This is a genomic window from Aeromonas sp. 61P (genome assembly GCF_051919545.1).
GTDB classification, from domain to species: domain Bacteria; phylum Pseudomonadota; class Gammaproteobacteria; order Enterobacterales; family Aeromonadaceae; genus Aeromonas; species Aeromonas veronii.
The window spans coordinates 1090172-1198942 of sequence record NZ_JBQBEL010000001.1 but is presented as its reverse complement, the minus strand read 5'-3'; the positions used below and the strand labels follow the sequence as shown (position 1 = coordinate 1198942).

Below are 108771 nucleotides of genomic sequence, written 5' to 3'. Positions count from 1 at the left end.
GTCGTCACCAAACAGTTGATCCAGTCCATCCAGATCCAGCGGATCATTCATATTGTGCTCGCTCATGATTCAATTTACTCCTCTACAACCGTCGCAACCTGATAGACCAGGCTGCCTTTGTGTTCTGCGATTCGTCCACTGAAGCAGGGACGGCTGCCAATCAGTGCTGGCACCACCTCAGGCAAGTCCAGTGACAGCACATCACCCACCTGGAGACACTCAAGATCCGCCAGCGTCATGGACAATTGGCCCATCACCACCCGCAGACGTACCGGGACATGAGTCAGAGCCTGTTCCAGCTGACCTGCCGGCAATGAATGACTGACCGGAGAAATGGACTCCTCGGGGGGAAGCAACCACATCTGCCAGTGATGAGTGCAATTACCTGCCTGCAGGGTTGCCTGCGTGGTCCAGAGCTGACAGTGGGCGATGGAATCCCGTGGCACGACATGCAACTGCCACTTCAGATCCCCCAACCCCAGACAAGCACACCAGATATCAACCTGATACTGGCAAAGCCGCAATAACAGCCGCTGTTCGGTATCGGTCAGCCCTTTGCCAGACTGAACATGCTCCTCTTTTTGCTGCAAGGTGCCGCCGAAAAAGAGGACCGCAAGACGATAGATGACCAGAGGTGCGATCGAGAAATAGACGGCGCGCTGTGGTTCAAGCGGACTTCTCGCTTCGACCCAGATATGAGCGTCATCTATCTCTGCCGGACCGGAAAAGGCGAACTCGCCATAATTCAGTTCGCACTCCGCACTATTGAACAGCTGGGCCATACAACTCGCAGCTTGCAGGGAAAATGTGCTCAACTGGCCATTGACCTGCTTTAAACGGGCGTGGTTTAACCGCTCGACACCCAACAGATCATAATGAGGCAGGGTTCTGCCCCGTTCTGCGCTAAGCAGCCGGGAAGGTGTGAGCATTGCGCTGCTTGATGACATTAATAATCCACCTTAACCATTTCATCTCGCCTTACTGCCACAGGGTCGCTCATCAGGCCAGCAGTGTGATAGATACAGACAGTCCAGCCGACGTATATCGACCAAAAAGGGTGAGAACTTTATTACAAATTTCAGAAAGCCGCCATGCGGTGCATCTCGGCTGAATAATAAAAATCCCGGTGCCGTTAGGCACCGGGATTTTAGCGTGACGGTTCACGCGGAATGAGGTCGGAGTCGGCCTGTAAGCCGGGTTCTGTACCGGGTTGCCCCGGGTAGCAATCATTCCTCTAGGCCAGCAATCGCTCGCTGGCTCAAGCAACCTACCCGCCCCCAACGCGGGCCGCGCCAATAGGGGCCTATTTGGTCTTGCTTCGGGTGGAGTTTACCGTGCCACGAACTGTTGCCAGTCGCGCGGTGCGCTCTTACCGCACCCTTTCACCCTTACCTGATCCCTTGCGGGCCATCGGCGGTCTGCTCTCTGTTGCACTGGTCGTAGGCTCGCGCCCCCCAGGCGTTACCTGGCACCCTGCCCTGTGAAGCCCGGACTTTCCTCCCCTCCGCCCGTCTGTCCCGAGGGACACAACGACGAAGCAGCGATTGCCCAGCCAACTCCGAGGCGCGGATTATAGCCTTGCGATATGCACGGGGTAAACCGGCAATTCCCGTTTACAGCCATTTATCGCGCTTTGGCCCCCGTTTACAGGCTGACTGCTTATCGATATGGGGGATTGCACAGGTCAGAAAACAGTCTGCTGGCCTATTTCATCGGCTCAATAGTGCTCGAGACCATATTTGTAGAGGGCATTCTTCTTCACGCCGTGGATCTCGGCAGTCAGGGCGGCCGCTTTTTTCAGTGGCAGTTCGGTCACCAGCAGTCCCAGAGTGCGGATCGCCTCGGCAGGCAGATCCTCTTCATCTTTGGAGGCGCCCGCCACGACCAGCACGATCTCGCCGCGGCAACGGTTGTCATCCTCACCGAGCCAGGTCAGCATTTCAGAGGCTGGCAGACCGTGGATCGACTCGAAGGTCTTGGTCAGCTCGCGGCACACCACCACCTGACGCTCGCCGAGAATGCGAGCAATCGCTTCCACTGTATCCTGCACACGGCGCGGGGATTCGTAGAACACCAGCGAGCGGGTGTCTTCGATAACGGCTTGCAGACGATCATCGCGACCCTTGCTCTTGGCGGGCAGGAAGCCTTCAAAGGCAAATCGATCAGTGGGCAGACCGGCAGCGCTCAGGGCGGTAATGGCGGCACAGGGGCCGGGCAACGGCACCACTTTGACCCCGGCTTCACGACAGCGGGTGACCAAGTGATAACCGGGGTCGCTGATGAGCGGAGTGCCGGCATCGGAGACCAGCGCAACACTCTTGCCCTCTTTGATCCGGCCGATCAGTACATCGGCCTTCTGCTGCTCGTTGTGATCGTGCAGGGCGAAGGTCGGCACCGAGATTTGGTAGTGGCTGAGCAGGATACCGGTATGACGGGTATCTTCAGCTGCCACCAGATCGACACTGCGTAAAATGTCCAATGCACGCTGGGTGATGTCCGCCAGATTGCCGATCGGAGTGGGGACTATATACAGGGTTGGGATGTCACTCATGGGATCTCCGAGTGCCCCGACAATTGTGTCGCCATATTGGCCCGTTTACACTATGGGGAACTTCAACACTGGTCGGGGAATGAACTTGAACCGGGTTACAAAGCAGCTAAGTGTATCACGACTCTTCGGCATCATACTCGCGGCAGTACTGCTCGCCGCCTGTGCGTCGGAGCCCAATCAACCGTCAGGGCAGTCAGGCATGCCCTCTGCGTTCTCCAATCTGACCAAGAATGCCCAGTGGTATCTTGAGCAGGTGGACCCGGCCAAGCCGGCCGAGGCCTTTACCTGGCAGATGCTGGCGGCACGCAGCTATCTGGCGCTGGGCCAGGCCAAACCGGCCTCGGCACTGTTCCAGCAATTGCAGAAGCAGGCCAAGGACCCCGCCCAGAAGGCACAGTTGCAACTGTTGCAAGCCCATCTGTTGCTGGCACAAGGCCACGCCAATCAGGCGCTGATCCTGCTGGAAGGCAAACCCGAGGTGGTGCTGGATGCCGATACCCAGAAGGATTGGTATCGCCAGCGCGTGGTGCTACAGCTCGACATCAACAACAAATTTGGCGCAGCCAAGTCGTTGATTGCACTGGAGCCCTACCTCAATCAGAGCGAGCAGGCGACCAACCATCAGCAAATCTGGTCGTTGCTCAAAAGCATGACCCCCTCCACCCTGCAAGCACTGGAAGAGGCTCCGGCCCCTGATGTGACCACCGGCTGGTTGCGACTGGCGGCACTGGTCAACGAGTTTGGCGCCCAGCCGAACCTGCTGGCCCGCCAGCTGGCAGGCTGGAAGCGTGACTTCCCCAACCATCCGGCCCAGAAAGATATGCCGGCAGGATTGGGCGATCTGGCGGCCACTGCCAGCACCTCGGTGCAACAGATCGCTGTGCTGCTGCCCCTCTCAGGCAATCTGGAACCGCAGGGCGCCGCCATCCGTAACGGTATGCTGATGTCTTATAAGGAAAATCAGGGGCAATTCACCCTGAACTTCTACGACACCCAGAGCAAGTCGACCGGCGACCTTTATAAGCAGGCGATTCAGGAAGGGGCAGACATGATCATCGGCCCGCTGCTGAAAGACAGGGTCGAGGAGCTGCTCAAGGCCAATCCGACCGTGCCGGTACTGGCGCTCAACGAGCTGGACAAGCCGGTCGTCAACGACACCACCTACTACTTCTCCCTCTCTGCCGCCGCAGATGCCGCGCAGGCAGCCCAGTACCTTTACACCCAGGGCTACCGCAAACCGCTGCTGATCGCCGCCCAGGGGCGGATCGGTTACAGCAGTATCAAAGCGTTCGAGCAGAGCTGGGCCACCCTGAGCCAGGATAAGCCGGTCGTTGCCACCTTCGGTGCCCGCAACGAAGTGCAGGGGATGGTCAAGAATGCCCTGAGCGGCCGCTCTACCGCCCGAGCTGGCGAGGTAGTGCAACTCTCTGATGCCGCACCACGCAGCATCGATGCCGTTTATGTTGTGGCCAACAGCCTGGAAACCCGGATGATCAAGCCCTACGTGGATGTCTCGGTCAATCCGATGGGCAGCCTGCCCATCTACACCAGCTCCCGTGGCTACGACAGCGCCGCCACCGAGGTCGCCTCCGAGCTCAACGGCATGCATATCGCCGATATGCCGCTGCTGCTGGGCGGCTATGAGAAACAACGCGAGCAGATCGCCCTGCTCTGGCCGCAGACCCAGGGTGACCTGCTGCGTCTGTTTGCCATGGGCTACGATGCCGTCAGTCTGGCAGAGAACCTGCAGCAGATGCGCAAGGTGGGTGGCATGCAGCAGGCCGGCATGAGCGGTCAGCTGAGCGTGGATGCCCAGGGTAATATCGTGCGGATGCTGAGCTGGGGTACTTACCAGAACGGCAAACTGGTCGACGAGAACGCCGTTCAGCAGCTGGAGGAGCCCTCCAATGAAGGAACTATGGAAACGGATGCGCCAGCAGTTGCCGAGCCTGTTCCCCTCACCAACGAGCAAGGGACAGCACTTTGAACAAGTCGCTGAACGCTGGTTGCAGGCTCGGGGCCTGCAACCGGTAGCTCGCAACTACCGCTGTCGTGGCGGTGAAATAGATCTCATCATGCGCCAGGGCCAGACCCTGGTGTTTGTTGAGGTGCGCTACCGGGCCACCGGCAGCCATGGCGGGGCCGCCAACTCGGTCACCCGCAGCAAACAGCACAAGATCATGCTGGCAGCGCGCCACTATTTGAAGCAACATGCCATCAACGAGGCCAATCAGGCCTGCCGATTCGATGTGATTGCGTTCGAGGGCGACCAGCCAGCCTGGATCCAGAACGCATTTTAAGAGGACCCTATGACTGACCGCATCAAAGAGAACTACACCGAAAGCATCCAGACCAAGATAGCCGCCGCCGAGGCGCTGCCGGATGCCATCCATACTGCAGCCCAGATGATCACCATCTGCCTGCTCAATGGCCACAAGGTGCTGGCATGCGGTAACGGTCCTTCTGCCGCACTGGCGCAACTGTTCATCTCCGAGCTGGTCAACTGCTACGAGACCCAGCGCCCCTCCCTGCCCGGTATGGCCCTGACCCCGGACATGGCGACCATCAGCGCGATCGCCACCGACCACGGTTTTGAAGAGGTCTACGCCAAGCAGATCCGCGCGCTGGGCCAGCCTGGCGACATTCTGGTGGTCATCACCACCTCCGGCCACAGCCGCAGCCTGATCAAGGCCGCCGAGGCCGCCCTCTCCCGCGACATGACCATAGTGGTGCTGAGCGGGGGTGACGGTGGCGAAATGGCAGGTCTGCTCGGCCCGAACGATGTGGAGATCCGTGTTCCCTCCGCCCGTCGCCCTCGCATTCTGGAAGTGAACCTGTTGACCCTGCACTGCCTGTGTGATCTCATCGACCAGACACTTTTCCCGCAACAGGAAGATTGAAACCATGAAAAAGCACACTATCCTGCTCGGTCTGCTGGTTAGCACCCTGCTGCTGCAAGGCTGCGCAGCCCTGGTTGTTGGCGGCGCCGCAGGGACTGCCAAGGCCTCTGGCGATCGCCGAACGCTCGGCGCGCAATGGGATGACCAGACCATCGAGTTGAAAGCGGCCAATCTGCTGGCCGACAACAAGCCGCTCAGCGCAGCCAGCAAGATCAGCGTCTACAGCAACAATGGCCGCGTCCTGCTGGTCGGCCAGACACCTTCTGACGTTTACAAGATTGAGGCGGGCAAAATTGTCAGTCGCATCGAAGGGGTGCGCCACGTCTACAACGAATTGCGCATCGGCCAACCTGCCAGTTTCACCACTCGCAGCAATGACTCCTGGATCACCTCCAAGGTGAAAGCCGATATGTTCGGCACCAAGAACTTCGACAGCACCAAGGTCAAGGTGGTTACCGAGAACGGCGAGGTGTTCCTGATTGGTCTGGTGACTCGCCAGGAGGGAGAGCAGGCAGTCAACATCGCCCGCCATGTAACCGGCGTGAAGCGCGTGATCAAAGCCTTCGAGTTCGCCCAGAACTAAGCCCGACCGCACATAAAAAAAACGCAGCCAATCGGCTGCGTTTTTTATTTGATTACCTTCAGGGTCGGACGACCGCTTGGACGCGGCGGTTCCGGCTCAGGCTCCACCGGCGCTTCAGCCTGCTCAAGCCAGATATCGTAACCCGGCTCGGGCGGGAACATGGTGCCCACACCGTTCTCCCGGGCATGGATAGCCAACACTGCCGCCATCGGGATGTAAACCTGCTGGGAGACCCCGCCAAAACGGGCACTGAAGCTGATAGCCTCGTTATCCATGTGAAATTGCATCACGGCTCGGGGCGCGATGTTCAGTACAATTTGCCCGTCCTGAGCAAACTGCATCGGCACCATCACATGGGGAATGTTGACGTTGACCACCAGATGAGGGGTCAGATCGTTGTCCAGCAACCAGTCAAAGAATGCCCGTAACAAGTACGGGCGGCTCGGTGTCATTGTCGGTTCCATGCTCATACGCCAGCACGGATCTCGCGTTCGGCTTCGGTCAGGGAAGCCTGGAAGGACTCACGCTCGAACAGACGAACCATGTAGGCCTTCAGCTCTTTGGCGCCACGACCGGTCAGGTCGATGCCAAGGCTCGGCAGACGCCACAACAGCGGTGCCATGTAGCAATCCACCAGACCGAACTCTTCGCTCATGAAATAGGGCATTTCACCGAAGATCGGCGCGATGGCCAGCAGGTTGTCACGCAGTTCGTTGCGTGCAGCTTCAGCATCGGTACCGGCCATGATCTTGTCGGCCAGGGAGTACCAGTCCAGCTCAATGCGGTGCATCATCAGACGGCTGTTACCACGGGCAACCGGGTAAACAGGCATCAGGGGCGGATGCGGGAAGCGCTCGTCCAGATACTCCATGATGATGCGCGAGGTGTAGAGTGCCAGCTCACGATCAACCAAGGTCGGTACAGAGTTGTACGGGTTCAGCTCGGCCAGCTCATCCGGCAGATTGGCTGGATCAACCTGGCAGATATCCACGCTAACACCCTTCTCCGCCAGGACAATACGCACCTGATGGCTGAACATATCGTTGGCACCGGAAAACAGCGTCATTACCGAACGCTTATTGGCAGCTACAGCCATTGAACCCTCCCGTCATTAAAAAGCAGAAACGGCAATGAAGCATCTTGGTCTTCATTGCCGTGCATTATATTACCCGGATCTGGTCGCTTAGTGAACGTCGCGCCAGAATTCCTTCTTCAACAGCACAGTGAAGATGAAGAAGATCACGATGAAACCAAGCACCCAGAAGCCCATGCGTTCACGCTCCTGTTGTACCGGTTCAGCCGAGTAGACCAAGAAGTTTACCAGATCCAGTACCGTCTGATCATACTCTTCGTCATCCATTTCACCATTACCGTCAGATTTGATGCTGACAACCTGCTGGGTTTCCACTCCGTCAACCGTGTGAGTAGCGAACTCGGCACGGGGGGTTCCCTGCAACGGCTCCAGCACATGGGGCATGCCCACGGACGGGAACACGGCGTTGTTCACCCCGAACGGACGGGTCTCATCCACGTAGAAGGAGCGCAGATAGGTGTAGATCCAGTCTGCACCGCGCACCCGGGCAACCAGAGTAAGATCGGGGGGCGGCGCACCAAACCACTTGGCGGCATCCTTCTCCGAGACCGAGTTTTCCATCAGGTCACCAATCTTGGCACCGTTGACGATCAGATTGTCAGCCATCAGATCGGCCGGGATCCCCAGATCCTCTGCCACCCGGTTGTAACGCTGGTACTGGGTGCTGTGGCAACCAAAGCAGTAGTTCATGAAGGTGGCTGCGCCACGCTGCAGAGAAGCCTTGTCGCTCAGGTCATAGTTGGCCTTGTCCAGATGCACGGCTCCGGCATTGGCAAACACCAGTGACGGCAGCAGGGTCAGCACTGCAAATATTATTCTTTTCATTTAAATGTCACCCTCTCCGGCAGCGGCTTGGTGCTTTCATTCTTGCTATAGAAGAACAGCAGGACGAAGAACCCGAAATAACCCAAGGTACAAATTTGGGCAATCAGCGTCAGAGTCGGCGTCGACGGCAGCACCCCGAGGATCCCCAGAATAACAAAGCACACCACAAACTGGGCAATGTTCAGCTTGTGCAGCTTGCTACGATAGCGCACCGAGCGCACCTTGCAACGATCCAGCCACGGCAGCAGGAACAGCACCACGATGGAGAGACCCATCATGATGACGCCAAGCAGCTTGTCCGGCACCGCCCGCAAAATGGCGTAGAACGGCGTGAAGTACCACACAGGCGCGATATGCGCCGGGGTTTTCAGGCCGTTGGCCACTTCAAAGTTCGGCTTCTCGAGGAAGTAACCCCACATATCCGGCTTGAAGAAGATGATGGCGCAGAAGAAGAACAGGAAGCCCGCCACACCGATCATGTCCTTGACGGTGAAATAAGGGTGGAACGCCACCGCATCCAGCGGCCAGCCGTTTTCGTCCTTGTGCTTCTTGATGTCGATACCATCCGGGTTGTTGGAGCCCACTTCGTGCAACGCCAGAATGTGCATCGCAACCAGCATCACCAGCACCAGCGGCAACGCGATGACGTGCAGCGCGAAGAAGCGGTTCAGGGTCGCACCGGAGATCACGTAGTCACCGCGGATCCACAGGGTCAAATCGTCACCGATGACCGGAATGGCGCCAAACAGCGAGATGATGACCTGGGCCCCCCAGAATGACATCTGGCCCCAGGGCAGCAAGTAGCCCATAAAGGCCTCTGCCATCAGCACCAGGAAGATCAGCATGCCGAAGATCCACAACAGTTCACGAGGCTTCTGATAAGAGCCATAGATCATGCCGCGGAACATGTGCATGTAGACCACGATGAAGAATGCAGACGCACCGGTTGAGTGCATGTAACGCAGCAACCAGCCGTACTCCACATCGCGCATGATGTACTCCACGGAGGCAAACGCACCTTCCGCGGAGGGGTTGTAGTTCATGGTCAGCCAGATACCGGTGATGATCTGATTGACCAGCACCAGCATGGCCAGCGAGCCGAAGAAGTACCAGAAGTTCAGGTTCTTCGGTGCCGGATACTTGGCCATGTGGTCGTTGTACATGGCCGTGAGCGGGAATCGATAATCGATCCAGCCCATCAGTTTACTCAACATGGTCAGGCCTCCTTGCCATCGGCACCGACCTGGATGGTGGTGTCATTAATGAATTGATAGGGCGGAATGACCAGGTTCAGTGGTGCAGGCACCCCCTGGAACACACGGCCGGCCATGTCGAACTTGGAGCCATGGCACGGGCAGAAGAAGCCGGACGTAACGCCCTGCACCTGCTCGCCAAAGCTGTCAGGCAGATAGGAAGGTGAACACCCCAAGTGGGTGCAAATACCGACCGCGACAAAAATTTCGGGCTTAATCGATCTGTACCCGTTATGGGCATAGTCAGGCTGCTGCGGCTCTTCAGATGAGGGATCCCGCAGCTTGTCATCATGCGCGGCCAAGGCATCCAGCGTCTGTTTGGTGCGTTTCACCACCCAGACAGGCTTGCCTCGCCACTCGACACGGATGAGCTGACCCGGTTCCAACTTGCTGATATCGACTTCAACCGGCGCACCGGCTGCTTTGGCCTTGGCGCTCGGATTCCATGACTTTATAAACGGCACTGCGGTAAACGCAGCTCCTACCCCACCAACGGCAACCGTTGACCAGGTAAGAAATCTGCGGCGACCGGTATCAACTGGCGCATTGCTCATCCAAAAACTCTCCCATGTGGACTCCGCACATTCTTATAGTGTCCCTGTTCCCCATTTTTCCCGTGACAACAGCGGCGGAAGCTGGATTTACAATTGCCACAGAAAACAGGGGAAATTTTAAAGAAAAGATAACAACTTGACAAGAAAGAGCGGTGAGCAATGAAAACAATAAAGAAACAATTTTTTGTCTTTTGTGACGCGTGGTTAGCATTGATGTCGGTAATATTACCAATAAAAAAAGCCTGGCGGTTGCCAGGCTTTTTTGACACTCGAAAGAGTGAGTACCAAAAGCGAATTAACGCTTGGAGTACTGCGGACGCTTACGAGCTTTGTGCAGACCAACTTTCTTACGCTCAACCTTACGGGCATCACGAGTAACAAAGCCAGCTTTACGCAGTTCGGAACGCAGGGTTTCGTCGTACTGCATCAGAGCACGAGTGATACCGTGGCGGATCGCACCAGCTTGACCGGAGATGCCACCACCGTTAACGGTGATGTACAGGTCCAGTTTCTCGGTCATCTCAACCAGTTCCAGCGGCTGACGAACTACCATGCGGGCAGTCGGACGGCCGAAGTACTGCTCCAGGGAGCGCTGGTTGATTACGATCTTGCCGCTACCCGCTTTGATAAATACGCGAGCAGTGGAGCTTTTGCGACGGCCGGTACCGTAGTATTGATTTTCTGCCATGTTGCCAGTTCCCGATTAGATATCCAGTACTTGAGGTTGCTGAGCAGCATGAGCATGCTCGGCGCCTGCGTAAACTTTCAGTTTACGGAACATGGCACGGCCCAGAGGACCTTTCGGCAGCATGCCTTTGACGGCTGCTTCGATTACCATTTCCGGTTTACGCTGAATCAGCTTGTCGAAGCTGATTGACTTGATACCACCCGGGAAACCGGAGTGAGCGTGGTACATTTTGTCGGTAAATTTCTTACCGGTTACGTGTACCTTCTCAGCGTTTACAACGATGATGTAATCACCGGTGTCAACGTGCGGAGTGTACTCAGCTTTGTGCTTACCACGCAGACGAGCAGCGATCTCGGTTGCGATACGACCCAGAGTTTTACCTTCTGCGTCCACAATGTACCAGTCACGTTTTACGGTTTCTGGCTTGGCAACGAAAGTTTTCATTAAGTTAAACCCAATTACCTGTTACAGACCCAATTGCTTATGGGGGCTCTCCCACAAACAACAAACGATGGCCTACCTGTACCCCTTCGAATACAAGTAAAGCTTAAAGTGTTGCTGTCTTATCGACAGCTGTAACGTGGGCCGGGCGATTATAAGTGAAGTTGCCTTAAATATCACCTGCTAATTTCACTGCCATGAAACCAGCAAATGTCGCCCGCCCTACCTGCCGCAGATGCCCATCCGACTGGCAGGCGCGGTATTGTGACTAAGGAAGGTGCACTCTGGCAAGGTATTCGTGCGATTGCATTTCCTGAAGCCGCGAAAGACAGCGTTTGAATTCGAAATTCAGCAGCCCTTCGCCGTAGAGTTCTGTCATGGGAACCGCCGCCGACATGATGAGTTTGACGTGCCGTTCGTAGAACTCATCGACCATGGCAATGAAGCGGCGAGCCGCGTCATCCGTGCCTGTGCCCATTGGTTGCACATTGGCCAGCAGAACAGTATGGAACAGCCTGGCCAGCTCGATATAGTCGTTCTGGGAGCGGGGAGTACAGCAAAGTTGCTCAAATTCCATGTAGAGCACCCCTTCCCCCATCCCGAGCGACGCCAGCTGACGATGATTGACCTCGAACGTCCCCTCGCAAGCCGTGTGCCCACCGGTTAATTGCTGAAAATAGTGGTCAAGATTGGCTTTTGCCTGCAAGTCCAGCGGGCAGTGATAAATCTCGGCTTGTTCCAGCGTACGCAGGCGATAGTCGATACCGCCATCCACGTTAAGTACCTCGCAATGACGCTCGATAAGCTCGATAGCTGGCAGAAAACGGGCTCGCTGCAGCCCGTTGCGATAAAGATCCTGCGGCGGAATATTTGAAGTGGCGACCAGCACAACACCGTGACCAAACAGCTCCTGAAACAGCGTGCCCAACAACATGGCATCGGTGATGTCGGAGACAAAAAATTCGTCGAAACAGATGATGTCTGTTTCACTGGCAAGCTTGCTGGCCACCAGCTTGAGGGGATCGGACTGCCCGCTCAGCTCCTGCAGTTCATCGTGAATGCGGTGCATGAAACGGTGGAAATGGCTGCGCATCTTGCGCGTCCCAGGCAGGCTGTCGAAAAAAGTATCCATCAGCCAGGTCTTGCCTCGGCCCACTCCGCCCCACATATAGATACCGAGGACGGGCTCCGGCGGCTTGGGCTTTTGCAGCCAACCCAGCAGCCCTCGAGATCTGGTCGGAGTCGGGCGCCGTAGCAAATCCTGATACAGTCGCTCCAGCCTGCTAATGGCCATCCCCTGCGCGGGGTCGGCCACAAAGCCGGGGCGCAGCAGATCCTGCTGGTATTTTTGCTGCGGTGTCATCCTTGAGCGCCTCTCCAAGTCCCTGAATCGAGGACAAAATGGTATCACGGCCTCAGGACGCACGGTATAGTGCCATCAAGGCATGGCGGTTATGACGACCGCATAAACCCACTCTGTTTTAGCTGTAACAAGGAGCATCTATGAGTCTGTTAACTGGGATCCTGCTGGCTGTCGCGGCCTTGATTATCGGTATCGTTCTCGGCCGTTTTTCGGTGCGTAGCCGCGATGCTGGCCGTCTGGAACAGGAACTGAAGAAGGCCCACAAGGAGCTCGAGAGTTATCAGGGCCAGATCAACACCCACTTCGCCGACAGCGCTGCCCTGATGGAGCAACTGGCCGAGCAGTATCAGACCCTCTATCGCCACATGGCCGAGCAGAGCAAATTCCTGGCCAAGGCGCAGGAACCGCTGTTCCGCGAGTCATTGGTAGAAGAAGCCCCTGCCAATGTGGCAGAAGAACCGGGCGTTCCGCCTCGCGACTATGCTGGCGCCTCTTCCGGACTGCTCAAGCAACCAAACTAGTTCCTCGCGGAACTAATTGGCCAGTCCCGTGGTCTGACCTTGACGATTGCAATGCAACTTTTTCTGGGAGCTGTTTTTCATATGCGTAAACCTCTTTCCATGCTCAGTGTGCTAGCCCTCAGTGTCGGTATCGCCATGTCTGCGGCCCCTGCTCAGGCTGCACTGCCTTCCCTGTTAGGTTCAAATCAGGAGATGCCAAGCCTGGCGCCTGTTCTCGAACAGGTCACCCCGGCGGTGGTCAATATCTCGGTTTCTGGCAAAAAAATTACCCGTCAGCGTCTGCCGGAACAGTTCAAGTTCTTCTTCGGCCCCAACATGCCCGATGAACAGGTGAGCGAGCAGCCGTTCCAGGCGCTCGGCTCCGGTGTCATAGTCGATGCCAAGAAGGGTTACGTGATCACCAACGCCCATGTGGTTCACGAGGCGGACGAGATCAAGGTCAACCTGAAGGATGGTCGTGAGTACGCGGCCAAGAAGATCGGTGAAGACAAGCAGTCCGACATCGCCCTGCTGCAAATCAAGGCCGAGGATCTGGTGCAGATCAAGTTTGCCGACTCCGACGAGCTGCGGGTGGGTGACTATGCGCTGGCCATCGGCAACCCGTTTGGTCTGGGTCAGACCGTCACCTCCGGTATTGTCAGTGCGCTGGGTCGCAGCGGCCTCAACATCGAGAATCTGGAGAACTTCATCCAGACCGATGCGGCCATCAACTCCGGTAACTCCGGCGGCGCTCTGCTCAACCTGCGTGGCGAGCTGATCGGTATCAACACCGCGATTCTGGGCCCGAACGGCGGCAACATTGGCATCGGCTTTGCCATCCCCTCCAACATGGTGCGGGATCTGACCGAGCAGATCGTCAAGTACGGTGAAGTGCGTCGTGGCCAGCTGGGGATTACCGGCACCGAGCTCACCTCCGACATCGCTAAAACCTTCGGCTACAACAAGAAGGATGGTGCCTTCGTCAATCAGGTCATGCCTGATTCGGCGGCCGACAAGGCGGGCATCAAGGCTGGCGATATCATCGTCAGCATCGATGGCAAACCGGTTCGCTCCTTTGGCGAGCTGCGTGCCAAGATCGCTACCATGGGCGCTGGCAAGCAGGTCGAGCTGGGACTGATCCGCGATGGCAAGTCACAAACGGCCAAGGTGACCCTGAAGCAGGCTGATGACAGCGAAGTACGCGCCAGCGCGCTGCATCCGGCACTGGAAGGGGCCAAGCTGAGCACCACTACCGACCCGGTCTCCGGCGTCGCGGTGGCCGATATTGATCCGCGCTCTCCGGCAGCCGCTTCCGGCCTGCAGAAGGGTGATATCATCATCGGGGTCAACCGCCTGCGCATCAACACCCTGGGCGAGCTGACCAAGGCGCTCAAGAACAAGCCTGACGTGCTGGCGCTCAACATCCAGCGCGGCGACTCCTCGCTCTATCTGGTGATCCGCTAACGCTCAAGTTGTTCGCTACTCTCTCTATCACCCGCGGCCTTCACCGCGGGTGATTTTTATCCATCGATAGTGTTATTCTCTGCGCGCAGCCTGTACGGATGAGAATGACATGAAAATCCCCCCTTTAGTCAGTTACTTGGGCAAGTCTGTCGGTTTTGGATTGACCGTCGCAGCGCTGCTGTTGCTGCTGTTTCCCCATTTTCGCGGTGGTGCCCAACTGCCCGGCATCATCACCAATGCCCGTGAACTGAGTTTCTCCTATGCCGCCCATCGGGCAGGCCCTGCCGTCGTCAACATCTACACCCGCAGCTTTGCCCCCAATCAGGGCAATCAGGGGGAACTGCGCCCGCAAGGGCTGGGTTCTGGCGTCATCATGAATCAGCGCGGCTATGTACTGACCAACTACCACGTCATCGCCGATGCCGACCAGATCATCGTCGCGTTGCAGGATGGCCGGGTCTTCAGTGCCGAGCTGGTCGGTACCGATCAGCTCACCGACCTCGCCGTGCTCTATATCGAGTCAGACAACCTGCCGGTGATCCCGCAGGATCCCGAGCGACTGCCAGAAGTGGGGGATGTGGTGCTCGCCATCGGCAACCCCTACAACGTCGGCCAGACCATCACCCAGGGCATCATCAGTGCCACCGGCCGTACCGGCCTCTCCAGCATGGGGCCCGACAGCAATGGCCGTCAGGATCTGCTGCAGACCGATGCCGCCATCAACGAGGGCAACTCGGGCGGAGCACTGGTCAACGGCCGTGGCGATCTGGTGGGGATCAACACCGCCACCTATCACCTCAACGGCAATCAGGAGAGCTACGGCATCAGCTTCGCCATCCCCTACCGGCTGGCAAAACGGATCATGGATGAGCTGATCGCCAACGGCCGGGTGATCCGCGGCTACCTCGGGATCTCCAGCGTCGAGATCAACCCCATAGTCGCGCGGATGATGAACCTCGGCGACCTGCGTGGTCTGGTGGTGGAGAGCCTGGATCCCAACGGCCCGGCGGCCAAAGGCGGCCTGCAGCGAGGGGATGTGCTACTCAAGATCAACGGAGAGGCCATCAGTGGCGTACGCAGCGCCATGGACAAGATTGTCGAGAGCCGCCCCGGCACCAAGCTGACCATCTCGGTATTCCGCTCCGGCAAGCCGCTGGAAGTGGTGGTCACCATAGAGGAAGACCTGCGCTATCAGCAGAGAACCGCCAGCTCGAGCGCCGCATCGGCCAGCTAGCGTCACTCCTTTTAATGAGAAGGGCGGGAAACCGCCCTTTTCCATATCTGCCCTCTCGGCAACGTCTCTTACCGTGAGATGACTCACAGTTTCCCGCAACGCTTGCCCTGCCCCCGCCCCCCGATTTGTGCGCTACCGATCACACAAAACCAGCTTCAATAAGCACTCCTTTTACCTTTTCAGTATCCAAACGATCACTTCGGGGCCATTTCCTCAGGAATTTCCGCTTCGAATCGGAAAAACACTGCCTCCTCCACATCGACGCGCAGGCTTAGGGTAACGACATACCTTCTGCCAGCCTTGGAGAGCAGACATTGCAAACAGAGACTCACGACCAGACCCTGACCCCGAACAGCCCGGAGTTGCTGCGCCAGACCGATCATATCCTCGCGCGCATTTATCCCCTGCTGGCCGAACAGGGCATCATCCCCAACGAGGTGCAACGGCAAATGCTGGCCTCCCATGTCAAAGCCATGGTGTGGCGCTCCCACAGCGGCGAGCCCCTGCCGGAGGTTGACCTCAGCCTGTTTGAAGAGATCTCCCCCTCTCACTGCGTCTCGCCGAACAGGTCGTCAGCTGGCTGGATCAGCTTGCTTATGAGGAGGCACACCTCTTGTCCGTCCATTTTGAAGTCGCCAAAGAAAACGAACTCAGCTCGGTGCAGAACCCGTAACTCAAGGAGAAATCGATATGACAGCCATCAAACTCGTGATTGGAGACCGTCTCGGCAAGGGTCAGAAAGTGGGCGCAGGCGCGGAAGCTGTCGGGGCCAACGTGACCATCATCCCCGGCATGGCCGCTGACATGAAGCTCGGCGACGTGATGAACAAGGAGCAGGCGGATCTCGGCATCTCCTTCTGCGGCAGCGGCGGTGCCGGGGCGATCACCGCCCAGACCAAATACGGCTACAAGTGCCGCTACGGCATGCGCTCTGTTGAAGAGGGCGTCACCGCCATCAACGAAGGGTGCGTGGTGCTGGGCTTCGGTTTCATGGACAAGGAAGAGCTGGGCCAGAAGCTGGTCGAAGCCTTCGCCAAGAAGCACGGACGCGCCTGATGAAAGAGAACTTCACCACCCAGGTCATCGTCAACGGCAAGGGGACGACGCGCCAGCAGGCGTTTGCCTCCGCCCTCAGCCAGGTGCAACCCACACTGCTCAAGGACAACCAGCAGGTACTGCTGCGCATTGAGCCGGTCGATGTACAGGTGCTCAAAGCCGAGGAGTCGGTCCGGGTGGAGAAGTTCCTGTTCTTCTTCCTGCCGCGCCAGCGCCGCGAATACCGCGTCCAGCTGGAGATCAAGGTTCAGGTCACCAGTCTCGACGTCGCCAAGGTGACGTTCACCCAGGTGTGATGCCTGTGCAGGCACAACCCCACAAGAAGGATACGTTGGATGTTTCTAATCATTTTTATCAAGTCACTCATCATTGGCGGCCTGGTTGGCGTCGGGGTGGGGGCCGGCGCGGCGCGGATGTTCCACGCCCCGACCGTACAGGGCATGGGTGCCTTCCGCACCCTGGGCGAACTTAACTCCTGCGAAGGGGATCCCGCTTCCCACTTCTCGTTTGGCCTCGGCTTCTTCTTCAACGCCTGGGCCTCGACCGTGGCGGCAGGCGCCTTCACCCAGGATGTGGATCACCGCATCATCCCGCACTGGGCCACGGCGGCACTGCTGTTCAAAAATCGGGATCTCGCCACCACTCTGCACGACCCGAAAAAGATGGCCATCGCCGGCGGCATCATAGGTGCCATCGTGGTTGCCTTCCTCAACAGCACGGCCGCAGCCGTCCCGGCCGCCCTGCAGGTCACTGCGGTCAAGGTGCTGGTACCGGCTGCCAACCTGCTGGTCAATACCGTCATGCCGGTGATCTTCTGGCTGGCCGCCATCGAAGCGGGAAAGAAATCCGGTTTCTGGGCCACCATCTTCGGCGGTCTGGCCCAACTCATCATGGGCAACGCGGTACCGGGTCTGGTACTCGGCATCCTGATCGGCAAGGGCGTGGAAGAGAGCGGCTGGAACCACGTCACCAAGGTGATGATGACGGCCATCGTCCTGCTGTTCGTGCTGAGCGGCTTCTTCCGCGGCTTCGATATGAAACTGATTGAATCCTTCCATATGGGTGTCCCCCTGTGGCTGGAAAACGCCCATAACCTGCTGAGCGGCAAATAAGGGGTCACACCATGGATGAGAAACTGAAAAACAACTTCTGGTATGCCGACTGGTCATTCCCCATCTTCGTTGGCCTGCTCTCGGCCGGGGTCTTTGCCGGAACCCACATGTTCTATCTGTACGGGGTCGGTGCCTTCAACGAGGTAGCCTTCGTCGCCATGCTGAAAGCGGGAATGGATACGGGTGCCTACGGCGCGGTAGCCGCGTTCGGTGCCAGCTTCCTGTTCGCCCGCATCATAGAGGGATCCCTGGTGGGGATCCTGGATATCGGCGGCGCCATCCAGACCGGGGTTGGCCTCGGTGTGCCAGCACTTCTGCTGGGGGCCGGCATCGTCTATCCGGTGGAGAACTTCGGCGCCTCGCTGGCAACCGGCATGGGGATTGGTCTGGCCATCGGCTACGTCATCATTCTGGCGCGCAAGTTCACCATCAACCAGAGCAACTCCACCTACGGTGCTGACGTGATGATGGGCGCAGGCAACAGCTCTGGCCGCTTCCTCGGCCCCCTCATCATCCTCTCCGCCATGGGCGCCTCGATCCCCATCGGTATCGGTTCCCTGCTGGGTGCCCTGCTGTTCTACGTGTGGGGCAAGCCCATCACCGGAGGTGCCATCCTGGGAGCCATGCTGCTGGGTACCTTCTTCCCGGTCGCCCTTGTGTAAGTAACAGCCGCCCTGCGGGGCGGCTCGCCAGAGGTTCTCAGCATGTACGACATCATCATCAAAGCGGGGCGCCAGGGAGATGGCCAGCTCGTCGATATCGCCATCAGGGAGGGCAAAATCGCCGCCATCGGCTCCCTGCCGGGGACGGCAACGGCGCGGCAGATCCTGGATCTCGGCGGCCGGGTGCATGTGAGCGCAGGCTGGATCGACGGCCACACCCACTGCTACCCCGCCTCCCCCATCTATCACGATGAGCCGGACAAGGTAGGCGTAGAGTCCGGCGTCACCACCGTCATCGACGCCGGCAGCACCGGAGCCGACAATGTGGATGACTTCCAGCAGATCGCTGCGGGCTGCAAGACCCGGGTGCATGCCCTGCTCAACATCTCCCGCATCGGTCTGCTACGCCAGAACGAACTGGCTGATAGCCGGGATCTGGATATGGATCTCGCCTCGGCAGCCATTCGCCGCCACCCCGACTTTATTGTCGGCATCAAGGCGCGGATGAGCGGTAGCGTGGTAGGCGAGAACGGCCTGCAACCGCTGCGCATGGCCAAGGCGTTGCAACAGGCCCACGGCCAGCTGCCGCTGATGGTACACGTGGGCAACACGCCGCCGGATCTGGACGAGATCGTGACCCTGCTGGGGGATGGCGACCTGCTGACCCACTGCTTCAACGGCAAACCGAACCGCATCCTGACTCCGGCTGGCGAGCTGCGGGTCGCGGTGCGCGAGGCGATGAAACGGGGCCTGTTGCTCGACATCGGCCACGGCGGCGCCAGCTTCAGCTTCGAGGTGGCGGAGCTGGCTATCCGACAGGGGATCCTGCCCCGCACCATCAGCTCCGACATCTACTGCAAGAACCGCATCAAGGGGCCGGTCTACAGTCTGGCTCACGTGATGTCGAAGTTTCTCGCCATCGGCATGACGCTGGAGCAGGTGCTCGCCTGTGTCACCCATCAAGCGGCCGATGCCCTGCGCCTGTCCGGCAAGGGGCGGCTCGAGGTAGACTCCGATGCCGATCTGACCCTGTTCGAGGTCGCCAGCGGCCCGACCCTGTTTATGGATACCGAAGCCCAGTCCCGCAGCGGTGACCAACAACTGCAGCCTCTCGCCGCCCTGGTCGGTGGCGAACTGGTTCTGACTCACTATGGGAAATCACACCATGCCTTCTGTTTATGAGAAATATCAGCTCAAACCGGTGATCAACGCCTCCGGGCGCATGACCATACTCGGCGTCTCCACCCCCGAGCAGGAGGTGGTCGATGCGGTCAATTTTGGCCTGGGCCACTACTTCGAGGTCAAGGATCTGGTCAACAAGACCGGCGCCTATCTGGCTGGTTTACTGGATGTGGAAGATGCGGTGGTGGTCTCCTGTGCCAGCGCCGGCATCGCCCAGTCAGTCGCCGCCATGATAGTACGCGGCGATCCCTACCGCCTCGAGCACCTGCTCGCCCATCCCCATGACGTGCCGAGTGAAATCGTGCTGCCCAAGGGGCATAACGTCAACTTCGGCGCCCCGGTCGGTACCATGGTCAATCTGGGTGGCGGCAAAGTAGTGGAAGCCGGGTACGCCAACGAGTGCTCCCCTTCCCAGCTGGCCGCTGCCATCAATGCCAACACAGCAGCCATCCTCTACATCAAATCCCACCACTGCGTGCAGAAGAGCATTCTGTCGGTGGCAGAGGCCGCCGAGGTCGCCAAGAACCACGGGCTCCCGCTCATCGTCGATGCGGCTGCCGAAGAGGATTTGCGCCTCTACTACAACCAAGGGGCGGATCTGGTCATCTACAGCGGAGCCAAAGCCATCGAAGGGCCCACCAGCGGGCTGGTAGTTGGCAAGCGCCAGTATGTGGAGTGGGTCAAACAACAGGCCAACGGCATCGGTCGCGCCATGAAGGTGGGCAAGGAGGGGATCCTCGGCCTGACCCACGCTATCGAGCGCTATCTGGCCAAAGAGAAAGAGAGCGGCGCCGCCATGGTCGCCAAAATGAGCCCCTTCATAGAGCGCCTCAACCTGCTGCCCGGCGTCACCGCCAAGGTGGTGTGGGACAGCGCAGGACGCGACATTGCCCGCACCGATATCGCCTTCGACCACCAGCAGATCGGCATGACCACAGTGCAGGTCGTCACCCGTCTGCAACAGGGCACACCTGCCATCTACTGTCGTGGCTACAAGGCCAACGAGGGGCATATCGAGATAGACGTGCGCAGCGTCACCGTGCCCCAGCTCGACCAGATCCATGCCGCCATTGCCCACCTCGTTCAGGAGAACAACTGATGTCTTTGACTCCCAATTACTACCGCGATCGGGTCTGCCTCAACGTGCTGGCCGGTTCCAAAGAGAATGCCGTCGAGGTATACGACGCAGCCGAAGGCCACGTGCTGGTCGGTGTGCTCTCCAAAAACTACCCGGATATTCCCTCCGCAGTTGCCGATATGAAGGAGTACGCCAAGCTTATCGACAACGCCCTCTCCATCGGGCTGGGCGCCGGCGATCCACGCCAATCCGCCATGGTGGCCGAGCTGGCCTGCCAGCTGCAGCCCCAGCACGTCAATCAGGTGTTCACCGGTGTTGGCGCCAGCAGGGCGCTGCTCGGTCAGTCAGAGACACTGGTCAACGGCCTGATCTCCCCTACCGGCATGCCGGGCATGGTGAAGATCTCCACCGGTCCACTCAGCGCCGGACAGCCGGATGGCATCGTCCCCATCGATACCGCCATTGCCTTGCTCAAGGACATGGGCGGCAGCTCGGTCAAATTCTTCCCCATGGGGGGGCTGGCCTGTCGCGACGAGTATCAGGCAGTGGCCGAGGCCTGTGCCCGCAAACTTCTGGCTGGAGCCCACCGGCGGCATCGATCTGGACAACTTTGAAGAGATTGTGCGGATTGCGCTGGACGCCGGGGTCGAGAAGGTGATCCCTCACGTCTACAGCTCCATCATCGACAGCGCGAGCGGGCACACTCGCCCCGAGGATGTTCGCACTCTGCTGACCATAGTGAAACGACTGTTGGCCTGATGGCAGTCACGGGCGTCGGTTCAATCACTGACCGGTGCCTGGCTTGTTGATGACCCACTTGTTAACATCGGCCCTTTATCTCGCAACAGGAGTCTTGCATACCCCCTATGATCAAGCTGCCACACCCCAGGCTCCATCAACTGCTGATCCAGCTCCATGCCGAACCACTGCCACAGGAGGAGCTGGCTCGTCGCCTCAATGTCTCCACCCGCACGGTGCGCACCGATGTGGCGACCCTCAACGAACTGATTGCCACGCACGGCGCTCACCTGATCCACCAGCGTGGCAGTGGCTACCAGCTCAAGATCTACAATCAGGGACTGTTCGAGGCTCTGCTGGCGGCCCAGGGTCAGGATAGCGGCCTGCCACGCACCAGCCGGGAGCGGGTGCTGCACCTGCAGATCCTGCTATTGACGGCAGAGCAGGGGATCAAGCTCGATGAGCTGGCTGATACCTGGTATCTGAGCCGGGCGGCACTGCAGGGGGATATGGCGGAAGTCCGTGAGCAACTCAGCCACTTCAGGCTCAGCGTCGAGAGCAAACCCCGCCTGGGGATGCGCATTCAGGGGGAGGAGACGGCGATCCGTGCCTGTTTGACCCAACTGCTCTATCAGGAGTTGCTGCACAACAACCAGTTGCAAACCCTGTTGCCCAACCTTTGCCCCAGCAAGACGATGGAGGTAGTGGGCAATCACATCCATGCCCAGCTTGCCCGACATCAGCTGCGTCTCGCTGACGAGAGCTTGCAGCAGCTCACCATCTACTGCGCCGTTGCCCTGCTGCGTCAGGCATCCGGTCACGAGTTGCGCCACTTCGCCAGCGAGGATCTGACTCTGCCGCTGCTTGCAGTATCTCGCGATATTTATGCGGTATTGCCAACCTTGATGCCCCCCGTAGAGGACGAGATCGCCGGTCTCGCTATCCAGATCCAGGCGCGCCTGATGGCCGATACTCCCCAGCTCAGCCCGGCAATGGCCGCCGAGAGCGAGCAGTTGGTGGAGCATCTGCTGACCTACATTCATCAACACTACCCTTACGACCTGCGAGGCGACCAACAGCTGCGAGCCGACCTGCAAACCCATATCAGCGCCATGCTGCTACGGGTTAAATACCAGATTGGCAACCACAACCCGCTGGCCGATCACATCAAGCAGTACTACCCCCTCGCCTACGACATCACGTTGGCAGCCATCTCGGAGTGGATCAAGCAGACCCCCTACCGACTGACCCACCACGAGATCGGCTATCTGGTGATCCATATCGGGGTCGGTCTGGAGCGCCATTACGATATCGGCTATACCCGCCGCCCGCAGGCGCTATTGCTTTGCGATGCGGGCAACGCCACCTTCCGGGTGCTGGAAGCACGTATCAAGCGGGAGTATCCCCAGTTGCAGCTGACCACGCTTGAATCGGTGCGGGATTACGAAGGACTGGCGCAGATCGCGCAGGACTTTGTCATCAGTACCGTCAAGGTGAACGAAAAAAACGCCCCCGTGGTACTCGTTGCCCCCTTCCCGACCCAATACCAACTGGAGCAGCTTGGCAAGCTGGTGCTGATCGACCGCACCCGCCCCTACATGCTCGACAAATATTTCGATGCCGACCACTTCATGGTGGTCAAAGAACCCCTTACCCAGGCCGAACTGTTTGCCCGTATCTGTGATCAGCTGGAGGCGGAAGACCTGGTGGAGAGCGGCTTCAGAGCCTCACTGCAGGAGCGGGAGCGGATCGTCTCCACCATGTTGGGAGAAGGGATCGCCCTGCCCCACTCCCTCGGTCTGCTGGCGCGCCGCACTCTGGTTTACACCGTGCTGGCACCGCAGGGGATCGACTGGGGCAACGGGGAAATCGCGACGCTCATCTTCGTGCTGGCGATCAGCAAGGCCGATTACGAGGAGGCGATGGGTCTCTACGACCTGTTTCTGGCACTGATGAACGAAAAAGCCAGCAGGAATCTGCTGGCTTGTCGCGATTTTGCCAGCTTCAAAGCGCTGGCGCGCACCGGTTCATAACATAAAACGAGGAGTGACTACTCCTCGTTAAAGCCGGAGGTGAACAGCTCCACCACGGCGGCCAGGGCCTCGACCTCTTCGGGGCCCTCAACCTGTACTTCCACCTGCCGCCCTTGCGCGGAATCCAGCATCAGCAGGCCGATGATGCTGTCAGCATCAGCCTCCACACCATCTTCATTGCGCAGCAGCACGTGGGCATCGAAACCCTGCACCAGCTCGAACAGCATCATGGCTGGTCTGGCATGAATACCCAGCTTGTTTTTCACTTCAACCGAGGCGGAAACAGTCATCGGGTCGTCCTATTGGTCCGTCAGGATTGGGGAGCACTCTTGTCGAGAGTGCGGTGGCGGATCTGCACGTTCTTGCCGAGCAAACGAAATGCACTGGCCAGCCGTTCTGCAATAAAGACCGAGCGGTGCTGACCGCCGGTGCAACCGATGCCGACCGTGAGGTAGCTGCGATTGTTGCGCTCCAGATGGGGCAACCAGGTCGCCAGCATATTTTCGATCTGCTGGGTAAACAGCATCACGTCAGCCTGCGCCGAGAGGTAGTTGGCGACCGGCTCATCCTTGCCGGTGAACGGCTTGAGCTCGGGGATCCAGTGCGGGTTAGGCAGGAAGCGGGCATCGAACACGAAGTCGGCATCCTTGGGAATGCCGTACTTGAAGCCGAACGACTCGAACACCAGCACCAGCTCGTTCTCTTTCTTCCCAAGCACCCTGGTCTTGATGAGCTCGCTCAGGTCGTGAATGCTGAGGGTAGTGGTGTCGATGCGCAGGTCAGCGGTCGAGGAGATGGGCGCCAGCAGGTGGGTCTCCTCCCGAATCGCCTCATCCAGCGACAGCTTGTTGCGTGAGAGGGGGTGCAAACGGCGGCTCTCGCCATAGCGCTTGAGCAGGGTGCCGTTGTCGGCATCGAAGAAGAAGCTGGAGAACTCTACCCGCCCCTCATTGCGCACCTGTGCCAGCAGATTTTCCAGTTTCTCCGGATCGCTCGGCAGGTTGCGCACATCGATGCTGACCGCCAGCTTGTCATACTGGCTCTCCACCGAGACAATCAGCTGGGGCAGCAGATTGACCGGCAGGTTGTCCACACAGTAGTAACCCAGATCTTCCAGCACTCGCAGGGCTACCGTTTTACCGGAGCCCGAACGTCCACTTACCACGATTAACTGCATCTTGTTCCCTCACGCCAAAACGGGTGTCTCATCCTTGGCCTGCTGTCAGGCCGAGGTCATGATCTGATAGAGCTCTTCGTCGCTGGTTGCCTGACGCAACTGGCGGCAAACCGCCTTGTCACCCAGCTTGGAAGCCATCAGAGAAAGGGTCTTGAGATGCTGCTTGCACTCGCTTTCCGGCACCAGCAAGGCAAACAGCAGGTCAACCGGTTGATTGTCGATGGAGTCGAAAGGAATAGGGTCGGCAAAGGTCATCAGGATCGCGGTTGGCGGGAACTCATCGTCAATGCGACCGTGGGGGATCGCAATACCGGCACCGATCCCGGTACTACCCATTTTTTCGCGGGCCAGCAAGCATTCAAACAGCGCCTGACGGGAGGTGCCAAGGCGTTCGGCGGCCAGCTCGCTGATGATCTCGAGGGCGCGTTTCTTGCTGGTACAAGGGACTGCACTCTTGGTGCAGTCCCGACTCAGTATGTGTTCAAGTTGCATGGTTATTTTTTATTTAACTTATCTTTGTGCTTGATGATCTGCCTGTCCAGCTTGTCGAGCAAGGTGTCTATCGCAGCATACATATCGGCATGTTCAGAGTTGGCAAACACTTCGCCACCGCTGACATGCAATTTGGCTTCCGCTATCTGGTTCAGTTTTTCCACGCTAAGCACCACATGAACATTGTTGATGTGGTCGAAGTGACGCTCGAGTTTGGCAAATTTGTTATTCACATAATCACGCAGAGCTTCGGTGATCTCGACATGGTGTCCGGTCAGGTTAATTTGCATAACATCATCCTTTTGTTTGCCTAAACCAGGCGTTTGCGCTGATTGGAAGGTGGGATAAACAAGGATTCGCGATACTTAGCGATCGTGCGTCTCGCCACCATAATACCCTGTTCGGCCAGCAAATCCGCGATCTTGCTATCACTTAACGGCTTGGCAGGATTCTCTGCCGTGACCAGCTTCTTGATGAGCGCGCGAATTGCGGTCGATGAGCACTCTCCTCCTCCTTCGGTGTTCACATGGCTGGAGAAAAAAAACTTCAATTCGAAGATACCACGGGGGGTATGCATGTACTTCTGGGTCGTCACCCGGGAGATGGTCGACTCATGCATCTCTACCGCTTCGGCGATGTCATTGAGCACCATCGGCTTCATCGCCTCTTCACCATACTCGAAAAAGCCCTGTTGCTGCTCGACAATGCAACTGGCCACTTTCAGCAGGGTGTCATTGCGACTTTCCAGGCTCTTGATGAACCACTTGGCTTCCTGCAAATGGGAGCGGATAAACTGGGTGTCGGTGCTGCTGCGGGCGTTGCGGGCCATGGCGGCATAGGTCTCGTTGACCCGGATGCGGGGGGCGGAGTCGGGATTGAGCTCGACCACCCACTTGCTGCCCTTCTTGACCACGGAGACGTCGGGAATCACGTACTGGGAGTCGCTCTGGATGATGCCATTGCCGGGACGCGGCTCCAGCAGCTGGATCAAATCCAGCACCTCCTTGAGGTCGCTCTCCTTGAGTTTTGTCTTGCGGGCGAGGGTGCGGTAATCCCGGTTGCCGAGCAGCTCCATGTGCTCGAGGATCACCTCTTTGGCCTCGTTGAGCCAGGGGGTCTGCGGGTCATACTGATCCAGCTGGATGAGCAAACACTCCTGCACAGAACGGGCAGCAATGCCGACCGGATCGAAGTGCTGAACCCGCTTGAGTACCGCCTCGACCTCATCGAGCTCCACCTCTACGTCATCGCTGGTAACGGCAGCCTGGATATCCTCCAGCGCAACGGTCAGATAACCGGATTCGTCGATGGCATCGATGATGGCGAGCGCGATGGCGGCATCCACATCGCTGAACGGTGTGAGCCGCATCTGCCACAGCAGATAATCCTGCAGGTTTTCGGTGGTCTCTCCCTGATAGACGCTATCTTCCCCATCGTGGATGGGGCCCGCGCTCTGGGCGGTGCCGGCAGAGTAAACCTCGTCCCAGGTGGTATCCACCGGTAACTCGTCCGGCATCTGCTCCTGAGCCATGGCATCGCTGGAATCCAGCTGGCTGGCATCGACCGGCGCTTCCGGACTGGTCTCTTGCGCCTCGCTCTCTTCCTGCTCCAGCAGAGGGTTGTTTTCGAGCGCTTGCTGAATTTCCTGCTGAAGTTCCAGAGTGGAGAGCTGGAGCAGACGAATCGCTTGTTGTAATTGCGGCGTCATGGTCAGGGACTGACCGAGACGCAACTGTAATGTCGGCTTCATCTACGTCGGGATATCCTTATGTTCAGCGAGGCACTCGTCAAAGGAAATGAAGGCATGCCCCCTTACTATAGACTGAATTGATCGCCCAAATAGACGCGCTTGACCTGCTCATCGGCAAGGATGTCAGCCGGTGCACCTTCGGCAATCATCTTGCCGTGGCTGACGATATAGGCCTTCTCACATACGTCCAGAGTCTCTCTGACGTTGTGGTCGGTAATCAAGACGCCAAGACCTCTATCTTTCAGATGCTGAATGATCTTCTTGATGTCTATCACAGAAATCGGGTCAACCCCTGCAAAGGGTTCATCCAGCAGAATAAAACGCGGCTCGGCCGCCAGCGCACGGGCGATCTCGACCCGACGGCGCTCACCGCCGGAGAGGCTCTGACCCAGGTTGTCGCGAATGTGGGTGATATTGAACTCTTCCAGCAGTTGCTGAACCTTGTCCTCACGCTCCTCACGGCTCAACCCCTTGCGGGTCTGCATCACTCCCATCAGGTTGTCGAACACCGACAGGCGACGGAAGATGGAGGCCTCCTGCGGCAGGTAACCGATGCCGTTGCGCGCCCGCACATGCATGGGCTGCAGGCTGATGTCCTGATCGTCGATGGTGATGAGACCGGCATCGCGCTGCACCAGCCCCACGATCATGTAGAAGGAGGTGGTCTTGCCCGCCCCGTTGGGACCGAGCAGGCCGACAATCTGGCCAGCGCCCACTTCAAGGCTGACGTCACTCACCACCATGCGGCGCTTGTAGCTCTTCTGCAGGCCCACTGCTTTTAACACTGCCATGGCTTATTTTCCCTGCTTCTTCTGGTCGGCGGGCTTGTCGAAATTCTCTACCTGATCCGGCAGGAACACGGTTTTGACCCGCTGGCTCGGGCTCTTGCTCTCGGCGATCATCTTCTGTTTGACGATGTCGTAGCGGATCAGATCGCCATTGACCTGGCTATCTTCCTGCTTGAGCTGACCGTTGCCGGTGATGGTCACCAGCCGGTTCTTCAGCTCGTAGCGGATAGTGTTGCCGTGGGCATTGACCGGCTTGCCGTTATCCAGGATCTGGAAGAAGGTGGCGGGCTTGCCGTAGGCAGTCATCACCTCGGCCCCTTTCTCGCCGGAACGGGTCACAACCACCTTGTCAGCCTTGATCCGGATGGTGCCCTGATTGATGGTCACATCCTCTTCGAAGGTGATGCGGTTGTCCTGCATCTCGGCCACCTGTTTGACGGCATCGACGTAGACCTTCTCGGCAAAGTCGGACTCTTTGGCGGTCACCGCACCACACAACAACAGGGTTGCGAGGGCCAGATTAGCGTTTTTCATTGAAATAGATGGCATGGCCTTGATCCAGTAACTCAAAATATTTGCGGTCCAGATGGCCCTTGAGGCCAACCCCTTGGGTCTGGAAATCCCGACCCAGAATGTTCACTTCCCGGTTGCTGCGCACATCCTGTGTCACCAGATCCAGCTCCAGATAAGGGGTATCCAGTGTGGAGATAAAGGAGGTGGGCAGCAGACCATCCAGATGCACCTTGTCCCGCAGGATGACGTTGTCGCCGGTGTTGAGCACGCCGGTTTCGGCGGTCACCTTCCACTCGGCGGCACCCTGATCGTCATACATGTAGACCACCGGCTTGTCGAAGGTGGCCTGCTCGAGGATTTGATAATACTCGGCGTAGGTCGACTCCAACCGCTCGGTGCGCTTGCCATTGATATCAAAACGGGTGGTCACCAGATCTTTGGCGACAAAATCCGGCTGATAGTTTTCGATTTTGGCGGCGCTCTCAGGCACCAGCTCAACCTTGCCCAACTGCCAGGCAACCAGCGCGACCAGAAACAGCAGGGCAAACAACAGGGTCTGTCTGCTCATACCGAAGCCTCGGGCTGGTCATCGGCCCCCCCCTGCGCTTGCAGGATCAGGTCGCACACCTCGCGCACCGCGCCCATGCCACCGCCAAGCCGGGTCACCATATCGGCACGACTCAGCACCAGCGGATGGGCATCGGCCACCGCGATACCCAGGCCGCAAGCGTCCATCACCGGCAGATCGATGGTGTCATCGCCCATATAGGCGGCCTGTTCAGCAGTCAGCCCAAGCTTGGCCAGCAGCGCTTCGAAGTGAGGCAGCTTTTTATCAGCCCCCTGCACCACATGAGACACCCCCAGGCTTTTCATCCGATCGCTGACGATACGGGAGTTGCGCCCGGTGATGATGGCGATCTCGATCCCGGCATTGAGCAGTGCTCGCATGCCCGCACCATCGCGGGTGCAGAAGGTTTTCAGCTCTTCGCCGTTGTTTCCCATGTAGATGAGGCCGTTGGAGAGCACCCCGTCCACATCGCACACCAGCAGGCGGATTTGCGCCGCCTTGTCGAACTGGCTGCGCGTCACCGGACCATAGAGGGTCGGTACGTTTTGCATCAAATTACTCCGGCTTTCAGCAGGTCGTGCATGTTGAAGGCGCCGAGCGGGCGTTTCTCTTCATCCACGACCAGTAATCCGTTGATTTTTCTCGTTTCCATCAGCTTGACGGCTTCTGCAGCCATCATCTCTGGACCTACGGTAACACAGTTGGCCGTCATCACGCGGCTGATGGGGGTGTGATGGATATCGATCTGCTGGTCAAGAATGCGGCGCAGGTCGCCATCGGTAAAGAGCCCGGCCAGCAGGCCATTGCCATCGACCACTGCCGTCATACCGAGCCCCTTGCGGCTCACTTCCAGCAGCGCTTGACTGATGGTGGCATCTATCCCTACCCGGGGCAACAGATCGCCACTGTGCATCAGGTCGCCGACCCGCAGCAACAGACGCTTGCCAAGGGAACCGCCCGGGTGAGAGAGGGCGAAGTCATCGGCGGTAAAACCGCGCGCTTCCAGCAGGGCGACCGCCAGGGCATCGCCCATCACCAGGGTTGCCGTGGTGCTGGAAGTGGGTGCCAGACCCAGAGGGCAGGCTTCTTTCTCCACCTTGATGCACAGGTGCACGTTGGCCTCTTTGGCCATGGTGGAGGCAGGATTGCCGGTCATGCAGATGAGCGGAATGCCGCGGCGCTTGAGTACCGGCAGCAGGGCCAGGATTTCGTCACTCTCGCCGGAGTTGGAGATGGCGATGATAAGGTCGCCGCTGGAGATCATCCCCAGATCGCCGTGACTCGCTTCTCCCGGGTGAAGGAAGAAGGCCGGGGTGCCGGTGCTGGCGAGGGTGGCGGCGATCTTGCTGCCGATATGGCCCGATTTGCCCATGCCGGTGACCACTATCTTGCCACCGCAGCGCAGCACCATTTCGCACGCCTTGTCGAAGGCGTCGTTCAGATACTGATAGAGTCCATCAATGGCTTGCTTTTCTGTGTCCAGCACCGCGCGGGCACTGCGACGAAAATCGAACAGTTCAGACACTTTCTCAGGCTTTACAGACATAAAGACACAGCTCCGGGCCGAAATTAGCTGCGGGATTATAAAAAAGTCTGCCCGGATAAGCGAATCGGATGGCAAGTCCCGCTCTCAATGACGCACTTTGTTACAGAAAACTGTCGTGCAAATGGGCTTGCAGCCTGTTCAATAGTTGTTCCTTGCTGTTGCTTAGACCTAGACTACCCCATAAAATTCGCACCTCATTTACACCGGATGGACAATTGTTTGAACAATGACCTGATCACCATCTCCGACCTGACCTTCAGTCACGGAGATCGGCTGTTGTATGACGGGATCAACCTGACCATTCCTCGTGGCAAGGTCACCGCCGTCATGGGCCCGAGCGGCATCGGTAAAACCACCCTGCTGCGGCTGATCGGTGGCCAGCTCAAGCCGGAGTCCGGTCACATTCTGTTTGACGGGGAAGATATCCCCACCCTCTCCCGTTCGCGCCTCTATGAAGTGCGCAAACGGATGAGCATGCTGTTCCAGAGCGGCGCCCTGTTTACCGGCATGACGGTCTACGACAACGTGGCCTTCCCGCTGCGGGAGCACTCCGGCCTGCCGGAGGAGCTGATCCACACCATCGTCATGATGAAGCTGCAGGCGGTGGGCTTGCGCGGCGCGGCGAAACTGATGCCCTCCGAGCTCTCCGGCGGCATGGCGCGCCGGGCTGCGCTGGCTCGGGCCATCGCCCTTGACCCCGACCTCATCATGTATGACGAGCCGTTTGTCGGGCAGGACCCCATCACCATGGCGGTGCTGGTCAAGCTGATCAAGGAGCTGAACGATGCCCTCGGTATCACCTCAGTCATCGTCACCCACGACGTGAAAGAGGTGCTGAGCATCGCCGATTACGCCTACATCATTGCCAATCGCAAGGTGGTGGCGCACGGCACGCCGGACCAGCTGCGCGAGGAGCACAATCCCGAAGTCGAGCAGTTCCTCAAAGGATTGCCCGATGGTCCTGTTCCGTTTCATTTTCCGGCAGGCGATCTGCTACAGGATCTCTGATGTTGATAAATCAAATAAGCAAGCTGGGGCGGGTCGGAGTGCGGTTTATCAGCTCCGTCGGTCGCGCCACCATCATGTTGTTCCATGCGCTGGCGGGCAAACCCGAGCCGCGCAAGCACTTCCCGCTGCTTGTCCAGCAGCTCTATGTGGTGGGTGTGCAGTCGGTGGCCATCATTCTGGTCTCCGGCCTGTTCATCGGCATGGTGCTCTCGCTGCAGGGTTACAACGTCTTGAAGGATTTCGGCGCCGAGCAGAGCCTGGGACCGCTGGTCTCCCTCTCCCTGCTGCGGGAGCTGGGGCCTGTGGTCACGGCACTGCTGTTTGCCGGCCGTGCCGGTTCGGCCCTGACCGCTGAAATTGGCCTGATGAAGGCCACCGAGCAACTTTCAAGCCTCGAGATGATGGCGGTCGACCCGCTGCGCCGGGTGGTTGCCCCCCGCTTCTGGGCTGGCGTCATCAGCATGCCGCTGCTGGCCTTTATGTTCAGCCTGATCGGTATCTTCGGCGGCAAGCTGGTCGGCGTGGACTGGCTCGGCGTGGACGAAGGGGGCTTCTGGTCTGCCATGCAGGCCTCCGTCGACTGGCATGAAGACATCATGCAGGGCGCCATCAAGAGCCTGATTTTCGCCCTGGTGGTCACCTGGATTGCGCTCTTTAACGGCTATGATGCCAAGCCGACCTCGGCCGGGATCAGTCAGGCCACGACCCGAACTGTGGTCCACTCATCCCTCGCCGTGCTCGGCCTGGATTTTATACTCACTGCAGTCATGTTTGGATAAGGTAAAGATGAAGTTCAGCAAAGTAGAATTCCTGGTCGGCACCTTCATGCTGGCTGGCATCGGTGCCATTCTGGCACTGGCCCTGCAAGTGGCCGGTTTGAGCTTCAAACCGGAAGGAGAAACCTATACCCTGCGCGCGCATTTCGATAATATCGGCGGCCTGAAAGTCCGTTCTCCGGTCAAGGTCGGCGGCGTGGTGGTCGGTCGGGTCAGCGACATCGTACTGGACCCGAAAACCCAGGTGCCCGAAGTCACCCTGATGATGCAAAAGAGCGCTGGCGAGTTTGCCGATACCAGCTCCCTCTCCATCCTCACCTCCGGTCTGCTCGGCGAGCAGTACATCGGTCTGGCCCCCGGCTTCAGCGATGAGGAGATGGGCACCGAGATGCTCAAGGATGGCGACCTGATTGAAGACACCAAATCCGCCATCGTGCTGGAAGATCTGATTGGCAAGTTCCTCTACAGCCAATCCTCCGACAGCAAATCAGACAGCAAGAAGGAGTAACCATGTTCAAGAAAATCGCCCTGCTGCTGGGTCTGATGACCAGCATGCTCTTCTCCCTGTCTGCCCAGGCCGCAGTCGATGCCACCGACCCCAACGCGCTGGTGGATCAGGCTGCCAAGCAGACCTTTGCCCGCCTGAAAGCCGATCAGGCCCAGGTGAAAAGCAATCCGGATCACCTGCGGGTGATCATCCGCGAAGAGCTGCTGCCCTATGTGGACAACCGCTTCGCCGCCTACAAGGTGCTTGGCAACCAGATTAAAGAGACCACCGAAGCGCAGCGCAATGCCTTCGTCGAGGTGTTCACCGAGTACATGGTGAGCTCCTACGCCGATGCGCTGGCCCATTTTGACAAGCAGACCGTCAAGGTCGAGCCGGGCAAAGCCCCCAGCGGCAATATCACCGCCGTCAACGTCAGCGTGAAAGAGGCCGGCAAGCCGGACATCTTCCTCGAGTTCAAGCTGCGCAAGAACAACAAGACCGGCGAATGGAAAGCCTTCGACATGGTGGCAGAGGGGATCAGCCTGCTCTCCGCCAAGCAGAGCGAGCTGGGCGGTTTGATCCGCCAGAACGGCATCGATGCGGTGATCGCCCAGTTGCGCGAGCACAACGCCAAGCCGCTGGTACTCAAACCATGACCCTCAGCGGTGAGCTGCAGGCGCCACAGGTCAATGACCTGTGGCAACGCCGCGCTGAATGGTGGCAGGACGACCAGCTTGAGCTCGGCGGCGTCACCACCCTCGACTCTGCCGGACTGGCCCTGCTGGTCAAATGGGCCAAAGCCGTATTAGCGCGAGGCGCCACACCGCAACTGGTGGGCGCCTCCAGTGATTTCTATACCCTGGCCAACCTCTACGGGGTGGCCGGGCTGTTTCAGTCAACCCCGCTCACAACTGAGGACGCATAATGCAAGTCTCTGAAATTGAAGCGATACTCCTTGAGGCTCTGCCATTGTCCGAAGTCCATGTCAAAGGGGACGGTAGTCACTACCAAGTGATCGCCGTCGGTGACATGTTTGACGGCATGAGCCGGGTCAAGAAGCAGCAGGCCATCTATGCCCCGCTGATGGACAAGATCGCCAGCAACGCCATTCACGCCCTCTCCATCAAGGCGTTCACCGACGCCGAGTGGAAACGCGAACGTAAATTCCTATTGCCCTCCTGATTTGGTAACGAAGTAAAAATGGACAAATTCAAAATCGATGGTCGTTGTACTCTCAACGGCGAAGTGACCATCTCCGGCGCCAAAAACGCCGCGCTGCCGATCCTGTTCGCAACCCTGCTCTGTGATGAAGAGGTTCACCTCTCCAACGTGCCGCGTCTGAAAGATGTGGGCACCACCATCAAGCTGCTGGAGATGCTGGGCGCGACCACCAAGGTCAACGGCAACGTCACCGTGCTGACCGGTGCGGTGAACAACCATGTCGCCCCCTACGAGCTGGTGAAGACCATGCGCGCCTCCATTCTGGCGCTGGGCCCGCTGGCCGCCCGTTTCGGCGCGGCTGACGTCTCCCTGCCTGGCGGTTGCGCTATCGGTGCCCGTCCGGTCAACCTGCACGTCCACGGCCTGGAGCTGATGGGTGCCAAGATCACCATCGAAGATGGTTACATCAAGGCCCGTGTCGATGGTCGCCTGAAAGGCGCCCACATCCTGATGGACATGGTCTCCGTGACCGGTACCGAAAACCTGATGATGGCCGCCACCCTGGCTGATGGCCGCACCGTGATCGAAAACGCCGCACGCGAGCCGGAAGTGGTCGATCTGGCCAACTTCCTCAATACCCTGGGTGCCAAGATCCAGGGGGCGGGCACCGACACCCTGACCATCGACGGTGTCGAGCGTCTGCACGGCGGCAACTACAGCGTGCAGCCTGATCGCATCGAAACCGGTACCTTCCTGGTGGGTGCAGCTGTCACCGGCGGCAAGATCACCTGCCGCAAGACCGACCCGACTCTGCTGGAAGCGGTACTGGTCAAGCTGGAAGAGGCTGGCGCCCTGATTGAGAAGGGTGAAGACTGGATCACCCTCGACATGACTGGCCGCACCCTCAAGCCGGTCACCATCAAGACTGCCCCCTACCCGGCCTTCCCGACCGACATGCAGGCACAGTTCACCGTGCTGAACGCTGTCGCCAAAGGCACCGGCATGGTCACCGAGACCATCTTCGAGAACCGCTTCATGCACGTTCCCGAACTGGTACGGATGGGCGCAGACATCGAACTGCAGGGCAACGTAGCCATCTGCCGTGACACCGAGCAACTCAAGGGTGCCCAGGTAATGGCGACCGATCTGCGCGCCTCCGCCAGTCTGGTACTGGCCGGCTTCGTGGCCGAAGGCTCCACCATCGTCGACCGTATCTATCACATCGACCGTGGCTACGAAGACATCGAGCAGAAGCTGCAGGGTCTGGGTGGCCGCATCGAGCGCATCAAGGGCTGATAGCCTCCTGATCGCTGGCCGATAAAAAGGCCCCCTCGCGTTGGCGAGGGGGCCTTTTTCATGGTTTCGGTTCTGTTGAAACCGGGATCAGTGGCCCGCCAGCTTCATATTCTCTACCAGCACCGAGCCGGTCTTGAGACTGGAGCGCTCATCCTCGTCACGACCCACCGCCACGATATGGCTGAACATCTCGGCCAGATTGCCGGCGATGGTGATCTCTTCGACCGGATAGGCTATCTCGCCATTCTCGACCCAGAAACCGGCAGCACCGCGGGAGTAGTCACCATTGACGATATTGACCCCCTGCCCCATCAGCTCGGTCACCAGCAGACCGGTGCCCATCTCTTGCAGCATGCCTTGAAAATCCTGGCCGGTATTGGAGACCTGCCAGTTGTGGATGCCACCGGCGTGACCCGTAGTGGTCAGCCCCAGCTTGCGCGCAGAGTAGGAGGTAAGCAGCCAGCTCATCAGCTCGCCGTTACGGATGATATCCATGTCGCGGGTACGCACCCCTTCGCCATCGAACGGGGTACTGGCGAGCCCGCCCAGCAGGTGGGGGAACTCCTGAATGGTGAGCCACTCGGGCAGGATCTGCTTGCCCAATTTGTCGAGCAGGAAGCTCGACTTGCGATAGAGGTTGCCACCGCTGATAGCCATCACCAGATGGCCCCACAGGCCGGAGGCAGTGTCTGGGTGGAACAGCACAGGCGCATGGCGGGTAGAGATCTTGCGGGCGCCGAGGCGGGAGACGGTACGCTCCACCGCCTCATCGGCAATACGCTGCGGGCTCCAGAGCCCGTCGAGGGTACGGCTGGAGGAGTAGCCGTAATCCCGTTGCATATCGCCATCCTGCTCGCCGATCAGCACGCAGCTCAGGGAGTTGCGCGACGCCGCGTAGCCTTTGACGAAGCCGTGGCTGTTGCCATAGACCTTGATGCCGAGGTGGCTGGAGAAACCGGCACCGTCGGAGTGCTTGATGCGGGCATCGCGACCCAGAGCGAGTCGTTCGCACTCGATGGCCAGTTCGATGCCGCACTGGGGATCCAGTTCGATTTGGTGACACAGTTGCAGATCGGGGGCATCCCAGGCCAGCAGCTCGGCGTCCGCCAGACCGGCGCAATCATCCGCCGAGGTGTGGCGGGCAATCTCGATGGCCGCTTCAACGGCGGCACGAATGGCGGGTTTGCTCAGATCGGTGGTTGAGGAAGATCCCTTGCAACCATCGCGATAGACAGCGATGCCGAGGGCGCCATCCTTATTGAATTCAATGCTTTCCAGTTCACAACCCCGGGTGTTCACCGATAACCCGGTCTGCTTGCTGATGGAGACTTCGGCCAGCGAGGCGCCCAGTCCTTTGGCTATCTCCAGGGCTTCGGCAACCACGGCCTCGAGATGGGCTTGATCCTGGCGGATTTGGTCTTGCTGATCCATAACTCACATCTGTATGAAAGAAGGAAAGGGGGGTAAGCATATCAGACCCCTGCGCCCAGCGGGAGAAGCTGGTAACATATCCGCCAAACGTGAATGACAGGAATCAAGAGACCGATGAGTCAATATCAAGACGACAACGAGTTCGAAGACTGGGGCCCCAGCAAGAGCCAGCTCAAGCGCGATGCCGAAGCATTGCAGAAAATGGGGGAAGAGATCGTCTCCCTCAGCCACAGCGAGCTGGAAAAAATCCCGTTGGATGAAGAGCTTGCAGAAGCTGTCGAGCTGGGTCGCAAACTCAAGCCGAAGAAGGATGAGTCCTTCCGTCGCCATCTGCAGTTCATCGGCCGCCTGATGCGCAGCCGCGATATCGAGCCGATTGCCGAAGCGCTCTCCATCATCAAGAACCGTCACTCCACCGTGAATGCACGCCTGCATCGGCTGGAGCAGTGGCGCGAACGCCTGATCACCGAAGGTGACAGCGCCCTCAATGAGCTGATGTCCCAGTTCCACGAGCTGGATCGCCAGAAGCTGCGCCAGTTGATCCGCAACGCCAACAAGGAGCGGGAGCTGAACAAGCCGCCGGTCGCCTACCGCGAGATGTACCAGTATCTGCGCGGCGAGATCGAAGACCTGCTGTGATCCCCGAAACACGCCTCCCCTCGAGGAGGCGTGCTTCTATTGATGCCTTTTCCTCTCCACATCCCCCGCCATCCCTGCGCGTTTAATATATCCACCATTTTGCTACCCCAACCATAACGGCTCATCTCAACAGCCCCGTTAAATCGCCGCTTCAGAGCAGTTCAAGACAAATCTGTTAACAACTTGGGATCATTTTGTTTGACATATTGAACGGCCTTGGCAGACTGAAGAGAGGATCCATACCGTCGCTGCCCAGGCTGACCAACGATTCTGTCACTCGGCCCGACGCGGGATCCCATGACCATGCCTTGAGGCATGCCCTTGCCCTGCCGGTTTGCAAGGGCCTGCCCAAGGCGCAGGATGAGACTTCAACGCCAAGGATAATCAAGGTGCCCTATGCCAAATCCCCAGCCTCCCGCCACCCGTAAACCTGTCGTGCTGATGACCATGGGCGCCCAGCCCCGCAACGGCCACGCCTATCAGGTAATGACCCACAAATACATCATGCCGCTGGTGGAAATAAGCGGCTGCGTCCCGCTGCTGGTACCCACCTGCTGCGGCACCGCCGATCTGGAGCAGTATCTGGATCTCGCCGATGGGGTCTATCTGAGCGGCGCCGGTTCCAATATCGATCCGGCCCTCTACGGCCAGGAGAACCTCACGCCAGAAAAACAGCAAGACAGGGATCGCGACCTGTTCGATCTGCCCCTCATCAAGGGGGCGCTTGCCCGTGGTTTGCCGATCCTCGGGATCTGCCGCGGCATGCAGGAGATCAACGTGGCACTGGGGGGAGACATTCATCAGAAGGTCTATAACGAGCCGGGTTATGACGATCACCGGGAGGATGCCGACGATCCGGTCGACGAGCAGTATGGGCCGAGCCATCAGATCAAACTGTTGCCGGGTAGCTGGTTTGCCGAACTGATGGGGGAAGAACAGATTCCGGTCAACTCCCTGCATGGACAGGGCATCAACCGGTTGGGGAAGGGTCTGGAGCCGTTGGCCCACGCCGAAGATGGGCTGATCGAAGCACTTCATGCTCCCGCACTGTCACCCTTTTTGCTGGCAGTGCAGTGGCATCCGGAGTGGAAGGCCAATGAAAACCCCCACTCCATCAAGATCTTTCAAGCCTTTGGCGATGCCTGCCGCCAACGCAGTGCATTGATGGCGGCTAGTTAATCCCTCATCGATTCAGTCGCCAAACCCGCGCGCCTTGAGCTTGGGCAGTCCGCCCCGCTCGGGGCGCAAGGTGCGGCAGATATCCATCCCCTTGAGCCCGCGCTGGATATGGTCAGGCGAATGGCCAAACACCATACCGTTGCTGCGGTAGAGATTGTTGTCATCCAGCTCGAACTTCTCGCCGCCGATCAGCAGCTGCTCGCGGCCATTGACCGTGTCACCCCGCTTGATGGGCACCTTCATGTCGCTCAGCACCTCGCCGGTGGCACACCCCTCGCGCCAGCGCGCCTCGCTGGAGAAGGGGGTAATGGCTATTTCACGCCAGGAGCCATCCCGGAATTCGACCCGATACTTCTCGGCCAGCAGATCGCAGCCAGCCAATGGCAACAGGGCCATCAAACAGATGATTTTCTTTGAAAATTTCACTCAATCGCACTCCTTTGCCCGGTTCTGCACAGGATAAATAAATTGCCGCCCCAACGCACCATTTCCCCGCGCCGCAGCAGCTATGCTGGAAATAAAACCACAATAAGGTGCTGCTATGGCTGGCGAAAACCTCACCGCGCTACCGACGCTGATCTGGATTGGCGAACACCCGTTCTGGACCCTGCTCACCCTCTCCCTAATGCTGATCCACTTCTGGCGCCGTCCGGGACAGCGACGGGAGCTGCTCTCCGAGCTCAGTTTCGTGATGATAAGCGCGGTGGTGATCCTGCTGATCCAGCTGGAGGGGGGCTGGTTCAAACTGCCGCTGCCCCATCAATTGCTGATCGAGATCTCCACCCTGCTGGCTGGCCTGATACTGGTCAAGATATGGGGGATCCTGCTGTTCGAGTTTCTGCTCCCCCTCTGCCATGTGCGGATCCCGCGGATCATCGCCGATATCGTCATCACCATCGGCTATATCGGCTGGGGTCTGTTTCGCCTCTACGCCTCCGGCATGGCGCTCGGGGAGATAGTCACCACCTCCGCGGTGATCACCGCGGTCATCGCCTTCGCCATGCAGGACACCCTGGGCAACCTGCTGGCCGGGGTCTCCATTCAGCTCGACAACTCCATCGCCATCGGTGACTGGCTGCAAGTCGATACCACCCAGGGCCGGGTGGTGGAGATCAACTGGCGTGCCACCACCATCGAGACCCGCAACTGGGAGACTGTCGTCATCCCCAACAGCCACCTGCTTAAACAGCGCTTCACCGTGCTCGGGCGTCGCCGTGGCGAACCCTTGCAGTGGCGGCGCTGGGTCTGGTTCGATCTGACCCTGGATACCCTGCCGACCCAGATCATCGCGCTGATCGAGAAATCCCTGCGGGAGACCAAGCTCCCCTGTGTCGCCAAGCATCCGCAACCGGACTGCCTGCTGATGAACGTCGAAGGGGGCATCGCCCGCTATGCAGTGCGCTACTGGCTGACCGATCTGGCTCGCGACGATCCGACCGACTCCATGGTGCGCAGCCTGATCGATGCCGCCCTGCGCCGCAACGATCGCCGCCTCACCCCGCCGATCTTCAACGTCTTTATGGCCAAGGAGAAGCAGCATCTGGATGCCCGCCACAAGCGCCACACCGCCGAACGAACCGATACCCTGCGCAAGCTGCCGCTGTTTGCCATGTTGCAGGAGAACGAGCTGCTCCAGCTGGCCGATCAGGTGAAGTTCGCCCCCTTCGTCAGTGGCGACATCATGCTGGAGCAGGGAGATGTCTCCAGCTGGCTGTTCGTGCTGGTCAAAGGGGAAGCCGAGATGGTGGTCAATGTCGAAGGGCGAGAGCTGAAGCTTGGTACGCTCAACGCGGGAGACTTTTTTGGCGAACTGAGCCTGCTCACCGGCGAGCCCAGCTCCTTCACGGTGCGGGCGGTGGCCACCGTCGAAACCTATCGCATCAATCAGGCAATGTTTCAGGAGTTGGTGATGCAGCGCGAGGCGCTGGTCGAGCCCCTCTACCGGGTGCTGAGCGACCGCCAGCAGGAGCAGCGGGCCCTGCTGGAGCGGGAGGCGGAAGCCATGAAGCAACCACCACAACAGCTTGATCTGCTTGATAAACTGATGAAGCTGTTCGGCGGAAGATGACGTAGCATGGCATCGTATTGAGGACATGAAGAGAGAACCGCAGCCATGTTACTGACCACCCTGGCCCTTGCCGCCAGCCTGCAATTTGATTGTCCCGCCACCATCGAGAGTCGCCAGCAGCTGCTGACCCCGCAGCAGGGCTGGCAGGCGTTCACCCGCAATGACGATGGCAAACCGGACGAAACCCTCAGCCACCGGCTCGATAATCTGGCCCTGTTCGACGGAGATCCTGCCGAGCTGGCCCAACTCAAACCGGATAATGGCGACAGCGACGAGATCCACTACTGGAGCCAGCTCGATAGCAGTCTGCGCCCGCTCTATCTGGTCTGCCGCTATCAGAACAGCGCCATCACCCTGCAGCAGGCGCTGCCCGTCGGCATCAGCTACTGCCGCGTCAACCAGCGCGATCGCTACACCCTGCTCGGGTTGGTTTGTCGCAAATAGCGGGCGTAACCCCTTGCCATATATCGCTATTCGCTGACAGCCATTACCGCCTGAGCGTGGCCACCCGCCAGCGCCATCAGAGCAGCAGCTCGGCCAGATCCTCCAGAGCCGTCAGCTCCACGTCCGGTAGCAGTTGCAGCTGTTGCCACGGTTGCCGCCGCTCGTTGAGCCAGGCGGCGCGAAAGCCGTGCAAGCGGGCACCCAGCACATCGGTCTCGGGATGATCCCCCACATGGAGGATCTGCTCTGCTGGCAACTTGAGGGTGCTGCGGGTCTGCTCAAACATATCCGGTGCCGGTTTCATTCTGGCGCCCGCCCCCGCCTTGCAGACCAGCGTGAAGTAGTGATCCAGCCCTGCCTGCGCCAGATCCAGATTGCCGTTGGTGATGACCACCAGTGGGTAGCGTTCGGCCAGTCTGGCCAGCAGCTGATGAGTGGACTCGCTCACCTCGATCTTCGAGCGCTCTGCCAGAAACGCAGCAAACACCTGCTCCGCCTCGCGACTGGCATGCTGGTCAGCCATCCCCCCCTCGACCATGGCGGCGCGGATGGTCTGCTGGCGCGCCAGACTGACATCGTGGCGCAGCTCGGGGGAACCGTTCAGCACACTGCGCTTGAGTTCCAGCCAGCGCGGCTTGTCGAGCATGGCGGTGGCCAGATATTCGCTGCGCAGATGGCTCAGCATCCACTGCTCGGCGCGCACGATGGCGGGGCCGTTGTCATAGAGGGTGTCATCGAGGTCAAACGAGATGGCAGCAACCGGCTGCCAGCGGCGATAGAAGTGCATGGACTCTCCTCTGCAACGGGGCTCAGGGCCCGTTATTCATCGTCCTGCGCATCCGGGTCACGCTTGGCCCTGGGGTGGGCGCTGTCGTAAACCTTGGCCAGATGCTGGAAGTCGAGGTGGGTATAGATCTGGGTGGTAGAGAGGTCGGCATGGCCCAGCAGCTCCTGCACCGCCCGCAGATCGCCGGAGGACTCCAGCATATGGGTGGCGAAGCTGTGGCGCAGCTTGTGGGGATGGACGTGGGCGTTGAGCGCCTGCTTGTTGCCCCAGCCATCAAGGCGAGCCTGCACCGAACGGGCCGACAGCCGCTGCTTGCGGCTGGAGACAAACAGCGCCTCGCTCTCGTCCCCGGCCAGCAGCGGGCGCACCTTGAGCCACTTCTGCAGCCACTCGACCGCCATCCGGCCGATGGGCAGCACCCGCTCCCGTGAGCCCTTGCCGGTCACCTTAAGCTGGCGGTCGTCGAGCTTCAGATCCACCAGATTGATCCCCACCAGCTCGGCCAGACGCAGCCCTGAGGAGTACATCAGCTCCATGATGGCGCGATCCCGCACCGCCAGCGGATCCTGCTCGTCGGTGATGTTGAGCAGCTGGTGCATCTCGTCCACATCGAGGTTTTTCGGCAGCGGCCGCCCCTGTTTGGGGGTGACGATGCCACGGGCCGGATTGGCGGTCAGCCGCCCCTGCCGCACCTGCCAGTCACAAAAGCTGCGCAGGGCCGAGACCTTGGTGGAAAGGGAACGAGGAGCAAGGCCCGCCTTGTGCATCCGGGTCACCAGAGTGCGCACCTGACTCGCCTCGAGCCGACCCCAGTCAGTGAGCCCGAGGGCCACCAGCTCGGCGGTCATCGCCTCCAGATGGGCTTGATAGTTATTGCGGGTATGAGGGCTGAGCTGACGCTCGACCCTCAGGTATTCGATAAAGGCCGCCAGCTCGTCCGCCAGTGCCGCAGGCAGTGTCGGTGCGACGACGGGAGCTTTGGCGGGTGCCCTGGCCGGTGTTCTAGCCATGAGTCAACTCGGGCAGACGCAGTTGCAGCAGGCGCCCCAGTTGGCCCAGCAGCAGGGTGTCGTTGTGGGGAGTAAAGTGGCCGGGATCCGAGCTGGCGAAGGCCAGCACACCGAGATCGCCGAGCCGCATCAGGGCCACCGAGTTGACCAGCACATCGTGGCCAAACAGCGCCTGCTTCTCGCTCTGGCTCAGGCGGCCAAAGTAGTAATCCTGCCCCGGCAGACGCTGACCCAGCAGGGATTCGAGCTGCTTGCCCTGTGCCAGAAAACGCTGCTCGGGCCCGCTCAGGGCAAACTTCTTGGGATTGAGCCAGAGCCGCAGCCCGGTCAGGCGCAGCCGCTGGACAAAGGCCTTGCCCATCACGGCACTCACTTCGAACAGGGTCTGGCAACCGTACAGCTCGCCGTAGAGATCGGCATAGACCCGGAAGATCCGTTCGTTCTCGCTGGCGATCCCCATCAATTCGGTGATCTCCTGCTCCAGCTGTTCGATCCGCTCGCGCTGACGCTCCAGCTGGCGCTCGACCAGCGAGACCGACCCTTTGCGTTCATGGGGAATGCGGATCCGGTCCAGCACGGCGGCATGGCGTTGGAAAAACTCGGGATAACGGGCCAGGTACTCCAGCACAGTGGCTTCATCCACCGATTGCTCCTGCCGTTTGAGTTCGCTCATAAATTGGTTGATCCATCAGAGAAATGGGGCTCGCTGCCCCGACATCATGGGCAAAGGGGGCCAACGCCCCCCGTACCTGAACCTTTATCGGCTAAACCTCTATCTGGCCGTCAAACACATGCTCGGCGGGACCTGTCATATAGACCGGCTGGCCCGGCCCCTTCCAGGCGATGGTCAGCTTGCCGCCCGGCAGGCTGACGGTGACCCGCTCCTTGAGCTTGCCCTGACTGATGCCAATCACTGCCGCCGCACAGGCACCGGTGCCGCAGGCCAGGGTCTCGCCACAGCCCCTTTCGAATACACGCAGCTTGATCTCGGTGGCGTTGACCATCTCCATGAAACCGACGTTGACCCGCTCGGGGAAACGCTCGTGGCGCTCCATGATGGCACCGAGCGTCTCGACCGGTGCATCGGCGACCGAAGGCACCTCGATAACGCAGTGGGGATTGCCCATGGAGACCACGCCACACATCACGGTATGCTCCTGCGCCCGCAGCAGATAGGTTTTCTCTGCCTTCTGGGCCCGGAACGGGATCTTGCCCGGCTCAAACTGGGGAACACCCATGTTGACCGTGACCTGATTCTCCCCCTCCAGCTGCAACACGATGCGACCCCGGGCGGTACTGACCGCGATGCGATCCCGGTTTATCAGCCCCTTGAGACGCACGAAACGGGCAAAACAGCGGGCACCGTTGCCACACTGCTCCACCTCGCTGCCATCGGCATTGAAAATGCGATAGTGAAAGTCGAGTTCAGGGTCATAGGGCGGCTCCACCAGCAGCAGCTGGTCAAAGCCGATCCCGAAGTGGCGATCTGCCAGCTTCTTGATGACGTCATTGCTGAAAAATACCTTCTGGGTGACGCCATCCACCACCATGAAGTCGTTGCCCAAGCCATGCATCTTGGAAAAATCTATCAACATCGTGCATTCCTGTGCTGTTAGGGCTGTAAAAACTCACCGTCAACCGTTATGAAATCATTGTCCCAGCCTGCACCATCAGGGCAGCAGGTGCTCACCGCGCCAGAGATCGGCCAACTGCTCACGCTCGCGGATCAGATGTGCTTCGGCACCATCCACCAGCACTTCAGCTGCGCGCGGACGGGTGTTGTAGTTGGATGACATGGTAAAGCCGTAGGCACCGGCCGAGCGCACTGCCAGCAGGGAGCCCTCGGCAATGGCCAGGGTGCGCTCCTTGCCGAGGAAGTCGCCGGTCTCGCACACCGGGCCCACCACGTCATAGATCGCGGGAGCATGGCCGGCACGGCTATCCACCTCGATGATGTTCATCCAGGCGCCGTAGAGCGAAGGGCGCAGCATGTCGTTCATGCCAGCATCGATCAGCGCAAAGTTGCGGGTTTCGCCCGGTTTCAGGTACTCGACCCGGGTCAGCAGCACGCCGGCATTGGCGACGATGGCGCGGCCCGGCTCGAACAGCAGGGTCAGATCCCGGCCCGCCAGCTTCTGCTTGAGCGCTTCGGCATACTCGGTCGGATGGGGTGGCTGCTCGGAACCATAGTTGACCCCAAGGCCGCCACCCACATCCAGATGGTGGATATGAATACCTTCCGCCGCCAGACCATCGATCAGCCGCAGCAGCTTGTCAGCCGCCTCCATAAAGGGATTCAATTCAGTGAGTTGCGAGCCGATATGGCAATCCACCCCGACGATCTCGATGTTCGCCATCGTGGCCGCCTTGCGATAGATGGCTGGCGCCAGCTCGATGGGAATGCCGAACTTGTTCTGCTTGAGGCCGGTGGATATATAGGGGTGAGTACCGGCATCGATATCCGGATTGACCCGCACCGAGACGCGAGCCTTCTTGCCCATGCTGCCCGCCACCCGATTGAGGCGCTCCAGCTCGGCTTCCGACTCCAGATTGAAGCAGAGGATCTCTTTATCCAGCGCGAGGCGCATCTCCGCTTCACTCTTGGCGACCCCGGAGAAGACCACTTTGGCCGGATCACCGCCCGCCGCCAGTACCCGCGACAGCTCGCCACCGGAACGATGTCAAACCCCGAGCCCAGACGGGCCAGCAGGTTGAGCAGCGCCAGGTTAGAGTTGGCCTTCACCGCATAGCAGATCAGATGGGGAATATCGCCAGCGGCCTTGTCGAAGGCGTGCCAGTGGCGCTCGAGGGTCGCACGGGAGTAGACGTAAAGCGGGGTACCGTACTGCTCGGCAAGCTGTTGCAGCGGGGTTTGCTCGGCCTGAAGCTGGCCGGCGGCGTCGTAGTTAAAGTGATCCAAGGGGGCGGTTCCTTCCTAGAATGGGTGCGGCATTAGTGCGGCGCGGCCTCGGTGGCAGCCTCAGTGGTCGCAGGCGGTGCTGCTTGCGGTGTACTCTGGCTCTGTGGCTGCTCGGGGGGCGGCATATAGAGCGGCCCCTTCAGACCGCACGCGGCCAACCCGAGGGACAGAAGAGTGGCAAGCAGACACTTGGTGAACTGAGTGATCATAATGGTTCGCTGCGAAAAAATTTTTGGCCCTCTATAATCGCACTCACATTGTTAAAAGCAACAGGATAAACCGATGAAGGATCACGAGTATCACGCCCTGACCGACGCCTTTTTCCAATATGTGGAAGACACGCTCGACGAGGGGTATCCGGATATCGACTGCGAACGCAGCGGCGGCGTATTGACCCTCTCTTTCGAGAACAAGACCAAGGTCATCATCAACAAGCAGGAGCCACTGCACCAGATTTGGGTCGCCACCCGCGAGAACGGCTTCCACTTCGAACTGCAGGGTGACACCTGGATCGACAACCGCTTCGGCCACGAGCTCAAGGCGCTGCTGAGCCAATCCTGCACCGCCCAGGCGGGCGAAGAGGTGGTGTTCCCATGATCGACCTGCACCCGCAGGGCGCCCGTCATGCGGTGATCTGGCTACACGGGCTGGGTGATTCCGGCGCCGGTCTCGCCCCGCTGGTGGAGGCGCTGGATCTGCCCGCCGAGCTACCGGTGCGTCACCTGTTGCCGGATGCCCCCGAGCGCCCCATCACCATCAACATGGGCTACAAGATGCGCGGCTGGTACGACATCAAGAGCTTCGAGGATCCCGCCGAGCGGGCCGTGGAGTCCCATGTCCGTGACTCGGCCAACCAGATTGCCGCATTGCTCGATCAGCTGGTGGCCGACGGGTTTGCCCCCGAGCATATCGTGCTGGCAGGTTTCTCTCAGGGCGGGGTGATTGCCTCCTTCACCGCGCTGCGCTATCAGGCAACGCTGGCGGGCCTGCTCTGCATGTCCACCTATCTGGCAGCCCCCGACCAGCTGCTCGGCGAGATGAGCGAGGCCGCTCGCACCCTGCCCATCTGCTACATGCACGGCATCTATGACGATGTGGTGAGCCTGTCGCTCGGTTGGGATGCCAAGAAGCGGCTGGAAAGCGCCGGACTCGCCCCCGAGTGGCACGAGTACCCGATGCGTCACGAGATCTGCCGCCCGCAGCTGGGCGACATTCGCAGCTGGCTGCTGGCTCGCCTCGGCGCCTGAGCCTCTCCGGTAAAGCAAACGGCCTGCATCTGCAGGCCGTTTTTTATGACGATTCCAACTGGCGGGTCAGCCCACTTCTCGAGCGGGCGGCACCTGTTCGCGCAGAGTGCCCTGACTGCGATAGGGGATCACATCCAGCTCGCCATTCACTTGTACTATCTCGTAGTACTGGGGCAGGTTGAAGTTGATGAACTGCCCATCATCGCTGAACCGCTCGTGATTCGAGGTGTAGAAGCGGTTGACCCCCGCCACCAGCTCATCCTTGTTGCCGGCAAAGTGCTGGTAGATCTCCACCCGGTTCGCCTCATCGAGGATATAGATGTTGGTGCCCGCATCCCGGGTATCGAAGAAGAACTGCACCAAGCCTTCGCTGGCGTAGGCATCGACGATGCTCGGCAGATGCTGGCTGTGGGTCTTGTCGAGCCGCAGCGGCAGGTGATCCAGCTTGTTGTGGGAGATGTGACGGTAAAAATCGATGGCGTTTTCCAGCTTCTTCACCGACACCCCGCGCCGCTCGAAGAAGATGCCGTACTTCTCGCGGCCAAGGGCCATGGTCTTGACCAGCTGCTGCTTGTCGCGGGCAAGGCGCAGGTCGATACACTCCGCCACCAGGGTCTGGAAGCGGGAGCGCACCAGAGAGCGGAAGTGCTGGCTGTAGCAGAACACCTCGATCATCTCGGGGGCGGCGGCATCCTGATGCATCTTGCCGAGGATAGTGGTGAGGGCATCGACCACCGCCTCGTCCCCCTGGAAGTGCAGGGTACGGATCTCGCTCCAGGAGTTGCGATAGACCAGATCCACCGAACCGACCAGACACTCCTGATTGCGACCGAACGAGAAGACATCCACGGTATTGGCGTCAAATTCGATCACCTGACCGACCCAGTGGCTGGTCGGGTCCATCTCCAGATTGAGGAAGATGGAGAGCTGGCGAATTTCGCACGGTCGGCTGAGCGCCAGGTTGGTGGCCAGCGGGTACTTCTCGGGGAAGCAGCCGGAGAGATCGCGGCAGAACTGGTGCAGATTGTCGATGTGCAGATCCGAGCCCTGATTGAACAGGTGCACCCGCGACTGGGGGGTCAGCAGATCGTTGAAGTAGGCCCAGGAGACCAGCTTGCTGATGTAGCCGTTGAACTCGAGCGGCGCGCGACCAATGATGTCCACCGGCTCCAGCGAATGTTTGTAGAGATACCAGCCGGCGCGGTTGAGGCGACCGTGGGGCACCTGCACGAAGCTAAGGTCGGGCTCGCTCAGATCCGGCGCGATCTTGAGGTTCACCCGCTGCACCTTGCCCGGCAGGCTCTCGAACGCGGCGTATAGTTTACGCGACAGGATGCCGATATCTTCCGGGTTGATCGACTCGCTGATGTTGTTGCGGCGGGCGAACTGGATCAGGTTGCGGTAGCTCTGCATCAGGGCTTCCAGCAGCTCGGCGTGAGCGATCTTCACCTCTTCGATCTTCCACTCGTGGCGATGATCGAGTTGATAGAGTTTGTCCTGACTCCAGCCCCAGTAGGAGACCAGCTGGCTCATCTGCTCGCGGCGCCACTCGGGGGAGTGATCATCCTTGGGATGGCTGAGACCGTCGCACACCTTGAGGTAGAAGCAGCGGCGCACCAGATCGAGCCGCGCCATGTCGCCGATGGACTTGAGGTAGTTGGTCACCTTGTCCAGCATCAGACAGTAGTTGTCGAGCCGGTAGTGCATCCCCTCGTTGTGCTGGAACCAGTCGCGACCAATCATCGACAGCAGGCGGGTGTTGGGATACTCGTGGGAGTAGGCTTCCATCAGCACCGACTTGAGCACCGCCTTGTAGGGGGAGTCGATCCCCTTGTAGAGCTGCCACAGGGCGGAGCCGAAATACTCTTCGGCCGGAATACGGTCAAAACTGCCGAGATCGAGCCAGTCGTCCTGCTTGAGCTTGCCGCTCTCGAACAGCTCGTTCACATACTCATCGTAGTGATCATCACACTCGGTGGGCACCAGATACCAGATCAAGCGTTTGCCCGCGATACGCATGGCACTGCGGTAGAACTCGTCGAGCAACAGCAGGTGCTGGGCACTGCCGCAGCTCTCCCCCTGCATCTGGGCATCGTTGGTCTGGCGGAACTTGTCTTCCGGGATCAGGAAGAAGTTGAGATCGACCCCGCGCTGTTCGGCCCACTTGGAGAGTTGCTGGCACTTCAGCTCCAGCAGATCGAGCCGCTCCTGCGACAAACCGGCCACGTGGCAGACCCAGATATCGAGATCGGAGTGACAGCACTGGCCGATGGAGGAGGTGCTGCCCATGGAGTAGAGCCCCTGAATGGCCCGATCATGGGTGGCAAGACCGCTCTGGCAGTTGGCGTTGCGACAGAGGTCATCGATAAAGGCTTGCTGTTCGGCGGTGGCGCTGAAGCTCCAGATGCCATGAGGGACATCACCGGAGACATAACCGGGCAGCAGGGGATGATTGAAGTGCAGCATGACAGGCAGCAGTTGGAATACCTGCTGCCCATAGCGACTCATGAGGCCTAACGCCCGTTGCGTCTTGAGACGGGTAATGTCGTCATAACGCGCAACCAGCGTATCGATGTGTTCCTGCAATGCCCTGCCTATCACCTAAGTGAAAATGACGCACCAAAAGGGGGATACGTCAAAAAAGTGTGATCATGTTAACAATGCAAACAGCGGTGGTAAACAAGCCTTCAGCTAAACGTCAGATTATTTCTGGTATGACCACATCAAGTATCAGGGGAAATCATTAAACTCCAATACATTCAATGAATTAATCAACACCACTTGCTTAATGAAAATCATTTTCAGCATGCATTTTTGAGCTTGGCCCCGCTTTTGCCGGCTCCGCCATGAAAGCCCGGGCAAAGGGTGGTAATATCGATTTCCTTCTAAAAATGAAACAACTGATTGATATGGCAGCCCGAACCCTGAAAATTGCCACTCGCAAGAGCCCGCTGGCCCTGTGGCAGGCCAACTTTGTCAAAGACCGGCTCGAAGCCCTGCACCCGCAGTTGCAGGTCGAACTGGTGCCCATGAGCACTCAGGGTGACAAGATCCTCGATACCCCGCTGGCCAAGGTCGGTGGCAAGGGGTTGTTCGTCAAGGAGCTGGAGACCGCCATGCTGGAAGGGCGGGCCGATATCGCCGTTCACTCCATGAAAGACGTTCCGGTGGAGTTCCCCGAGGGGCTCGGCCTGCACACCATCTGCGAACGGGAAGATCCCCGCGATGCCTTCGTCTCCAATCGTTTCAAGGCCATTGCCGAACTGCCGCAAGGGGCCGTTGTCGGCACCTCCAGCCTGCGTCGCCAGTGCCAGCTGCGCGCCGCCCGCCCGGATCTGGTGATCCGGGATCTGCGCGGCAACGTCAACACTCGCCTTGCCAAGCTGGATGCCGGTGAGTACGACGCCATCATCCTCGCCGCCGCCGGTCTGAAACGACTGGAGATGGCGCACCGCATCACCGCCTTTATCGAGCCGGAGCAGAGCCTGCCGGCCAACGGTCAGGGGGCTGTCGGCATCGAATGCCGCCTCGACGATACTGAGCTGCACGCTCTGCTGGCGCCGCTGGAGCACGCCGAGACCCGCGCCAGGGTGCTGACCGAGCGCGCCATGAATCGCGCCCTGCAAGGGGGATGTCAGGTGCCTATCGGTGCCTACGCACTGGTCGAAGGCGAGCAGATCTGGCTCCGCGGTCTGGTGGGTAGCCCGGATGGCACCCAGGTGATCCGCGACGAGATTCGCGGTCCGCTGGCCGATGGTGAGGCCCTCGGCGAACAGCTGGCCCAGCGCCTGCTGGCCGCCGGTGCCGACGAGATCCTGGCCGAGGTCTACCGCGCATGACCCCGCTGGTGGTGCGTCCGGCCGCCCAGGCCGCCGAGCTGGTGCAGTTGCTGCGCCAGCACGGCCATGCACCACTCTGCTGCCCGCTGCTGGAAACCGTGGCGGGCAGTGAACTCCCCCGCTTGCCCGACCTGTTGCACAGCGCCGATATCGTTATCGCGGTCAGCATCCATGCCGTTCATTTTGCACACGATTTTCTGTTGCAAACTGGTCAGACCTGGCCACATATTGAGTACTTTGCGGTGGGTCAGGCCAGCGCAGATGCGTTTGCCGCCATCGGCATCACGGCAAGTTGCCCGGATGACCCGCGTAGCGAAGGGCTGCTGGCCCTGCCCGCCCTGCAGCAGGTAGCAGGCAAACGGGTACTGATCCTGCGCGGTAATGGCGGGCGGGATCTCATCGCCAGCACGCTGGCCTCACGCGGTGCTCTGGTGCACTATTGTGCGGCCTATGAGCGCTACTACCCCGAGCTAGACGGGGACACATTAACCCGCCACTGGCAGGCAGCGGGGCTGGACAGCCTGCTCATTACCAGTGGTGAACTGTTGCAACGCCTGCTGGAGCTGGTTCCCACCAGCCAGCAGCCCTGGCTTTTTGACCGCCTGCTGGTGGTCCCCAGCCCGCGCGTGGCCGAGATGGCCCACTCCGCGGGCTTTATCCATATCACGATTGCCCAAGGTGCATCCAACCAGGCCCTGACGGCCGCACTGGAACTGAGGAAGATGGAATGACAGAACAACAAGAATCCCAGGTCAAACCCCAGCAGACCGCTGCGGTCAATGGCAGCAAGAGCCGCTCCGGTGCCGTACTGGGAGGGGTCGCCATCCTGCTGGCCCTTGGCCTGACCGGCGGTCTCTATCTGCACGGTCACAAGAATGCCGTGGCCCAGCAGGCCGAACTGGCCCAGCTCAAGCAACAGCTGGCGAGCGCCCTGAGCAAGATCGACCAGACCAGCAGCAAGGATGCCGAGCAGCTGGCCGCGCTGGCTCAAACCCAGCAGCGGCTGCAGGGGGAGATGCAGGGTCTGCAGAACCGGGTACTGGACCTGAATGACAAGCGCCCCAACGACTGGATGCTGGCCGAATCCGAGTATCTGGTACGGATGGCGGGCCGCAAACTGTGGCTGGAGCATGACCTCGTCTCCGCCATCACCCTGCTCGGCAATGCTGACGAGCGCATCGCCGCCCTCAACGACCCCAGCCTGATGCCGATCCGCAAGGCGCTGGCCGAGGATATCGCCAAGCTCAAGGGGATGCCGCGCATCGACCGCGAGGGGCTGACCCTCAAACTGGCTGCGCTGTCCGACCAGATCGAGCTGCTGCCTCTCTCCACCGTCAGCATGCCGGAAGCCAAGGCCGAGCCGGATCAGGCGGTCAGCGCCAATCCCGACGAGTGGGAGAGCAACCTGAAGAAGAACTGGGTCAAGTTCACCGAGAACTTCGTCACCATCCGTCGCCGCGATGGCGCGGTCGAGGCGCTGCTCTCGCCGCAGCAGGAGATCTTCCTGCGTGAAAACCTCAAAACCAAGCTGTTGCAGGCCCAGCTCTCCGTCTATCGCGAGCAGCAGGCGCTCTACGAAGACAGCCTGGACAAGGCCCAGCGCTGGCTGACCCAATATTTCGACACCGACAACAGCGCCACCCGCTACATGCAGGGCGAGATCGACAAGCTCAAGGGTGAGCAGATCCAGATCGACTATCCGGCCCAGTTCAAGACCCAGGCGATGCTGGAGCAAGTGCTGACCGAACGCCTGCAACGCATTCTGGCCAGCAGCTGAGGAGGGCACCATGATCCGTATAATCATTCTGGTTGCCGTGATGGTCGCAGGGCTGATCTTTGGCCCGCAAGCCTCCGGTAACAAGGGCTATGTGCTGATTGCCCTTGGCAATTACACCATCGAATCCTCCGTCACCAGCGCGGTGATCCTGGCCGTGCTGTTCTACGGAGCCCTGCTGATCGTCGAGTGGCTGCTGGGACGGGTATTCGGCCTGCGCCGCAAGACCCTCGGCTGGTACGGCTCGCGCCGCCGCCGCAAGGCCAATCAACAGACCATCGCCGCCACCCTGGCGATGGCCGAAGGGCACTACAGTCAGGCTGAAAAGCTGATGATCAAGGGGGCCAGCAACAGCGACACCCCGCTGCTCAACTACCTGAGCGCCGCCAAGGCGGCACAGGCCCGTGGTGACGACGCCCGCCGGGATCAATACCTGCAAAAAGCGCAGGAGGAGAACCCCAAGGCAGAGCTGGCGCTCACCCTGACCCAGACCCAGCTGCAGATCGAGCAGGGCCAGTACGATACCGCGCTGGCGATGCTGGAGTCGGTCTACGCCCTCAACCCGCGCCACCCCATGGTGCTGGATCAGCTGCGCCAGGTGCATCTGGCCCGTCAGGACTGGAGCGCCCTGTGCGACCTGATCCCGGCGCTGCACAAGGTGGGCAAGCTGACCCCGAAACAGGAAGAAGATCTGCTGCAACAGGCTTGGTGTGGCCGCCTGCAACAGGCTGCCGGCAGCCTCGAGACCCTCAAAGCGGTATGGCAGGATCTGCCGCGCAAGCTGCGCCTCGAGCCAGAACTGCTGGCCTGCTACGGCGATCTGCTGCGCCAGCTGGGTGCTGACAGCGAGGCTGCCACCCTGTGGCAGGAGGCGCTGCGCAAACAGCCGATGCCCCAGTTGCTGGCTCGCCTGCCCAAGCTGAAACTCGACAGTTACCAGCCGCTGCTGGCGCTGCTGCAAAAACAGCAGGGACAACCGGAAGTGGACACCGCACTGGCCCAGCTCTATCTGCTGGCAGGTCAACTGGACGATGCCCAGAAGCTGCTGGAACAGGAGGTGGAGCGGGCGCCGAGCGCCGCCGCCTATCACGCTCTCGGCCAGCTGATGGACAAACGCCGCCTCACCAACAAGGCCAACGAGTACTATCGTCAGGCACTGGAGCTGGCGGGGATCTGATCCCCGGCAAACAGAAACGCGAGAGGCCGCATGATGCGGCCTCTTTTTTTATCTCTTCGCCCTGCCCTCGTCAGGTGGTGAGCCGCTCCAGCTCGCCGATCAGCCAGATGGCCTCGGCACGGTGGCTGCCGCACACATCCATCATGGGGCGGAAACCGCCGCACACCGCCGGCCGCTCCGGTTGACCGAAGATCTTGCAGCCAAGGACGCTATCGAGCTGGATACAGGGGACGCCAGCCGGTTTGCCATCTGGCATACCGGGAATGGCACTGCTGATACTGGGGGCGATGCAACAGGCTGCGCAGCCGCTACGACACTCCATAGACTCCACTCCTTTGGGACGGTCTGAGCCACCATAGCCGAAGCGGCGGCACAAACGTAGCTGGCGCACAAGAAAAGCCCGACCGCACGGGCGATCGGGCTTCAGACAACACAGCCGGTTCAGCGAGCCATCATCACAGGATGATGTCGCGTACCACGCTGTCTTTGCGTTCCAGGTAATGGATCGACTTGATACGACGAATGGTACGGGATTTACCACGGATCAACAGAGTCTCGGTGGTCGCCATCACGCCATCGCTGGTGATGCCATCCAGCAGATCACCCTTGGTGATGCCGGTGGCGGAGAAGATGACGTTGTCATTCTTCGCCATGTCTTCCAGCTTGAGCACCTTGTTGACATCGATGCCCAGCGCTTCGCAGCGGGCAATTTCCTGCTCGCCCAGCGTACGCACTTCCGGGCTGTCGCCCTTGACGCGGTGACGCGGCACCAGACGGGCCTGCATGTCACCATCCAGCGCACGGATCACCGCCGCGGAGATCACCCCTTCCGGTGCGCCGCCGATGCCATACAGCATGTCGACTTCGCTGTCCGGCAGACAGGTGAGGATGGAGGCGGCAACGTCACCATCAGGAATGGCGAACACCCGCACGCCCAGACCCTGCATCTCCTTGATTGCCTTGTCATGACGCGGCTTGGCCAGGGTAATGACTGTCAGACGGGAGAGCGGCTTGCCCAGCGCCTTGGCCACGGACTTCAGGTTCAGCTCGAGAGCCTGATCCAGGTCGATGGCGCCTTTGGCCTTGGGCCCGACGATCAGCTTTTCCATGTACATGTCAGGCGCTTTCAGGAAAGAACCCTTGTCGCCCACCGCCAGCACGGCCAGCGCATTGGCCTGACCCATGGCAGTCATGCGGGTACCCTCGATGGGATCGACGCGATATCCACCGCGTCGCCGTGTCCGGTACCGACCTTCTCGCCGATATAGAGCATCGGCGCTTCATCAATTTCACCTTCGCCGATCACAATCTCACCATCGATCTCGATCTGGTTGAGAATGTGGCGCATGGCCGCTACGGCCGCCCCATCAGCGATATTCTTGTCACCACGTCCGAGCCACTTGTAGCCAGCCAGTGCAGCCGCTTCCGTCACTCGGGAAAACTCGATTGCCAGTTCACGTCTCATCGCATATCCAACCTATGGAGCTCGAAAACGGGCGGCATTCTACCACAAGGGCAAACCTTTGCGCACAAAAGTAGCCGCTGCGAGCAAGAATGTAGCCAATTCATCCAATTGCAACCCAATTGCCATCGACTCTTCATCCAACTGTCACCCCGCTGTCATCCCTGCTGCCTAGCATGACCCCGTTTTCAAAACAAAAGCTTGCAACACCACAAGGGATTACGATGAAAAAGCTGACTGTAGTGGCACTGGCTCTCACCGCAGCCTTCCAGGCTCAAGCCGTTGAAGTGTACAAAAATGACACCTCCATGCTGGATCTCTATGGCCGTATCTACGCTGGCCACTTCTTTGGTGACAAGAAGGAACTGGATGCCAGCGGCAAACCGAAAAGCGAATACAGCGACAAACAGGGTGCCAACCAGTTTGTCCGTTTCGGCGCCAAGGCCGAGACCCAGATCCAGAGCGGCCTGAAGGCGCTGGCTCAGTACGAAGTACAGATGTATATCAATGACAGCGAGAAGACCATCAGCGAGAACTCCGACAACCTGCGCACCCGTCTGGCGTTCGCCGGTGTCGGCGCTGACTGGGGCACCGTGACCTTCGGTCGCCAGAAAGGGGCCCCGGGTTTCCTGGCCGACTGGACTGATGTCTCCCTCTCCGACGGCTACGGCAACGAAGCGCTGGGCGCCAAGACCGACACCTTCGCCACCAACCGCGCCGGTTCCGTGCTGAAATACTCCGGCCTGTTCAATGGCTTCCAGCTCGACACCAGCTACAAGTTCGACGGTGGTGACACTGAAGAGACCACTAGCAAGGATAGCGACGCCGCTTACGGTGCTGCCGTGGCCTACACCTTCCCGTTCAACCTGTCACTGGGTACCGCCTACAACGTCGGTATCCGCGACAAGAGCGGTGAAGAAGATGCCAAGCTGTGGCTGATCTCTGCCAAGTTCGACAACAAGGCTGCCTACGCCGCCCTGAGCTATGCCGATGGCAGCGACTTCCTGGCGACCGGCACCGATCACACCGGTTGGGAAGCCGCGCTGGGCTACAACTTCGAGAACGGCTTCGGTCTGATGGCCCTGTGGAACAAACAGGAGCAGGACAAGACTGGTATCAAGAAAGACAACGTGGATTACTACACCCTGGGTGCCCAGTACAAATTCAACAAGAACCTGCGGGTGATTGGCGAGTACCGCATCAACAATCTGGACAGCAAGGAGAGCGGCAAGCTCAACGTCAAGGATGACTTCCAGCTGGCTGCCCGCTACGACTTCTAATCGAGGTTTTGCGGATCCCCAAAGCGCGATGGCTTGCCATCGCGCTTTTTGCTGGGCGTCGTTCACGACCGGATAAAGTAGCCTAGGCTCAACAGTAGATGTATCGCCGGAGAGATGATTATGGTCAGGCTGCCTTTCGTCCTGCTGTTGCTGCTGGCTCTTCCCGCTCACGCCCTCTCTATCGCCATGGTGCTGTGGCGCGGTGAAACCGCAGCCGAAGCGGGCTTTCGGGCAGAGCTGACCCGCCTTGGCTATCAGGCCACCATCACCACCTATAACGCCGATCAGGATCGTACGGCGCTGGCAACCATGCTGCGCCAGCAGATGCTGCCGAAACTGGCCGAATACGACTACATCTACACCTTTGGCACCACCGCAACCACCATGACCAAGAGTCTGGTGGCCAACCGCAAGCCACTGATCTTCAACGTGGTATCCGATCCGGTCGGGGCAGACATCCTCTCGGAAGACAAAGCCCAGAACAGCATGGTGGCCGGGGTAAGCAACATGGTGCCGATGGCACTGCAACTGGCTAACGCCAGCGAGCATCTGGCCACCGGCAAACGGCTGCTGCTACCCTTCAACCCCCGTGAGCAGAACACCCTGCTGGTGGCCGATATGTTGCTCAATGAAGCGAAACGCTATCAGTGGCAGATGGTCACTTGGCGAATGGCCCCTGACCCACGGCGGCTGGACAACGAACTGAAGCGGCTGCAACAGGATGCCAAAAACGACATCGTCTTTCTGGCCGCAGACAGCTATCTGCTCTCCATCGCCCCCCGTTTGCTGAATGCACTCAACGAAGCTGCCATCCCTACCATCTGCAGCGCCGAGCTGTTCGTCGAACACGGCTGCAGCGTTGGCACCATCAGCAGCTACGAGGCGCTGGGCAAGATGGCCGCCGGGATCATCCATCGCCATCAGCAGGGAACAGAGTTGCAGGATATTCCGCTGCAGACCGACCCCCATCCCAAACTGGTGCTGGGGCAGCTGGGTAACGCCACCACGCAGGAGGAGAGCCCCGCAAAGCCGAAGCCTTGATAAAGATCTCGGCCAATCAGGCTCCGGGCGGGTATGCTGTTGACCCCCATCGCCCGAGAGTCCTTTCCCATGAGCACCACCGTCTTTTTTGCCGTTCTGCTGGCAGCCCTGCTTCACGCCAGCTGGAATGCGCTAGTCAAAATTGGCGAAGAGCGGCTGGTGGGCGTGTCACTGGTGGCGATCTTCTCAGGGCTTATCGCCGCCATGGCGCTGCTGCCCATGGGGCTTCCCTCTGCTGCCGAGCTGCCCTGGCTCGGCCTCTCAGTCCTGCTCCATATCGGTTACTGCCTGTTTCTCAGTCATGCCTACAATCAGGGCGATTTTGGCCAGATCTATCCGCTGGCCCGTGGCAGTGCCCCGCTGCTCGCCATGGCGTTAAGTGCCATATTGCTGGGGGACTACCCCGGTTACGGCGGCATCATCGGCGCCTGCGTGCTGATCATGGGGGTCTTGCTGATGGCCTGGCGAGGTGGGCAGCAGCGCCTTGCCAGCAAAGCGGTTCGGGCAGCACTGATCACGGCCATGTTCACGGCGACCTATACCCTCTCGGATGGAGCCGGCGCCCGCGCAGGGGGTGAACCGGTACGCTACACCCTCTGGCTCTTTGCCTGCACCGGGCTGGCGATGCTGCTGGTGCTGCTCGTCAACCAGAAACGCAACGCATGGCGCCAGATCCGTCGCCATGCTATGGCGGGAATGGCAGGAGGTGCCATGTCACTGCTCGCCTACGGGATTGTTATCTGGGCCATGACCCAAGCCCCCATTGGCGTGGTCGCGGCTCTGCGCGAAAGCAGTGTGCTGTTTGCCATGCTGCTCTCGGTCTGGCTGCTGAAAGAGCCGCTCGGGCGCATGCGGCTGACGGCGGCGGCCATTATTACCGGCGGCGTGCTGCTGACCCGGCTGGGAGGATAAGCGCTGTCGCCATTGGGGCGTATTTATCAGGCAGGATAGCGTATTCACTCCGCCAAATATGCCGAATACCAATAATGGAAATAAGTGTCAGCCCAGGCGTAAATGTTTACATCCGCAACGTATCAATTAACTGGCAGGTCTGTTTATTTCAACCACAGCTTCATTCGGGAAACTTACCTGCCAAGCAGCATTAATGATAAAATCGTTCACAGTTAATTTTCGGCAACGCTGACCAATACCGCGCATGGCACAGACCATGCCGCTCCGCCATACATTCATTGACCGCCTGACGGGTAAGCCAGCCCGGTCAGAGATGACCCGATCGCGCCCGCCACAGCAGGATGGCATGGCGCTACCGCGTTATTAATGGGTCCGGTTTCGTCTGTTTAATTTTTGATTATTTTAAATCCAGCACCATCAGGGAGTTTTTAATATGTCGGCAAAAAAGCTGAAGTTGGGCGCCTTTATATTGATGATATTAACATCGGTATTTGGCGTCACTAATATCGGGATCGGTTTTTACCGAATGGGATATGCCGCCATTCCGATGTTCGTGATCGGCGGTCTGTTTTTCTTCATCCCGTTCATTTTGATGATGATTGAGTTTGGTACCGGCTTTCGCAAAGAGGCGGGCGGTATCTTTACCTGGATGCGCCACTCGGTCTCGACCCGATTCGCCTTTATCGGTCTGACCATGTGGTTCGCCTCCTACGTCATCTGGATGTTTGGCAAGGCGCTCTCCATGTGGGTGCCCCTCTCCTTCATGCTGTTTGGCCGCGACATCACCGTCATCCCGGTCACCCTGGGCACCGCTATCGACTTCGGCCCCTTTATTCTGGGAGTGGTCGCCATCGCGCTGGTTGCCACCGTCACCAAGCTCATCACTCTGGGCAGCGCCCGCTTCGCCAAAGTGGCGGCCATCGGCGGCCTCTCAGTGGTGGCACTCAACGTGTTGCTGCTGGTCGGTGGCGTCTTCACCTTCGCGGTGAGCGGCATGACTCTGCAGGAGCCCTTCACCCAGGCATCGCTGACGGCGTCTCCCAATGCCGCTTTCAACGACATCATCCCCTTCCTCGGCTTTATGGTGTTCGCCATCTTCGCCTACGGCGGGGTCGAGGCGATGGCCGGGGTGGCTGACGAGCTGGAAGATCCCGAGCGTGACCTCAAGCGCGGCATCTTCCTCTCCGGCGCCTTCATCGTACTCTGCTACATCATCGGCTTTCTGGCGGTCGGCTCAATCATGCGCTGGAGCGACTTCCCGGCCGAGGGGATCACCTCTCTCTCCGCCCTCTTCATCATCATGCTGGAGCTGGGGCGCCATCTCGGTGGCGAGTGGCTGGGACAGGTGTTCATGCGCTTTGCTGGCCTTGGCATGTTCCTGAGCTATCTGGGTGCCTTTATCGCCCTCTCATACGCGCCACTGCGCCAGTTCATCACCGGCACCCCGAGTTACTTCTGGCCGGAGCGTTTCCAACGCGAGAACGAGAATGGCGTGCGCATTGAAGCCCTCAAGGTGCAAGCCTGGGTGGTCTGTCTGTTCATTGCCGCCAAGTCCATCTTTACCCTGATCAACCCGGAAGGGGCCGCCGCCCTCTATGAGCTGATCATCACCATGACCAACGTCGGCATGACCCTGCCCTACATGTTCCTCATCTACGCCTGGTATCGCTATCGCAACAACCCGGCGCTGGACAAGGATCTGATCTTCTTCAAGAGCTCGGGCTCGGTACTGCTGGCCACCATCATCAGCCTGATCCTGGTCGCCTTCGGCAACGTCTTTACCGTGGTCGCCCCCTTTATCTCCGGCGATATCTCCACCGGCGTCTGGACCATCATTGGCCCGCTGCTGTTCGTGGTGATCGCCATGCGCTTCAAGATAAAGCAGGAAGATGCCCACTAAACGGCAAGCAATGCTCCATGCCAATCGGGACTGTTCTGGTCCCGATTTTTTTAGTGCCGGCTTCCGCTCGCCATCACGACCAGTCCATAGTTTCAATGTAAGAAAAGACTCTATGGAGACCTCTTTTACGCTCTCCTCGCCGTCAGAGCGCGCTCAACGCCGTAAATTATCAATATCAAGGTGAGAATGATTGTGAAGCGCCAGTTCACGACATATAACTTAGCGAGATATCCCTGTATTTCGTCCGGTAGAGCTGATCATGATGATGCGTTCCCTCCTTCCCCTGTTGCTTGGCGCAGTAATGCTGCCGGCCACTATGGACAGTGCCCATGCCAACCCCTTTGCCGCCAGCAGCAAGAGCAGCAGCGGCTTTCTCGAGCGACGGGATGTGCCCAACCTCAGCTCGGCTGCCTTCGTGGTGGCCAACCACAGAACCGGCGAGGTGATCTCCGAGCGCAACGGCAACCGGGTAATGCCCATCGCCTCACTCACCAAGCTGATGACGGCGCTGGTGGTGCTGGATGCCAACCTGCGCCTTAACGAAATGCTCACGGTGACCAATGCCGACATCGACCGCATCAAGGGAACCGGCTCGCGCCTGGCCATCGGTTCCAGGCTCAGCCGCGCCGAAATGCTCCATATCGCCCTGATGTCCTCTGAAAACCGCGCAGCCTCGGCGCTGGCCCGCCACTATCCCGGCGGCCAGCGCGCCTTCGTCGAGGCGATGAATGCCAAGGCCCGCATGCTGGGGATGTGGAATACCCGCTACGCCGACAGCACCGGACTCAACCCGCGCAATGTCTCCACCGCGCAGGATCTCGCCAAGCTCGCCGCCGCAGCTGCCTCCTATCCGCTGATCCGCCAGTACTCCACCGACGAGCAGAGCTATGTGCGCACCAACAAGCGCCAGCTGCACTACCTCAACTCCAACCGGCTGATCCGCGAAGGGCAATGGGAGTTCACCCTCTCCAAGACCGGCTATATCCGCGAAGCGGGCCGCTGTCTGGTGCTGGGCACCAAGGTCAATCGTGAGCCGGTGATCATGGTGCTGCTCAATGCCGAGACCACCAACGATCGGGTCGCCGACGCCAAGCGGATCAAAACCTGGCTGGAGAGCTCGGGCAGAACCACCCTGGCAGCCAACCAGAGCAGCATGCTGACTCACCAGTAAGCTCGAACATCCCCAACCAAGCGAGGCGCCCGCCTCGCTTTTTTTATCTGCATGAGCGCGCCCAAAAACGGGAGCTTGCTCCCGTTACAGGTAACACCTTCCGCCATCCCGTTACAAAACGTAACTACTCAACAGCGTGATTCACACTAATAGAATCAATTGGTTGTAAGTTTTCGGCAAGAATTTTAGCGTGCCATCACAACCCCTGTAGCGACGAGCCACCATGCGTATTTCCAGTATCGAGTGCGGGCGGGTACTGGCCATTCTGGCCGTGATGACCATTCACGTATCCCCCTTCGCCAATCCCTTCAATCCCGCCCTGTGGGGAAGCGGATCCTGGCTCTGGCTGAGCGGCACAATCAACCAGTTATGCCGCTTTGCCGTGCCGCTGTTTTTCCTCTGTGCCGGTTACTTTCTGCAGCCGAGACTGAGCCGCGAAGCGCCGCTGACCGTTGCCTGGCGCTACTGCCACCCCTTACTGCTGCTCTGGCTGGTATGGAGTCTGGTCTACCTGCTGGTGCCGTTCAATCCGCTGGATGCCGTGCAGCAAGGCTATCTGGCCTCCCTGCGCGGGCAGTGGCAATTCCAGCTCGGCGACCCCCTCAATGGCTGGCTGGTGGGCGGCATGATCCACCTCTGGTTTCTGCCAGCCCTGGTGATGGCGGTGGCCCTGCTGGCACTCTGCTATCGGCTTGGCAGACCATCGCTCGCCCTCTGGCTGGGTCTTGGCCTTTACCTGCTGGCGCTGCTGGGGGGCTCCTATGCCAAGCCGCTGCTGGGCGCCGAGTGGCCACTGCTCACCCGTAACGGCCCCTTCTTCTCCCTGCTGTTTGTGGCGCTCGGCGCCCTGTTGCGCCAGCGTCAGTGGCAGCCCGATGCCCGCATCGGCTGGCAACTGCTGCTGGCGGGCGTGGCGCTCTATGGCTGTGAAGCCTGGGCGCTGCAGCACTTTGCCGCAGTGCCGCTCACCCGCCACGACTTCCTGCTCGGCTCCCTTCCCTGGGCTATCGGCCTGTTTGGCCTGCTGCTGGCCAACCCCGAGTGGGGCAAGGGCAGCTGGCTTGAGCGCCAGGCCCCCAAAGTGCTCGGGATCTACTGCCTGCACATGATGCTGGTGGTCTGGCTCTTCGTGTTCGGCCCGCAGGGCGCATCCATCCTGTGGGAGATTGCCAAGGTGCCGCTGCTGCTGGGAGCGTCTCTGCTGGCCTATCGCCTGATGGCGGCCCTCCCCCTCGCCCGCCGACTGCTGCGCACCTACTGAGTCCGATATCCGGCCCGTCCTATCGGGCCGGATGCCTCTTCACGTTTTGTCCCTTTCTCTTCCGCTACGCCCTTTTTCCCTTGCGTCGTTCGCGCGGTTTGCTGCAATGGTTCTACTTTTCAGCCGCGCTTCCCCAACCGTAAAACCTGCCACCACTGCCCCCCTCTATTTTCACCTTGCCAGACAAATGAAAATCAATATCATTGGCATCCCGCTTGAGCGGGTCAGGCTAATTATAATTAAATCAATATGTTCGAGCCGTCAGGTCGACATCCAAAGAGTCAACATTGAATATGCAGCACCCTCACTTTCGCAGAACGCTGGTCTCGCTGGCACTGCTGGGCACCGGCTTCACAGCCCAGGCCGCCGATGAAACCATGACTGTGGTTGGTAAACGTTCCCAGCATCAGGAAGTTGCCACCGCTACCCGTACCAATACGCCAGCCAAGCTGGTTCCCCAGACCATCGACAGCGTCAAGGTCAGCGAGCTGACCGCCTTCGGCCAACCGACGCTGAGTGAAGCCCTGAGCGGCATTCCCGGGGTCAACGCCAGCGGTGATACCCGCTTCGACGGGGTCAACATCCGCGGCTTCAGCGCCAGCAACGACTTCTATCTCGACGGGTTCCGCGACGACATGCAGTACACCCGGGATCTCGGCAACATCGAGCGAGTGGAAGTGCTCAAGGGCCCGGCTGCCGTGCTCTACGGCCGCGGCAGCACGGGGGGCATCGTCAACCGGGTCAGCAAGAAGCCGCAGAAAGGAGAGGAGTCCAGCGTTACCGCCCGGGTCGGCAGTTTTGACAGCCAACGACTGGCCGCCGACCTCAATGGTGAGGCGAGCGAACAGGTACAGCTGCGCCTCAACATGGCGCAAGAGGACAAAGATAGCTTCCGCAACGGCGTGAAGAGCAAGCGTACCCTGCTGGCCCCCTCCGTCAACTGGGAGATCAGCGACAACCTCAACTGGCTGGTACAGTACGAGCGCAACGAACATGACCGCACCCCGGATCGCGGCATTCCCGGGATCAATGGTCGCCCGGCCGATGTGCCGCGGGAGTATGTCTACAGCGATACCAGTCGCGACTTCATCGATGACGTGGCGCAATCCACCCGCTCCCGCCTCTCCTGGGATATCAACGATCAGTGGCAGCTGCGCCAGCAGCTCGGTTACTCCACCCTCGACAGCCAGTTTGACAACACCTATGTCACCAGCGTCAAAGGGGATCAGGTGACCCGCTCCCGCTGGCAGCAAGATCTGAAAGCGAAGAGCCTGATCAGCAACACCGAGGCCGAAGGTCTGTTCCAGACCGGCCCGGTGGAACATCGCCTGCTGGTTGGCTTCGAGCAGAACTGGCAGGAGCGCACACCCAAGCTCTACCAGAACGCCACCGCCATCCCGTCTGGTAATCTCTACGATCCGGGCTCGCTGCCCACCTACAATGGCGCCATGAAGCTCTCCAGCGACGCCAAACACAAGGTGCGCGGCAATGGCCTCTATCTGCAGGATCAGCTCACCCTGGGTGACTGGCATCTGGTGGGCGGGCTGCGCCGTGACGACTTCACCGTCACCAGTCGCCGCTACGACCTCAACAAGGAGGAGAGCGTCTCGGTCAACAGCCTGAGCCCGCGCCTCGGTCTGGTGTGGAATCCCCTCGAGGATCACGCCTTCTACACCTCCTACAGCAAGACCTTCACTCCGGTGGGCGGCGAGCTGATCGGCATCACCCCAGGTGACAAGAACAACGGGCTGGAACCCCAGCACACCCGCCTCTACGAGGGGGGGGTGAAGAGTGACTGGCTGAACGGCAAGCTGGCGACCACTCTCTCCCTCTATCGACTGGAGATGTACAACAAGCGCACCAAGGATCCGCTGGATCCCACCAAGGTGATCCTCACCGGCCTGCAGCGTACCGAGGGTGTCGAGCTGAGCGCACGTGCCGAGCTGACCGACGAGATCTACCTGCGTGGCGGCTTCGCCATTCAGGATGCGGAGCAGGTCAAGGCGGACGCGGATCTGCAGGGCAAGCGCCCGATGAACGTCTCCCGCCAGAATGGCCAGTTCTACCTCGGCTACAAGAGTGGCGAGCAGGGCTGGTTCGGTGAAACCGGCGTAACGGCGGTGGGCGATCGCTTCGCCGACAACGCCAACACCACCACACTGCCCAGTTACGCCCGCTTCGATGCGCGCGCCGGTTATCGCTGGCAGCAGTGGGAAGCCGAGCTGAGCGCCGAAAACCTGACCGATCACGAGTACTTTGTCAGCGCCACCAGTGCCACCCAGATCATGCCGGGTACGCCCCGTCAGCTGAGTCTGACCGGTACCTACCGCTTCTGATCTCTGTGACAACCACCCCGACTGGCCAGCCCCTGCTGGCCAGTTTTTTTATGAAGCAACCACGATGAAACGCAGAAGAGTTCCCCTTCACAACAACAAATGGGTACGCCGCCTCCATGCCTGGGCCGGTTTTTTTACCCTCGCCCTGATGCTGATGTACGGCATCACCGGTCTCTGGCTGCAACACCGTGCCGTGTTGCCCATCCCCGGCCCCCACACCGACAAATCGAGTGAAGAGATAGTGCTGGAGGCGCCGCTCGCCAGCCCGGAGCAGCTGAAAAGCCTGTTGCAACAGCGCTATCCCGATACCTTTGCCGACGGGCGAACCATGATCACCCCGGCCCAGACCCTGCCCACTCCGAACGGCCCGCTCATCCTGCCCGCCAAGTGGGAGATGCGCGGCGTTACCCTCAGCCAGAGCGTGGCCGCCAGCTATGTCGAGGGCACCCTGCTGGTACGTACCGACCTGCAACTGGCCAACTTTGCCGCCAGCCTAAACCGGCTGCACCGCGGCATGGGTACCGGCCTCGGCTGGCAGCTGTTTGGCGATATCGCCGCCCTGGCTCTGCTGCTGCTCGCCCTCACCAGCCTGTTTATGTGGACCAAGCTGCACGGTACACCCAGAGCCATCATCGTGCTGACGCTCGCAGGCAGCCTCGGCACCCTGCTGTTTGCCCTGCTGGGGTAACGCTGCAACCATGTTCTGATGCAGCAAGGTTTGGAAAGAAAACCGCAATAGAGACAGGCCGCTGGCGGTGATGCAGTCAGCGGCTATATCAAGGAAATGAAATAACGGAGAGCGGGAAAAGAGAAGGGATACCAAGAGGTAACGGGAAGTACTGCCTACTCAGCAGCAACGCACCAATGCGCAGGAACGCCAAAAAACAAAAGGCCATCATTGCTGATGGCCTTTTGTCATGAATTTGATGGTGCCCGGGGTCGGACTCGAACCGACACGGTTATTCACCGGCGGATTTTGAAACCATCGCAAGCCATGTTGAATCAATAACTTGCCGTGTTTTCGCGGGTTTGCTTGGGGATGGATGGGGCTTATTGGGTATCGCTGGTGAGCGCTGCCGCCATTTTGCCGCCATTTTTCAGCGCGGTGATCGGGTTGAGTTTGACTGCATCTTCAAGGTGATCCGGGGCAAAGTGAGCATAGCGCATTGTCATCTTAATATCGGTATGCCCTAGGATCCGTTGCAACACCAGAATGTTACCTCCCCCCATCATAAAGTGACTGGCGAAGGTATGACGCAGAACGTGGGTGCTTTGGCCTGCAGGCAATTCAATCTCGGCCCGCCGTATCGCCTTCTCGAACTCAGCGTAGCAGTCACCAAATAAGCGGCCAGTGCGCTTGGGCAACAAGGCCAATAGCCAACCTGCCACCGGCACAGTGCGATTCTTCTTGCCTTTCGTTCGGGTGAAAGTAAGCCGGCCGATGCCAACCTGTGAGCGGGTAAGCTTCTCGATCTCTGACCAGCGAGCCCCGGTCGAAAGGCAGAGCATCACGATCAGCCACAAATCTTTCAGGCCTGTACAGGCCGCGAGTAACCGTTCAATCTCATCCTGATTCAGGAACGCCAGCTCGGATTCTTGCACCTTGTACTGACGCAACACCTCTAGCGGGTTACCGTGCTCCCACTCACCCAAGCGGCCAAGTTCATTGAACACCGCCTGCAGGTAGAGCAGTTCGCGGTTGATGGTGGTCGGGGATACCTGTTTGCGCTGACCGGGCACATACAGCTCTCCCGCCAATCTCCGTTCGCGGTAAGCCGCAAACTGTTGGGCCGTGAACTCGGTAGCCAGCGGGTTGCCCAGCGCCTCCGCCAGCCAATTCAGCTTGTCGCGGCGTCGCTCACCATCGGTCAGGGTTTGGCCGTGGCGACCATACCAGAGCGCCACCAAGTCACTCAGCCGCCGCTCATCCGCATTACCCACCTCTGGCCGCTGCCAGGGCTGCGCCAGCATGTGTTTTTCCCACGCAAGCGCTTCGCCCTTGGTAGCGAAGCGCTTGCGCATGCGAGGGCCATCACGGCCTTGAGGGTAAACCTCAACCAACCAGGGTTTGGTTGAGCCATCGGAAAGTTTACGAACGGTCATGAATCTTCTGTTTTTTCTTGCTCTTCAGCTTCGGGGTCAAGCCAATGCTCTAACGAAGTACAATAGCCCTGCTTAGGGTGTGAGGGGGTTTGGGGAAAAGCGAGAGTTAGTAGACCTTCTCTAACCATTGGCTTTAGGTAATTTTTCCGTAGTGAGTCGGCACTCCGCCCCAGCAGAGTGCTGATATCTGCCAGCGTCAGGTAACCTGCACTGCAAACATCCATAATTGCTTGCCGAGTTTGTTCTTCTGTTGTCTTACGCTTTGGAATCGCCTTATATGGCGCCACTCGAGCCTCAAGAATGGACCAGATTGATGCTAAAAATGACTGGTATTCGTCTGGAGATGCCCCGAATGAATAATCCGAATCCGAACTTAGCTCCGGACTTAGCTCCGGACTTAGCTCCGGACTTAGCTCCGGACTTAGCTCCGGACTTAGCCCCGGACTTAGCTCCGGACTTAGCTCCGGACTTAGTTCCGGATTGTGAGGGTAACTGCAATCCTTCATGCTGTTAGGATTCTGGATAAACACCGCTTCCATAAATTCCTGTCCAAACTCATCATCAGGTGTCATCGGTTGTACATCTGGTAGATGGTAGAACTTGCTCTTATGGCTTCCTTTGGATAGTAGCAACCCTTGTCGCTCCAGTTTGTATAGCGCGACAGTAATGTTTCTGCGGTGATCTTCTGTGACCCCACATATCCTTTCGTGGTTTACCCACCCATCCAAATCAGCATAATAAAGGATCAACTTTTCTAGTGCTGGTAGTGCTGTGATATCAATTCCCAATCGATGGGAAAGCTCATTCATCTTTTCCAAAGGAATAATGTCTGTCATGTGCAACTCAAGAAGAGTCTGTTCGGGAAGCTCAACCTCTCGCAGCCTAGGCTGTGCCCATTGACGACTCTTCCAGCCGCTAAAAATCTTCGGTATCCCAGACCCTGCACGCTCACCAAGGCCAATCATCAAGAACATCTGATGCAAAATCCCGTTGCGGCAATCACTGTTACTACCCTTAATGGCCAGCTCGTAGGGGATTCGCATTAAGCCAGGGTTTCTGAAACCAAACATATCGGGCCGCTTAACTATCAATACCGATACGTTCCCAGAATAATCCGCATGAACAAGAGCATTAATCAGGGCCTCACGCAGCGCGACATGGACCGGGCTATCCTCGACACGTAAACCTTCTGTCAGAGTAAATTGGACTTTGAGGTCAGCAATGAGTTTGCGATAGACCTTACGGTAAAAATCGAACAAGTTGCCTGACCAGCTTCCATCAGGGAACACACGGTCGATCCAGCGCCTTTCTGCCCTGGCTTCTGGCCGCTCTTGGTAGTCCACAACATAATGCGGAACACCTTCTTGAATGGCATCCCACTTTCCAAACATGAGTAATCCAGCAAGGGTTATCCCTTTCTCACCCGTTGCTCTATTGTGCCGCCAGCCTCGTAAGCTCTTTACCAACTCTTCTGAGGAAAGATCTAACCAAGGGTGTCCCGGTTTGGCAGCCAAAAGGTAATTTCGGTAAGCACTTATGCTCTCAGGATCCAGGTCATCAAAAGTAAAACCGGTAAGAATTCTGGCATCACGCTCATCCTCTATCTGTTCGGCAACCATACGTTTGACCGTTTCACGGTCACATGGCCGATCACCATCATGGAGTCGTCGATAAGTCCCCGAATACATATCGTTGTTGATGAATACTGGTTTCTGTTTCCGCGTCGCGGCAGGGATGTTAATACGAAGAAACTGCTTGCCGTCTTGGCTCAGCGTGACGACATCGTCTTCTGACAGCAGGTTAGAACTAACCTTGGATGGATTATTTAGCTGGTTAAAAAGGTCTTGCTTCACCTTCTCAATATTTTCTATTCCAGCAACAGAAAACTGACCTTTGTTTTCTTTGACGCCGAGTAGAACAACACCGCCCTTGGCGTTAGCCATGCCGCTGTAGGTTCGCCAAAAATCTTTAGGTAACTCCCCTTTGCCACCGGCCCCCTGAGCCAACTTGCACTCAAGCTCACAAGTTTCAACCAAGGTCTCAAAGTCCAGCTCGCAATCATCCTGCGGATGTTCTGTATTCATCAGTATGGGTACCTTGAAAAAAGGACGCCTTGGCGCCCTTATCGTTTCCGGAAAGTTCGATGCTCGACCATCACGCCGATGATCTCGATATGCTGCCGGTCGGAGTGCATAGTGGGGTAATCGTCATTGAGGGGAACCAGCTCGAACACCTCTTGCCCGCTCTCATCAATGCCGCGGGGCCGGTACTTCTTGAAGGTGGCCTCTTCGCTACCATTCTTAGCCACTACGTAGTCCCCTGGGCGAGGCTGTTCGTCAGGGTCAACGATCACCAGATCCCCTTCGTTGAAGAATGGGGTCATGGAATTTCCGCGTAGCCAGAGACCAAACCCGCAAGGGCCGATATCTACACTGGCAGACACAAACTCAACATTGCCATCGAAGGTAGTGGCCTGCTCGCACATCTCCCGCCAGTTACCAGCCTGGACATAACTCAGAATCGGAACACGGCTCCCTTGAGGGATCACTGCTGGCTCAACGTTGTGATAACCGGGCAAGTTTGTCCCAGTGCTGCTTACTGCATCTTCTCCAAAAAGCAGCCATTCCGGCTTAACACCAAGAATCTCAGCAAGCCTCACTAGGTTGTTACCTTTCGGCGAGGTGTCTCCCCGCTCCCACTGGCTGATTGAAACACGGTTAATCCCCAGCTTTTTAGCCAAGGATTCTTGGGTCAAGCCGTGAACTAATCGTTGTGATTTTATGCGCGAATGTATGTTCATGTAAGTTATCTTACACAACGACTCCGTAGTTTTTACTTTCTTTTTTGGTAAGTTTTTGTTGCTTTTGCTAGCAAGCGATCTTACATTTACTTCCATAAAGCATGTAAAACCTGCTAGGAGAGTAAGAAAATGAAAAAGCATGACGCAGTTCAGCATTATGGCAGCGTTGTTCAATTGGCTGCCGCTCTAGGTATCAAGCCTCAATCAATTTCACAGTGGGGCGAGACAATTCCCCAAGGTCGCGCCTATCAGCTCGAATTGATGACCGGCGGCAAGCTGAAAGCTAACTCCTCTCAGTCTCGCCCTGCGCAGTAAGGGTTGAGTCTATGCCACCTCGTCATATCAACCCTGCCGTTTCGCATGCTCCAGCGATGACTGTCAGTGCGATCAACCTTGTGATCTCCCCTGACATTCCACCGCTGATGCCCATCGCCAAGTTCGCCGAGTGGATCGGTGTCTCTGTCGACACTGCTCGCCACTGGGTCAGAGCCGGCCGCCTCGATGTCATGGAAAAAACCAGAGGCAACGAGCTGGTGATGGTCAAGGTGCATGTGTTCATCGCTAAGCAGATGGCCGGCTCGATGTTAGTACACAACTTCAAGCTCGCGAGTTAACCATAACCGGCCAAGGATGAGTTCACTATGTTTGACCTGAGTTCAACCAAACAACCGCACTTCGAGTCCGCCTGCTCACGCTTCGCCGCCAGCCATTCCCTTGCCGAGGTGGCACGCGCTGCAGGTATTGGCGAACAGTTACTGCGCAACAAGTTAAACCCAGCACAACCGCACCAACTCACCGCCCGGGAACTGGTGGCCATTTATCACGCCACCGAGGGGGACGAGACCCTGTTCGACGGTTTGCTGTTGGAGTGTGGCCTCACTGCAGTGGCTATTCCCAAAGCTGATCGGGCCCCTTCCCTGCCCCACCAGGCCATCGATCTGAACGCCAAGATCGCCAGCATTGGCCAGCGAGCGCTGGAGCTGACCGACCGCGGCCGGATCACCCGCTCTGAGCGCAACACCTTGGTGAGCGTGGCCACCTCGGCCATGGGGTCACTCGCCATCCTGATCCACGACATTGAGGCCCGCTTTCAGGCGGTGCCGACCCTGGCCTGTGCGTCAGACATCCTGATGCAAACCATGACCATGTAAGGAGGGAACCCATGCATACCCAACGCATTGACCATCAACAACGCAATCTGGCTGGCCTGACGCCAGAAGAACAGGTGGCCATGAACACCGCCGGCTGCATGTTGCTGCGCGAGATGTTCGGCAAGAAGCGTTCGAGCCTCGACACCGACTGGCTGGCACTGGGCCAGGCCAAAAAAGCGGCCATCTGTGCCATCGCCCGCCAGCCTCGGGGCGAACTGATGAGCGCCACGCTGTCGGCATTGCCGCATGCGCAGCGCGAGGCAATCCGCCTTGCAGTGATTGCACTGGAGTACCAAAGCGAATTTCGCGGCGGCTGTGACACCAAGGTGTGGCACCCGGCTCCGGTCACCAGATCTATCAGGGATATCGAGAGGGAGAAAAAAGAGAGGGCAGCAAAACTGCGCATGAAACGCGCGGTGCTGGCAGCAAGCCAGATGACCGGGCAAGGCCCACGTCCTATTGGGCAATAAAAAAGCCCGCATTACGGAGCTGCAACTCCAAGCGGGCCTCTATCAACAACGTATGAGGAAGTCGACATGGCAACTTTAGCGATCCCCTGCGCCCTGCGCAACCTTCGCATCCAACAACGCAAGCTGACGGGCCGTTATGGCGCCCGTCTTAGCCAACACCCGGACGGGGTTGCGCTTATGGAGCGGTCAACCGCACTGGCTTGGGCTTCTCTGTTCAGCCGCATCAACCCCTGCACCACTCAACAAGGAGCCTGACCATGAACGCACAACCGACCCAAATCAATCTGCTCAACCACCATGCCGCCAAGCGTCTGCGCCAGTTGCGGGAACAGTTGAAGCTGAGCCGCCCCAAGTTTGCCGACCAGCTCGGCATTCCGCCCACCACGCTCAAGAACTACGAGCTGGGATACCGCGAGATTGGGGGCGGCCTGTTCCTGCTGATCGCCAACCACCCTGAGCTGAAACGCCATGTCGCTTGGCTACTGACCGGCATCGCCACGCCGGAGGTGCAGGCATGACCAAGATCTTCCATCCCGTATCCGAGCAGGAGGCGCTGGCCGAGTTGCCGCGCCTGCGCCAGCGGCTCACCGCCAAAGCACGACACGCTCACCAATATCGAGGCACTGAGGGTAAATCCCTGGTGGCCCAGGCAAAGCGTGCCCTGCGCTGGCACCAACTGTTTGTCAGCATCAACCGGAGGGCCTGCCAATGAGCGACATCATCAAGATTGCCCGCCAGGCGCCCAAAGTGGTCGAAGGGCTGCTGGCCGATATGTTCGCCGCCAATGCCGAAGACAACCGCATCGCCCTGGGCGGGGTTTACTCCGGCCAGCAGTACATCCAGCTACAGCTGGTTGCGACCAGCAACCCGGCTGATCTGCTTGATGATGACGGCGATGAAGACGATGAAGAGGCGGCACAACTCCCCGCTCACAACACGCTGACCACCCACTGGCTGGCTGCTCGCGCTGAATTTATCGCTGCCGGCGGTGAGGCCAGAGGCGGTCGGGATATCCCCCGGGAGCTGCTGGCGCTCGGTGCCGTGCGTTCTGTCTATTGGCTGGCGCTGGGCCAGGGGGCAACCGCACTGGCCAAAGAGATCGGCGAGTGGTGGCAGGAGTGCGCGCCACTGCATGGGCAAGGTGAGGTGATCAAGTGACCCATCACCTGCAGCAGGAACTGACCAGCCTGATGTATCGCTGGCAAGAGACCTATCGGGAGGACGCAGCGCGGCTGCGTCTTTATCAACGGGAGCTGGCCCATGCGCGTCGGCTACCTGCCCGTCCCCGCGTCAGCATCAAGCTGTTGCTGCGCCAGTGTGCGGCCGCCCGTCGAATGAAAAACCATGCCCAACAACGCATCTGTGGATGCCTGTTTCGCATCAAGACGTTATCCGCTTAACGCATGACCAAGCTCACCACCCGGCTGCCGCTGTCGAGGAAAGCACAGCTGCAGCGCGTCAACACCCTTTGCAACTCTCTGCCCGGCGTCAACTTTGACGCCGTTTTCGGCGGCCCACGCGGCCAATACGATCTGCTGTGGGCCATCCAACTGCTCGATGGCCTCTCCCCCGAGCTAACCCGCGACCTGTTCAAGCAGTACGCGCGGCGCCGCAAGGATTGCAGTTTCACCCATTGTCGGGCGGCCAATATCTGGCTGCGTGAGCGAACCCGCTGGGTGCGCCAGCTGCTCCACTCCATCCCGGTCAACCCGAGGGAGATGCGCGATGAAGACGGCCGCAAGAAGGTGGCCCACCAGTTCGCCAACCAGACCGCAGCCATTTACAAGCACATCGAGCAGGACATAAAAGAAGGGGCCGAACCGGATCTGCTGCAGACCTGGGAGCTGATGCGCCAGCCTGCCAATCAGTGGGGCTTTATCGGTAAGATGCCCAAGTTCAAATCCGACGAGGTGCGGGATAACTGGATCCTGAGCGTGCTGGTGCGCCTGCTCTCTGCCAAGTGGTGGGAGAAGCGCGTCAACCGCTGCTGGGACCGCCTGCAGGAGCAGATCAACATTCTGCTCGGCAAGGTACGCAAGGGCGTGTCGGCTTATGTATCGAACGCCACTATGAAGGTGGTGCGCGAACGCAAGCGGGCCATGATGCGCTGGCTGGCCGAGTCGGAAGTGGTCAACGAGCAGTATGACCTGGTCGTGTCGATGAAGGATTGCTGGGAGGCCAGCAACGCCAACCCGGTGAACCGCCGCAACGAAATGATGGTGCGTGCTCGGGGGTTCAATGACTATGCCGAGGAGCAAGGTCATGTGGGGGTCTTCTTCACCTGGACCGCCCCAAGCCGCTTTCATGCCTGGACACAAAAGCACAACGGCAAAGCGGTAGAGAACAAACGCTATCAAGGGGCCACACCGCGGGAGACCTGCGCCTATCTGGCCAAGCTCTGGAGCCGCGCCAGGGCCGCTCTCAAACGGTGGAACGCTCCCGTCTATGGATTTCGCGTGTGCGAGGCTCACCACGACGGCACCCCGCACTGGCATCTGCTGCTATTTATGCGCCCGGAAGATCGCAACCGGGTGATCGGCATCCTGCAACGCTATGCCTTGACCGATGACCACGAAGAGCTGGTACGGGATATCAAGGGCGCCCCACCCTTTACCGACTTCACACCCCGCTTTGACTGGAAAGAGATAGACCCGGCCAAGGGCGATGCCGCGGGCTATATCGCCAAATACATTGCCAAGAACATCGACGGCGCCTACCTGGACGACGACGAAGAGGCCGGCACCGCCGCCGATGAGGGCGCCCTGCATGCCGTGGCCTGGGCCAGTTGGTGGGGCATTCGCACCTTCCAGCAGATCGGCGGCGCCCCGGTCGGGGTATGGCGCGAGCTGCGCCGCATCAGCAACGCCAAGAAGCATGCCGAACAGGTGGGCCCACCCAAGCCCGTGCTGCAAGACCCGCGCTTTGAGGCCGCCCGCTTTGCCGCAGATAACGGCATCTTCCGCTGCTACCTGCACGCCATGGGCGGCGCACTGGCAACCCGTGCCGAACACCCCATCAAGCTGGCCCACCTCATCGAGGAGCAGGCCAACAGCTATGGCGAAGACATCAAACGCCTGATGGGCATTACCTCCGCTCGCCTGGGTATCAAGACCCGCCTGCAAGGGTGGGAAATTGTGCCTGCCGGCACCCATGACGCCAGAAAAGCCGCCGAGGCTGCAGCGAGGGGGGTTGGGGTTAAGACGGGCGACAGCCCGGCACCTTGGAGCTCTGACAATAACTGTACGCGGCCAGATCCTGATGCCTTCGCAGACCAGATCATGAGGGAACAATGGGGCTTATCGCCCTTCTCCATCGAGCGTTTGCGGGCTGGGGCCAGCGTAAGGGCAGACGGTTTCACACTTTGGCTGGAGAACTGCCAGCCGCAGTCGAGCCGATCGCTACCAAGCGAGCCAGATTGGGGGCTCGATGACCAGCCGCCCGCGGAACAGAGCCAGCTGGATGAATACGCGGTACCAGAAGGGGATGAGGACTGGCCGATGCTTGTCGAACTGTGCGGCAAGGTTTACCAGGTGCAAGGACACGCTGGAGCGCACCGTTGGATCGAGATGCTGCCGGAGCCCTACCAGTCACACATGTGGGCCGAGCTGGAAAAGTTGGACACCCCGGAATGGCTGCAAGAACAGAACGACTACAGCAAGGAGTGGGTATGAACAACACGCAGACCGTCAGCCGTGAGGAGTACCGCCGCTTGGATAATCGGGTAACCTGCATTCTCCAGCAGCGCTGGCCAGACCACGAAATCAGCCAGTGGGTGGACATGCTCAAGGGCAAACAGCAGTCCGTGGCCTGCGCCATCCTGCGCCGCCGGCACCCTCGCCCAGCACAGCTTGCCCTGCCAGCCATCGCCCCAGAGGTGCCGAACCCGTTTCAGTCCAACGCCAACCGCCCCACCATGCCGGAGCCCTCAGCCGATGGCCGCACTGTAAGCCGTCGCCATATCGTGGACGGGCTCACCCCAGTGACAATCGACCGAGCCAACCCGGGCGCAGCCGAACAGCTCAACCCTCTCTATCAGCCAGCCAAACACCAGATTGTCACAGATCATAGGGCGCTCTCGATCTAAGCTAAATGTTGCTTGTTCGCATCAACCCAAAAGAGCCATAGAAATAAAAAAGAGCGGGAAAGCCGCTCTTTGCTGTATGAAATACGCTTTAACATTTATCGACAACATCAACACCAGATGGCACACGTTTCTTGCCAGTAATCATCGCCCGAATTAAGTCGCCATGAGTCAAACGGTCAATCGCAATGACAGCTAATACATGCACGAAAATCGCTATCTGCAACGTTTTGGCAAAAAACTCATGGATGCCTTCCATTACCTCATCACCAAACAGATCCTCATAGTTAGTCAGAATCCCGGTGACAGCTGTACCAACCAAACAGGTCAGTAACAAGATAATCATCAAGGAGCCCATAGGGTTATGCCCTGCGTGATAGGGGTGCTCCCCTTTCATGCTCGCTTGGACGTAGCCAGTCACACGGGTTGGAGTGGGAAACCACTGAGTGAACTTTGCGTAATGAGACCCCCAAAAACCCCACACGATTCGGATCACCAACAATCCAGACAAGGTATAGCCGACATAACGATGGTTACGATGCCCCTCCTCGAGAATAAAGAGATTAAGCACACACAGTGCAACTGTGGCCCAGTGAAAAAACCTGACCACGAGATCCCACACTTTGATTTCATTATTGTTTGGCATCATTTTCTCCATAACCTTTCAATACGTCATGATGAGCCGTCCCCCACCATCCCGCCGTTCCTAGAATGCATTAGATGATGCCGATGATTTCTTAAGAGACGCTTAAGCTATGCAACTGATTGACAAAAAACACTTTGACCAAAAAACCTCCTATCGAAACCAGAATACGGCCTTAATTATCCCTTAAGTTTCAAACACTATTTTGTATCAAACCGCTCCTTATTGATAAGGATCACAATTTTACATATCTTTACAAATACCCTGTGAACCTTACTCATCCGAAGCTGTTACCATCCCCATGCTGTAATGGAATGCAAATAAATTTTAATATTTAAAATATGTTTAAGGGAGAAGTCATGCCTTCAGTTGTTAAAATAAAAATTGTTCCATTTATTTTATTGTTGGCGCTAATGTTTGCCTTTCTGCAGAATTGGCCCGTATTGCTCCACTTTTATGACATCCTCGCCAATCTGGAGCACTTCAAACTTGGGTTTGCGATATCAATACCCATCCTGCTGGTCGCAGCACTTAACTTCGTCTTTGTGCCCTTTTCAGTACGTTATCTGATCAAACCATTCTTCGCGTTTCTCTTTATCACCGGCTCAATCGTCAGCTACACCATGATGAAGTACCGCGTCCTGTTTGATCGGGACATGATCCAGAATATCTTCGAGACCAACCAGAGCGAAGCTTACTCCTATATCAATCTGCCTATAGTAGCCTGGGTAGTGCTGGCCGGGGTTGTGCCCGCAGTGTTGCTCTTTTTTGTGGAGATTGAGTATCCGAAAAAGTGGTATGCAGGCCTCTTTCAACGTGGACTCTCCATGCTGTGCTCACTGGCCATCGTCGGGATCATCGCGGCCTTCTACTATCAGGATTACGTCTCTGTCGGGCGTAATAACCAGACCCTTAACCGTGAGATCGTACCGGCCAACTTTGTCTACAGCACTACCAAGTATCTCTACAAACGGTATATGGCAGAGCCGGTTCCCTTTACCACTCTGGGCGATGATGCCAAGAGGGTAGCAAAAGAGGACAAGCCCACCCTGATGTTCCTAGTTGTGGGAGAAACTGCTCGTGGCAAGAACTTCTCGATGAATGGCTACGAGAAAGAGACCAATGCCTTCACCAGCAAGAGTGGTGATGTGATCTCTTTCAATGATGTTCGTTCATGCGGTACCGCGACCGCTGTATCTGTGCCTTGCATGTTCTCCAACATGGGCCGTAAGGAGTATGACGACAGTCGAGCTCGCAATAGCGAGGGGCTACTGGATGTGTTGCAGAAGACCGGGGTATCCGTTTTCTGGAAAGAAAACGATGGTGGTTGCAAGGGAGTATGTGACCGGGTGCCAAATATCGAAATCCAACCGAAAGATCACCCACAGTTCTGCGATAAAAACACCTGCTATGACGAGGTAGTATTGCAAAACCTCGATGATGAAGTGGCAGAGATGAAAGGAGACAAGCTGGTTGGTTTCCATCTTATCGGCAGCCATGGTCCGACATATTACAAACGCTACCCAGATACCCATCGCAAATTCTTGCCTGACTGTCCGCGCAGTGATATCGAAAACTGTACGGATGAAGAATTGGTTAATACCTATGACAACACGATCCGTTACACCGACTTTGTGATTGCAGAGATGATTAAGAAGCTAAAAAAATATGAAGATAAGTACAACACTGCACTTATCTATGTCTCTGATCACGGAGAATCACTGGGTGCCTTGGGGTTGTATCTACACGGTACGCCATACAAGTTTGCACCTGATGACCAGACCCGTGTGCCGATGCAAGTATGGATGTCACCCGGTTTCTCCAAAGAGAAAGGACTAGATATGAATTGTCTGCAAGAAAAAGCTGCAGATACCCGTTACTCCCACGACAACATTTTTTCATCCGTACTTGGGATCTGGGATGTAAATACAGCGGTCTATGACCAAGAACTGGATATTTTCAGCCAGTGCCGGACAGTGCAGTAAACATTATCTGGGGCACTCGGGTGCCTCTCTTTATTTACAGTATTTCTTAATCAGTCAGAGTTAAAATTCGAAAGAGGAAAACGAAATGGCTAAACCAGGAGCAACAGGAATCACCCGAATTATTCATGCAACCAACTACAGCATGAAAGGGCTGTCATCTGCCTGGCGACATGAAGCAGCGTTTCGCCAAGAGCTATTGCTCATTTTGCTACTGATGCCACTAGCATTTTTCGTTGGTGACGGACTTAACCAGATTTTACTATTGATAGTCATCAGCTGGTTAGTCGTTATTGTGGAAATCCTCAACTCAGCAGTTGAAGCTGTCGTTGATCGCATTGGCTCTGAGCATCATGAACTGTCTGGCAGGGCGAAAGATATGGGCTCTGCCGCTGTTTTTATCTCGCTTGTACTGAATGCCCTTGTCTGGGGCGCACTGACCGGCCGTAACCTGTTGGGGTGGTGGTAAGTAGAAAACAAAGGAGCTGAATTTCCACGCGGGGCGCTATTGCGCCCCCAGTCCTTTCAGTACCAACTGCCGCCCCTCTGGCGTCAGTGACCCCATCAAGCTGAGCACCAGCTGGTTGGTGGTCTTGGCCGAGGGGCTTAGGGTATGGGCGAACGACAGAGTGGCCACCCAACTGTGGCCACATTCGGCATCAGTACACTGGCAGTAGAGATCCGAGACATCATCGCTCAGTCGGTTGGTCTTGGTAATGCGGCCCCGCTGGCCACACACTTTGCAATAAACCCGCATTACGCCCCCTTTTCTATCCAAATCAACAGCCTATCATGCCACAGCAGGCACTGTTTGTTTATACAGTTGAACCGATATTCTCCCGAAAATCGACCCAGAGGGAGCGAGGGAGTCCCGCGCTATTGATGGCATCCTGGATAAGCTCGCACAGTGGCAGCACCTCGTTGCGGGCATAGGTGGCATCGTACTTCTCAGGGTCTCCAAGCCCTCCCCCGCCATTGGTCGGAATGATGCCCGCCAGCGCCGCCGGAAAGCGGTGGCTGGTCAATACGTCCTGGGCAGTGATCCCCTTGATGGCCGCAAACTCGTCCTTGGTGGCGATATCCCCCACCGGAATAAGCTTGATGCCATCTGGCTTACCGTCCGGGATATTCACGAACATGGAGCGAAAGTTCCCCACCCCCTTGCTGCTCGCAATCATCTCCTTCATCTCCTCCTCGGTGTCGTCGTCCATGTTCGGGTCGGTGGCGTAGAAGATGAAGCCCATGTGGGCGCCGTTGAGGAAGTATTTACGCCGAAACAGGGTGGCATCCTGGTTGAGCAGCGCCGACTGCAGGCCACCCAGGTAGTCAGGCATGCCGTAGATCTGCTGCTCGGGGTCGTACTGGGCCAGCCAGATGACATCCTCCGGCCGGTAAATCAGGTTCGGCTTGCCCTGCTGCAGGTAGACAAAGCAGCCATCCTCGCGCCGGCGCAGGTAGACGCTGGAGAGTGGCAGCAGCCCCACCACCTGGTTAAAGCCGTTGCGCAGTTTGAGCAGGCCCGCATCCCCGAACTGCAGGTAGTTGTGAGCAAAGGCGGTGACCGTGGTGCGCTGGTTGGTAAAGCGCCCTGCCACCATATTGCGGCGCGCCATCAGGATGGCCCCGTGGTGGGCATTGGCCCGCACCACCTTGGCCAACCCTTTGCGCTCGATGGGCGGCTGGTAATACTCGCCATAGGGGTTGTAGAACACCCCGGTGTAATCGGTCATCCAGGCCGTGGGGTCGATGGCCTCCGGCATACTGAACGCCACCGCGCTCTTTGCTGAAGTGGCCACCTGGGCCGGTTGGGATTTGTGTCGCTTGGTCATGCTGCCTTTCTCTCCTGGCTGGTTGCCCAGGTGGATTTACGTTTGCGAGTGGTATCGAGCGGCTCGTTGGCTACGGCGTGAGCGATGGCAAAAAAGACGTCAGCGTGGCCGGTCACATTGTCGCGGGCGGCCCGAAACGTCATCTGGCCGCCGCCGGTGGTGCTGCGCTTGATGGCAAGGAACGCCAGCGGTATATCCCGATCTGCGCTATCCCACTCGATGCGGTTTGCCTCCACCACGTCGATCATCTTGAGCACCAGCCGCGATTTGCTCTCGATGCTGTAGTTGATGGGGTGACATACCCCTTTGAAGGTGGGCTTCAAGAGGTCATAGACCCCGGCGCCGATGCCGGAGACATCGACCCCGAGATAGGTGACCCGAAACTTCTTGGCGATGCGCTCAATCTCCTGCGCCTGGTACTGGAAGTTGAGTCCGCGCCAGTAGTGCTTCTCCAGCACCCGAAAGCGCTCACCAGCCACCATCGGCGGGGCCACCACCACCAGGGTGGCGTTGTCGCGGGTACGGCTCGGATCGTACCCCATCCACACCTCGCGCCGGCCAAACGGGTCGGGCCGCCCGGGCTTGTAGTCCTCCCACCGACTCGGGTCTACCCCGGCCCGCTCCATGTCCTGGAACTTGAACACCGACAGCGCATCGTCGATAAAGCGGCACATATAGAGCCTGTCGAACACCTCCTCCGGGTACTCGTCTTTCAGCTCCTCGATGTCGATGAGGTTACAGCCAAGGCGAATGGCATCTTCGATGGTGATGACGTAACGCCACTGCCGATCGGGGCAGATACGGCCTCCGTCGCGCAGGTCATCTTCGCCCGGGAAGTCGATGGCCACTCGGCTCGGGCGCTGACCCTTCCAGCGCTCCCCGGTCCAGAACCGGTAAGCCTCGTGCACCTTGCTCGACGGGGTCGAGAAGTAGGTCTTGCGCCAGCGACTCTGGGTCGCCATGGCGCTGGCCACGTCCGAGAGCTTCTCGAAGTTGGGGATCCAGAAATACTCGTCGATATAGACGTTGCCGGAGCGGGACTGGGCGCTGTTGGAGTTGGTGGAACAGAAGTGCAGCTCGGCCCCGTTCGACAGGACAATCGGGTTGCCGGTCAGGGTGACGCCGAGGAAGGTCTGGGCAATCTTGCAGATATAGGAGCGAAACACCTCCGCCTGGGCGCGGGTGGCTGACAGGAAGATCTGGTTGCCGCCGGTCAGTACCGCATCTTCCAGCGCCTCGCCGGCGAAGTAGTAGGTCATGCCGATCTGGCGGGATTTAAGGATGTTGCGGGTGCGCGGCAGTGCCGGGTCGTTCTTGGCCTCGCGACAGCGCAGCTGATAGCCAAACAGGGTGCCCAGCCACTCGGCAAAGTCTGCCTCAGTAAGGTGGCCGACCTCATTCTTGCCCTTCTTGCCACCCTTACCCTTGCGGCCGCCCTCCTGGCCACCGCGCCCGCGTGGGGTTCGTGGTAAGGCGGGTTCACCTCCCCCTTCTCGTTGCACCTTGAGGGCATGCTGGCGCTCGGCCCACTTGATGGCCTTCTCTTTGAGGCTGACGTGGTGACCGATAAGCCGGTCCAGTTCGTCCAGCTCGGCGCTGGTTTTCTTCTCTCGCCCGAGCAGCGACTGCACCCGGCGGGCAATGGCATCCTCCACCGCCTCTTCGGTCAGCAGGTCACGCCAGCCGTATTTCTCGGCCCAGAAGTAGACCACACGGCAGGAGTTAAGCCCCAGTTCGTCCTTGATCTCCTGGGGTGTCCATCGTTTAAGGTAGAGTCCCCGCGCGGCATTGCGGATCTCTTCGGGATACGCCACAGCGCCTCCATCAGGTGAATGATGGCGCCATCATAGCCAGCCCCTCCCCTTGCTTATCTCACTGATGTTCCAAGCAATTCGGATATTCCGCTGGATCCGAATCGCGGCGAACACAACTGGATGAAACCCCCTTGCCGACCCGATAGCCTGACCCCGCATCTATTGGGAGCAGGCATGAACGAATCAACCTTGAGAACTGGCTGGGTCTGTATCGCCACCGAAGGCAAAGCGGTGGATGGGCGGGATATTACCCGCGACTGGCTCACCGACATGGCCGAGACCTACGATCCGACCTATTACACCGCCGTCATCTGGCCGGAGCACGATCGCTGGTCCAGCTATGGCACGGTGCAGGCACTCAAGACCGAAGAGGTGGACGGCAAGCTCAAGCTGTTCGCCATCCTCTGCCCGAATCGCGATCTCATCTACTACAACCAGAACGGCCAGTACCAGTTCTGCTCCATCGAACCCTTCGAGAACTTCGCCGATCTGGGGCGAACCTACCTGCTGGGCCTCGGTGTCACCGACGAACCCGCCAGCACCGGCACCACCCATCTCAAGTTCAGCAACAGCAACAAGGGACAGGCCGTTGGCACCAGCGAGCCGCTGGACCTCTCCATGTTCAAGCTACCCAAGCACGAGAAGGCCGATGGCCTGATCGCCAAGTTTTTCAGCTTCCTGGCCAGCCATGGCGAGCCTGACCCCCAACCCAACCCCAGCCAACCCGAGGATGAGGAAATGAAACCAGAACAGTTCGATCAGATGCTGGGGGCCCTTAATGGCCTTGGCACCAAGATCGATGCCTTCAGCGCAAAGCTGGACGCCAAACCGGCCACCGACGACACCACCCAGCCGGTCACCGAGCCCACCAAGGTGGAAGAGCAACCCGGCATCACCACCGAGCAGTTCAGCAAGCTGGAGCAAACCCTGACCAGCCTGACCGACAAGTTTGGCGAGCTGAACAACAAGATCGACCAGTTCTCTGTCGAGAAGCCGGGCCAGCGCCCGGGCGCCCTCGGCGGTGACGATACCCCCGCAGTCTATTAAGGAGCGACCGTGAGCCAGACCCTTACCGTCCAGGCCATGCAGCGCCTGGAGCAATACAGCAACGCCCTGGCCAAGGCCTACGGCATCCCCGTTAACGCGCTGGCCAAGCAGTTCAGCGTCACCGGTCCCGTGGAAACCGGCCTTCGCGCCGCGCTGCTCGCCTCTGTCGAGTTCCTCGGCCTTATCACTTGCCTCGACGTAGACCAGGTCAAGGGCCAGGTAGTGCAAGTGGGCATCGGCAAGCTGTTTACCGGCCGCAAGAAGGATGGCCGCTTTAACGGCAAGATTGGCGTCGCCGGCAACACCTACGAGCTGACCGAGACCGATTCGTGTGCCTCGCTCGACTGGGCAACCCTGTGTGTCTGGGCCAACGCCGGCAGCGAGGGCGAGTTCCTGCGCCTGGTGGGTGATTTCATCAACAAGGCGTTTGCCCTGGACATGCTGCGCGTCGGCTGGAACGGCGTGGAAGCAGCCGACGACACCGACCCGAAAGCCCATCCGCTGGGTGAAGACGTCAACAAAGGCTGGCACCAGCTGGCCCGCGAGTGGAACGGTGGTAGCCAGATCATCAAGGCCGAGGCCGGCAAGAAGATCCACTTCGACCCGGATGGCAAGGGTGATTACAAAACCCTGGACGAGATGGCCTCCGACCTTATCAACACCACCATCGATCCGCTGTTCCGCCAGGACCCGCGTCTGGTCGTTCTGGTCGGCACCGACCTGGTGGCCTCGGCTCAGGCCAAGCTCTACAGCGAAGCGACCAAACCGACCGAGCAGATCGCCGCCCAGAAGCTGGCCGAGTCGATTGCCGGGCGCAAGGCCTACATCCCGCCCTTCTTCCCGGGCAAGCGGATGGTGGTCACCACCCTCGACAACCTGCACATCTACACCCAGCGCGGCACCCGCAAGCGCAAGGCCGACGATAACCAGGACAAGAAGTGCTTCGATAACCAGTACTGGCGGATGGAAGGCTACGCCATCGGCGAATACCTGGCCTATGGCGGCTTTGAAGAGGCCGACATCGAGATCGGCGCCGCCCCCACTGCGCCGAGTGAGTAAGCCATGAGCTCACCGGGTCAACGCCACAAGCAACGGGTGCAAGCCATGCAGGGGGCCGCGCAGGCCGCCTGCACAGGCATGGCCACCGGCGCGGTGGCGGACAGCCTGCACCTGCAGATGATTGCCCTGGAACAGGACATCGTCCGCCTGCGCAAGCGGGCCCGCATCGGGGATCGGGTAAACATGAAGCGAAGCGAGCTGATGCCCAAATACCGTCCCTATGTGGAGCGCTATCTGGCCAGCGTCGCGCAGTCCAACCAGCCCTATCAGAACGAGCTGTTTCAGCTGCTCACCGTCTGGGCCTTTGATGTGGGGGATTTCGACACCGGCATCGCCTGGGCCGAGCTCGCCATTGCCCAAGGCCAGCGCACCCCGAGCAATATCAAGCGGGACTGGGCCCACTTCGTGGCCGACACCGTGCTGGAGTGGGCCGAGAAGCAAGCGGCCGAGGGGCATGCGGTCGAGCCCTGGTTCTCCCGGGTGTTCGACAAGGTGCGGGGTGACTGGCGCCTTAACGAGCGACTCACCGCCAAGTGGTTCAAGGCGGCGGGCTGTCTGCTGCTACGTGACCAGGATGGTCAGCCACGCCCCAGTGCCGTGGGTGACAGCGCCACGCTGGAGCAGGCCGACCACTGGCTGGCCCAAGCAGAGAAGCTGCACAGCAAGGTGGGGGTCAACACCCTGCGCCAGAAGATTGCCATGCGCCTGCGGGTGCTCAATCCCGAATAACCAACCGACTCTCCGCGCCGTCGCACCCCGGCGCGAATGCCATGGACCGCCTCTGGCGAACCCAGCGGCAATTGCGTGGCGACAGGGGTGCACCTATTCAACCAGCGAGGTCACTGATGTTTGCAGGCAAGGATATCGACTATAGCGCCGCCACCATCCGCAATGACGGTTTTTGGCCCGATGTGGCCGTGGCCGATTTTGAGCGCCGCCGCGCCCTGCCTGCCGACCTTGACCCGCAAACCACCGGCGCCGCGCTGCTGGCGGCCATCTCGGAAATCAACCTGCAGCTGGCGATGCGCCAGGCTGCGCTGATGGCCGAGGGCTATGCCAGCGCCGCCGAGGTACCGGGGCCAAGCCTTGAGGGTGGCACGAATGCCCTGACCGAGCAGTATCTGGCCGCAGTGTTTGCCCGCGCCAAGGCGGCCATCTTGCCGGAGTTCGCCAGCGTCACCGAACGGCCGGCGGCCAACAACCAGGCCGAGCGGGCACCGGAACAGCGCGCCCAGCTGCTGGCCGAGAGTCAGCAGCTGGTGCGCAGCATCAAGGGCAAGCACCGGGCGGGGGTCTCGTTGATATGAGTAAAGAGATGAGTGAACAGCAGGCCCAGGGCTATTTCCTGCACGCCCTCCACGCCGAGCTCACCCGGGTGTTGCCGGCCAAGTGCCGCAAGTCCCTCGACAGCTGGATGGAGAACGGAACGATCCGGCTCGAATCCCGCAACATGGGCCCCACCGGCGTAGACGTGGCCTGGCTCACCTATCAGGCGGTGTTCATCGTCGAGCAGTTGCCCTTTCGTGAGCTGGATCCGGCCATCCTGCTGGCTGCAGTCGCCGCCTGGGTGCAGGAGCACGACTCGTTCCGAGAGCAGTTTGAGCTGGCCGACCCGGAATATGCGGTGACCCCGAACGACGAGAAGAGTGCCGACCTCGAGATCCAGATCGCCTTTACCGAACCGCTGCGCCTTATCGAGCAGCCGAGCGGCCCCATCAACTGGCTCGGCAAGTGCTGGCAGGTGGCCCCCTATGAAATCTGGGTGGCCGACCACATCGACATGAACGTCGGTGACACCGGCCATCACCAGGTGGGAGGCCCGGCATGATCACCATCACCCTGGACGCTCGCCGCAGCCAGGACCAGCTCAACCTGCTGGCCCTGCCACCCCAGAAGCGCAAGCGCCTGGTTTGGCGCGCCGCGGCCGAGCTCAAAAAGCTGGCGGCCCGCCATGTACGCCAGCAGCAGGATCCCAACGGCAAGCCCTGGGCGCCGCGCAAGCGGGGCAAACGCAAGATGCTGCGCGGCCTGCCCAAGCTCTTGGAGATCCACGCCCCCAGCCAGGACGTGGCCGAGCTCGGGTTCAAACGGGGGACGATGAACGCCCACGCGGGGGTTATCGCCAACACCCACCAGAAGGGACACACCTATCAGGTGACCGCGGCCAGCCGGCGCCGCATAGCCCCCAGCGAAGGCGGTAAGCAAAAACCGGCGACCAAGGCGCAAGCCCGCAAGCTGCGCGAGCTCGGCTTCAAGCGCCCGGGGGCGCGCAAGGGGTCATACCGCTCGGCGTCGCTTGGCTGGATCACCGGCAATCTCAACTACGCCCAAGCGGGATTGCTCATCAGGAAGCTCAAGGATGATCCGGTAAAAGCACGCTGGGAAATTGAGCTCCCTGCCCGCCCGTTCCTCGGCGCCAACGCCAAGCAACGGGAGCAAGCCTTTGCCCGCGCCCTGCAGAGCATCGACTACGGCTGGGACGTCAACAAGCAAGAGATGAAGGGGAAATAACGCCATGTGGCCTTATGTACAGATCAACAACTTGAACCAGATGCAGGGGCCGGTGACCGAAGTCGAGCGCCACCTACTGTTTGTCGGCACGGCGCCAAGCAATACCGGCAAGCTGCTCTCCCTCAACACCCAGAGCGACTTTGACAAGCTGCTGGGCGAGCCCGCCAGTGAGCTCAAAACCAACCTGCAGGCCGCCATGGCCAACGCCGGCCAAAACTGGACGGCCGCCGCCTTCGTGCAGCCCACCGACATGGACTGGCAAGATGCCGTCCGTGAGGCCCAGAAGACCCAATCCTTTGAAGGGGTGGTGGTACTGGGGCAAGAGTGGGACGAGGCCAAGATCAACGCCGCCCACGCGCTGAACCAGGAGCTGATCGCCAAGTGGGGTCGCTGGCAGTTCATGCTGCTGGCGGTCGCGGGGATCAATGCTGCCGAGCAGGATGGTCAGAGCTGGAGCGACTACGAGGCGGCCCTGGTCACCCTGCAAGATGGCATCAAGGCCGAGTCCGTCACCCTGCTACCGCAGCTTTGGCCCAACCTCGCCGGCGCCTATGCCGGACGCCTGTGCAACCGGGCGGTGAGCATTGCCGATACCCCGTGCCGGGTCAAAACCGGTGCTCTGGTCGGCCTTGGCAACAAACCCAAGGACAAGGACGGGATCGAGCTGCCGCTCGCCACCCTGCAGACCCTGGAGCAGAACCGCTTCTCGGTGCCGATGTGGTACCCGGACTATGACGGTATCTATTGGGCCGATGGCCGTACCCTGGACGCCGAGGGCGGCGACTACCAGGTGATCGAAAACCTGCGGGTGGCCTACAAGGTGGCGCGCCGGATGCGGGTACGTGCCATCGCCCGCATCGGCGATCGCTCGTTCAACTCCACCCCGGGCAGCACCGCCGCCGCCATCCTCTACTTTGGCAAAGACCTGCGCGAGATGGCCAGGACCACCACCATCAACGGCCAGCCGTTCCCAGGCGAGATCACCTCCCCCCAGGATGGCGATATCGCTATCCAGTGGACCGACAAAAACCACGTCTCCATCTACGTGGTGATCCGCACCGTGGACTGCCCCAAGGGGATCACCATCAACATCATGCTCGATCTGAGCCTCACCAATGGGGAGGGCTAACCCATGACCAGACGCATTTCAGGGCAGAGCTTCGACATTGAACTGCTGGGCACCATGGTGCACGTCGAGAAGGCCAGCCTCACCATCACCGACAGCAGCGCCGTGGCGCAAACCCGCGGCATCCCTGACGGCTATGTGGATGGCGAGGTAGCGGCCGAGTGCGAGTTCGAGCTCGATGCCAAGAACTTCAAGCTGCTGAGCGATGCCGCCAAACGGGCCGGCAGCTGGCGCGGGCTGAAACCGGACGATGTGCTGTTCTACGCCGACACCGGCGACGAAACCATGAAGGTGGAGGCCTTCGGCGTGAAGCTGCAGATCGCCGACCTGCTCGACATCGACCCCAAGGGGGGCAGCAAGGGGGTGCACAAGCTCAAGGGCATCGTCACCTCCCCCGACTTCGTTCACATCAATGGCGTGCCGTACCTCTCGGATGACGACACCCGCCACCTCAAAGGGTAAGGGGGCTAGGTGGACGATATCGACCGCGCAAACAGTCACGCAGCCCGAATGCTGGCCGTGCATCTGGCCAACCAGGTGGGCAAAGGGCGCTACCAGGGGGAGAGCCGGCACCACTGCGAAGAGTGTGACGACCCCATCCCGGCAGCACGCCGCCAACATGTGCCGGGGGTGCGGCTGTGTGTCCCCTGCCAGAGCCGCGCCGAGCGACGCGGGCAATAACGAGAACGGGATATGAACCCTATGCCGAACAAAGACCCCACCCTCTGGGCCGCCCTGATGGCCTGGCTGATGGACAACTGGCCCGCCGTGTCTGGGGCATTGCTGGCGCTGAGCATCTCCTTCATGCGCATCACCTATGACGGCGGCAGCGGGCGCCGCCGTCTGATCGAATCCACCCTGTGTGGCCTCATCACCCTGGCCGCGGCCTCAGGAGCCGCATTGCTGGGCGTCACCTATGCGGCGACCCCCTTTATCGGGGGCGTGGTGGGGCTGCTCGGGGTGGACATCATCCGCGAAAAGGCCAAGACCGTGCTGAGCAAAAGGGGGAACAACGATGCCGCGTAGTCACTGCCACCCGCAGGTGGCCGCGTTTCTCGACATGATTGCCTATGCCGAGGGCACCAAGGGCCGGGGCGATGACGGGTACAACAAGCTGGTCAATCCGGCGGGGTTCTTCGGTGACTACAGCACCCACCCCAATGTGTCTGTCATCGTCCGCCCCGGACTGGTCAGTACCGCCGCCGGCCGTTATCAGCATCTGTCCAAACACTGGCGCCACTATCAGATGTTGCTGGCCTTGCCGGACTTTGGCCCCGAGTCGCAAGACAGCTGGGCTATCCAGCTTATTCGCGAACGCAAGGCGCTGGACGATGTGCTCAAGGGGCGCATCAGTCAGGCGATCGGTAAGTGCGCCAACATCTGGGCCAGCTTGCCGGGCGCCGGTTACGGTCAGCGCGAGCACCAGCTGGCCGACCTGCTGGCCAAATTCACCGAGTTCGGCGGGGTGCTGGCATGAGCACCTTCAAGGCACTGCTCTCCAATGTGCTGCTGGCCCTGGTGCTGGTAATGGGCGCCGCCCTGTTTCTTGGCAGCCGGATGCTGGAGAGCCGGGGCAAGGCGCTCGCCACCGCCAACGAGACCATCAACACCTTGCAGCAGACCAACGAGCAGCAAGCCAGCCAGCTGGTGACGCTGCAGCGCGATGCCTCAGGGCTTCGCAAGTTGCTGGGCACCCAGAACGCCGCCCTGGCCGAGCTCGACCAACAACAGAGGAAAATCGCCGATGAACTGCAACACGCGTTGGCCACGCCGCCGGCAGGCCGCCCGGACTGTGCTCGCGAGCCTCTGCCTGATGCTGCTTTGCGCCTGCTCCAGCCAGCCCAAAACCGTAGTGCAAACGCAGGTCATCAAGCGGCTACCACCGCCGGGGCTGGTGCCCCACTGCCCGGAGCCTGATTTCACGGGGCGCACCTACGGCGACGCCGTGCGGTTTATCCCCACCCTGCAGATGGCACTGCGCCGCTGCCAAACCCAAATCAACACCCTGAACCATTGGATTGAACTAGAGGAAACCACCCCATGACCACTCCCATCATCACCCTGGACGTCGCCGGCAAAGAGCTGAAATTCGCCCCCACCATGGTGGCCTACAACGGCTTTATCAACGACATGATGCCAAGCGACAAGGTGGCACCAGCCCACAACTACCTGAAAAAGATCGTCTGCCAGGAGAGCAAAGAGGTGCTTGATGAACTGCTCAAGCGCCCGGGCGCGGCGCTGCAGCTGGCCGGTGCCATTAACCAGCAGTTCGCCCCCGAGCTGGAGATCACCGTAAAAAACTGACGGCGCGCGCCGAGGCCATCGAGCGCAATCACCTGGAGCAGGCGCTGGCGCTGCGGCGCCACTACCTGCCCCATGACGAAGACGACATCGACAGCCTGGCCCGCGCCCTCTGGTTAGACCGACACGCCCGGGAGTCCTACGCCGCTGCGGTGGCCGAGGGCATCGCCAATGCATTCAACGGATAACGACCTATGGCCTGGATGGAAAAATTGATGATGCAGGTGGCTTTGGTGGATCAGGTCACCAAGCCCCTTGCTGGCATCAATGCCCAGATGGACAAGGTCAGCAAGGCCGGCCGTCAGGGCTGGAGCAGCATGGCAATGGGGGCCACAACGGTTGCCGCCGGCGGCATGGCGATCCAGTCTGCCCTGGGCCCGGCCATCGAGATGGACAGGGCGCTGGCCGAGGTGGCCTCGCTCGATGTGCAAAAAGAGGTGCTCGGGGCGCTCGGGCGTGAAGCGTTGAAGCTTTCTATCCAGTATGGGGAGTCGGCGACCGAGATTGTCCGCTCCTCCTACGATATCCAGTCGGCGATTGCGGGGCTCGAAGGCAACGAGCTGCCCGCCTTTACTCGCGCATCGACCACCCTGGCCAAGGCGACCAAGGCCGACACCGCCACCATCACAAACTACATGGGGACCATGTACGGCATCTTCGAGCAGCAGGCCAAGCAGATGGGCAAGGCCAACTGGGTCGAGGATGTGGCCGGCAAGACGGCGCTCGCGGTACAGCTGTTCAAGACCACAGGCCAGGGCATGGCCGACGCGTTCGGGGCAATCGGCGCCAACGCCACCGCCGCCGGCATCGCGATGGATGAGCAGTTCGCGGTGCTCGGTCAGCTGCAGGCCACCATGAGTGGCGGCGAGGCCGGCACCAAGTTCAAGGCGTTTCTGGCAGGCGTCGGCAATGCCCAGAAGGCGCTCGGCATCCAGTTCACCGATGCCGCGGGCAACATGCTGCCGGTGCTCACCATGCTGGACAAGCTCAAGGCGCGCTATGGCGAGACCCTGAGCGTGGCCGAAGGGGACGAGCTCAAGAAGGCGTTCGGCTCGGATGAGGCGGTCAGCATGATCAAGCTCCTGATGACCAACACCAAGGCGCTCGCCACCAACATTAACGCGCTGGCCAACACTCATGGTATGGGCAAGGCCGAACAGATGGCCGCCGCCATGACCGACCAGTGGAAGCGGGTCGAGCAAGCCTGGTTTGCCATCCGCGCCGCCGCGTTCGGGGTAGTGCTGCCCGCCATCAACGCCGTGATGAGCGTCTTTGCCGATGGCGCCAACGAGGTGCTGCGCTGGACACATCTCTTCCCGAACCTGACCAAGGTCATCAGCTATGCCCTGCTGGCCATCGTGGGGTTGAGCATGGTCACCGGTACCTGGATGCTGATCGCCGGCTTGGCCAAGCTGGCCACCCTGGGGCTCGGTATCGCTTGGTCCATCATCACCGCCCCGCTCGCCCTGCTCAATGCCGGGATGGCAACCTTTCGCGCCATCCTGCTGGCGGTCAACATCGCCATGTATGCCAACCCTATGGGCTTGATCGTGGCGGGTATTGTGCTGCTGATCGGTGCGGTAGCGGCGGTCATCTACTACTGGGACGACCTTAAGAAAACCATGGCTGACTGGGGCGTGTTCGAGGCTATGAAAGCAATGGTAGATGGGGCCGCCGCCGGATGGGCCAGCTTCATGCAGTTGCTAGCTGACTTGAGTCCTTTTCAGCTGATCGGCAAAGCAGTGGACTGGTTGATCGACAAGCTCAACATGATCCCGGGCGTCAATATCGAGTTTGGCTCCATGCCTGAACTGGCCATGCCTGCAATCTCTCCGCTCAATGTGCCGGTCATGCCGGGGGCAATGAACCTCCAGGCACCGGCGCGGCAACAAGAGGTCATCAATGCGCCACTCGCCCGCTACCGCCAACAAGATCAAAGTTCGGTGCCATCAGGTGGGCTGGGCAAGCAGCTGATCCAGGCCAATGCCGCAGCGACCACCGCCAACCAGAAACCGGCAAAAGCCCTGAGCATCGGAGAAGTTCATAACCACTTCCAGAACCCGATGACCCCCGAACAGATGGCCGAGAACGCCTGGCTGGAGACCCCATGATGAGCGAGCCCCTGAACCGTGAACCCAAGTACATCGACATTTTGGTGGTGAACGGTGCCTGGCAGCTGGATGACGGCGGCCAGCCCCGTTACACCCAAGACCGCCACAGCATCGGCCAGGACATCAAGCACCGGATCATGGAGTCAGGGCTGGCCCGCAAGCTCATCGGCGAGCGCAGCCCGACCCTGCGCGCCGATGTAATGACCGAGATCGAGCTGCTGGTTGAGAACGACGAGCGACTGGTACCCGGCACCATCGTGATCCGCGAAGAGGCCCCCGAGCGGGTGCTGGTCACTGCTCGCACCTATGAATTTGGCGATCTGGAGGTAACCCTGTGAACCTGCGTCCCAATGTGGATTTTATGGCCCTGCTGGCCGAGACAGGTGTGCCGACCACCGAGCAGGCCATGGAGGCAGAGCTCAAGAAAGAGGTCGAGGCCGCCGGCTCTCTTATCACCAACGACAGCGATGTAAGCCCCTTCTGGCGGCTGGTACGCGGCGTGGTGATCACCCCGGCGCTCTGGCTTATCCGCACCCTCTTGGCGGGTCATGTGCTGCCAAACACCTTTGCCGCTACCGCCACCGATGCCTATCTCGACCTCAAGGCGTGGGATGTGGACTTGACCCGCAAAGGCGCCCAGAAGACCCGCGGGGTGATCAACTTCGTCAAAGCCAATCCGAGCGAAGCGGTCACCATCCCGGCCGATATCTGGGTCAGCACCGAGCGCATCAACGGCACCATTTACCGGGTCAAACCGCTGCAAGCGGTGGTGAGCCCGGCTGGTGAAGCGGTAGCCCGGGTGGTGTGTGAGGCCGAGTTTGCGGGCGCAGCCTGGAATCTGGCCCCAGGCTATTACAACCTGCTGAGCGAACCGGTCACCGGCATCCTGTCGGCCCGCAACGATGACAAGGAGTGGATCACCACCCAGGGCGCCGATGCCGAGAGCAACGATGCCCTGGGGCTGCGCATTCAGAACCAGTTCTCGGCGGTGGGGCGCTATCACATCGACGCGATCTACCGCTCGATGCTGGCGAGCGTCGCCGGCATTCGTGCCGATCACATCTTCTTCGAGCATGAAGCGCCGCGGGGCCCCGGTACCGCCAACGCCTACATCCTGCTGGAGGTGGGCGCCACCCCGGCCAGCCTGATTGCCCAGCTTAACGACTACGTGGGCCGCCAGGGCAACCATGGCCACGGTGATGACCTGTTTGTGATGGCGATGCCAGAGACCCAGCACAGCCTCACGCTGGAGCTGTGGCCGGTGGCCAACCTCACCGACGAGCAGAAGGCAGCCCTCAAACAGGGCGCGGAATCTCTGGTCAAAGCGGCGTTTCGCCAGTCTGGGGATTTTCCGAGCGTCACTCGCACCTGGCCTCGGTCGCGCTTCTCTCTCTCGCAACTGGCCCGCGAGCTACACAGCCAGTTCCCGCAGCTGCAAAGCCTCAAGTTTGCGCAAGATGACATCGTCTCGGGGCTGGCTATCCCGCGCCTGAACACGCTGGAGGTGACCCTCTATGACTAACCCGACCCCGCTTGAACACAGCCGACAGGCGCCGCCGCTCCCCGATGCCAGCGCCCCCTGGTGGGAGGATGGCTACACCATCAGCCCGGCCCACGCCGAGCCCGGGTTTCTGGCCAAGGGCATCAACGCCTTTTGGCAACGGCTCAAGGGGTGGTTGTTGCTACCGCTGGCCCAACAAGACCCGCTCACCTGCTCGGAGTCCCTGCTGGCGCTGCTCGCCTGGGAGCGGGACATCAGCCGCTTTAATGGCGAGCCGCTGCCGCTCTTTCGCAAGCGGGTCAAGTTCGCCTTTGTGAATGCCAGGGACGCCGGCGAGGTGGCGGGCTTTAAGCGCATCTTCGAGCGCTTGGGCATCGGCTGGTGCGATATCCACGAACGGCAAGAGGGGGCCCCCTGGGACGTTATCACCATCGAGGTGACCGACAGCGCCCTCGCCGGCAACCAGCAACTGATGGAAACCCTTATTCAACACTATGGCCGCACCTGCCGACGCTATCGGTTTCAGGTGGTTTACCCGGTCGTCAGCACCCTGCGCTTTGGTCGCATCGACATGAGCCAGCAAGTGTTTGGCGCGACGCTTAAGAGGAACCCATGAGCCAGAACATTACCAACGCTTTCTCCCGCTACTGGCAGGAGTGCCTGACCAACCAGACGCCGGTGGTGCTCGATGAGTTCGTGCTGGCCAACGTGCCAAACCTCGACCCAAACGCACCTATCAATCCGGACAGTGGCCTGCCGCCGGCGGGCCAGATTGTGCACCGCCACACGGTTGACCAGCGCGGGCGCATCAACAACGACGCGGTGGCCTACACCATCGTGATGGATACCACGGTCGGCGATTTTGGCTTTAACGCCATGTACCTCATCAACAAGGCCTCCGGCATGGTGGGGATGATTGTGCACAAGGGACTGGAGACCAAACTCAAGACTGACGAGGCCACCGGCCAGACCGGCAACAGCTTGGTGAAATCCATGCTGATGGAGTACGACCGCGCGGCAGAGGCGACCGCCACCCATGTGGACGCCAGCACCTGGCAAATTGACTATGCCGCTCGCCTGCGCGGGATGGACGATGACCTGCGCCTGCAGGCGCTGCAGTTCTTCGGACCGGCCACCTTCTACGGCGACGGCTTCAAGCTGGTCAACGAATCGGGCGTCTACAAGGTGCAGCCCGGGGTGGCCTATGTCGGCGGCCTGCGCGCTGAGCTTAACGAGGTGAAGAAAATCAACCCGGGCGCCAAGCCGGTGGGACTCTGGCTCGATATATATCGGGCGGGCTCCCTGCTCGATGCCTGGGTGAGCCACTTCACCCTCACCCTGAGCGTGCCGGACATGGTGGATTACCTGGACAGCAACGGCTATCAGCACCATGTGGCCAAGGTAGCCATCATCAACGCCGATGGCAGCGTCACCGACGTGCGCCGCAAGCGCACCATCGAGCTGACCGGCGATGTCACCGGCAAAGGCATTCTGGAAGATGCCAAAGGCGTCACCATCGCGGTGGAGATCAAAGACCACAGTCACACCCACTCATGGGACGAAGTCACGGACAAACCCTCCCTGGAGCAAATGGGAGGGTACCCGAAGACCGGCGGCCCGCTGGACGGTGGCGTCGACGCGAAAGACGCCATCTACGCCAGAACCGGGGTGATAGCCCGTTCACGCGCTGGCAGTAATGGCGGTACCTGGCTGGGCATGGAAGCACCAGAGAATGCCAACCCATATATCAGCGCCAAGGTGAACACCGAGAATGCCCCAATGAAGCTGCTGACCATCACCCGCAAAGAAGTTCTGTCGAGCAAGCGTCTTGCGGCGGACGAGATGCGTATCGCCATCAATGCCGGTCTCAAATTCAGCCCTTTCGAGGATTTGCTTGGGGTTAGTTGGGGTATTGGGATGGATTCCTCAAACGGAAACTACGGGTTCCATCGCTACCTCAACGGTGTGTGGCAAGCGGCATCCTTGCAGTTCACAGCCAGCGGCGTCGCAGCACTCAGCGGATCACTGCAGATCGATAACGGCAATATGACAATCAGCGGTGACGGGGATATCTGGCACGAGTTTCATCAGCGTGGCCATAGTGCATCGATGATTTACAAGCCCAAAAATACCCAATCGATCCGTTTTGCACGTAGCAACGGGCAAGCATTAGAAACGCAGGGGTATGGCTTTGTCGACAGCGATGGTTTTGCAACCGTAGCGGGCAGATTCAGGGCCACCTACCCGGCAGCTAATCGCAGTTGGAAGAGCAAGGGGCAGTGTTCATTCTGGGGCGAGACTATCACGGTACCTAGCTCTGGGGTCTTGCTTGGTATCGCCGGCACCCAGATGTCGCGCCCTGACAAATGGGCTCTGGAAAACCATTACGGGATGTTTAACCCGGATGACAACCCGGACAACGTGGAACACGTTCTGAGCTGCACGGATGGCGGCGGCTTCTGGCGAGCATGGCGATTCAGCAACGCCGGCCAGCTGACGGCACCTGGCGGGTGGCGGATTGCCCCCAACGGTGACCTGTTCAGCCCACGTCTTGGCGGCAAGAATGTGGTCGATTGGTCCATGGACAGCTTTGCCACAAAGCAGGCCGCCAGCGGCAACGCTGACGTGGTGGCAGGGTCCTATCACGCCATTGGTGCATATGTGTTTGCAGCCCTGATCCCGACAGGCGGCAAAACCAGCCATGGCCAGCGAGCGGCAGGGGCATACCTGCGGCCCTGCTCGGCCGCTGAATGGGGTTATGCAGGGTACAGCTTGCCAGGTACCTGGCAGTGTATGGGCGACATCATGAGCGCCAACGACGATGACCGCTATGACGACCGAGCCACCCTGTGGATCCGGGTAGCCTAAGAGAGGAGAACCTGATGGAACGTATTGAAGTGCTCAGTGCAGAACACCCTCGCCATTATGCGGTTGATCCCGACAGCATCACCCTGGATGTGCGCTTTGCCCACCTGCCTGAACCGGTCCAGTTCACCGCCCGCAAGGATGACCCGGAGGAGCACGGCCGCGAGCTCTACAGCCGGGCCGTATTTGGTGAGTTTGGCGAGATCAAGGTGCTCACCCCGCCACCTCCGACCGAAGCAGAGCAGCAGGCACGCCTGACTGCACTGCTCAAGCAGGCGGCCTCCTTCATGGCGCCGCTGGAAGATGCCGACAAACTCGGCATTATCAGCGAGCGCGAAAAGGCCCAGCTCACCGCCTGGCAACACTACCGGGTTGCCCTTTATCGCTTGCCACAAAGCGAGGGGTGGCCCACCGATGTAACCTGGCCGGATGCCCCGCAATGAGTTGGACGCAAGGCGCGCTGCGCTGGCCGGCCAGCGCCGAGGCGATACACACCCGCGCCAGCGGGGTGCTGGGCCAACTGCCAGACAGCCAGGCAGGCGCGGTGGCCCGCTTGCAGGCACTAGCGCCCAGAGCGCAATACCGCCCCACGCCCATCAGCCAAGCCGCTGCCGCGCTGGCAGGGCTGCGCGGTGAGCTCTACCGGCTATTGGTCACCGGCCGCTGCTTGGTCGTAACCCCCTATCAACATGGAGTGGGCCAGCACCAGGGCAACCAGTACAGCCTCGCCGCCCCCAATGCGGTGGCCACCCTTGCCGCCAAACTGCAGGACGGCGCAGATCCCCTGCTCCCGACTGGCCAGTTGCACGCCATCGCCTGGCTGGTCACCGGTAACAGCGAGACCGCGCTGGCCGATGCGTTGGCGCCGCTTTGCACCATCCTGCCGTTGCCGGAGTGGTGCGCAGTCCTGCGTCGCCTATCGGCCCACAACGATGCCATGAGCAAGTCGACCGCCGCCAAGGTGCCGCGCTGGAAAGCAGATGAGCCGCTGGTATGGGATCCGCTGCGCTCGACTCGCTCAGTGCTCGGGGGCGAGATCGCCCAACTGGAAAGCCTGGCACAGGGGACAACTACCCCGATCGCCCAGCTGGCCACCTTGGCAGAACGCCGCGCAGCCAAACTTGCCGAGCTAGAGAAAGCTCTCGACCAACTTGCTGACATCCGTGGTCAGCTGTGGCACTGGCAGGGACAAGGTGATGCAGCAAACCTTGCCGCCCAACTGGGCCAGAGTAGCCCGCCAGATCATAGCCACAGCATGACGGTCGGCGCCCTACTGCTCTCCCCCTCCCCGCTCACCTTCTGGCAGGAGTTAACCCGATGAGCCAAACCGCCATGCTCACCCTGGACGGTGAGCCCATTGTGATGAAGTCGATGCGGATCACTGCATCGATGCAGTTTCAGGACAAGGACAGTAGCGGCCAGACCAGCTCGACCAGCAGCTCGGAACAAGGGGCCAAAGCCAAGGAGCTCGATATCTCGGGCCTCATCCCCTTCAAGGATGAGCAAACCCTGAGCCGGTTGTTTGAGTTGGCCGACGCCAAAAGTGATGGCGGCAAGCGCCACATCTACCGGGTCGGGTCGCTGTTGGCCAAGTCGGTCAAGGTGCGTCAGGCCAAGTTCGCCGGGCGCATCACCGCCAGCGAACAGGAGGGGCTGCTGGCGTGGCAAGTGCAGTTCACCCTGCGCGAACACAACTCGGTACCCGAGAAGCGGGAACAGCGAATGCCAAAGGCCTCGGCTACCGTGGGCCAGGGCAACGCCAACACCAAACCGGCCAAGCCGTCAGAGGGAGCGCCCGCCTCCGAGCAGGAACAGCTGAGCTCATGGGAGCAGACCATCAAGGGGCTGGATAACAAACTGGGAGACCTGATGGCGTGAAACTCTCGACCAACCTCACCCTGGGCGGGCAACCGGCCAACCTCATCGATCACGATATCGTGCTGGATCTCTGTGCGGGCGGCCGCGCCGCCCTCACCATCGAGGGGAACGCAGAGAAGGGGCAAACCCTGACCGTGGATCTGGGCTACAACGGCGAGCTGCGGCGCTGGTTTACCGGATATGTGTATGACGTACAGCCTGCCAGCAATGGCGCAAACAAGCTGCTGTGCCGCGAGCTGGCCGGTATGCTGGGGAGCTCGTTTCCGGTCAGCCTGCAGCATGCCACCCTGCGCGGTCTGCTGGCCTGGTTGAGCGACCAGACCAAGCTCACCTTTTTACTGCCGGATGGGGCCGACTATACCGATCGGCCGATCCCCAACCTCACCAGCGCCGGCACCGGCTATCAGCTGCTCAACAACGCGGGTCGCGCCTTCGCGGTGCCGGACTTCATCTGGCATCAGCAACCGGATGGCGCCATCTTCGTGGGCAGTCACGCCCACAGCCGCTGGGCTGAGCGGGCGGTAGAGCTGGATCCGGCCTTCTCTGGCCGCCAGGCGGGCAACACCCTCACCACCGCCCCGATCCCGGCCATGCGCCCTGGCGTCATCCTCAACGGCAAGCGGGTGGTTCGGGTGCGCCTCAAGGGTGACGAGATGACCCTCACCACGGCAACACCCGGTAAACCGGTAAAGTCGCCGGAGCGGCGCAAGATGGAGGGCGAGTTCCCGGAGCTGGCCGACCAGATGCACCTGCCCAAATTCGGGCGGGTCGAGGCTATCAGCGACAGCGCAACCGCTGGCCAGCTCAATGATCCATTTCGCCCGCGCTATGCGGCAGACGTGCAACTGCTGGGGGAAGATGGCCAGCTGGACAAGGCGGCCCCACTCTATCGCGCCGTGCCGCTGCCGGTAATGTTCGGCGGGCCAGAGCAGGGGCTGCTGCAGTTCCCCATCGAGGGGACCATCGTCGAACTGGGGTTTGCCTTCGGTCGCGCTGACCGGCCATTTATTCGCACTGTGCTGGGCTCAGGCTGGCCGCTGCCGGATATTGCCCCAGGCGAGCAGCTCCAGCAGCAGCGGGCCGAGGTGTTCAGCCGCACCGATACCGTGGGCAACCAGCGCCGTCACACCGACCGCACCCAGCATGACAAGGCACTGCTGATGCACCGCGAGGCGGATGACTACCTGGGCGAGTTCGGCCAGCACCGGCTTACTACCCTGCAGCACAGTGTTGAGCAGATCGGGGCGATGAAGCGCATCGAAACACTCGGGGCCATCGAGCTGCTGGCCGGTGATGACTTGGTGGCGGGGTGCCTTGGCAATATGAGTCACACGGCCGCCGGTGATCTGGTGGAGCTGATCGGACAACTGCGACGCAGTGTGGCCGGAGAACTCCAGCACTTCGAGGCGCCCCGTTCGTGGATGGGCAGCGAGGGCGTGAACATCTTCGGGCTGCTGCTCCAGCTGATGAACCTGGTGGAGCAGCTGGCCGCTACCACCGCAAGCCATACCCACGGTGGGCCAGCACCCACCAATGCCGAGACGTTCAACGGCCAGAGCAACCAGGCTGGCCAACTGGCTAAGACCCTCTCCCCCATCATCGAGTAGCCCACCAAGCGAAGAAGGCCCCACGATGTGGGGCCTTCTTCTATCTGCCTGACAGCACCAAAGCATGGCCAGGGAAAGGCGCCGCATGTAGGGCGCAGTCAGGCAGGCGCACATCATACGCGAGGCACAGAACCAAGCACAGCAGCCAGAACACCACGGAAAAGCCCACGGCGGCGTCTGCGCCACGGAATCCGCGCTCATCCGCTCCCGCCTGCGGGCTTCACCAGGAAAATTTTTTGCAAAAGTGGATTACCGCAAAACCATATGCCCAGGCCTCACCAGATAAAGGATCCGCAGAGCGTTGAGGATCTGCAAAGAAGGATCTTTTTTGCAGGGTTTTACAGTTTAATGTAAGGAAAAACAGCGACAGAAAAAGCATAAGCAATTGAATTTATTGGAATAAATACATATTTCGTGGAAATTTAAGCGATTCATTAAAAGATCGGGATAAGTGGGAAAAATAAAAAATCTATTAAAATCAATTCCTTACAAAAAAACCAACTCAGACTGAAAACTGAAATACTGAAAGAAACGACATGCTTAGAGAAGGACATCACACGGGGCCTAGCGACACAGTGATGTGGACGGATGGAAAATCAAACCTCCAACTGGATCGCCCATCTTTGAATGCCCCCAATCGAGGGCACAATCCCCCACCACCGATGCATGCTAGCTCTCATTTTGTAGATTATGTTGCTCAAAGTTACATCGACTTACCTTGATTCTTGCTAGTAGTAAAGGATATACTCAAGTTAACAAATCAAGTTATTAACAGGTTATGCACACCCGGTGTGAGTGACCACTTGCGCCAAACCCCACTGTGAATGTGGGGTTTTGTGCCTCTAGGTAAAACGAAAGCCTACATATTGGGCTCAATAGGCTGTAAGGACACAACATATTGTGCTCAAGGTTGGTGCAGAGCCACCAACAACATCTCCTGTCTATAGTCATTAGTGACTATGACAGGTTCACTTACCACTAGAGTTGTAAGTTGTGGTACGTGCAGAAGGAGGAACTCTATATGTCAGATCTCATCAGATTCTTTTTGCGCCTAGACAAAACCCCCATAGACAACCTGGCGCGCGTTATCGTAGATAATAACAACAAGGTCATAGTCTCTAAGGATGGCGTCGTTTCCATAGATATGGAAAACCCCGCCGTTCAGGAAGACTTAGTTAACCTGATCAAAGGTTTCAAAGATATCTCTATTGAAACTCCGCGCCACAGGGGTAACGTTGCTTAAATGGCCCCTGTCTACATCGCTATCGCCTTAGTTTGTGGTTACATATTCGCAAGCCAGTCTCCTAAAACAAGATACCGTTATAAGCGTTCCGATGGGTGGGACGCTTATTTTTATGTCGCCTCCTGGGGCGGCGTTTTTTTAGTCATTGGATGGCTAGCTACTTCGGGGCTCAGCTACTTTGGCTTTTTGAGGTGGTGTGCTAACACGATCGGTATCGCAAAAGAAGACATTGCCAGACTCATTCCAATTGAAAAATCGTCAATTAGTTATGAAGTCCTTAAGACCTTCGCATGGATCGCACTCTCTATCATGATCGCAGGCGTGAGTGGAAGGATTAGCCGTTACCGTTTTAAGCACCCCTTAACAAGAGCTAACTGGCTGAGCCAAACTGTTCGTCATAGCCCCGAGGAGAGCTTGCTGGTGTACGCAGCATCAGCTCGGTTTCCGTTAGTTGTTACGCTCTCCAGCCGAAAGGTTTACATTGGCGTGTTAACCATGCCGGCCTTAGAGAATGGCTCCATAGAATACATAGAGCTACTTCCAATCATGAGTGGTTACAGGGATAAAGATGAGCTAACCCTGCACCTGACGACCAACTACTATGAACATTATGCTAGGCGTGGTCTGCTGTCAGGAATTCCTATGGGACCCAACTCCCTCTCCATAAACAGCTTCAGAGTTGTGATTCCTGCCAAAGAAATCGAAAGCATGTCGCTCTTTGACAGGGAAACCTACAACGACTTCAAGGCTCAAGAGGAACAGGATAAAAAAGGTGTATTGGCTACAGAAGCTGATAACGCACTTGTCTAGTCTAGCCACAGGATTAACTAAAAAAGCCAAACAGGGGGGAGCAATCCTCCCTGTTTTTTTTCACTTTAGGGCTGGCCCGGTATGTGGGTACGGTGGAATTGAACATGCAGATGGCGCCACTCTGCCGCCATTTTGTCGCCACTTGACCGCAGAAAAACAAAAGGCCACCCGTTAGGATGGCCTTAAGCTACTGAATTCTAATGGTGCCCGGGGTCGGACTCGAACCGACACGGTTATTCACCGGCGGATTTTGAATCCGCTGCGTCTACCGATTTCGCCACCCGGGCAACTGCGAGGGATTATACGAATGGCGCGATGCCATGCAAGGTGTTTTTCGATTGAACACTCCCGTTTGTTCATTTATTCAACGCCTTGCCGATGCGGGGCCAGTTACATAGAATGCCGCCATCATCTTAATGGAATAAAAACGATGGCCAAGCCTAAAAAAGTCCAACAAAAATCCCCCTCTCTCGCCACTCAGCCATACCCGTCAGCGGGTCTGCTGCGTCGCCTCGGCGCCCTCATCTATGATGCGCTGGTGGTGACTTCGCTGCTGATCATCGCTGGCTTTATCGGCATGGGTGTCGCCAAGCTGCTGCTGGTTACCGGCATGGCCAGCGTACCGGCGGGTGAAGATACCGTCTGGTTGCTGACCCGCCACCACCTGAGCCTGATCTACACCCTGTGGCTCGCCTTCGTCATCTGTGGTTTCTACACCTGGTTCTGGACCCGCGCTGGCCAGACCGTCGGCATGCGCGCCTGGCGGCTGCGCATTCAGAACGAGGATGGCAGCCATATCCGTATTACCCAGGCGCTGATCCGTCTCGCCACAGCCGCCTTTGGTCTGGGCAACCTGATGTGCCTGTTCAACCGCCAGCGCCCACGGGCGTTTCAGGATATCTGGGCCGAGTGCGAAGTGATCGTGCTGAGCAAAGAGGCAAATCTGGAATTGTTGAACAAGTAATCCCGGATCAATGCAATAACGAAAGAGGGCACCAACAGGTGCCCTCTTTGCATTTCCTCATAACCTCGTGCGGATTACTGCTTGCGGCTGAGGATGTAGAAGGAGATGCCGCCAAACAGCAAGCTGGGCGCGATAGCCGCCAGAATCGGCGGTACCGCATAGACCAGACTGATGGGGCCAAACACCCGATCACTCACATAGACGGCGAAGCCGGTCATGATCCCCATCAGCATCCGTGCCCCCATGCTCACCGAGCGTAGCGGGCCGAAGATGAAGGAGGATGCCAGCAGGATCATCGCCACCACCGAGAGCGGTGACAGTAATTTGCGCCACATCTCCAGCTTGTAGCGACCGGCATCCTGCTTGTTGGCATCGAGATAGCCGATGTAGTCGAGCAGGCCGGAGACCGAGAGGTTCTCGGGGTCGATACTCACCACCCCCAGCTGCTTGGGCGTCAGCTCCGAGCTCCACTCCATCTTGTCATGCTGTTCGCTGCGGATCTGCGCCGGGTCGTCGAAGCGGGTAACCTGGGTCTGCTTGAGCAGCCAGTGGTGACGCTCGAACACACCCTCCTGCGCCTGCACCACGTCGATCAGCTTGCGCTCGGGGGTGAAGCGATAGAGGGTGATGCCGGTGAGGGCGCCATCGTTACGCACCCCGTTGATATTGACGAAGTTGTTGCCATCGCGAGCCCACACCCCGTAGGCGGAAACCGTCAGACGACCTTCGGAGAGCGCGCCCGCCTTGATGTCATCTGCCATCCGCTTGGCGATGGGGGCCACATACTCCCCCATCAGCCCCACCATGATCATCAGCGGGATCGCCGTCTTGAGCGCCGCCATCACGATACTGATCTTGGAGCGACCCGCCGCCTGCATCACCACCAGCTCGGAGCTGGTCGCCAGCTGACCCAGACCAATCAGGCCACCCAGCAGCGCGGCCAGCGGGAAGAAGAGCACCGCCTCCTTGGGCATGGAGAGCAGCACATAGTAGAGGGCGTTGATCATGTCGTAGTTGCCGTCACCGACCGACTTGAGCTGCTCCACATATTTGATGAGCGCCGCCAGACCAACCAGCGTGATTTCACACAGCAGGATCGACATAAAGATGACCCGACCGATATATCTATCGAGAATGCCAAACATCAGCAGAAGTTCCTATGTTGCAGCATCATGCTGATTTTCTGTTGAAATAGCGCCCTTTCACCCCGTTCCACCAGCTGGTGCCCTGCAGATTGAGGGGCAGGCCGATAAACAGCAGGTAACCGAGCGGCACCAGGAACATCCCCGGCCAGTAGGGCAGCCGACCGCTGTCGATGGCCGAACGGGCGGCGCTGAGCAGCAGGAAGTAGGAGAGATAGAGCATGATGGCCGGCAACAGCTTGGCGTAGCGCCCCTGACGGGGGTTGACCCGCGCCAGCGGTACCACCAGCAGGGTGAGCACCGGAATGGAGAGGGGCAGCGAGATACGCCACTGCAATTCCGCCATCATGGCGTTGTCCTGGGTACCGAACAGTTCCATGGTCGGCTTGGCCGCCGCCTTGCGGTTGGAACGCTCCATCTCCTGCTGGCGGATCACCAGACCATATTCGCGAAAATCGGAGATCTGGAACTGTTTGCCGGAGAAGTTCCCCTCGTAGCGAGAGCCATCCATCAGGGTCAGCCACTGCAGACCGTTCTCATCGACCGTCACCACCCCTTCGGTCGCCACCACCACCGAGGGAGGATTGTTCCCCTCCGCCCGCTGCAGCACGAAGATCTTTTGCAGTTTTGAGCCGTTGTCGTTCAAATCCTGGATATAGGCAACCAGACGCCCCTTGTCGAGCTCCATAAAGCGGCCAGCCTGCAGGAAGGAGATACCCGGATCCGACTTGAACTCGTCGATCACCTGATACTCGCGCTCCTTGGCCTGCGGGGCGATCCAGCCAGTGTTGAACGCCGCAACCACCGCCGTCAGCAAGGCCAGCAACATGGCGCTGCGCATCACAAAACGGTGGCTGAAGCCGACCGCATGCATCACCGTCATCTCGCTTTCGGCGTAGAGGCGACCATGGGCAAACAAAATGGCTAAAAAGAGACTGATAGGCAGCATCAACAGCGCCATATTGGGCAAGTTGAGCAGCAGCAGGGTGGAGACCAGACGTGTCGGCACCTCGCCATCGGCGGCGTCACCGATGATCTTGATAAATTGTTGGCTGACAAAGATAAGCAGCAATACGAATAACACTGCCAGCTGGGTTTTCAGGGTTTCCCTGAACAAATATCGGAAAACGATCACAGTCATTCCCAAGTAAACTTGTGTTTTTAGTCGAATGCCTGAAAAATAGGGCCGTATATTGGATTTTTACCAGTTTGAACTGCGGAGCCTGTGGCTGTTCGCTCCGCCTCTGATACCCCAACAAGCACCGCATTATTCAATAAAAGGTGCCTTTTGTCTTTAGGATGTAGGAGATTCCATGGAGTTCAGTGTAAAGAGTGGCAGTCCAGAGAAGCAACGGAGCGCCTGCGTCGTAGTCGGCGTATTTGAGCCTCGTCGCCTCTCTCCGGTTGCCGAACAACTGGACAAGATCAGCGATGGCTATATCAGTTCGCTGCTGCGCCGTGGCGACCTGGAAGGGAAACCAGGCCAGATGCTGCTGCTGCATCAAGTACCGGGCGTGCTCAGCGAGCGCGTACTGCTGGTCGGATGCGGCAAGGAGCGGGAACTCGACGAACGCCAGTACAAGCAGATCATCAACAAGACCATCACCACCCTGAACGAAACCGGCTCCATGGAAGCGGTCTGCTTCCTCACCGAGCTGCACGTCAAGGGTCGGGATACCTATTGGAAGGTGCGCCAGGCGGTAGAAACCACCAAGGCGGGCCTCTACAGCTTTGATCAGTTCAAGACCAACAAGGCCGAGCCACGTCGCCCGCTGCGCAAGCTGGTATTCAACGTGCCGACGCGTCGGGAACTGACCATTGGTGAAAAAGCCATCGCTCACGGTCTGGCCGTGGCCAAGGGTGTGCGGGTCTGCCGCGACGTGGCGAACATGCCGCCCAATGTCTGCAACCCGGCCTATCTGGCCTCCCAGGCCCGTCGTCTGGCCGATGCCTACGACAACATCACCACCAAGGTGGTGGGCGAGCAGGAGATGGCCGAACTCGGCATGAACTCCTATCTGGCGGTGGCTCGCGGCTCCGACAACGAAGCCATGATGGCCATCATCGAATACAAGGGTCATCCGGATGCCAAGCCCATCGTGCTGGTCGGCAAGGGTCTGACCTTTGACTCCGGCGGCATCTCCATCAAGCCGGCCGATGGCATGGACGAGATGAAGTACGACATGGGTGGCGCCGCCTCTGTGCTCGGTACCATGCATGCGCTGGCCCAGTTGCAACTGCCGATCAACGTCATCGGCGTGCTGGCAGGCTGCGAGAACATGCCGGGTGGCAACGCCTATCGTCCGGGTGACATTCTCACCTCCATGTCCGGCCAGACCATCGAAGTGCTCAACACCGATGCGGAAGGTCGTCTGGTGCTGTGTGATGCACTGACCTATGTGGACCGCTTCGATCCGGAAACCGTGATCGACGTGGCGACTCTGACCGGTGCCTGCGTCATCGCGCTGGGTCACCACACCTCGGGTCTGCTGGCCAACCACAACCCGCTGGCCCACGAGCTGCTCAACGCCTCCGAACAGGCGGGTGATCGCGCATGGCGTCTGCCGCTGTTTGACGAGTATCAGGAACAGATCGACAGCCCGTTTGCCGACATGGCCAACATCGGCGGTCGTCCGGCCGGTACCATCACCGCGGCGGCCTTCCTGTCACGCTTCACCAAGAAGTACAACTGGGCCCACCTGGATATCGCCGGGACCGCCTGGAAGAGTGGCAAGGATAAAGGCTCCACCGGTCGTCCAGTGCCCCTGCTGACCCAGTTCCTGCTGAACCGGGCTGGCGTGGATATCGAAGAGAAAGAGTAACTCTCCGGCCCCTGCCGATGGCTGCATCGGAAGGGTTGGCGTTACCCTGAACCACAAGGAAGAGGCCCGCCTCTTCCTTGTTTCATTCTTGAATCAGTGAGCTGCGGACGGGAAACGCCCCGTCAGCCTCATGAGGCGGTCAACAGTCCGTCACCGCAAAACGGGATCAACCTGATGAGCCAAGTGACCTTTTACCTGATGAGCGAACAGGATGACGCGCAGGCCTCTGCGGTCGAGCGACTGGCCTGCACTCTTGCAGCCGAGTCGTGGGGCGCGGGCCATATCTACCTGTTCTGCGACGATGAGGCTCAGGCCCTGCGTCTGGACGAGCTGTTGTGGCAGCTGCCGCCGGAGCGCTTCGTACCGCACCAGCTGCAAGGCGAAAGCGGCATTGCCCCGGTGGAGATCGGCTATCAGCCACCGAAACGGCGCTACGCCCGCCTCATCAATCTCGCCACTGCGACACCTTTGTTTGCAGGACACTTCGCTCAAGTGGTAGATTTTGTCCCCACTGACGAAACACAAAAGCAGCAAGCCCGCGAGCGCTACAAGCACTATCGCCAGGCAGGCCATACCCTCGAAATGAGGGATCAGCCCGTCCTTGCCGCACCGGATCCGGCGCAGCCCTGACTGCAACCAATTGATCCATAAAGAATCAACACCAGACTCCATCCATCCAGATTACGGCGAGACCATGGAAAAGACTTTTAATCACAACGCCATCGAACAGGCGCTCTATCAGCACTGGGAAGCCCAGGGTTACTTCAAGCCCCACGGCGATACCAGCAAAGACTCCTTCTGCATCATGATCCCGCCGCCGAACGTCACCGGCAGCCTGCACATGGGTCACGCCTTCCAACAAACCCTGATGGATACCCTGATCCGCTACAACCGCATGCAGGGCAAAAACACCCTGTGGCAGGCAGGTACCGATCACGCTGGTATCGCCACCCAGATGGTGGTTGAGCGCAAGATCGCCGCAGAAGAGGGCAAGACTCGCCACGATTACGGCCGTGATGCCTTCATCGACAAGATTTGGCAGTGGAAGGAAGAGTCCGGTGGCACCATCACCCGCCAGATGCGCCGTCTGGGCGACTCCGTGGATTGGGAGCGCGAGCGCTTCACCATGGATGAGGGTCTCTCCGCCGCCGTGCAGGAAGTGTTTGTTCGTCTCTACGAAGATGGCCTGATGTACCGCGGCAAGCGTCTGGTGAACTGGGATCCGAAACTCAACACCGCCATCTCCGATCTGGAAGTGGAAAACCGCGAGATCAAGGGCCACATGTGGCACCTGCGCTATCCGCTGGCCAACGGTGCCAAGACCGCAGAAGGCAAGGATTACCTGATCGTCGCTACCACCCGTCCGGAGACCATGCTGGGCGATACCGCCGTGGCCGTGAACCCGGAAGACCCGCGCTACAAGGCGCTGATCGGCCAGCACATCCTGCTGCCGCTGGTGAACCGTCTGATCCCCATCGTTGCCGATGAACACGCCGACATGGAGAAGGGCACAGGTTGCGTGAAGATCACCCCGGCCCACGACTTCAACGATAACGAAGTGGGCAAGCGCCACAGCTTGCCGATGATCAACATCTTCACCCTGGACGCCCATGTGCGTGCCGAGGCCGAAGTGGTCGACACCAACGGCAACCCGAGCACTGCCTATGACGCAGCCCTGCCGGCCGAGTTCGCCGGTCTGGAGCGCTTCGCCGCCCGTAAAGCGATTCTGGCCAAGCTCGAAGAGCTGGGTCTGCTGGACGAGATCAAGGATCACGTACTGCAACAGCCGTACGGCGATCGCGGTGGCGTGCCCATCGAGCCAATGCTGACCGACCAGTGGTACGTGCGCGTGGCACCGATGGCCAAGACCGCCATCGAAGCGGTGGAAGATGGCCGCATCCAGTTCGTGCCGAAGCAGTACGAAAACATGTACTTCTCCTGGATGCGCGACATTCAGGACTGGTGCGTCTCCCGTCAACTGTGGTGGGGTCACCGCATCCCGGCATGGTATGACGACGCCGGCAATGTCTACGTTGGCCGCAGCGAAGATGAAGTGCGCGCCAAGCACAGCATCCCGGCCGTGACCGTGCTGCGTCAGGACGAAGACGTGCTCGACACCTGGTTCAGCTCCGCCCTGTGGACCTTCTCCACTCTGGGCTGG

At 59.3% G+C, this 108771-nt stretch carries 122 protein-coding genes, 1 tRNA gene, 1 other RNA gene and 4 pseudogenes (2 of these 128 only partly in view); 84 read left to right on the top strand and 44 right to left on the bottom strand.

Translation table 11 applies throughout. From position 1 onward, the window contains the following. The 4 genes from lfiN to rsmI form a co-directional block, all read right to left on the bottom strand. A protein-coding gene (lfiN, locus tag ACTG2O_RS05880) for a lateral flagellar motor switch protein LfiN (protein ID WP_019444828.1) crosses the window boundary here: on the bottom strand, positions 1-66 show its 5' portion. It extends 312 nt beyond the left edge of the window; the window shows 66 of its 378 coding nt (coding positions 1-66); the start codon lies at positions 64-66; its stop codon lies beyond the left edge, outside the window. A gap of 8 nt (positions 67-74) precedes the next feature. After that, positions 75-947 carry a lateral flagellar motor switch protein LfiM gene (gene lfiM, locus ACTG2O_RS05875; RefSeq protein ID WP_192811943.1) on the bottom strand — a complete coding sequence of 291 codons (873 nt, stop codon included), beginning with the start codon at positions 945-947 and terminating at the stop codon, positions 75-77. A gap of 226 nt (positions 948-1173) precedes the next feature. Further along, positions 1174-1560: RNase P RNA component class A (gene rnpB, locus ACTG2O_RS05870), an RNA gene on the bottom strand. 157 nt (positions 1561-1717) lie between these two features. Continuing rightward, a complete protein-coding gene (gene rsmI, locus ACTG2O_RS05865; protein ID WP_019444830.1) occupies positions 1718-2551 on the bottom strand; it encodes a 16S rRNA (cytidine(1402)-2'-O)-methyltransferase in 834 nt (277 codons plus the stop codon). A gap of 199 nt (positions 2552-2750) precedes the next feature. Between rsmI and ACTG2O_RS05860 the strand changes: the two genes are divergently transcribed. The 4 genes from ACTG2O_RS05860 to dolP are packed head-to-tail and all read left to right on the top strand — an operon-like array spanning position 2751 to position 6034. Continuing rightward, complete coding sequence (locus ACTG2O_RS05860; protein WP_019444831.1) at positions 2751-4538, top strand: penicillin-binding protein activator; 1788 nt, start codon at positions 2751-2753, stop codon at positions 4536-4538. Beyond that, positions 4480-4851, top strand: coding sequence for a YraN family protein (locus ACTG2O_RS05855; protein ID WP_439976648.1), 372 nt, complete (start codon positions 4480-4482; stop codon positions 4849-4851). Before ACTG2O_RS05860 ends, ACTG2O_RS05855 begins: the two co-directional genes overlap by 59 nt. 9 nt (positions 4852-4860) lie before the next feature. Beyond that, a complete protein-coding gene (locus ACTG2O_RS05850; RefSeq protein WP_005336275.1) occupies positions 4861-5451 on the top strand; it encodes a D-sedoheptulose-7-phosphate isomerase in 591 nt (196 codons plus the stop codon). A gap of 4 nt (positions 5452-5455) precedes the next feature. Continuing rightward, positions 5456-6034 carry a division/outer membrane stress-associated lipid-binding lipoprotein gene (gene dolP, locus ACTG2O_RS05845; RefSeq protein WP_005336277.1) on the top strand — a complete coding sequence of 193 codons (579 nt, stop codon included), beginning with the start codon at positions 5456-5458 and terminating at the stop codon, positions 6032-6034. 44 nt (positions 6035-6078) lie between these two features. On the opposite strand, the gene ACTG2O_RS05840 is transcribed toward dolP, so the two are convergent. The 8 genes from ACTG2O_RS05840 to zapE all read right to left on the bottom strand — a co-directional run bounded on the left by ACTG2O_RS05840 (position 6079) and on the right by zapE (position 12251). Beyond that, on the bottom strand, positions 6079-6504 hold the full coding sequence (locus ACTG2O_RS05840) for a ClpXP protease specificity-enhancing factor (protein ID WP_005336278.1): 426 nt from the start codon (positions 6502-6504) through the stop codon (positions 6079-6081). Then, positions 6501-7130: a stringent starvation protein SspA gene (gene sspA / locus ACTG2O_RS05835; RefSeq protein WP_005336279.1), complete on the bottom strand. Its 630-nt coding sequence runs from the start codon at positions 7128-7130 to the stop codon at positions 6501-6503. Before sspA ends, ACTG2O_RS05840 begins: the two co-directional genes overlap by 4 nt. A gap of 87 nt (positions 7131-7217) precedes the next feature. After that, complete coding sequence (locus tag ACTG2O_RS05830) at positions 7218-7952, bottom strand: cytochrome c1 (RefSeq protein ID WP_019444834.1); 735 nt, start codon at positions 7950-7952, stop codon at positions 7218-7220. Continuing rightward, on the bottom strand, positions 7949-9166 hold the full coding sequence (locus tag ACTG2O_RS05825; protein ID WP_019444835.1) for a cytochrome b: 1218 nt from the start codon (positions 9164-9166) through the stop codon (positions 7949-7951). The genes ACTG2O_RS05830 and ACTG2O_RS05825 overlap by 4 nt, the downstream gene beginning before the upstream one ends. A 2-nt stretch (positions 9167-9168) precedes the next feature. Continuing rightward, on the bottom strand, positions 9169-9759 hold the full coding sequence (gene petA / locus ACTG2O_RS05820; RefSeq protein WP_005336284.1) for a ubiquinol-cytochrome c reductase iron-sulfur subunit: 591 nt from the start codon (positions 9757-9759) through the stop codon (positions 9169-9171). 295 nt (positions 9760-10054) lie between these two features. Next, the gene (gene rpsI / locus ACTG2O_RS05815) at positions 10055-10447 is read right to left on the bottom strand and encodes a 30S ribosomal protein S9 (protein ID WP_005336286.1); all 393 of its coding nucleotides are present in this window, start codon (positions 10445-10447) and stop codon (positions 10055-10057) included. A 15-nt stretch (positions 10448-10462) separates the two neighbouring features. Then, positions 10463-10891 carry a 50S ribosomal protein L13 gene (rplM, locus tag ACTG2O_RS05810; protein WP_005336289.1) on the bottom strand — a complete coding sequence of 143 codons (429 nt, stop codon included), beginning with the start codon at positions 10889-10891 and terminating at the stop codon, positions 10463-10465. A gap of 265 nt (positions 10892-11156) precedes the next feature. Further along, the gene (zapE, locus tag ACTG2O_RS05805; RefSeq protein WP_019444836.1) at positions 11157-12251 is read right to left on the bottom strand and encodes a cell division protein ZapE; all 1095 of its coding nucleotides are present in this window, start codon (positions 12249-12251) and stop codon (positions 11157-11159) included. Positions 12252-12391: 140 nt separating this feature from the next. Here zapE and ACTG2O_RS05800 point away from each other — a divergent pair, with 140 nt between their 5' ends. The 3 genes from ACTG2O_RS05800 (at position 12392) to degS (ending at position 15449) form a co-directional block, all read left to right on the top strand. Further along, on the top strand, positions 12392-12772 hold the full coding sequence (locus ACTG2O_RS05800) for a YhcB family protein (RefSeq protein WP_005356646.1): 381 nt from the start codon (positions 12392-12394) through the stop codon (positions 12770-12772). 81 nt (positions 12773-12853) lie between these two features. Then, positions 12854-14215: a Do family serine endopeptidase gene (locus ACTG2O_RS05795; protein ID WP_005336295.1), complete on the top strand. Its 1362-nt coding sequence runs from the start codon at positions 12854-12856 to the stop codon at positions 14213-14215. A gap of 109 nt (positions 14216-14324) precedes the next feature. Beyond that, complete coding sequence (gene degS, locus ACTG2O_RS05790; protein WP_005336297.1) at positions 14325-15449, top strand: outer membrane-stress sensor serine endopeptidase DegS; 1125 nt, start codon at positions 14325-14327, stop codon at positions 15447-15449. 194 nt (positions 15450-15643) lie between these two features. Here degS and ACTG2O_RS05785 read toward each other — a convergent pair whose 3' ends face one another. Continuing rightward, positions 15644-15913 (bottom strand): hypothetical protein, encoded by a 270-nt coding sequence (locus ACTG2O_RS05785; protein ID WP_439976684.1) that lies wholly within the window; start codon positions 15911-15913, stop codon positions 15644-15646. Between ACTG2O_RS05785 and ACTG2O_RS05780 the strand changes: the two are divergent. From ACTG2O_RS05780 to ACTG2O_RS05740, 9 genes and pseudogenes are all read left to right on the top strand, one after another. After that, a pseudogene (locus ACTG2O_RS05780) lies at positions 15812-16122 on the top strand (transcriptional regulator). The gene ACTG2O_RS05785 and the pseudogene ACTG2O_RS05780 overlap by 102 nt on opposite strands. Positions 16123-16139: 17 nt before the next feature. Further along, positions 16140-16505, top strand: coding sequence for a glycine-rich SFCGS family protein (locus ACTG2O_RS05775; RefSeq protein WP_439975461.1), 366 nt, complete (start codon positions 16140-16142; stop codon positions 16503-16505). Further along, positions 16505-16801 (top strand): DUF4312 family protein, encoded by a 297-nt coding sequence (locus ACTG2O_RS05770; RefSeq protein ID WP_019444839.1) that lies wholly within the window; start codon positions 16505-16507, stop codon positions 16799-16801. Before ACTG2O_RS05775 ends, ACTG2O_RS05770 begins: the two co-directional genes overlap by 1 nt. A gap of 39 nt (positions 16802-16840) precedes the next feature. Next, on the top strand, positions 16841-17617 hold the full coding sequence (locus ACTG2O_RS05765) for a DUF4311 domain-containing protein (protein ID WP_019444840.1): 777 nt from the start codon (positions 16841-16843) through the stop codon (positions 17615-17617). Between the two features lie 11 nt (positions 17618-17628). Then, a complete protein-coding gene (locus ACTG2O_RS05760; protein ID WP_005355144.1) occupies positions 17629-18279 on the top strand; it encodes a DUF4310 family protein in 651 nt (216 codons plus the stop codon). A 42-nt stretch (positions 18280-18321) separates the two neighbouring features. Then, the gene (locus tag ACTG2O_RS05755; protein ID WP_439975460.1) at positions 18322-19461 is read left to right on the top strand and encodes an amidohydrolase/deacetylase family metallohydrolase; all 1140 of its coding nucleotides are present in this window, start codon (positions 18322-18324) and stop codon (positions 19459-19461) included. Further along, positions 19445-20560: a DgaE family pyridoxal phosphate-dependent ammonia lyase gene (locus ACTG2O_RS05750; RefSeq protein ID WP_019444842.1), complete on the top strand. Its 1116-nt coding sequence runs from the start codon at positions 19445-19447 to the stop codon at positions 20558-20560. Before ACTG2O_RS05755 ends, ACTG2O_RS05750 begins: the two co-directional genes overlap by 17 nt. Then, positions 20560-21298: pseudogene (gene dagF / locus ACTG2O_RS05745) on the top strand (2-dehydro-3-deoxy-phosphogluconate aldolase). Before ACTG2O_RS05750 ends, dagF begins: the two are co-directional and overlap by 1 nt. Before the next feature lie 107 nt (positions 21299-21405). Next, positions 21406-23310, top strand: coding sequence for a BglG family transcription antiterminator (locus ACTG2O_RS05740; RefSeq protein ID WP_019444844.1), 1905 nt, complete (start codon positions 21406-21408; stop codon positions 23308-23310). 17 nt (positions 23311-23327) lie between these two features. Here the strand turns inward: ACTG2O_RS05740 and npr are convergent, their stop codons facing one another. The 10 genes from npr to ACTG2O_RS05690 all read right to left on the bottom strand — a co-directional run bounded on the left by npr (position 23328) and on the right by ACTG2O_RS05690 (position 30144). Then, entirely contained in the window at positions 23328-23600 is a 273-nt protein-coding gene (gene npr / locus ACTG2O_RS05735) for a PTS phosphocarrier protein NPr (protein WP_005336318.1), read from the bottom strand. A 20-nt stretch (positions 23601-23620) separates the two neighbouring features. Continuing rightward, positions 23621-24487, bottom strand: coding sequence for an RNase adapter RapZ (rapZ, locus tag ACTG2O_RS05730; protein ID WP_005336320.1), 867 nt, complete (start codon positions 24485-24487; stop codon positions 23621-23623). 45 nt (positions 24488-24532) lie between these two features. Further along, entirely contained in the window at positions 24533-24979 is a 447-nt protein-coding gene (ptsN, locus tag ACTG2O_RS05725) for a PTS IIA-like nitrogen regulatory protein PtsN (protein WP_005336322.1), read from the bottom strand. Positions 24980-24981: 2 nt separating this feature from the next. After that, positions 24982-25269, bottom strand: a complete 288-nt coding sequence (gene hpf / locus ACTG2O_RS05720; protein ID WP_005336323.1) for a ribosome hibernation promoting factor — start codon at positions 25267-25269, stop codon at positions 24982-24984. A gap of 20 nt (positions 25270-25289) precedes the next feature. Next, positions 25290-26729, bottom strand: a complete 1440-nt coding sequence (locus ACTG2O_RS05715; protein ID WP_005336331.1) for an RNA polymerase factor sigma-54 — start codon at positions 26727-26729, stop codon at positions 25290-25292. A 65-nt stretch (positions 26730-26794) separates the two neighbouring features. After that, entirely contained in the window at positions 26795-27520 is a 726-nt protein-coding gene (lptB, locus tag ACTG2O_RS05710; protein WP_058057521.1) for an LPS export ABC transporter ATP-binding protein, read from the bottom strand. Between the two features lie 3 nt (positions 27521-27523). Then, positions 27524-28051: a lipopolysaccharide transport periplasmic protein LptA gene (gene lptA, locus ACTG2O_RS05705; RefSeq protein ID WP_026034862.1), complete on the bottom strand. Its 528-nt coding sequence runs from the start codon at positions 28049-28051 to the stop codon at positions 27524-27526. Next, positions 28038-28598, bottom strand: a complete 561-nt coding sequence (gene lptC, locus ACTG2O_RS05700) for an LPS export ABC transporter periplasmic protein LptC (protein WP_019444847.1) — start codon at positions 28596-28598, stop codon at positions 28038-28040. Before lptC ends, lptA begins: the two co-directional genes overlap by 14 nt. Continuing rightward, positions 28595-29149 carry a 3-deoxy-manno-octulosonate-8-phosphatase KdsC gene (kdsC, locus tag ACTG2O_RS05695; RefSeq protein ID WP_019444848.1) on the bottom strand — a complete coding sequence of 185 codons (555 nt, stop codon included), beginning with the start codon at positions 29147-29149 and terminating at the stop codon, positions 28595-28597. Before kdsC ends, lptC begins: the two co-directional genes overlap by 4 nt. Beyond that, the gene (locus tag ACTG2O_RS05690; protein ID WP_005336342.1) at positions 29149-30144 is read right to left on the bottom strand and encodes a KpsF/GutQ family sugar-phosphate isomerase; all 996 of its coding nucleotides are present in this window, start codon (positions 30142-30144) and stop codon (positions 29149-29151) included. Before ACTG2O_RS05690 ends, kdsC begins: the two co-directional genes overlap by 1 nt. Before the next feature lie 207 nt (positions 30145-30351). Here ACTG2O_RS05690 and mlaF point away from each other — a divergent pair, with 207 nt between their 5' ends. From mlaF to murA, 7 genes are read left to right on the top strand one after another with little or no spacing between them, the layout of a single operon-like run. Continuing rightward, the gene (mlaF, locus tag ACTG2O_RS05685) at positions 30352-31152 is read left to right on the top strand and encodes a phospholipid ABC transporter ATP-binding protein MlaF (protein WP_005336343.1); all 801 of its coding nucleotides are present in this window, start codon (positions 30352-30354) and stop codon (positions 31150-31152) included. Beyond that, positions 31152-31931, top strand: coding sequence for a lipid asymmetry maintenance ABC transporter permease subunit MlaE (gene mlaE, locus ACTG2O_RS05680; RefSeq protein WP_439975459.1), 780 nt, complete (start codon positions 31152-31154; stop codon positions 31929-31931). Before mlaF ends, mlaE begins: the two co-directional genes overlap by 1 nt. Before the next feature lie 7 nt (positions 31932-31938). Next, on the top strand, positions 31939-32436 hold the full coding sequence (gene mlaD / locus ACTG2O_RS05675; protein ID WP_005336348.1) for an outer membrane lipid asymmetry maintenance protein MlaD: 498 nt from the start codon (positions 31939-31941) through the stop codon (positions 32434-32436). A gap of 2 nt (positions 32437-32438) precedes the next feature. Continuing rightward, positions 32439-33071 carry an MlaC/ttg2D family ABC transporter substrate-binding protein gene (locus tag ACTG2O_RS05670; RefSeq protein WP_005336350.1) on the top strand — a complete coding sequence of 211 codons (633 nt, stop codon included), beginning with the start codon at positions 32439-32441 and terminating at the stop codon, positions 33069-33071. Further along, on the top strand, positions 33068-33340 hold the full coding sequence (locus ACTG2O_RS05665; protein ID WP_005336352.1) for an STAS domain-containing protein: 273 nt from the start codon (positions 33068-33070) through the stop codon (positions 33338-33340). Before ACTG2O_RS05670 ends, ACTG2O_RS05665 begins: the two co-directional genes overlap by 4 nt. Continuing rightward, complete coding sequence (gene ibaG, locus ACTG2O_RS05660) at positions 33340-33597, top strand: BolA family iron metabolism protein IbaG (protein ID WP_005306001.1); 258 nt, start codon at positions 33340-33342, stop codon at positions 33595-33597. Before ACTG2O_RS05665 ends, ibaG begins: the two co-directional genes overlap by 1 nt. 18 nt (positions 33598-33615) lie before the next feature. Beyond that, complete coding sequence (gene murA, locus ACTG2O_RS05655; protein ID WP_005336355.1) at positions 33616-34872, top strand: UDP-N-acetylglucosamine 1-carboxyvinyltransferase; 1257 nt, start codon at positions 33616-33618, stop codon at positions 34870-34872. 87 nt (positions 34873-34959) lie between these two features. Here murA and pmbA read toward each other — a convergent pair whose 3' ends face one another. Continuing rightward, positions 34960-36303: a metalloprotease PmbA gene (gene pmbA / locus ACTG2O_RS05650; protein ID WP_019444851.1), complete on the bottom strand. Its 1344-nt coding sequence runs from the start codon at positions 36301-36303 to the stop codon at positions 34960-34962. Between the two features lie 114 nt (positions 36304-36417). Here pmbA and yjgA point away from each other — a divergent pair, with 114 nt between their 5' ends. Both yjgA and ACTG2O_RS05640 read left to right on the top strand, forming a co-directional pair. Continuing rightward, complete coding sequence (gene yjgA / locus ACTG2O_RS05645) at positions 36418-36942, top strand: ribosome biogenesis factor YjgA (protein WP_019444852.1); 525 nt, start codon at positions 36418-36420, stop codon at positions 36940-36942. Positions 36943-37338: 396 nt separating this feature from the next. Next, positions 37339-38121, top strand: coding sequence for a gamma-glutamyl-gamma-aminobutyrate hydrolase family protein (locus ACTG2O_RS05640; RefSeq protein WP_019444853.1), 783 nt, complete (start codon positions 37339-37341; stop codon positions 38119-38121). Between the two features lie 12 nt (positions 38122-38133). On the opposite strand, the gene ACTG2O_RS05635 is transcribed toward ACTG2O_RS05640, so the two are convergent. Next, positions 38134-38517: a hypothetical protein gene (locus tag ACTG2O_RS05635; protein ID WP_040069030.1), complete on the bottom strand. Its 384-nt coding sequence runs from the start codon at positions 38515-38517 to the stop codon at positions 38134-38136. 145 nt (positions 38518-38662) lie between these two features. On the opposite strand from ACTG2O_RS05635, the gene ACTG2O_RS05630 reads away from it, so the two are divergent. Both ACTG2O_RS05630 and ACTG2O_RS05625 read left to right on the top strand, forming a co-directional pair. Continuing rightward, positions 38663-40189, top strand: a complete 1527-nt coding sequence (locus ACTG2O_RS05630) for a cyclic nucleotide-binding domain-containing protein (RefSeq protein ID WP_005356684.1) — start codon at positions 38663-38665, stop codon at positions 40187-40189. Positions 40190-40234: 45 nt separating this feature from the next. After that, positions 40235-40633: an STY0301 family protein gene (locus tag ACTG2O_RS05625; protein WP_019444854.1), complete on the top strand. Its 399-nt coding sequence runs from the start codon at positions 40235-40237 to the stop codon at positions 40631-40633. A 76-nt stretch (positions 40634-40709) separates the two neighbouring features. Here the strand turns inward: ACTG2O_RS05625 and ACTG2O_RS05620 are convergent, their stop codons facing one another. The 6 genes and pseudogenes from ACTG2O_RS05620 to lptM form a co-directional block, all read right to left on the bottom strand. After that, complete coding sequence (locus tag ACTG2O_RS05620) at positions 40710-41420, bottom strand: HAD-IA family hydrolase (protein ID WP_019444855.1); 711 nt, start codon at positions 41418-41420, stop codon at positions 40710-40712. Positions 41421-41452: 32 nt separating this feature from the next. Beyond that, positions 41453-42430, bottom strand: coding sequence for a tyrosine recombinase XerC (gene xerC, locus ACTG2O_RS05615; protein ID WP_429189898.1), 978 nt, complete (start codon positions 42428-42430; stop codon positions 41453-41455). Next, positions 42423-43103 (bottom strand): DUF484 family protein, encoded by a 681-nt coding sequence (locus ACTG2O_RS05610; RefSeq protein WP_005336370.1) that lies wholly within the window; start codon positions 43101-43103, stop codon positions 42423-42425. The genes xerC and ACTG2O_RS05610 overlap by 8 nt, the downstream gene beginning before the upstream one ends. A gap of 91 nt (positions 43104-43194) precedes the next feature. After that, positions 43195-44025, bottom strand: a complete 831-nt coding sequence (dapF, locus tag ACTG2O_RS05605; protein WP_005336371.1) for a diaminopimelate epimerase — start codon at positions 44023-44025, stop codon at positions 43195-43197. A gap of 75 nt (positions 44026-44100) precedes the next feature. Continuing rightward, positions 44101-45350, bottom strand: a pseudogene (gene lysA / locus ACTG2O_RS05600) (diaminopimelate decarboxylase). A 32-nt stretch (positions 45351-45382) separates the two neighbouring features. Then, entirely contained in the window at positions 45383-45559 is a 177-nt protein-coding gene (gene lptM / locus ACTG2O_RS05595) for an LPS translocon maturation chaperone LptM (protein WP_019444858.1), read from the bottom strand. A 73-nt stretch (positions 45560-45632) separates the two neighbouring features. On the opposite strand from lptM, the gene cyaY reads away from it, so the two are divergent. Together cyaY and ACTG2O_RS05585 are read left to right on the top strand one after the other, a co-directional pair. Further along, positions 45633-45947, top strand: coding sequence for an iron donor protein CyaY (gene cyaY, locus ACTG2O_RS05590; protein ID WP_019444859.1), 315 nt, complete (start codon positions 45633-45635; stop codon positions 45945-45947). Then, on the top strand, positions 45944-46597 hold the full coding sequence (locus ACTG2O_RS05585) for an alpha/beta hydrolase (RefSeq protein ID WP_043821855.1): 654 nt from the start codon (positions 45944-45946) through the stop codon (positions 46595-46597). The genes cyaY and ACTG2O_RS05585 overlap by 4 nt, the downstream gene beginning before the upstream one ends. Positions 46598-46663: 66 nt before the next feature. Here ACTG2O_RS05585 and ACTG2O_RS05580 read toward each other — a convergent pair whose 3' ends face one another. Continuing rightward, a complete protein-coding gene (locus ACTG2O_RS05580; protein WP_040068794.1) occupies positions 46664-49183 on the bottom strand; it encodes a class I adenylate cyclase in 2520 nt (839 codons plus the stop codon). Between the two features lie 323 nt (positions 49184-49506). On the opposite strand from ACTG2O_RS05580, the gene hemC reads away from it, so the two are divergent. From hemC to ACTG2O_RS05560, 4 genes are read left to right on the top strand one after another with little or no spacing between them, the layout of a single operon-like run. After that, the gene (gene hemC / locus ACTG2O_RS05575) at positions 49507-50436 is read left to right on the top strand and encodes a hydroxymethylbilane synthase (protein WP_162628450.1); all 930 of its coding nucleotides are present in this window, start codon (positions 49507-49509) and stop codon (positions 50434-50436) included. After that, on the top strand, positions 50433-51167 hold the full coding sequence (locus ACTG2O_RS05570) for a uroporphyrinogen-III synthase (protein WP_439975458.1): 735 nt from the start codon (positions 50433-50435) through the stop codon (positions 51165-51167). Before hemC ends, ACTG2O_RS05570 begins: the two co-directional genes overlap by 4 nt. Beyond that, a complete protein-coding gene (locus ACTG2O_RS05565) occupies positions 51164-52213 on the top strand; it encodes a uroporphyrinogen-III C-methyltransferase (protein ID WP_439975457.1) in 1050 nt (349 codons plus the stop codon). Before ACTG2O_RS05570 ends, ACTG2O_RS05565 begins: the two co-directional genes overlap by 4 nt. 10 nt (positions 52214-52223) lie before the next feature. Further along, positions 52224-53387, top strand: coding sequence for a heme biosynthesis HemY N-terminal domain-containing protein (locus tag ACTG2O_RS05560; protein ID WP_439975456.1), 1164 nt, complete (start codon positions 52224-52226; stop codon positions 53385-53387). 70 nt (positions 53388-53457) lie between these two features. Here the strand turns inward: ACTG2O_RS05560 and ACTG2O_RS05555 are convergent, their stop codons facing one another. Further along, on the bottom strand, positions 53458-53709 hold the full coding sequence (locus ACTG2O_RS05555) for a YkgJ family cysteine cluster protein (protein WP_219595367.1): 252 nt from the start codon (positions 53707-53709) through the stop codon (positions 53458-53460). A gap of 133 nt (positions 53710-53842) precedes the next feature. After that, a pseudogene (gene glpX / locus ACTG2O_RS05550) lies at positions 53843-54852 on the bottom strand (class II fructose-bisphosphatase). 221 nt (positions 54853-55073) lie between these two features. Here glpX and ACTG2O_RS05545 point away from each other — a divergent pair. From ACTG2O_RS05545 to ACTG2O_RS05510, 8 genes are all read left to right on the top strand, one after another. Continuing rightward, positions 55074-56129 (top strand): porin, encoded by a 1056-nt coding sequence (locus ACTG2O_RS05545; protein WP_042053466.1) that lies wholly within the window; start codon positions 55074-55076, stop codon positions 56127-56129. 120 nt (positions 56130-56249) lie between these two features. Next, positions 56250-57170: an ABC transporter substrate-binding protein gene (locus ACTG2O_RS05540; protein ID WP_080771380.1), complete on the top strand. Its 921-nt coding sequence runs from the start codon at positions 56250-56252 to the stop codon at positions 57168-57170. A 33-nt stretch (positions 57171-57203) separates the two neighbouring features. Continuing rightward, positions 57204-58082, top strand: coding sequence for an EamA family transporter (locus tag ACTG2O_RS05535; protein ID WP_439975455.1), 879 nt, complete (start codon positions 57204-57206; stop codon positions 58080-58082). A gap of 433 nt (positions 58083-58515) precedes the next feature. After that, the gene (yjeM, locus tag ACTG2O_RS05530) at positions 58516-59982 is read left to right on the top strand and encodes a glutamate/gamma-aminobutyrate family transporter YjeM (protein WP_439975454.1); all 1467 of its coding nucleotides are present in this window, start codon (positions 58516-58518) and stop codon (positions 59980-59982) included. Between the two features lie 259 nt (positions 59983-60241). Beyond that, entirely contained in the window at positions 60242-61153 is a 912-nt protein-coding gene (gene pbpG, locus ACTG2O_RS05525) for a D-alanyl-D-alanine endopeptidase (RefSeq protein ID WP_019444871.1), read from the top strand. A 223-nt stretch (positions 61154-61376) separates the two neighbouring features. Then, the gene (locus tag ACTG2O_RS05520; RefSeq protein WP_019444872.1) at positions 61377-62414 is read left to right on the top strand and encodes an acyltransferase; all 1038 of its coding nucleotides are present in this window, start codon (positions 61377-61379) and stop codon (positions 62412-62414) included. 293 nt (positions 62415-62707) lie between these two features. Continuing rightward, positions 62708-64750 carry a TonB-dependent receptor gene (locus ACTG2O_RS05515; RefSeq protein WP_026034867.1) on the top strand — a complete coding sequence of 681 codons (2043 nt, stop codon included), beginning with the start codon at positions 62708-62710 and terminating at the stop codon, positions 64748-64750. Positions 64751-64814: 64 nt separating this feature from the next. Further along, a complete protein-coding gene (locus tag ACTG2O_RS05510; protein WP_421330365.1) occupies positions 64815-65438 on the top strand; it encodes a PepSY-associated TM helix domain-containing protein in 624 nt (207 codons plus the stop codon). Between the two features lie 362 nt (positions 65439-65800). Here the strand turns inward: ACTG2O_RS05510 and ACTG2O_RS05505 are convergent, their stop codons facing one another. Genes ACTG2O_RS05505 through ACTG2O_RS05495 form a run of 3 tightly spaced genes read right to left on the bottom strand, consistent with a single transcriptional unit; the run spans position 65801 to position 69653 of the window. Continuing rightward, positions 65801-66853 (bottom strand): site-specific integrase, encoded by a 1053-nt coding sequence (locus tag ACTG2O_RS05505; protein WP_439975453.1) that lies wholly within the window; start codon positions 66851-66853, stop codon positions 65801-65803. Beyond that, positions 66850-68937 carry an RNA-binding domain-containing protein gene (locus ACTG2O_RS05500; protein ID WP_439975452.1) on the bottom strand — a complete coding sequence of 696 codons (2088 nt, stop codon included), beginning with the start codon at positions 68935-68937 and terminating at the stop codon, positions 66850-66852. Before ACTG2O_RS05500 ends, ACTG2O_RS05505 begins: the two co-directional genes overlap by 4 nt. Positions 68938-68975: 38 nt before the next feature. After that, the gene (locus ACTG2O_RS05495; protein ID WP_421248780.1) at positions 68976-69653 is read right to left on the bottom strand and encodes a LexA family protein; all 678 of its coding nucleotides are present in this window, start codon (positions 69651-69653) and stop codon (positions 68976-68978) included. Positions 69654-69782: 129 nt separating this feature from the next. Here ACTG2O_RS05495 and ACTG2O_RS05490 point away from each other — a divergent pair, with 129 nt between their 5' ends. From ACTG2O_RS05490 to ACTG2O_RS05440, 11 genes are all read left to right on the top strand, one after another. Continuing rightward, positions 69783-69968, top strand: coding sequence for a Cro/CI family transcriptional regulator (locus ACTG2O_RS05490; RefSeq protein WP_219326021.1), 186 nt, complete (start codon positions 69783-69785; stop codon positions 69966-69968). A gap of 11 nt (positions 69969-69979) precedes the next feature. Beyond that, complete coding sequence (locus ACTG2O_RS05485) at positions 69980-70267, top strand: hypothetical protein (RefSeq protein WP_429201223.1); 288 nt, start codon at positions 69980-69982, stop codon at positions 70265-70267. A gap of 27 nt (positions 70268-70294) precedes the next feature. After that, a complete protein-coding gene (locus ACTG2O_RS05480) occupies positions 70295-70804 on the top strand; it encodes a phage regulatory CII family protein (RefSeq protein ID WP_223379426.1) in 510 nt (169 codons plus the stop codon). An 11-nt stretch (positions 70805-70815) separates the two neighbouring features. Continuing rightward, positions 70816-71274: a hypothetical protein gene (locus ACTG2O_RS05475; RefSeq protein WP_374809993.1), complete on the top strand. Its 459-nt coding sequence runs from the start codon at positions 70816-70818 to the stop codon at positions 71272-71274. A 66-nt stretch (positions 71275-71340) separates the two neighbouring features. Next, the gene (locus tag ACTG2O_RS05470) at positions 71341-71529 is read left to right on the top strand and encodes a hypothetical protein (RefSeq protein ID WP_041204794.1); all 189 of its coding nucleotides are present in this window, start codon (positions 71341-71343) and stop codon (positions 71527-71529) included. A 2-nt stretch (positions 71530-71531) separates the two neighbouring features. Then, complete coding sequence (locus ACTG2O_RS05465; RefSeq protein WP_075115568.1) at positions 71532-71792, top strand: helix-turn-helix domain-containing protein; 261 nt, start codon at positions 71532-71534, stop codon at positions 71790-71792. Then, positions 71789-71986 carry a hypothetical protein gene (locus tag ACTG2O_RS05460; protein ID WP_201929699.1) on the top strand — a complete coding sequence of 66 codons (198 nt, stop codon included), beginning with the start codon at positions 71789-71791 and terminating at the stop codon, positions 71984-71986. The genes ACTG2O_RS05465 and ACTG2O_RS05460 overlap by 4 nt, the downstream gene beginning before the upstream one ends. After that, a complete protein-coding gene (locus ACTG2O_RS05455) occupies positions 71983-72432 on the top strand; it encodes a hypothetical protein (RefSeq protein ID WP_439975451.1) in 450 nt (149 codons plus the stop codon). Before ACTG2O_RS05460 ends, ACTG2O_RS05455 begins: the two co-directional genes overlap by 4 nt. Beyond that, positions 72429-72674 (top strand): hypothetical protein, encoded by a 246-nt coding sequence (locus ACTG2O_RS05450; protein ID WP_439975450.1) that lies wholly within the window; start codon positions 72429-72431, stop codon positions 72672-72674. The genes ACTG2O_RS05455 and ACTG2O_RS05450 overlap by 4 nt, the downstream gene beginning before the upstream one ends. A 3-nt stretch (positions 72675-72677) precedes the next feature. Beyond that, complete coding sequence (locus ACTG2O_RS05445) at positions 72678-74945, top strand: replication endonuclease (RefSeq protein WP_439975449.1); 2268 nt, start codon at positions 72678-72680, stop codon at positions 74943-74945. Continuing rightward, the gene (locus ACTG2O_RS05440) at positions 74942-75358 is read left to right on the top strand and encodes a hypothetical protein (RefSeq protein ID WP_439975448.1); all 417 of its coding nucleotides are present in this window, start codon (positions 74942-74944) and stop codon (positions 75356-75358) included. Before ACTG2O_RS05445 ends, ACTG2O_RS05440 begins: the two co-directional genes overlap by 4 nt. An 88-nt stretch (positions 75359-75446) precedes the next feature. Here the strand turns inward: ACTG2O_RS05440 and ACTG2O_RS05435 are convergent, their stop codons facing one another. Next, positions 75447-76013: a cytochrome b/b6 domain-containing protein gene (locus tag ACTG2O_RS05435; RefSeq protein WP_439975447.1), complete on the bottom strand. Its 567-nt coding sequence runs from the start codon at positions 76011-76013 to the stop codon at positions 75447-75449. Positions 76014-76357: 344 nt separating this feature from the next. On the opposite strand from ACTG2O_RS05435, the gene ACTG2O_RS05430 reads away from it, so the two are divergent. After that, positions 76358-77983, top strand: a complete 1626-nt coding sequence (locus tag ACTG2O_RS05430; RefSeq protein WP_439975446.1) for an MCR-3-related phosphoethanolamine--lipid A transferase — start codon at positions 76358-76360, stop codon at positions 77981-77983. A gap of 85 nt (positions 77984-78068) precedes the next feature. Continuing rightward, on the top strand, positions 78069-78449 hold the full coding sequence (locus ACTG2O_RS05425) for a diacylglycerol kinase (RefSeq protein WP_439975445.1): 381 nt from the start codon (positions 78069-78071) through the stop codon (positions 78447-78449). Between the two features lie 36 nt (positions 78450-78485). On the opposite strand, the gene ACTG2O_RS05420 is transcribed toward ACTG2O_RS05425, so the two are convergent. From ACTG2O_RS05420 to ACTG2O_RS05410, 3 genes are read right to left on the bottom strand one after another with little or no spacing between them, the layout of a single operon-like run. Continuing rightward, positions 78486-78737 (bottom strand): ogr/Delta-like zinc finger family protein, encoded by a 252-nt coding sequence (locus ACTG2O_RS05420; RefSeq protein WP_042067783.1) that lies wholly within the window; start codon positions 78735-78737, stop codon positions 78486-78488. A gap of 58 nt (positions 78738-78795) precedes the next feature. Continuing rightward, a complete protein-coding gene (locus ACTG2O_RS05415) occupies positions 78796-79809 on the bottom strand; it encodes a phage portal protein (protein WP_439975444.1) in 1014 nt (337 codons plus the stop codon). Further along, on the bottom strand, positions 79806-81623 hold the full coding sequence (locus tag ACTG2O_RS05410) for a terminase large subunit domain-containing protein (protein ID WP_439975443.1): 1818 nt from the start codon (positions 81621-81623) through the stop codon (positions 79806-79808). The genes ACTG2O_RS05415 and ACTG2O_RS05410 overlap by 4 nt, the downstream gene beginning before the upstream one ends. Positions 81624-81797: 174 nt before the next feature. On the opposite strand from ACTG2O_RS05410, the gene ACTG2O_RS05405 reads away from it, so the two are divergent. The 26 genes from ACTG2O_RS05405 to ACTG2O_RS05280 all read left to right on the top strand — a co-directional run bounded on the left by ACTG2O_RS05405 (position 81798) and on the right by ACTG2O_RS05280 (position 101682). Further along, a complete protein-coding gene (locus tag ACTG2O_RS05405; RefSeq protein WP_439975442.1) occupies positions 81798-82670 on the top strand; it encodes a GPO family capsid scaffolding protein in 873 nt (290 codons plus the stop codon). Between the two features lie 9 nt (positions 82671-82679). After that, positions 82680-83729 (top strand): phage major capsid protein, P2 family, encoded by a 1050-nt coding sequence (locus ACTG2O_RS05400; RefSeq protein ID WP_439975441.1) that lies wholly within the window; start codon positions 82680-82682, stop codon positions 83727-83729. A gap of 3 nt (positions 83730-83732) precedes the next feature. Further along, entirely contained in the window at positions 83733-84458 is a 726-nt protein-coding gene (locus tag ACTG2O_RS05395; RefSeq protein WP_439975440.1) for a terminase endonuclease subunit, read from the top strand. 116 nt (positions 84459-84574) lie between these two features. Continuing rightward, the gene (locus ACTG2O_RS05390; RefSeq protein ID WP_439975439.1) at positions 84575-85036 is read left to right on the top strand and encodes a head completion/stabilization protein; all 462 of its coding nucleotides are present in this window, start codon (positions 84575-84577) and stop codon (positions 85034-85036) included. A gap of 8 nt (positions 85037-85044) precedes the next feature. Beyond that, complete coding sequence (locus ACTG2O_RS05385) at positions 85045-85557, top strand: phage tail protein (protein WP_439975438.1); 513 nt, start codon at positions 85045-85047, stop codon at positions 85555-85557. After that, on the top strand, positions 85554-86240 hold the full coding sequence (locus tag ACTG2O_RS05380) for a phage virion morphogenesis protein (RefSeq protein WP_439975437.1): 687 nt from the start codon (positions 85554-85556) through the stop codon (positions 86238-86240). Before ACTG2O_RS05385 ends, ACTG2O_RS05380 begins: the two co-directional genes overlap by 4 nt. A 4-nt stretch (positions 86241-86244) precedes the next feature. Next, positions 86245-87369, top strand: a complete 1125-nt coding sequence (locus ACTG2O_RS05375) for a DUF2586 domain-containing protein (RefSeq protein ID WP_439975436.1) — start codon at positions 86245-86247, stop codon at positions 87367-87369. A 3-nt stretch (positions 87370-87372) separates the two neighbouring features. Beyond that, positions 87373-87828 (top strand): phage protein, encoded by a 456-nt coding sequence (locus ACTG2O_RS05370; protein ID WP_439975435.1) that lies wholly within the window; start codon positions 87373-87375, stop codon positions 87826-87828. Between the two features lie 9 nt (positions 87829-87837). Continuing rightward, positions 87838-88047 (top strand): TraR/DksA family transcriptional regulator, encoded by a 210-nt coding sequence (locus ACTG2O_RS05365; protein ID WP_042067759.1) that lies wholly within the window; start codon positions 87838-87840, stop codon positions 88045-88047. Between the two features lie 21 nt (positions 88048-88068). Continuing rightward, complete coding sequence (locus tag ACTG2O_RS05360) at positions 88069-88392, top strand: phage holin, lambda family (RefSeq protein ID WP_139462141.1); 324 nt, start codon at positions 88069-88071, stop codon at positions 88390-88392. Further along, a complete protein-coding gene (locus tag ACTG2O_RS05355) occupies positions 88382-88843 on the top strand; it encodes a glycoside hydrolase family 24 protein (protein ID WP_245094383.1) in 462 nt (153 codons plus the stop codon). Before ACTG2O_RS05360 ends, ACTG2O_RS05355 begins: the two co-directional genes overlap by 11 nt. After that, complete coding sequence (locus ACTG2O_RS05350) at positions 88840-89283, top strand: hypothetical protein (protein ID WP_439975434.1); 444 nt, start codon at positions 88840-88842, stop codon at positions 89281-89283. The genes ACTG2O_RS05355 and ACTG2O_RS05350 overlap by 4 nt, the downstream gene beginning before the upstream one ends. Beyond that, positions 89180-89410, top strand: coding sequence for an Rz1-like lysis system protein LysC (gene lysC / locus ACTG2O_RS05345; RefSeq protein WP_439975433.1), 231 nt, complete (start codon positions 89180-89182; stop codon positions 89408-89410). Before ACTG2O_RS05350 ends, lysC begins: the two co-directional genes overlap by 104 nt. Next, positions 89407-89670, top strand: a complete 264-nt coding sequence (locus tag ACTG2O_RS05340; RefSeq protein ID WP_439975432.1) for a putative phage tail assembly chaperone — start codon at positions 89407-89409, stop codon at positions 89668-89670. Before lysC ends, ACTG2O_RS05340 begins: the two co-directional genes overlap by 4 nt. Further along, positions 89667-89855 carry a DUF6890 family protein gene (locus tag ACTG2O_RS05335; protein WP_374956614.1) on the top strand — a complete coding sequence of 63 codons (189 nt, stop codon included), beginning with the start codon at positions 89667-89669 and terminating at the stop codon, positions 89853-89855. Before ACTG2O_RS05340 ends, ACTG2O_RS05335 begins: the two co-directional genes overlap by 4 nt. A 6-nt stretch (positions 89856-89861) precedes the next feature. Continuing rightward, positions 89862-91778 carry a phage tail tape measure protein gene (locus ACTG2O_RS05330; RefSeq protein ID WP_439975431.1) on the top strand — a complete coding sequence of 639 codons (1917 nt, stop codon included), beginning with the start codon at positions 89862-89864 and terminating at the stop codon, positions 91776-91778. Then, entirely contained in the window at positions 91778-92116 is a 339-nt protein-coding gene (locus ACTG2O_RS05325; RefSeq protein ID WP_439975430.1) for a DUF2590 family protein, read from the top strand. Before ACTG2O_RS05330 ends, ACTG2O_RS05325 begins: the two co-directional genes overlap by 1 nt. Beyond that, entirely contained in the window at positions 92113-93300 is a 1188-nt protein-coding gene (locus tag ACTG2O_RS05320) for a baseplate J/gp47 family protein (protein ID WP_439975429.1), read from the top strand. Before ACTG2O_RS05325 ends, ACTG2O_RS05320 begins: the two co-directional genes overlap by 4 nt. Next, positions 93293-93895, top strand: a complete 603-nt coding sequence (locus tag ACTG2O_RS05315) for a phage tail protein (protein ID WP_439975428.1) — start codon at positions 93293-93295, stop codon at positions 93893-93895. The genes ACTG2O_RS05320 and ACTG2O_RS05315 overlap by 8 nt, the downstream gene beginning before the upstream one ends. Further along, the gene (locus ACTG2O_RS05310; RefSeq protein ID WP_439975427.1) at positions 93892-96147 is read left to right on the top strand and encodes a phage tail-collar fiber domain-containing protein; all 2256 of its coding nucleotides are present in this window, start codon (positions 93892-93894) and stop codon (positions 96145-96147) included. Before ACTG2O_RS05315 ends, ACTG2O_RS05310 begins: the two co-directional genes overlap by 4 nt. 14 nt (positions 96148-96161) lie before the next feature. Next, complete coding sequence (locus tag ACTG2O_RS05305) at positions 96162-96587, top strand: tail fiber assembly protein (RefSeq protein ID WP_227290669.1); 426 nt, start codon at positions 96162-96164, stop codon at positions 96585-96587. Then, positions 96584-97465 carry a hypothetical protein gene (locus ACTG2O_RS05300; protein WP_439975426.1) on the top strand — a complete coding sequence of 294 codons (882 nt, stop codon included), beginning with the start codon at positions 96584-96586 and terminating at the stop codon, positions 97463-97465. Before ACTG2O_RS05305 ends, ACTG2O_RS05300 begins: the two co-directional genes overlap by 4 nt. Next, positions 97462-98022: a hypothetical protein gene (locus ACTG2O_RS05295; RefSeq protein WP_439975425.1), complete on the top strand. Its 561-nt coding sequence runs from the start codon at positions 97462-97464 to the stop codon at positions 98020-98022. The genes ACTG2O_RS05300 and ACTG2O_RS05295 overlap by 4 nt, the downstream gene beginning before the upstream one ends. After that, positions 98019-99629: a hypothetical protein gene (locus ACTG2O_RS05290; RefSeq protein WP_439975424.1), complete on the top strand. Its 1611-nt coding sequence runs from the start codon at positions 98019-98021 to the stop codon at positions 99627-99629. The genes ACTG2O_RS05295 and ACTG2O_RS05290 overlap by 4 nt, the downstream gene beginning before the upstream one ends. A 1021-nt stretch (positions 99630-100650) precedes the next feature. After that, the gene (locus ACTG2O_RS05285; RefSeq protein ID WP_219325992.1) at positions 100651-100872 is read left to right on the top strand and encodes a hypothetical protein; all 222 of its coding nucleotides are present in this window, start codon (positions 100651-100653) and stop codon (positions 100870-100872) included. Then, on the top strand, positions 100873-101682 hold the full coding sequence (locus ACTG2O_RS05280; protein WP_219325991.1) for a hypothetical protein: 810 nt from the start codon (positions 100873-100875) through the stop codon (positions 101680-101682). A gap of 201 nt (positions 101683-101883) precedes the next feature. On the opposite strand, the gene ACTG2O_RS05275 is transcribed toward ACTG2O_RS05280, so the two are convergent. Further along, positions 101884-101969 (bottom strand) — tRNA-Leu (locus ACTG2O_RS05275). A gap of 143 nt (positions 101970-102112) precedes the next feature. Between ACTG2O_RS05275 and ACTG2O_RS05270 the strand changes: the two genes are divergently transcribed. Beyond that, positions 102113-102646 carry an RDD family protein gene (locus ACTG2O_RS05270; protein ID WP_439975423.1) on the top strand — a complete coding sequence of 178 codons (534 nt, stop codon included), beginning with the start codon at positions 102113-102115 and terminating at the stop codon, positions 102644-102646. 74 nt (positions 102647-102720) lie between these two features. Here ACTG2O_RS05270 and lptG read toward each other — a convergent pair whose 3' ends face one another. Both lptG and lptF read right to left on the bottom strand, forming a co-directional pair. After that, entirely contained in the window at positions 102721-103791 is a 1071-nt protein-coding gene (lptG, locus tag ACTG2O_RS05265) for an LPS export ABC transporter permease LptG (protein ID WP_021231808.1), read from the bottom strand. A gap of 25 nt (positions 103792-103816) precedes the next feature. Continuing rightward, positions 103817-104929, bottom strand: coding sequence for an LPS export ABC transporter permease LptF (gene lptF, locus ACTG2O_RS05260; protein ID WP_005356742.1), 1113 nt, complete (start codon positions 104927-104929; stop codon positions 103817-103819). Positions 104930-105101: 172 nt separating this feature from the next. Between lptF and pepA the strand changes: the two genes are divergently transcribed. From pepA to ACTG2O_RS05245, 3 genes are all read left to right on the top strand, one after another. Beyond that, positions 105102-106610: a leucyl aminopeptidase gene (gene pepA / locus ACTG2O_RS05255; RefSeq protein WP_005336423.1), complete on the top strand. Its 1509-nt coding sequence runs from the start codon at positions 105102-105104 to the stop codon at positions 106608-106610. A 174-nt stretch (positions 106611-106784) separates the two neighbouring features. Next, on the top strand, positions 106785-107240 hold the full coding sequence (locus ACTG2O_RS05250) for a DNA polymerase III subunit chi (RefSeq protein WP_019444877.1): 456 nt from the start codon (positions 106785-106787) through the stop codon (positions 107238-107240). A gap of 64 nt (positions 107241-107304) precedes the next feature. Further along, positions 107305-108771: the 5' portion of a valine--tRNA ligase gene (locus tag ACTG2O_RS05245; RefSeq protein ID WP_047437342.1), read on the top strand. Its footprint extends 1386 nt past the window's final position; the window shows 1467 of its 2853 coding nt (coding positions 1-1467); the start codon lies at positions 107305-107307; the stop codon falls past the right edge of the window.

What these genes read in the sequence shown, in the direction of transcription:
- ACTG2O_RS05440 (WP_439975448.1), top strand. Translation starts at nt 74,942, where the DNA reads ATGAACAACACGCAGACCGTCAGCCGTGAGGAGTACCGCCGCTTGGAT.
- dolP (WP_005336277.1), top strand. Translation starts at nt 5,456, where the DNA reads ATGAAAAAGCACACTATCCTGCTCGGTCTGCTGGTTAGCACCCTGCTG.
- ACTG2O_RS05310 (WP_439975427.1), top strand. Translation starts at nt 93,892, where the DNA reads ATGAGCCAGAACATTACCAACGCTTTCTCCCGCTACTGGCAGGAGTGC.
- zapE (WP_019444836.1), bottom strand. Translation starts at nt 12,251, where the DNA reads ATGACACCGCAGCAAAAATACCAGCAGGATCTGCTGCGCCCCGGCTTT.
- ACTG2O_RS05390 (WP_439975439.1), top strand. Translation starts at nt 84,575, where the DNA reads ATGTTTGCAGGCAAGGATATCGACTATAGCGCCGCCACCATCCGCAAT.
- ACTG2O_RS05445 (WP_439975449.1), top strand. Translation starts at nt 72,678, where the DNA reads ATGACCAAGCTCACCACCCGGCTGCCGCTGTCGAGGAAAGCACAGCTG.
- pbpG (WP_019444871.1), top strand. Translation starts at nt 60,242, where the DNA reads ATGATGATGCGTTCCCTCCTTCCCCTGTTGCTTGGCGCAGTAATGCTG.
- ACTG2O_RS05285 (WP_219325992.1), top strand. Translation starts at nt 100,651, where the DNA reads ATGTCAGATCTCATCAGATTCTTTTTGCGCCTAGACAAAACCCCCATA.
- ACTG2O_RS05475 (WP_374809993.1), top strand. Translation starts at nt 70,816, where the DNA reads ATGCATACCCAACGCATTGACCATCAACAACGCAATCTGGCTGGCCTG.
- ACTG2O_RS05485 (WP_429201223.1), top strand. Translation starts at nt 69,980, where the DNA reads ATGCCACCTCGTCATATCAACCCTGCCGTTTCGCATGCTCCAGCGATG.
- ACTG2O_RS05470 (WP_041204794.1), top strand. Translation starts at nt 71,341, where the DNA reads ATGGCAACTTTAGCGATCCCCTGCGCCCTGCGCAACCTTCGCATCCAA.
- ACTG2O_RS05350 (WP_439975434.1), top strand. Translation starts at nt 88,840, where the DNA reads ATGAGCACCTTCAAGGCACTGCTCTCCAATGTGCTGCTGGCCCTGGTG.
- ACTG2O_RS05860 (WP_019444831.1), top strand. Translation starts at nt 2,751, where the DNA reads ATGCCCTCTGCGTTCTCCAATCTGACCAAGAATGCCCAGTGGTATCTT.
- ACTG2O_RS05505 (WP_439975453.1), bottom strand. Translation starts at nt 66,853, where the DNA reads ATGACCGTTCGTAAACTTTCCGATGGCTCAACCAAACCCTGGTTGGTT.
- ACTG2O_RS05355 (WP_245094383.1), top strand. Translation starts at nt 88,382, where the DNA reads ATGCCGCGTAGTCACTGCCACCCGCAGGTGGCCGCGTTTCTCGACATG.
- ACTG2O_RS05840 (WP_005336278.1), bottom strand. Translation starts at nt 6,504, where the DNA reads ATGAGCATGGAACCGACAATGACACCGAGCCGCCCGTACTTGTTACGG.
- ACTG2O_RS05855 (WP_439976648.1), top strand. Translation starts at nt 4,480, where the DNA reads ATGCGCCAGCAGTTGCCGAGCCTGTTCCCCTCACCAACGAGCAAGGGA.
- ACTG2O_RS05795 (WP_005336295.1), top strand. Translation starts at nt 12,854, where the DNA reads ATGCGTAAACCTCTTTCCATGCTCAGTGTGCTAGCCCTCAGTGTCGGT.
- kdsC (WP_019444848.1), bottom strand. Translation starts at nt 29,149, where the DNA reads ATGCAAAACGTACCGACCCTCTATGGTCCGGTGACGCGCAGCCAGTTC.
- lptC (WP_019444847.1), bottom strand. Translation starts at nt 28,598, where the DNA reads ATGAGCAGACAGACCCTGTTGTTTGCCCTGCTGTTTCTGGTCGCGCTG.
- ACTG2O_RS05690 (WP_005336342.1), bottom strand. Translation starts at nt 30,144, where the DNA reads ATGTCTGTAAAGCCTGAGAAAGTGTCTGAACTGTTCGATTTTCGTCGC.
- ACTG2O_RS05850 (WP_005336275.1), top strand. Translation starts at nt 4,861, where the DNA reads ATGACTGACCGCATCAAAGAGAACTACACCGAAAGCATCCAGACCAAG.
- dapF (WP_005336371.1), bottom strand. Translation starts at nt 44,025, where the DNA reads ATGTTGATAGATTTTTCCAAGATGCATGGCTTGGGCAACGACTTCATG.
- ACTG2O_RS05415 (WP_439975444.1), bottom strand. Translation starts at nt 79,809, where the DNA reads ATGACCAAGCGACACAAATCCCAACCGGCCCAGGTGGCCACTTCAGCA.
- rapZ (WP_005336320.1), bottom strand. Translation starts at nt 24,487, where the DNA reads ATGCAGTTAATCGTGGTAAGTGGACGTTCGGGCTCCGGTAAAACGGTA.
- ACTG2O_RS05830 (WP_019444834.1), bottom strand. Translation starts at nt 7,952, where the DNA reads ATGAAAAGAATAATATTTGCAGTGCTGACCCTGCTGCCGTCACTGGTG.
- ACTG2O_RS05250 (WP_019444877.1), top strand. Translation starts at nt 106,785, where the DNA reads ATGAGCCAAGTGACCTTTTACCTGATGAGCGAACAGGATGACGCGCAG.
- sspA (WP_005336279.1), bottom strand. Translation starts at nt 7,130, where the DNA reads ATGGCTGTAGCTGCCAATAAGCGTTCGGTAATGACGCTGTTTTCCGGT.
- mlaD (WP_005336348.1), top strand. Translation starts at nt 31,939, where the DNA reads ATGAAGTTCAGCAAAGTAGAATTCCTGGTCGGCACCTTCATGCTGGCT.
- cyaY (WP_019444859.1), top strand. Translation starts at nt 45,633, where the DNA reads ATGAAGGATCACGAGTATCACGCCCTGACCGACGCCTTTTTCCAATAT.
- ACTG2O_RS05740 (WP_019444844.1), top strand. Translation starts at nt 21,406, where the DNA reads ATGATCAAGCTGCCACACCCCAGGCTCCATCAACTGCTGATCCAGCTC.
- mlaF (WP_005336343.1), top strand. Translation starts at nt 30,352, where the DNA reads ATGGACAATTGTTTGAACAATGACCTGATCACCATCTCCGACCTGACC.
- ACTG2O_RS05495 (WP_421248780.1), bottom strand. Translation starts at nt 69,653, where the DNA reads ATGAACATACATTCGCGCATAAAATCACAACGATTAGTTCACGGCTTG.
- ptsN (WP_005336322.1), bottom strand. Translation starts at nt 24,979, where the DNA reads ATGCAACTTGAACACATACTGAGTCGGGACTGCACCAAGAGTGCAGTC.
- ACTG2O_RS05775 (WP_439975461.1), top strand. Translation starts at nt 16,140, where the DNA reads ATGACAGCCATCAAACTCGTGATTGGAGACCGTCTCGGCAAGGGTCAG.
- ACTG2O_RS05770 (WP_019444839.1), top strand. Translation starts at nt 16,505, where the DNA reads ATGAAAGAGAACTTCACCACCCAGGTCATCGTCAACGGCAAGGGGACG.
- ACTG2O_RS05635 (WP_040069030.1), bottom strand. Translation starts at nt 38,517, where the DNA reads ATGGCCCTGTTGCCATTGGCTGGCTGCGATCTGCTGGCCGAGAAGTAT.
- rplM (WP_005336289.1), bottom strand. Translation starts at nt 10,891, where the DNA reads ATGAAAACTTTCGTTGCCAAGCCAGAAACCGTAAAACGTGACTGGTAC.
- ACTG2O_RS05385 (WP_439975438.1), top strand. Translation starts at nt 85,045, where the DNA reads ATGAGTGAACAGCAGGCCCAGGGCTATTTCCTGCACGCCCTCCACGCC.
- lptA (WP_026034862.1), bottom strand. Translation starts at nt 28,051, where the DNA reads ATGAAAAACGCTAATCTGGCCCTCGCAACCCTGTTGTTGTGTGGTGCG.
- ACTG2O_RS05540 (WP_080771380.1), top strand. Translation starts at nt 56,250, where the DNA reads ATGGTCAGGCTGCCTTTCGTCCTGCTGTTGCTGCTGGCTCTTCCCGCT.
- ACTG2O_RS05545 (WP_042053466.1), top strand. Translation starts at nt 55,074, where the DNA reads ATGAAAAAGCTGACTGTAGTGGCACTGGCTCTCACCGCAGCCTTCCAG.
- ACTG2O_RS05300 (WP_439975426.1), top strand. Translation starts at nt 96,584, where the DNA reads ATGAGTTGGACGCAAGGCGCGCTGCGCTGGCCGGCCAGCGCCGAGGCG.
- lptG (WP_021231808.1), bottom strand. Translation starts at nt 103,791, where the DNA reads ATGTTTGGCATTCTCGATAGATATATCGGTCGGGTCATCTTTATGTCG.
- ACTG2O_RS05640 (WP_019444853.1), top strand. Translation starts at nt 37,339, where the DNA reads ATGCCAAATCCCCAGCCTCCCGCCACCCGTAAACCTGTCGTGCTGATG.
- ACTG2O_RS05570 (WP_439975458.1), top strand. Translation starts at nt 50,433, where the DNA reads ATGACCCCGCTGGTGGTGCGTCCGGCCGCCCAGGCCGCCGAGCTGGTG.
- rpsI (WP_005336286.1), bottom strand. Translation starts at nt 10,447, where the DNA reads ATGGCAGAAAATCAATACTACGGTACCGGCCGTCGCAAAAGCTCCACT.
- ACTG2O_RS05515 (WP_026034867.1), top strand. Translation starts at nt 62,708, where the DNA reads ATGCAGCACCCTCACTTTCGCAGAACGCTGGTCTCGCTGGCACTGCTG.
- ACTG2O_RS05360 (WP_139462141.1), top strand. Translation starts at nt 88,069, where the DNA reads ATGCCGAACAAAGACCCCACCCTCTGGGCCGCCCTGATGGCCTGGCTG.
- degS (WP_005336297.1), top strand. Translation starts at nt 14,325, where the DNA reads ATGAAAATCCCCCCTTTAGTCAGTTACTTGGGCAAGTCTGTCGGTTTT.
- ACTG2O_RS05825 (WP_019444835.1), bottom strand. Translation starts at nt 9,166, where the DNA reads ATGTTGAGTAAACTGATGGGCTGGATCGATTATCGATTCCCGCTCACG.
- ACTG2O_RS05535 (WP_439975455.1), top strand. Translation starts at nt 57,204, where the DNA reads ATGCTGTTGACCCCCATCGCCCGAGAGTCCTTTCCCATGAGCACCACC.
- ACTG2O_RS05295 (WP_439975425.1), top strand. Translation starts at nt 97,462, where the DNA reads ATGAGCCAAACCGCCATGCTCACCCTGGACGGTGAGCCCATTGTGATG.
- pepA (WP_005336423.1), top strand. Translation starts at nt 105,102, where the DNA reads ATGGAGTTCAGTGTAAAGAGTGGCAGTCCAGAGAAGCAACGGAGCGCC.
- yjgA (WP_019444852.1), top strand. Translation starts at nt 36,418, where the DNA reads ATGAGTCAATATCAAGACGACAACGAGTTCGAAGACTGGGGCCCCAGC.
- ACTG2O_RS05455 (WP_439975451.1), top strand. Translation starts at nt 71,983, where the DNA reads ATGAGCGACATCATCAAGATTGCCCGCCAGGCGCCCAAAGTGGTCGAA.
- npr (WP_005336318.1), bottom strand. Translation starts at nt 23,600, where the DNA reads ATGACTGTTTCCGCCTCGGTTGAAGTGAAAAACAAGCTGGGTATTCAT.
- rsmI (WP_019444830.1), bottom strand. Translation starts at nt 2,551, where the DNA reads ATGAGTGACATCCCAACCCTGTATATAGTCCCCACTCCGATCGGCAAT.
- ACTG2O_RS05370 (WP_439975435.1), top strand. Translation starts at nt 87,373, where the DNA reads ATGACCAGACGCATTTCAGGGCAGAGCTTCGACATTGAACTGCTGGGC.
- ACTG2O_RS05620 (WP_019444855.1), bottom strand. Translation starts at nt 41,420, where the DNA reads ATGCACTTCTATCGCCGCTGGCAGCCGGTTGCTGCCATCTCGTTTGAC.
- lptF (WP_005356742.1), bottom strand. Translation starts at nt 104,929, where the DNA reads ATGACTGTGATCGTTTTCCGATATTTGTTCAGGGAAACCCTGAAAACC.
- ACTG2O_RS05520 (WP_019444872.1), top strand. Translation starts at nt 61,377, where the DNA reads ATGCGTATTTCCAGTATCGAGTGCGGGCGGGTACTGGCCATTCTGGCC.
- ACTG2O_RS05560 (WP_439975456.1), top strand. Translation starts at nt 52,224, where the DNA reads ATGATCCGTATAATCATTCTGGTTGCCGTGATGGTCGCAGGGCTGATC.
- lptM (WP_019444858.1), bottom strand. Translation starts at nt 45,559, where the DNA reads ATGATCACTCAGTTCACCAAGTGTCTGCTTGCCACTCTTCTGTCCCTC.
- ACTG2O_RS05625 (WP_019444854.1), top strand. Translation starts at nt 40,235, where the DNA reads ATGTTACTGACCACCCTGGCCCTTGCCGCCAGCCTGCAATTTGATTGT.
- xerC (WP_429189898.1), bottom strand. Translation starts at nt 42,430, where the DNA reads ATGGCTAGAACACCGGCCAGGGCACCCGCCAAAGCTCCCGTCGTCGCA.
- ACTG2O_RS05270 (WP_439975423.1), top strand. Translation starts at nt 102,113, where the DNA reads ATGGCCAAGCCTAAAAAAGTCCAACAAAAATCCCCCTCTCTCGCCACT.
- ACTG2O_RS05280 (WP_219325991.1), top strand. Translation starts at nt 100,873, where the DNA reads ATGGCCCCTGTCTACATCGCTATCGCCTTAGTTTGTGGTTACATATTC.
- ACTG2O_RS05305 (WP_227290669.1), top strand. Translation starts at nt 96,162, where the DNA reads ATGGAACGTATTGAAGTGCTCAGTGCAGAACACCCTCGCCATTATGCG.
- ACTG2O_RS05565 (WP_439975457.1), top strand. Translation starts at nt 51,164, where the DNA reads ATGACAGAACAACAAGAATCCCAGGTCAAACCCCAGCAGACCGCTGCG.
- ACTG2O_RS05755 (WP_439975460.1), top strand. Translation starts at nt 18,322, where the DNA reads ATGTACGACATCATCATCAAAGCGGGGCGCCAGGGAGATGGCCAGCTC.
- ACTG2O_RS05425 (WP_439975445.1), top strand. Translation starts at nt 78,069, where the DNA reads ATGGCTAAACCAGGAGCAACAGGAATCACCCGAATTATTCATGCAACC.
- ACTG2O_RS05330 (WP_439975431.1), top strand. Translation starts at nt 89,862, where the DNA reads ATGGCCTGGATGGAAAAATTGATGATGCAGGTGGCTTTGGTGGATCAG.
- ibaG (WP_005306001.1), top strand. Translation starts at nt 33,340, where the DNA reads ATGCAAGTCTCTGAAATTGAAGCGATACTCCTTGAGGCTCTGCCATTG.
- ACTG2O_RS05510 (WP_421330365.1), top strand. Translation starts at nt 64,815, where the DNA reads ATGAAACGCAGAAGAGTTCCCCTTCACAACAACAAATGGGTACGCCGC.
- lfiM (WP_192811943.1), bottom strand. Translation starts at nt 947, where the DNA reads ATGTCATCAAGCAGCGCAATGCTCACACCTTCCCGGCTGCTTAGCGCA.
- ACTG2O_RS05670 (WP_005336350.1), top strand. Translation starts at nt 32,439, where the DNA reads ATGTTCAAGAAAATCGCCCTGCTGCTGGGTCTGATGACCAGCATGCTC.
- lysC (WP_439975433.1), top strand. Translation starts at nt 89,180, where the DNA reads ATGCTGCTTTGCGCCTGCTCCAGCCAGCCCAAAACCGTAGTGCAAACG.
- ACTG2O_RS05430 (WP_439975446.1), top strand. Translation starts at nt 76,358, where the DNA reads ATGCCTTCAGTTGTTAAAATAAAAATTGTTCCATTTATTTTATTGTTG.
- ACTG2O_RS05325 (WP_439975430.1), top strand. Translation starts at nt 91,778, where the DNA reads ATGAGCGAGCCCCTGAACCGTGAACCCAAGTACATCGACATTTTGGTG.
- ACTG2O_RS05395 (WP_439975440.1), top strand. Translation starts at nt 83,733, where the DNA reads ATGAGCTCACCGGGTCAACGCCACAAGCAACGGGTGCAAGCCATGCAG.
- ACTG2O_RS05340 (WP_439975432.1), top strand. Translation starts at nt 89,407, where the DNA reads ATGACCACTCCCATCATCACCCTGGACGTCGCCGGCAAAGAGCTGAAA.
- ACTG2O_RS05760 (WP_005355144.1), top strand. Translation starts at nt 17,629, where the DNA reads ATGGATGAGAAACTGAAAAACAACTTCTGGTATGCCGACTGGTCATTC.
- ACTG2O_RS05420 (WP_042067783.1), bottom strand. Translation starts at nt 78,737, where the DNA reads ATGCGGGTTTATTGCAAAGTGTGTGGCCAGCGGGGCCGCATTACCAAG.
- ACTG2O_RS05765 (WP_019444840.1), top strand. Translation starts at nt 16,841, where the DNA reads ATGTTTCTAATCATTTTTATCAAGTCACTCATCATTGGCGGCCTGGTT.
- ACTG2O_RS05715 (WP_005336331.1), bottom strand. Translation starts at nt 26,729, where the DNA reads ATGAAGCCGACATTACAGTTGCGTCTCGGTCAGTCCCTGACCATGACG.
- ACTG2O_RS05490 (WP_219326021.1), top strand. Translation starts at nt 69,783, where the DNA reads ATGAAAAAGCATGACGCAGTTCAGCATTATGGCAGCGTTGTTCAATTG.
- ACTG2O_RS05800 (WP_005356646.1), top strand. Translation starts at nt 12,392, where the DNA reads ATGAGTCTGTTAACTGGGATCCTGCTGGCTGTCGCGGCCTTGATTATC.
- mlaE (WP_439975459.1), top strand. Translation starts at nt 31,152, where the DNA reads ATGTTGATAAATCAAATAAGCAAGCTGGGGCGGGTCGGAGTGCGGTTT.
- murA (WP_005336355.1), top strand. Translation starts at nt 33,616, where the DNA reads ATGGACAAATTCAAAATCGATGGTCGTTGTACTCTCAACGGCGAAGTG.
- lptB (WP_058057521.1), bottom strand. Translation starts at nt 27,520, where the DNA reads ATGGCAGTGTTAAAAGCAGTGGGCCTGCAGAAGAGCTACAAGCGCCGC.
- ACTG2O_RS05315 (WP_439975428.1), top strand. Translation starts at nt 93,293, where the DNA reads ATGACTAACCCGACCCCGCTTGAACACAGCCGACAGGCGCCGCCGCTC.
- pmbA (WP_019444851.1), bottom strand. Translation starts at nt 36,303, where the DNA reads ATGGATCAGCAAGACCAAATCCGCCAGGATCAAGCCCATCTCGAGGCC.
- petA (WP_005336284.1), bottom strand. Translation starts at nt 9,759, where the DNA reads ATGAGCAATGCGCCAGTTGATACCGGTCGCCGCAGATTTCTTACCTGG.
- hemC (WP_162628450.1), top strand. Translation starts at nt 49,507, where the DNA reads ATGGCAGCCCGAACCCTGAAAATTGCCACTCGCAAGAGCCCGCTGGCC.
- ACTG2O_RS05555 (WP_219595367.1), bottom strand. Translation starts at nt 53,709, where the DNA reads ATGGAGTGTCGTAGCGGCTGCGCAGCCTGTTGCATCGCCCCCAGTATC.
- hpf (WP_005336323.1), bottom strand. Translation starts at nt 25,269, where the DNA reads ATGCAAATTAACCTGACCGGACACCATGTCGAGATCACCGAAGCTCTG.
- ACTG2O_RS05375 (WP_439975436.1), top strand. Translation starts at nt 86,245, where the DNA reads ATGTGGCCTTATGTACAGATCAACAACTTGAACCAGATGCAGGGGCCG.
- ACTG2O_RS05380 (WP_439975437.1), top strand. Translation starts at nt 85,554, where the DNA reads ATGATCACCATCACCCTGGACGCTCGCCGCAGCCAGGACCAGCTCAAC.
- ACTG2O_RS05610 (WP_005336370.1), bottom strand. Translation starts at nt 43,103, where the DNA reads ATGAGCGAACTCAAACGGCAGGAGCAATCGGTGGATGAAGCCACTGTG.
- ACTG2O_RS05785 (WP_439976684.1), bottom strand. Translation starts at nt 15,913, where the DNA reads ATGGGAGGCCAGCATTTGCCGTTGCACCTCGTTGGGGATGATGCCCTG.
- ACTG2O_RS05405 (WP_439975442.1), top strand. Translation starts at nt 81,798, where the DNA reads ATGAACGAATCAACCTTGAGAACTGGCTGGGTCTGTATCGCCACCGAA.
- ACTG2O_RS05460 (WP_201929699.1), top strand. Translation starts at nt 71,789, where the DNA reads ATGACCAAGATCTTCCATCCCGTATCCGAGCAGGAGGCGCTGGCCGAG.
- ACTG2O_RS05500 (WP_439975452.1), bottom strand. Translation starts at nt 68,937, where the DNA reads ATGAATACAGAACATCCGCAGGATGATTGCGAGCTGGACTTTGAGACC.
- ACTG2O_RS05465 (WP_075115568.1), top strand. Translation starts at nt 71,532, where the DNA reads ATGAACGCACAACCGACCCAAATCAATCTGCTCAACCACCATGCCGCC.
- ACTG2O_RS05435 (WP_439975447.1), bottom strand. Translation starts at nt 76,013, where the DNA reads ATGGAGAAAATGATGCCAAACAATAATGAAATCAAAGTGTGGGATCTC.
- ACTG2O_RS05665 (WP_005336352.1), top strand. Translation starts at nt 33,068, where the DNA reads ATGACCCTCAGCGGTGAGCTGCAGGCGCCACAGGTCAATGACCTGTGG.
- ACTG2O_RS05585 (WP_043821855.1), top strand. Translation starts at nt 45,944, where the DNA reads ATGATCGACCTGCACCCGCAGGGCGCCCGTCATGCGGTGATCTGGCTA.
- ACTG2O_RS05480 (WP_223379426.1), top strand. Translation starts at nt 70,295, where the DNA reads ATGTTTGACCTGAGTTCAACCAAACAACCGCACTTCGAGTCCGCCTGC.
- ACTG2O_RS05630 (WP_005356684.1), top strand. Translation starts at nt 38,663, where the DNA reads ATGGCTGGCGAAAACCTCACCGCGCTACCGACGCTGATCTGGATTGGC.
- yjeM (WP_439975454.1), top strand. Translation starts at nt 58,516, where the DNA reads ATGTCGGCAAAAAAGCTGAAGTTGGGCGCCTTTATATTGATGATATTA.
- ACTG2O_RS05750 (WP_019444842.1), top strand. Translation starts at nt 19,445, where the DNA reads ATGCCTTCTGTTTATGAGAAATATCAGCTCAAACCGGTGATCAACGCC.